This window comes from Novosphingobium ginsenosidimutans (genome assembly GCF_007954425.1).
In the GTDB taxonomy this organism is placed as follows: domain Bacteria; phylum Pseudomonadota; class Alphaproteobacteria; order Sphingomonadales; family Sphingomonadaceae; genus Novosphingobium; species Novosphingobium ginsenosidimutans.
In genome coordinates this window covers 1-111883 of the sequence record NZ_CP042345.1, presented here as the reverse complement: position 1 = coordinate 111883, position 111883 = coordinate 1, and the positions used below count along the sequence as shown (strand labels likewise).

106 protein-coding genes and 1 tRNA gene (1 of these 107 cut by a window edge) are annotated in these 111883 nt (G+C 64.7%); 50 read left to right on the top strand and 57 right to left on the bottom strand.

Going from position 1 to position 111883, the window contains the following annotated elements; translation table 11 throughout:
* On the bottom strand, nucleotides 1-186 hold the beginning of the coding sequence (locus FRF71_RS00515; RefSeq protein WP_147088710.1) for a S9 family peptidase. 1743 nt of this gene lie to the left of the window's left edge; only the first 186 of its 1929 coding nucleotides appear in the window; the start codon lies at nucleotides 184-186; the stop codon falls past the left edge of the window.
* A gap of 136 nt (nucleotides 187-322) precedes the next feature.
* Between FRF71_RS00515 and FRF71_RS00510 the strand changes: the two genes are divergently transcribed.
* The 5 genes from FRF71_RS00510 to FRF71_RS00490 all read left to right on the top strand — a co-directional run bounded on the left by FRF71_RS00510 (nucleotide 323) and on the right by FRF71_RS00490 (nucleotide 6830).
* Nucleotides 323-733, top strand: a complete 411-nt coding sequence (locus FRF71_RS00510; RefSeq protein WP_147088709.1) for a ketosteroid isomerase-related protein — start codon at nucleotides 323-325, stop codon at nucleotides 731-733.
* Nucleotides 730-1317 (top strand): GNAT family N-acetyltransferase, encoded by a 588-nt coding sequence (locus FRF71_RS00505; RefSeq protein ID WP_147088708.1) that lies wholly within the window; start codon nucleotides 730-732, stop codon nucleotides 1315-1317. The genes FRF71_RS00510 and FRF71_RS00505 overlap by 4 nt, the downstream gene beginning before the upstream one ends.
* Nucleotides 1314-2210, top strand: a complete 897-nt coding sequence (locus FRF71_RS00500; protein WP_147088707.1) for a carbon-nitrogen hydrolase family protein — start codon at nucleotides 1314-1316, stop codon at nucleotides 2208-2210. Before FRF71_RS00505 ends, FRF71_RS00500 begins: the two co-directional genes overlap by 4 nt.
* A gap of 27 nt (nucleotides 2211-2237) precedes the next feature.
* On the top strand, nucleotides 2238-3662 hold the full coding sequence (dacB, locus tag FRF71_RS00495) for a D-alanyl-D-alanine carboxypeptidase/D-alanyl-D-alanine endopeptidase (protein ID WP_147088706.1): 1425 nt from the start codon (nucleotides 2238-2240) through the stop codon (nucleotides 3660-3662).
* Nucleotides 3663-3794: 132 nt separating this feature from the next.
* On the top strand, nucleotides 3795-6830 hold the full coding sequence (locus FRF71_RS00490) for a TonB-dependent receptor domain-containing protein (RefSeq protein ID WP_147088705.1): 3036 nt from the start codon (nucleotides 3795-3797) through the stop codon (nucleotides 6828-6830).
* Nucleotides 6831-7065: 235 nt separating this feature from the next.
* Here the strand turns inward: FRF71_RS00490 and FRF71_RS00485 are convergent, their stop codons facing one another.
* The 3 genes from FRF71_RS00485 to purF form a co-directional block, all read right to left on the bottom strand.
* Complete coding sequence (locus tag FRF71_RS00485; protein ID WP_147088704.1) at nucleotides 7066-7425, bottom strand: PilZ domain-containing protein; 360 nt, start codon at nucleotides 7423-7425, stop codon at nucleotides 7066-7068.
* A gap of 85 nt (nucleotides 7426-7510) precedes the next feature.
* Complete coding sequence (locus FRF71_RS00480) at nucleotides 7511-8224, bottom strand: SDR family NAD(P)-dependent oxidoreductase (RefSeq protein ID WP_147088703.1); 714 nt, start codon at nucleotides 8222-8224, stop codon at nucleotides 7511-7513.
* Complete coding sequence (gene purF, locus FRF71_RS00475; RefSeq protein WP_147088702.1) at nucleotides 8221-9693, bottom strand: amidophosphoribosyltransferase; 1473 nt, start codon at nucleotides 9691-9693, stop codon at nucleotides 8221-8223. Before purF ends, FRF71_RS00480 begins: the two co-directional genes overlap by 4 nt.
* Before the next feature lie 171 nt (nucleotides 9694-9864).
* Here purF and folE point away from each other — a divergent pair, with 171 nt between their 5' ends.
* Both folE and FRF71_RS00465 read left to right on the top strand, forming a co-directional pair.
* The gene (gene folE, locus FRF71_RS00470) at nucleotides 9865-10476 is read left to right on the top strand and encodes a GTP cyclohydrolase I FolE (RefSeq protein WP_420359387.1); all 612 of its coding nucleotides are present in this window, start codon (nucleotides 9865-9867) and stop codon (nucleotides 10474-10476) included.
* Entirely contained in the window at nucleotides 10473-11183 is a 711-nt protein-coding gene (locus tag FRF71_RS00465) for an SDR family NAD(P)-dependent oxidoreductase (RefSeq protein WP_147088701.1), read from the top strand. Before folE ends, FRF71_RS00465 begins: the two co-directional genes overlap by 4 nt.
* 55 nt (nucleotides 11184-11238) lie before the next feature.
* On the opposite strand, the gene FRF71_RS00460 is transcribed toward FRF71_RS00465, so the two are convergent.
* Together FRF71_RS00460 and FRF71_RS15755 are read right to left on the bottom strand one after the other, a co-directional pair.
* Nucleotides 11239-11739: a hypothetical protein gene (locus FRF71_RS00460; RefSeq protein ID WP_147088700.1), complete on the bottom strand. Its 501-nt coding sequence runs from the start codon at nucleotides 11737-11739 to the stop codon at nucleotides 11239-11241.
* Nucleotides 11736-12161, bottom strand: a complete 426-nt coding sequence (locus tag FRF71_RS15755) for a peptidoglycan DD-metalloendopeptidase family protein (RefSeq protein WP_420359401.1) — start codon at nucleotides 12159-12161, stop codon at nucleotides 11736-11738. The genes FRF71_RS00460 and FRF71_RS15755 overlap by 4 nt, the downstream gene beginning before the upstream one ends.
* A gap of 512 nt (nucleotides 12162-12673) precedes the next feature.
* Here FRF71_RS15755 and FRF71_RS00450 point away from each other — a divergent pair.
* The 6 genes from FRF71_RS00450 (at nucleotide 12674) to FRF71_RS00425 (ending at nucleotide 20741) form a co-directional block, all read left to right on the top strand.
* A complete protein-coding gene (locus tag FRF71_RS00450; protein ID WP_147088698.1) occupies nucleotides 12674-13915 on the top strand; it encodes a lipoprotein-releasing ABC transporter permease subunit in 1242 nt (413 codons plus the stop codon).
* Nucleotides 13908-14582, top strand: coding sequence for an ABC transporter ATP-binding protein (locus FRF71_RS00445; RefSeq protein WP_147088697.1), 675 nt, complete (start codon nucleotides 13908-13910; stop codon nucleotides 14580-14582). The genes FRF71_RS00450 and FRF71_RS00445 overlap by 8 nt, the downstream gene beginning before the upstream one ends.
* A 72-nt stretch (nucleotides 14583-14654) precedes the next feature.
* Nucleotides 14655-15134 carry a glutathione peroxidase gene (locus tag FRF71_RS00440; RefSeq protein WP_147088696.1) on the top strand — a complete coding sequence of 160 codons (480 nt, stop codon included), beginning with the start codon at nucleotides 14655-14657 and terminating at the stop codon, nucleotides 15132-15134.
* A gap of 88 nt (nucleotides 15135-15222) precedes the next feature.
* Nucleotides 15223-18708: a DNA polymerase III subunit alpha gene (gene dnaE / locus FRF71_RS00435; RefSeq protein WP_147088695.1), complete on the top strand. Its 3486-nt coding sequence runs from the start codon at nucleotides 15223-15225 to the stop codon at nucleotides 18706-18708.
* Nucleotides 18709-18741: 33 nt separating this feature from the next.
* On the top strand, nucleotides 18742-20331 hold the full coding sequence (locus FRF71_RS00430; RefSeq protein ID WP_147088694.1) for a long-chain fatty acid--CoA ligase: 1590 nt from the start codon (nucleotides 18742-18744) through the stop codon (nucleotides 20329-20331).
* A 2-nt stretch (nucleotides 20332-20333) separates the two neighbouring features.
* Nucleotides 20334-20741, top strand: a complete 408-nt coding sequence (locus tag FRF71_RS00425; RefSeq protein ID WP_147088693.1) for a DUF1330 domain-containing protein — start codon at nucleotides 20334-20336, stop codon at nucleotides 20739-20741.
* Between the two features lie 10 nt (nucleotides 20742-20751).
* On the opposite strand, the gene FRF71_RS00420 is transcribed toward FRF71_RS00425, so the two are convergent.
* The 5 genes from FRF71_RS00420 to FRF71_RS00400 are packed head-to-tail and all read right to left on the bottom strand — an operon-like array spanning nucleotide 20752 to nucleotide 25794.
* Nucleotides 20752-21552 carry a cytochrome c gene (locus FRF71_RS00420; protein ID WP_161597856.1) on the bottom strand — a complete coding sequence of 267 codons (801 nt, stop codon included), beginning with the start codon at nucleotides 21550-21552 and terminating at the stop codon, nucleotides 20752-20754.
* Between the two features lie 41 nt (nucleotides 21553-21593).
* Entirely contained in the window at nucleotides 21594-22679 is a 1086-nt protein-coding gene (locus FRF71_RS00415) for a PA0069 family radical SAM protein (RefSeq protein ID WP_147088691.1), read from the bottom strand.
* Between the two features lie 34 nt (nucleotides 22680-22713).
* Nucleotides 22714-23244, bottom strand: coding sequence for a molybdenum cofactor biosynthesis protein B (gene moaB / locus FRF71_RS00410; protein WP_147088690.1), 531 nt, complete (start codon nucleotides 23242-23244; stop codon nucleotides 22714-22716).
* Complete coding sequence (locus FRF71_RS00405; protein ID WP_147091469.1) at nucleotides 23234-24994, bottom strand: lytic transglycosylase domain-containing protein; 1761 nt, start codon at nucleotides 24992-24994, stop codon at nucleotides 23234-23236. The genes moaB and FRF71_RS00405 overlap by 11 nt, the downstream gene beginning before the upstream one ends.
* Nucleotides 24995-25026: 32 nt before the next feature.
* Nucleotides 25027-25794, bottom strand: a complete 768-nt coding sequence (locus tag FRF71_RS00400) for a uracil-DNA glycosylase family protein (protein WP_238339312.1) — start codon at nucleotides 25792-25794, stop codon at nucleotides 25027-25029.
* A 72-nt stretch (nucleotides 25795-25866) separates the two neighbouring features.
* Between FRF71_RS00400 and FRF71_RS00395 the strand changes: the two genes are divergently transcribed.
* Genes FRF71_RS00395 through FRF71_RS00365 form a run of 7 tightly spaced genes read left to right on the top strand, consistent with a single transcriptional unit; the run spans nucleotide 25867 to nucleotide 33946 of the window.
* Complete coding sequence (locus tag FRF71_RS00395; RefSeq protein WP_147088689.1) at nucleotides 25867-27513, top strand: electron transfer flavoprotein-ubiquinone oxidoreductase; 1647 nt, start codon at nucleotides 25867-25869, stop codon at nucleotides 27511-27513.
* Nucleotides 27514-27525: 12 nt separating this feature from the next.
* Complete coding sequence (locus FRF71_RS00390; RefSeq protein WP_147088688.1) at nucleotides 27526-28323, top strand: 4-(cytidine 5'-diphospho)-2-C-methyl-D-erythritol kinase; 798 nt, start codon at nucleotides 27526-27528, stop codon at nucleotides 28321-28323.
* The gene (locus tag FRF71_RS00385; RefSeq protein WP_147088687.1) at nucleotides 28320-29048 is read left to right on the top strand and encodes an N-formylglutamate amidohydrolase; all 729 of its coding nucleotides are present in this window, start codon (nucleotides 28320-28322) and stop codon (nucleotides 29046-29048) included. Before FRF71_RS00390 ends, FRF71_RS00385 begins: the two co-directional genes overlap by 4 nt.
* 60 nt (nucleotides 29049-29108) lie before the next feature.
* Nucleotides 29109-30956 (top strand): dihydroxy-acid dehydratase, encoded by a 1848-nt coding sequence (gene ilvD, locus FRF71_RS00380; RefSeq protein ID WP_147088686.1) that lies wholly within the window; start codon nucleotides 29109-29111, stop codon nucleotides 30954-30956.
* A 26-nt stretch (nucleotides 30957-30982) separates the two neighbouring features.
* Nucleotides 30983-31312, top strand: coding sequence for a hypothetical protein (locus tag FRF71_RS00375; protein ID WP_147088685.1), 330 nt, complete (start codon nucleotides 30983-30985; stop codon nucleotides 31310-31312).
* Nucleotides 31296-32693 (top strand): NAD(P)H-hydrate dehydratase, encoded by a 1398-nt coding sequence (locus FRF71_RS00370; protein ID WP_147088684.1) that lies wholly within the window; start codon nucleotides 31296-31298, stop codon nucleotides 32691-32693. The genes FRF71_RS00375 and FRF71_RS00370 overlap by 17 nt, the downstream gene beginning before the upstream one ends.
* Nucleotides 32690-33946 (top strand): class I SAM-dependent RNA methyltransferase, encoded by a 1257-nt coding sequence (locus tag FRF71_RS00365; protein WP_147088683.1) that lies wholly within the window; start codon nucleotides 32690-32692, stop codon nucleotides 33944-33946. The genes FRF71_RS00370 and FRF71_RS00365 overlap by 4 nt, the downstream gene beginning before the upstream one ends.
* Before the next feature lie 744 nt (nucleotides 33947-34690).
* Here FRF71_RS00365 and FRF71_RS00360 read toward each other — a convergent pair.
* Nucleotides 34691-35905: an argininosuccinate synthase gene (locus tag FRF71_RS00360; protein WP_147088682.1), complete on the bottom strand. Its 1215-nt coding sequence runs from the start codon at nucleotides 35903-35905 to the stop codon at nucleotides 34691-34693.
* 73 nt (nucleotides 35906-35978) lie between these two features.
* Between FRF71_RS00360 and FRF71_RS00355 the strand changes: the two genes are divergently transcribed.
* Together FRF71_RS00355 and FRF71_RS00350 are read left to right on the top strand one after the other, a co-directional pair.
* Nucleotides 35979-36416 carry a DUF1801 domain-containing protein gene (locus FRF71_RS00355; protein ID WP_147088681.1) on the top strand — a complete coding sequence of 146 codons (438 nt, stop codon included), beginning with the start codon at nucleotides 35979-35981 and terminating at the stop codon, nucleotides 36414-36416.
* 594 nt (nucleotides 36417-37010) lie between these two features.
* The gene (locus tag FRF71_RS00350) at nucleotides 37011-37826 is read left to right on the top strand and encodes a hypothetical protein (protein ID WP_147088680.1); all 816 of its coding nucleotides are present in this window, start codon (nucleotides 37011-37013) and stop codon (nucleotides 37824-37826) included.
* Between the two features lie 680 nt (nucleotides 37827-38506).
* Here FRF71_RS00350 and FRF71_RS00345 read toward each other — a convergent pair.
* The 5 genes from FRF71_RS00345 to rlmN form a co-directional block, all read right to left on the bottom strand.
* A complete protein-coding gene (locus tag FRF71_RS00345) occupies nucleotides 38507-39781 on the bottom strand; it encodes an SAM-dependent methyltransferase (RefSeq protein WP_147088679.1) in 1275 nt (424 codons plus the stop codon).
* A gap of 43 nt (nucleotides 39782-39824) precedes the next feature.
* Nucleotides 39825-40403, bottom strand: coding sequence for a TMEM165/GDT1 family protein (locus FRF71_RS00340; RefSeq protein WP_147088678.1), 579 nt, complete (start codon nucleotides 40401-40403; stop codon nucleotides 39825-39827).
* On the bottom strand, nucleotides 40403-41155 hold the full coding sequence (locus FRF71_RS00335) for an SDR family oxidoreductase (RefSeq protein WP_147088677.1): 753 nt from the start codon (nucleotides 41153-41155) through the stop codon (nucleotides 40403-40405). The genes FRF71_RS00340 and FRF71_RS00335 overlap by 1 nt, the downstream gene beginning before the upstream one ends.
* A gap of 59 nt (nucleotides 41156-41214) precedes the next feature.
* Nucleotides 41215-41568, bottom strand: coding sequence for a glycine zipper 2TM domain-containing protein (locus FRF71_RS00330; RefSeq protein ID WP_147088676.1), 354 nt, complete (start codon nucleotides 41566-41568; stop codon nucleotides 41215-41217).
* A gap of 108 nt (nucleotides 41569-41676) precedes the next feature.
* Entirely contained in the window at nucleotides 41677-42921 is a 1245-nt protein-coding gene (gene rlmN / locus FRF71_RS00325; RefSeq protein WP_147088675.1) for a dual-specificity RNA methyltransferase RlmN, read from the bottom strand.
* A 162-nt stretch (nucleotides 42922-43083) separates the two neighbouring features.
* Here rlmN and FRF71_RS00320 point away from each other — a divergent pair, with 162 nt between their 5' ends.
* Nucleotides 43084-43746, top strand: coding sequence for an outer membrane protein (locus FRF71_RS00320; protein ID WP_147088674.1), 663 nt, complete (start codon nucleotides 43084-43086; stop codon nucleotides 43744-43746).
* 6 nt (nucleotides 43747-43752) lie between these two features.
* On the opposite strand, the gene FRF71_RS00315 is transcribed toward FRF71_RS00320, so the two are convergent.
* The 8 genes from FRF71_RS00315 to FRF71_RS00285 form a co-directional block, all read right to left on the bottom strand.
* Nucleotides 43753-44250, bottom strand: coding sequence for an invasion associated locus B family protein (locus FRF71_RS00315; protein WP_147088673.1), 498 nt, complete (start codon nucleotides 44248-44250; stop codon nucleotides 43753-43755).
* A gap of 6 nt (nucleotides 44251-44256) precedes the next feature.
* On the bottom strand, nucleotides 44257-44460 hold the full coding sequence (locus FRF71_RS00310) for a hypothetical protein (RefSeq protein ID WP_147088672.1): 204 nt from the start codon (nucleotides 44458-44460) through the stop codon (nucleotides 44257-44259).
* 5 nt (nucleotides 44461-44465) lie between these two features.
* Complete coding sequence (locus FRF71_RS00305) at nucleotides 44466-45818, bottom strand: peptide MFS transporter (RefSeq protein ID WP_147088671.1); 1353 nt, start codon at nucleotides 45816-45818, stop codon at nucleotides 44466-44468.
* A gap of 67 nt (nucleotides 45819-45885) precedes the next feature.
* Entirely contained in the window at nucleotides 45886-46068 is a 183-nt protein-coding gene (locus FRF71_RS00300; protein WP_147088670.1) for a DUF4169 family protein, read from the bottom strand.
* Between the two features lie 45 nt (nucleotides 46069-46113).
* Complete coding sequence (locus FRF71_RS00295) at nucleotides 46114-46338, bottom strand: hypothetical protein (protein ID WP_147088669.1); 225 nt, start codon at nucleotides 46336-46338, stop codon at nucleotides 46114-46116.
* Nucleotides 46335-46514 (bottom strand): hypothetical protein, encoded by a 180-nt coding sequence (locus FRF71_RS15370; protein ID WP_161597855.1) that lies wholly within the window; start codon nucleotides 46512-46514, stop codon nucleotides 46335-46337. The genes FRF71_RS00295 and FRF71_RS15370 overlap by 4 nt, the downstream gene beginning before the upstream one ends.
* A 116-nt stretch (nucleotides 46515-46630) precedes the next feature.
* On the bottom strand, nucleotides 46631-47116 hold the full coding sequence (locus FRF71_RS00290; RefSeq protein WP_147088668.1) for a GreA/GreB family elongation factor: 486 nt from the start codon (nucleotides 47114-47116) through the stop codon (nucleotides 46631-46633).
* Nucleotides 47117-47120: 4 nt separating this feature from the next.
* Nucleotides 47121-49085, bottom strand: coding sequence for a lytic transglycosylase domain-containing protein (locus FRF71_RS00285; protein WP_147088667.1), 1965 nt, complete (start codon nucleotides 49083-49085; stop codon nucleotides 47121-47123).
* Between the two features lie 90 nt (nucleotides 49086-49175).
* Between FRF71_RS00285 and dapA the strand changes: the two genes are divergently transcribed.
* The 11 genes from dapA (at nucleotide 49176) to alaS (ending at nucleotide 61940) form a co-directional block, all read left to right on the top strand.
* The gene (gene dapA, locus FRF71_RS00280) at nucleotides 49176-50057 is read left to right on the top strand and encodes a 4-hydroxy-tetrahydrodipicolinate synthase (protein ID WP_147088666.1); all 882 of its coding nucleotides are present in this window, start codon (nucleotides 49176-49178) and stop codon (nucleotides 50055-50057) included.
* A gap of 81 nt (nucleotides 50058-50138) precedes the next feature.
* Nucleotides 50139-50621 (top strand): SsrA-binding protein SmpB, encoded by a 483-nt coding sequence (smpB, locus tag FRF71_RS00275; RefSeq protein WP_147088665.1) that lies wholly within the window; start codon nucleotides 50139-50141, stop codon nucleotides 50619-50621.
* Nucleotides 50618-51199 carry a DUF2062 domain-containing protein gene (locus FRF71_RS00270; RefSeq protein ID WP_147088664.1) on the top strand — a complete coding sequence of 194 codons (582 nt, stop codon included), beginning with the start codon at nucleotides 50618-50620 and terminating at the stop codon, nucleotides 51197-51199. The genes smpB and FRF71_RS00270 overlap by 4 nt, the downstream gene beginning before the upstream one ends.
* Complete coding sequence (locus FRF71_RS00265; protein WP_238339310.1) at nucleotides 51196-53616, top strand: hybrid sensor histidine kinase/response regulator; 2421 nt, start codon at nucleotides 51196-51198, stop codon at nucleotides 53614-53616. Before FRF71_RS00270 ends, FRF71_RS00265 begins: the two co-directional genes overlap by 4 nt.
* A gap of 19 nt (nucleotides 53617-53635) precedes the next feature.
* Nucleotides 53636-54550, top strand: coding sequence for an aminotransferase class IV (locus FRF71_RS00260; RefSeq protein ID WP_147088663.1), 915 nt, complete (start codon nucleotides 53636-53638; stop codon nucleotides 54548-54550).
* A 14-nt stretch (nucleotides 54551-54564) separates the two neighbouring features.
* Nucleotides 54565-55272 carry a sulfotransferase-like domain-containing protein gene (locus FRF71_RS00255; protein WP_147088662.1) on the top strand — a complete coding sequence of 236 codons (708 nt, stop codon included), beginning with the start codon at nucleotides 54565-54567 and terminating at the stop codon, nucleotides 55270-55272.
* Between the two features lie 155 nt (nucleotides 55273-55427).
* Nucleotides 55428-56495, top strand: coding sequence for a recombinase RecA (gene recA / locus FRF71_RS00250; RefSeq protein WP_147088661.1), 1068 nt, complete (start codon nucleotides 55428-55430; stop codon nucleotides 56493-56495).
* Nucleotides 56496-56764: 269 nt separating this feature from the next.
* A complete protein-coding gene (locus tag FRF71_RS00245; RefSeq protein WP_147088660.1) occupies nucleotides 56765-57373 on the top strand; it encodes a hypothetical protein in 609 nt (202 codons plus the stop codon).
* A gap of 180 nt (nucleotides 57374-57553) precedes the next feature.
* Complete coding sequence (speB, locus tag FRF71_RS00240) at nucleotides 57554-58363, top strand: agmatinase (protein ID WP_147088659.1); 810 nt, start codon at nucleotides 57554-57556, stop codon at nucleotides 58361-58363.
* A 42-nt stretch (nucleotides 58364-58405) separates the two neighbouring features.
* Nucleotides 58406-59224, top strand: a complete 819-nt coding sequence (locus FRF71_RS00235; RefSeq protein ID WP_147088658.1) for a class I SAM-dependent methyltransferase — start codon at nucleotides 58406-58408, stop codon at nucleotides 59222-59224.
* A 70-nt stretch (nucleotides 59225-59294) separates the two neighbouring features.
* The gene (alaS, locus tag FRF71_RS00230) at nucleotides 59295-61940 is read left to right on the top strand and encodes an alanine--tRNA ligase (protein WP_147088657.1); all 2646 of its coding nucleotides are present in this window, start codon (nucleotides 59295-59297) and stop codon (nucleotides 61938-61940) included.
* Here the strand turns inward: alaS and FRF71_RS00225 are convergent.
* Complete coding sequence (locus FRF71_RS00225) at nucleotides 61937-63721, bottom strand: cation:proton antiporter domain-containing protein (RefSeq protein ID WP_147088656.1); 1785 nt, start codon at nucleotides 63719-63721, stop codon at nucleotides 61937-61939. The two genes, alaS and FRF71_RS00225, sit on opposite strands and share 4 nt — an antisense overlap.
* A gap of 92 nt (nucleotides 63722-63813) precedes the next feature.
* The gene (locus FRF71_RS00220; RefSeq protein ID WP_147088655.1) at nucleotides 63814-65037 is read right to left on the bottom strand and encodes an NADP-dependent isocitrate dehydrogenase; all 1224 of its coding nucleotides are present in this window, start codon (nucleotides 65035-65037) and stop codon (nucleotides 63814-63816) included.
* A 144-nt stretch (nucleotides 65038-65181) separates the two neighbouring features.
* Between FRF71_RS00220 and FRF71_RS00215 the strand changes: the two genes are divergently transcribed.
* Nucleotides 65182-65949, top strand: a complete 768-nt coding sequence (locus tag FRF71_RS00215; protein WP_147088654.1) for a crotonase/enoyl-CoA hydratase family protein — start codon at nucleotides 65182-65184, stop codon at nucleotides 65947-65949.
* 138 nt (nucleotides 65950-66087) lie between these two features.
* On the opposite strand, the gene FRF71_RS00210 is transcribed toward FRF71_RS00215, so the two are convergent.
* A tRNA-Val gene (locus tag FRF71_RS00210) sits at nucleotides 66088-66162 on the bottom strand.
* Between the two features lie 144 nt (nucleotides 66163-66306).
* On the opposite strand from FRF71_RS00210, the gene FRF71_RS00205 reads away from it, so the two are divergent.
* Nucleotides 66307-66789, top strand: a complete 483-nt coding sequence (locus FRF71_RS00205) for a hypothetical protein (RefSeq protein WP_147088653.1) — start codon at nucleotides 66307-66309, stop codon at nucleotides 66787-66789.
* 13 nt (nucleotides 66790-66802) lie between these two features.
* On the opposite strand, the gene cpdR is transcribed toward FRF71_RS00205, so the two are convergent.
* Nucleotides 66803-67177: a cell cycle two-component system response regulator CpdR gene (gene cpdR, locus FRF71_RS00200; RefSeq protein WP_147088652.1), complete on the bottom strand. Its 375-nt coding sequence runs from the start codon at nucleotides 67175-67177 to the stop codon at nucleotides 66803-66805.
* Between the two features lie 125 nt (nucleotides 67178-67302).
* Between cpdR and FRF71_RS00195 the strand changes: the two genes are divergently transcribed.
* Nucleotides 67303-68256 (top strand): N-formylglutamate amidohydrolase, encoded by a 954-nt coding sequence (locus tag FRF71_RS00195; RefSeq protein ID WP_147088651.1) that lies wholly within the window; start codon nucleotides 67303-67305, stop codon nucleotides 68254-68256.
* A 171-nt stretch (nucleotides 68257-68427) separates the two neighbouring features.
* Here the strand turns inward: FRF71_RS00195 and FRF71_RS00190 are convergent, their stop codons facing one another.
* Together FRF71_RS00190 and FRF71_RS00185 are read right to left on the bottom strand one after the other, a co-directional pair.
* The gene (locus tag FRF71_RS00190) at nucleotides 68428-69225 is read right to left on the bottom strand and encodes a SapC family protein (protein ID WP_147088650.1); all 798 of its coding nucleotides are present in this window, start codon (nucleotides 69223-69225) and stop codon (nucleotides 68428-68430) included.
* Between the two features lie 57 nt (nucleotides 69226-69282).
* Nucleotides 69283-70728 carry an FAD-binding oxidoreductase gene (locus FRF71_RS00185; protein WP_147088649.1) on the bottom strand — a complete coding sequence of 482 codons (1446 nt, stop codon included), beginning with the start codon at nucleotides 70726-70728 and terminating at the stop codon, nucleotides 69283-69285.
* Between the two features lie 72 nt (nucleotides 70729-70800).
* On the opposite strand from FRF71_RS00185, the gene FRF71_RS00180 reads away from it, so the two are divergent.
* On the top strand, nucleotides 70801-71454 hold the full coding sequence (locus FRF71_RS00180; protein WP_147088648.1) for a hypothetical protein: 654 nt from the start codon (nucleotides 70801-70803) through the stop codon (nucleotides 71452-71454).
* 10 nt (nucleotides 71455-71464) lie between these two features.
* Here the strand turns inward: FRF71_RS00180 and FRF71_RS00175 are convergent, their stop codons facing one another.
* Nucleotides 71465-72286, bottom strand: coding sequence for a hypothetical protein (locus FRF71_RS00175; RefSeq protein ID WP_147088647.1), 822 nt, complete (start codon nucleotides 72284-72286; stop codon nucleotides 71465-71467).
* Nucleotides 72287-72467: 181 nt separating this feature from the next.
* Between FRF71_RS00175 and FRF71_RS00170 the strand changes: the two genes are divergently transcribed.
* Entirely contained in the window at nucleotides 72468-73853 is a 1386-nt protein-coding gene (locus FRF71_RS00170) for a DEAD/DEAH box helicase (RefSeq protein ID WP_147088646.1), read from the top strand.
* A 6-nt stretch (nucleotides 73854-73859) separates the two neighbouring features.
* Here the strand turns inward: FRF71_RS00170 and FRF71_RS00165 are convergent, their stop codons facing one another.
* Both FRF71_RS00165 and FRF71_RS00160 read right to left on the bottom strand, forming a co-directional pair.
* A complete protein-coding gene (locus FRF71_RS00165; protein WP_238339308.1) occupies nucleotides 73860-75371 on the bottom strand; it encodes a M20/M25/M40 family metallo-hydrolase in 1512 nt (503 codons plus the stop codon).
* Nucleotides 75372-75440: 69 nt separating this feature from the next.
* Nucleotides 75441-77723, bottom strand: coding sequence for an ATP-dependent helicase (locus FRF71_RS00160; protein ID WP_147091467.1), 2283 nt, complete (start codon nucleotides 77721-77723; stop codon nucleotides 75441-75443).
* 92 nt (nucleotides 77724-77815) lie between these two features.
* Here FRF71_RS00160 and FRF71_RS00155 point away from each other — a divergent pair, with 92 nt between their 5' ends.
* Nucleotides 77816-79069 (top strand): MFS transporter, encoded by a 1254-nt coding sequence (locus FRF71_RS00155; protein WP_147088644.1) that lies wholly within the window; start codon nucleotides 77816-77818, stop codon nucleotides 79067-79069.
* Here FRF71_RS00155 and rsmD read toward each other — a convergent pair.
* The 3 genes from rsmD to FRF71_RS00140 are packed head-to-tail and all read right to left on the bottom strand — an operon-like array spanning nucleotide 79053 to nucleotide 81719.
* Nucleotides 79053-79604: a 16S rRNA (guanine(966)-N(2))-methyltransferase RsmD gene (rsmD, locus tag FRF71_RS00150; RefSeq protein WP_147088643.1), complete on the bottom strand. Its 552-nt coding sequence runs from the start codon at nucleotides 79602-79604 to the stop codon at nucleotides 79053-79055. The two genes, FRF71_RS00155 and rsmD, sit on opposite strands and share 17 nt — an antisense overlap.
* Nucleotides 79601-80527 carry a pseudouridine synthase gene (locus tag FRF71_RS00145; protein WP_147088642.1) on the bottom strand — a complete coding sequence of 309 codons (927 nt, stop codon included), beginning with the start codon at nucleotides 80525-80527 and terminating at the stop codon, nucleotides 79601-79603. The genes rsmD and FRF71_RS00145 overlap by 4 nt, the downstream gene beginning before the upstream one ends.
* 31 nt (nucleotides 80528-80558) lie before the next feature.
* The gene (locus tag FRF71_RS00140; protein WP_147088641.1) at nucleotides 80559-81719 is read right to left on the bottom strand and encodes an aromatic ring-hydroxylating oxygenase subunit alpha; all 1161 of its coding nucleotides are present in this window, start codon (nucleotides 81717-81719) and stop codon (nucleotides 80559-80561) included.
* A gap of 63 nt (nucleotides 81720-81782) precedes the next feature.
* On the opposite strand from FRF71_RS00140, the gene FRF71_RS00135 reads away from it, so the two are divergent.
* Nucleotides 81783-83180: an AmpG family muropeptide MFS transporter gene (locus FRF71_RS00135; protein WP_147088640.1), complete on the top strand. Its 1398-nt coding sequence runs from the start codon at nucleotides 81783-81785 to the stop codon at nucleotides 83178-83180.
* On the opposite strand, the gene FRF71_RS00130 is transcribed toward FRF71_RS00135, so the two are convergent.
* The 4 genes from FRF71_RS00130 to trpB form a co-directional block, all read right to left on the bottom strand.
* Entirely contained in the window at nucleotides 83177-84463 is a 1287-nt protein-coding gene (locus tag FRF71_RS00130) for a bifunctional folylpolyglutamate synthase/dihydrofolate synthase (protein ID WP_147088639.1), read from the bottom strand. The genes FRF71_RS00135 and FRF71_RS00130 overlap by 4 nt on opposite strands.
* A 5-nt stretch (nucleotides 84464-84468) precedes the next feature.
* Nucleotides 84469-85317 carry an acetyl-CoA carboxylase, carboxyltransferase subunit beta gene (accD, locus tag FRF71_RS00125; RefSeq protein ID WP_147088638.1) on the bottom strand — a complete coding sequence of 283 codons (849 nt, stop codon included), beginning with the start codon at nucleotides 85315-85317 and terminating at the stop codon, nucleotides 84469-84471.
* Nucleotides 85314-86114, bottom strand: a complete 801-nt coding sequence (gene trpA, locus FRF71_RS00120; protein ID WP_147088637.1) for a tryptophan synthase subunit alpha — start codon at nucleotides 86112-86114, stop codon at nucleotides 85314-85316. Before trpA ends, accD begins: the two co-directional genes overlap by 4 nt.
* Before the next feature lie 180 nt (nucleotides 86115-86294).
* Nucleotides 86295-87503, bottom strand: coding sequence for a tryptophan synthase subunit beta (gene trpB / locus FRF71_RS00115; RefSeq protein ID WP_147088636.1), 1209 nt, complete (start codon nucleotides 87501-87503; stop codon nucleotides 86295-86297).
* Nucleotides 87504-87735: 232 nt separating this feature from the next.
* Between trpB and FRF71_RS00110 the strand changes: the two genes are divergently transcribed.
* A complete protein-coding gene (locus FRF71_RS00110) occupies nucleotides 87736-88197 on the top strand; it encodes a porin family protein (RefSeq protein ID WP_147088635.1) in 462 nt (153 codons plus the stop codon).
* A 59-nt stretch (nucleotides 88198-88256) separates the two neighbouring features.
* Here the strand turns inward: FRF71_RS00110 and FRF71_RS00105 are convergent, their stop codons facing one another.
* From FRF71_RS00105 to FRF71_RS00075, 7 genes are all read right to left on the bottom strand, one after another.
* On the bottom strand, nucleotides 88257-88895 hold the full coding sequence (locus FRF71_RS00105; RefSeq protein ID WP_147088634.1) for a phosphoribosylanthranilate isomerase: 639 nt from the start codon (nucleotides 88893-88895) through the stop codon (nucleotides 88257-88259).
* Nucleotides 88896-88919: 24 nt separating this feature from the next.
* Nucleotides 88920-89663 carry an SIMPL domain-containing protein gene (locus FRF71_RS00100; protein WP_147088633.1) on the bottom strand — a complete coding sequence of 248 codons (744 nt, stop codon included), beginning with the start codon at nucleotides 89661-89663 and terminating at the stop codon, nucleotides 88920-88922.
* Between the two features lie 65 nt (nucleotides 89664-89728).
* Nucleotides 89729-90403, bottom strand: a complete 675-nt coding sequence (pyrF, locus tag FRF71_RS00095; RefSeq protein WP_147088632.1) for an orotidine-5'-phosphate decarboxylase — start codon at nucleotides 90401-90403, stop codon at nucleotides 89729-89731.
* Between the two features lie 3 nt (nucleotides 90404-90406).
* Nucleotides 90407-90721 (bottom strand): lipopolysaccharide assembly protein LapA domain-containing protein, encoded by a 315-nt coding sequence (locus tag FRF71_RS00090; protein WP_147088631.1) that lies wholly within the window; start codon nucleotides 90719-90721, stop codon nucleotides 90407-90409.
* A gap of 69 nt (nucleotides 90722-90790) precedes the next feature.
* On the bottom strand, nucleotides 90791-92104 hold the full coding sequence (gene purB / locus FRF71_RS00085; protein ID WP_147088630.1) for an adenylosuccinate lyase: 1314 nt from the start codon (nucleotides 92102-92104) through the stop codon (nucleotides 90791-90793).
* A gap of 88 nt (nucleotides 92105-92192) precedes the next feature.
* Nucleotides 92193-93065 carry an OmpA family protein gene (locus tag FRF71_RS00080; protein ID WP_147088629.1) on the bottom strand — a complete coding sequence of 291 codons (873 nt, stop codon included), beginning with the start codon at nucleotides 93063-93065 and terminating at the stop codon, nucleotides 92193-92195.
* A gap of 119 nt (nucleotides 93066-93184) precedes the next feature.
* Entirely contained in the window at nucleotides 93185-93871 is a 687-nt protein-coding gene (locus tag FRF71_RS00075; protein ID WP_147088628.1) for a VOC family protein, read from the bottom strand.
* 165 nt (nucleotides 93872-94036) lie between these two features.
* On the opposite strand from FRF71_RS00075, the gene FRF71_RS00070 reads away from it, so the two are divergent.
* The 4 genes from FRF71_RS00070 (at nucleotide 94037) to FRF71_RS00055 (ending at nucleotide 98702) form a co-directional block, all read left to right on the top strand.
* Nucleotides 94037-95131, top strand: a complete 1095-nt coding sequence (locus FRF71_RS00070) for an acyl-CoA dehydrogenase family protein (RefSeq protein WP_147088627.1) — start codon at nucleotides 94037-94039, stop codon at nucleotides 95129-95131.
* Nucleotides 95128-96339: an acyl-CoA dehydrogenase family protein gene (locus FRF71_RS00065; RefSeq protein WP_147088626.1), complete on the top strand. Its 1212-nt coding sequence runs from the start codon at nucleotides 95128-95130 to the stop codon at nucleotides 96337-96339. The genes FRF71_RS00070 and FRF71_RS00065 overlap by 4 nt, the downstream gene beginning before the upstream one ends.
* 86 nt (nucleotides 96340-96425) lie before the next feature.
* Nucleotides 96426-97583 carry an acyl-CoA dehydrogenase family protein gene (locus tag FRF71_RS00060; protein ID WP_147088625.1) on the top strand — a complete coding sequence of 386 codons (1158 nt, stop codon included), beginning with the start codon at nucleotides 96426-96428 and terminating at the stop codon, nucleotides 97581-97583.
* Between the two features lie 141 nt (nucleotides 97584-97724).
* A complete protein-coding gene (locus FRF71_RS00055; protein WP_147088624.1) occupies nucleotides 97725-98702 on the top strand; it encodes an NAD(P)H-dependent flavin oxidoreductase in 978 nt (325 codons plus the stop codon).
* On the opposite strand, the gene FRF71_RS00050 is transcribed toward FRF71_RS00055, so the two are convergent.
* A complete protein-coding gene (locus FRF71_RS00050) occupies nucleotides 98699-100189 on the bottom strand; it encodes an acetyl-CoA acetyltransferase (protein WP_147088623.1) in 1491 nt (496 codons plus the stop codon). The genes FRF71_RS00055 and FRF71_RS00050 overlap by 4 nt on opposite strands.
* Before the next feature lie 99 nt (nucleotides 100190-100288).
* Between FRF71_RS00050 and FRF71_RS00045 the strand changes: the two genes are divergently transcribed.
* Together FRF71_RS00045 and FRF71_RS00040 are read left to right on the top strand one after the other, a co-directional pair.
* Complete coding sequence (locus FRF71_RS00045; protein WP_147088622.1) at nucleotides 100289-101536, top strand: acetyl-CoA C-acetyltransferase; 1248 nt, start codon at nucleotides 100289-100291, stop codon at nucleotides 101534-101536.
* Between the two features lie 5 nt (nucleotides 101537-101541).
* Complete coding sequence (locus FRF71_RS00040; protein ID WP_147088621.1) at nucleotides 101542-102330, top strand: enoyl-CoA hydratase/isomerase family protein; 789 nt, start codon at nucleotides 101542-101544, stop codon at nucleotides 102328-102330.
* On the opposite strand, the gene FRF71_RS00035 is transcribed toward FRF71_RS00040, so the two are convergent.
* Nucleotides 102317-102880, bottom strand: a complete 564-nt coding sequence (locus FRF71_RS00035; protein ID WP_147088620.1) for a methyltransferase domain-containing protein — start codon at nucleotides 102878-102880, stop codon at nucleotides 102317-102319. The genes FRF71_RS00040 and FRF71_RS00035 overlap by 14 nt on opposite strands.
* 135 nt (nucleotides 102881-103015) lie before the next feature.
* Nucleotides 103016-103681, bottom strand: coding sequence for an energy transducer TonB (locus FRF71_RS00030; RefSeq protein WP_161597854.1), 666 nt, complete (start codon nucleotides 103679-103681; stop codon nucleotides 103016-103018).
* A gap of 194 nt (nucleotides 103682-103875) precedes the next feature.
* On the opposite strand from FRF71_RS00030, the gene FRF71_RS15490 reads away from it, so the two are divergent.
* Together FRF71_RS15490 and FRF71_RS00025 are read left to right on the top strand one after the other, a co-directional pair.
* Nucleotides 103876-104508: a glutathione S-transferase family protein gene (locus FRF71_RS15490; RefSeq protein WP_192900019.1), complete on the top strand. Its 633-nt coding sequence runs from the start codon at nucleotides 103876-103878 to the stop codon at nucleotides 104506-104508.
* A gap of 6 nt (nucleotides 104509-104514) precedes the next feature.
* Nucleotides 104515-106110 (top strand): MBL fold metallo-hydrolase, encoded by a 1596-nt coding sequence (locus FRF71_RS00025; protein ID WP_192900018.1) that lies wholly within the window; start codon nucleotides 104515-104517, stop codon nucleotides 106108-106110.
* Here the strand turns inward: FRF71_RS00025 and FRF71_RS00020 are convergent.
* The 6 genes from FRF71_RS00020 to FRF71_RS00005 all read right to left on the bottom strand — a co-directional run bounded on the left by FRF71_RS00020 (nucleotide 106107) and on the right by FRF71_RS00005 (nucleotide 111777).
* Complete coding sequence (locus FRF71_RS00020; RefSeq protein ID WP_147088618.1) at nucleotides 106107-107027, bottom strand: sensor domain-containing diguanylate cyclase; 921 nt, start codon at nucleotides 107025-107027, stop codon at nucleotides 106107-106109. The two genes, FRF71_RS00025 and FRF71_RS00020, sit on opposite strands and share 4 nt — an antisense overlap.
* 237 nt (nucleotides 107028-107264) lie before the next feature.
* On the bottom strand, nucleotides 107265-107939 hold the full coding sequence (locus FRF71_RS00015; protein WP_147088617.1) for a PilZ domain-containing protein: 675 nt from the start codon (nucleotides 107937-107939) through the stop codon (nucleotides 107265-107267).
* 87 nt (nucleotides 107940-108026) lie between these two features.
* Entirely contained in the window at nucleotides 108027-109952 is a 1926-nt protein-coding gene (locus FRF71_RS00010) for a YbcC family protein (RefSeq protein ID WP_272949949.1), read from the bottom strand.
* Entirely contained in the window at nucleotides 109900-110241 is a 342-nt protein-coding gene (locus FRF71_RS15665; RefSeq protein ID WP_272949948.1) for a putative inorganic carbon transporter subunit DabA, read from the bottom strand. Before FRF71_RS15665 ends, FRF71_RS00010 begins: the two co-directional genes overlap by 53 nt.
* The gene (locus FRF71_RS15560) at nucleotides 110232-110435 is read right to left on the bottom strand and encodes a DUF2309 domain-containing protein (protein ID WP_238339306.1); all 204 of its coding nucleotides are present in this window, start codon (nucleotides 110433-110435) and stop codon (nucleotides 110232-110234) included. Before FRF71_RS15560 ends, FRF71_RS15665 begins: the two co-directional genes overlap by 10 nt.
* Nucleotides 110436-110493: 58 nt before the next feature.
* Nucleotides 110494-111777 (bottom strand): proton-conducting transporter transmembrane domain-containing protein, encoded by a 1284-nt coding sequence (locus FRF71_RS00005; protein WP_238339304.1) that lies wholly within the window; start codon nucleotides 111775-111777, stop codon nucleotides 110494-110496.
* Between the last annotated feature and the right edge of the window lie 106 nt (nucleotides 111778-111883).

Genomic DNA, 111883 nt, shown 5'->3' with positions numbered 1-111883 from the left:
GTCAACGAAACTGGCGGTGCGAAATTCCATATAGGGCCGCGTGGCTTCGACCAGCGCCATGGGCACTGCGGGCACGCCATCGGCCTCGATCGCGGCAGGCTTGGGGGCGACCGGCGCAGCGTTCTGGGCGAAGGCGGGAACGAGGGGGAGGGCAAAGGCCGAAAGGCCAAGCAGGATTTTGCGCATGAGTGGAAGGCATCCCTGTTACGTGTGATGGCGGCAGGTTGGCCCGGCGCGCGTGCGCGTTCAACCGCGAAATCGACGAACCGCTGACAAGCGCAGCGCGATCGGTTAGGCGCGCAGCAAAAGGAGCCCTCTGCCGATGAGCCAGACTGCCACGCTTGCCCTGTTGAACCGCTATTACACTGCCTTCAACTCGGGCGACTGGGAGGGCATGCTCGCCTGCCTTAGCGACGACGTTGCCCACGATATCAACCAGGGTGCGCGGCAGGTGGGCAAGGATGCCTTCCGCACTTTCCTGGCACATATGGAGCGCTGCTATGCCGAGCAGCTCAGGAACCTGGTGTTGATGGCGAGCGCGGATGGCTCGCGCGGCAGCGCCGAGTTCGTGGTGCACGGGGAATACCTCGCTACTGACGAGGGTCTGCCTGAGGCGAAGGGCCAACGCTATGTCCTGCCTGCCGGAGCCTTCTTCGCCATCGAAAATGGCCTGATTTCCCGGGTCACCGTCTACTACAACCTCGCTGACTGGGAAGCACAGGTGATCGGGTGAGCATTGCGATCCGCCCGCTGACCGGGGCAGCGCTGCAAGCGGCCCTGCCTGATCTGGCGCGACTGCGGATCGCGGTCTTTGCCGCCTGGCCCTATCTTTACGCCGGCAGCGAGGATTACGAGCGCGAATACCTGGCCGAGTTTACGGCTGCGGCGGACGCGGTGCTGGTTGCCGCCTATGATGGCGAACGGATTGTCGGAGCGGCTACAGCATCACCGCTGATCGCGCAGGATGACTATATAAGCGCCCCGTTTGTGGCGGCGGGGATCGACCCGGCGCGCGTGTTCTACTTTGGCGAGTCTGTGCTGCTGCCGGACTATCGCGGGCAGGGCATCGGCCATGCCTTTTTTGACCATCGCGAGGCGGCGGCGAGCACCTGGGGTGCGAGCCACGCCAGCTTCTGCGCCGTGGTGCGGCCGCTGGATCATCCGGCACGCCCGGCTGATTATATCCCGCTTGATGCCTTCTGGACGAAACGCGGTTATGCCCCAGTGCCAGGGCTGATTGGCAGCTTCGATTGGCAGGACCACGACGAGACAGTCGAAAGTGCCAAGCCGATGCAATACTGGATGCGCGCGCTATGACCGCTTTCACCATCGCCGCCGCGCAATACCCGATTGAGGAACTGGCGGATTGGGCTGCTTTTGAGGCCAAGCTGACGCGTTGGGTTGAGGCGGCGGCCAAGGGCGGGGCGAAGCTCGCGGTCTTTCCCGAATATGGCGCGATGGAACTGGCCTCGCTCGATCCGGCAACAATGGGGGATCTGGCCGGCTCGTTAGCCTCGGTTTCGGCATTGCTGCCGCAGGTCGATGCACTGCACGCGCGGTTGGCAGCGCAGCATGGCCTCCATATCCTGGCTGCCTCCGCGCCGTGCGAAGTGGAGCAGGGGCGCTCCGTCAACCGCGCCCGCCTGTTCGCACCAAACGGCAGGGCTGGCGTGCAGGACAAGCTGATCATGACCCGCTTTGAGCGCGAGGAATGGGGCGTTAGCGCGGGCGGTCCACTGCGGCTGTTTGACACTGCTTTGGGCCGGATCGGGATCAACATCTGCTATGACAGCGAGTTTCCGCTGCTCGCCCGCGCGCAGGTCGAAGCTGGGATGGAACTGCTGCTGGTGCCGAGCTGCACCGAGGCGCTCCATGGCTATTGGCGCGTCCGGCTGGGAGCCCATGCCAGGGCGCTGGAAGGGCAGTGCTATGCCATTCACAGCCCGACCGTGGGGCAGGCCGAATGGTCTCCCGCAGTCGACAGCAACCGCGGCGCGGCAGCGGTCTATGGTCCGCCGGACCGCGGCTTTCCAGACAGCGGCGTGGTGGCCCTGGGTGAACTGGACCAGCCGCAGTGGCTGTTCGCTGAAGTGGATCTGGCCCGGGTCGCCGCGCTGCGCGCCGATGGCGGTGTGCTCAACGCCCGCCACTGGGCAGAACAGCCGGGTGCAGACAATCTGCCGCCGGTTGAGCTGGTGGACTTGCGCTAAGTGGATCGTGGCGGCAGCTTGCCCGCCATGCGTATCGTCTTCCTCGCCGCTGCTCTGGCCCTGTCCGCGCCGGTCCTGGCCCAAAGCGCCAGCCCTGCCGCCATCCTTGCGACCGCGCCAGCCGGCACGCGGTTCGGGCTGCTGGTGGTTGACGACAAGGGCGGCGAAGTGTTGTCGATCCGGGCGGACGATCGCTTCATTCCCGCCAGCAACACCAAGCTCTTCACCACGGCTGCGGCGATGGCGCTGCTACAGGGGCAGCCCGCCAAGGCCACGGTGATCGGATTGTCGGCAGGCAAGGGCGCTGTGCCCGATGTGGCGGTGCTGGGGCAGGGCACGGTCAGCCTCTCTACGGCGCTGGACTGCGTATCGGGCTGCCTTGCCCCGTTGCTTGACCACATCGCCGCAAAGGCCCGGACCGTCGGTGACGTGATCGCCGACGATTCAGCGCTGACCGACCAGCGCTGGAGCCCCGGCATGAGCTGGAACAACATCGGCACCGATTCCGGCACGGCCACCTCAGCCCTGGTGATCGACCATAACGAACTGCCGATTGTTGTCACGCCGGGTCGTGCCGGGCAAGCGCCGGTCGTCACGGTCTCGCCCTATTACACCGTGGTAAACCAGGCCGTGACAGTGAGCGAGGGTGAGACGCGGCTTGGCATCGACCGTGCGGTTGGTGGCCGTGTGCTGCGGCTCTACGGGACGATCAAGGCCGGTGCCCAGCCGTGGCGAGAACTGATGGGGCTGGACGATCCGGCGCACTATGCCGGCTGGTTGGTCGCGCGAGAGTTGGGCAAACGCGGGGTGAAGGTGCGGGGCAAGGTGCGGACCATCCACCGGCCGGTGGGTACTGCGCCGATCGGGCAGCCTTACAAGCTGACATTTGCCGCCGAGGCGCCCGCTGTGCTGCTGCCTGACGAGGTTCAGCTGATCAACAAGGTCAGCCAGAACCTCCATTCGGAACTGTTGATCCGACGCCTCGCCTTCGCGGCACCGCTACCCGAAGCGGGCAAGGCGCCGCTGACCGACAGTCTCGATCAGGGGCTCGCCGCAGCGCGCACGGTCTTTGCAAGTGCCGGCTTGCCGCGCGCCGGATACGATTTCTCGGACGGATCCGGCATGTCGACCTACAACCGCATTTCCCCGCGGGCGGCCGTTGCTCTGTTGCGCTGGACCAAGACCCAACCATGGGCAGCAGAATACCGGGCATCGCTGCCGATCGGCGGGGTCGATGGCACGCTGCGCCGCCGTTTTGCCGGTACGCCCCTGGCGGGCAGGATCTTTGCCAAGACCGGCACGCTCAATGCCACCAACGCCCTGTCCGGCTGGATGATCGCCGCCAGCGGCCGCGAGCTGACCTTTTCGATCATCGCCAATGATGTGCCCGATGGGGCCAGTGCGTTGACGACGATGGACAGCGTGCTGGTGGAGATCGCAGCCCAAAACTGAACCCAGTTTCATGTTGCAGCTTGGCAACATGCGGCGAACTTCCACCGGTTGTTAGAAGCGTCCTCTTTCGCAACGAAAAACTTGCGTTAGTCTGGACAAGTTCTGCCACGCGCAGCGGCCAAGGGGGTTATCATGATTGCACGGAATCTCACTCGCATCGTCCTGTCGAGCGGCGTGGCGCTTGGCGCGCTCGCAACCCCGGCGCTGGCGCAGGATGCGCCCGACATCACCAACACCGCACAAGGCAGCGCCAGTGAAAGCGGCGCGATCGTGGTGACCGGATCGCGTATCAAGCAGGACCCGGGTAAGAGCGCGCTGCCACTGCAGATCATCACCACGGACGATCTCAGCCGCGAAGGCATCAGCAATCCGGAACAGCTGATCTCGTTCCTGGCTGCCAACGGCAATGGCGCAGACAACCTCGCCTCGAACTCGGACGTCGTCACCGGCGCGGCGCGCGGCACCAACGGGCTCTCTTCGGCGAACCTGCGCGGTCAGGGCGCTTCCTCAACCCTCGTCCTGCTCAACGGTCGGCGTGTTGCCGCCCACGGCCTTTCGGGCTCGGCAGTTGACGTGAACCAGGTGCCGCTGGCCGCGATTGAGCGGGTCGAAGTGCTGAAGGACGGCGCCTCGGCTATCTATGGCACCGATGCGATCGGCGGGGTGATCAACTTCATCACCAAGAAGAATTTCAAGGGCATCATCGCCAACGGCTTCGTCGACATGACGGAAGAAGGCGATGCGCCGATCTATCGCGTCTCGGGCACGGCCGGCTGGGGCGACCTTGACCAGCAGGGCTTCAATGTCATGGCCGCCGTCAGCAAGAGCTGGAACGGTGCCTTGTTCGGCAAAGACCGCGATTTCGTCAACGGCAACCAGCCCAACCGCGGCCTTTCGATCGATACCCGCGGTACCCCCATTGCAACGGCCTTCCCGATCAACCCCACCGCGGCAGGTGTCGGGATCACCCAGGGCGGCACGCTGCTGGGCAACGCGACAGGTACGCTTACCAACCTGACCGTCAATGGCGTGCGGATGAACGGCGGGGTCAACATCCTTGACCTGCCGGGCGGCGCGGGCTGCGGCACCATGGACGGCGGCATGGCCTATGACGAGGTGCTGTGGAACACGCCGGGCGCAGCCTACGCCTGCGCCTGGGACACAGGCCGCGCAGCAACGCTGCAGCAGCCGATCGACACGCTCACGTATTATGGCCGGGCAACTGCAAAGCTCGGTGATCACGAGCTTTATGCCGAAGTGACCGGCTCCAAGGCGCATTCGAAGAAAATCTTCTCCAGCAACCAGTACACCGCCAACAACACCTCGATGCCGATCGCCTACCCGCTCAATTCGCTGACGGCGGCGACCTACAATGCGGTCTATGATCAGCTCGCAGCCTTCCTGCCTGGTATCGGGGCGGTCGGTGATCGGACGGTGGATAATGTTGGCCGCTATGGCCTGCCGATCACCTTCCGTTGGCGCTGCACCACCTGCGGGCCGCGCGAGTATGAAACCGATACCAAGACGTTTCGGGCAGCTGTCGGCCTTGAAGGCCCGATCGGGGGTAGCTGGGAATACCGCATCGGCGGCTCCTATGCTGAAAGCCAGGCCACTTCCGTGTTGGGGCAGGGCTACCATTTCCGCGGTGTTCATGCCTCCAACGCCAGTGCGGTAGCTTCCGGCACGGGCGCCACGCTGGCCGGCCAGGTCGACACCCGCGCGCCCACTGCGCCGGGTGCGAGCGCGCCGGGCATCGTTGGCCTGTTCAACAGCGGGATTATCAATCCGTTCTCGCTGGTCCAGACCCCGGCCGCGCTTGCCGCGCTTGATGCTGTCTCGGCCAAGGGCACACGGCTTTATGGCGGCAAGTACACGCTGTGGCAGGCCGATGCCTCGATCAGCGGTGAGCTGTTCGAATTGCCGGGCGGCATGGTTCAGGTGGCGGCCGGTGTCGACTACCGCCGCGAAGGCTACAGCTTCAGCGGCTCTTCTGCGGCTGATCCGTCGAAATCGCCCGACATCTTCAATGTCGCGTTTGACAACGTGAACCAGCTCAATGGGGTGCACCGTGATGTGAAGGCGGCCTATGCCGAAGTGCTGGTACCGGTGGTTGACATGTTCGAGCTGACCGGCGCGATCCGGGTGGACGATTACACCGGGTTTGGCAGCACGGTGAACCCGAAGTTCACTGCCAAGTTCCAGCCAGTCGACTGGGTCATGGCCCGCGCCTCCTATGGCACCGGCTTCCGTGTGCCGACCTTCAACCAGATCTTCAACGGCGTCACCCAATCGCCCAACCCGGGCAACTCGCTGACCGATCCGACCACCTGTCCCTCGGGCGGGGTGGTCAACGTGACCCCGGGCTGCACCGCGATCACGCCGGACTCGCTGAGCGGGGGCAACCTCAACCTCGGCCCGGAAACGTCGAAGCAGTACAGCTTTGGCCTGGTGCTGCGCCCGACGCCGCGGATCAGCCTTTCGGCCGATTACTGGAACATCGCGGTCGATAACGTGATCGGCACGATCACCATTCCGCAACTGTTCGCCAACATCGCCGCTTTCCCGGATCGGATCACCCGCACCGCCGGCGTGATCAGTCTGGTTGACCTGCGCACCGGCAACTTCGGCTCGCGCCGGACCAGCGGGATCGATTTCGCTGGCCGCGCCAGCTTCGATGCCATGGCCGGCACGCTTTCAGCCGGGTTCGACGGCACCCTGCTGATCGAGAAGAAGGAAAAGCTTCTTCCCAACCTGAACTATACCAACCTGCGCGGGGTCTTCTCGCTCTCTGGCGACCTGGGCCTCAAGTGGAAGCACAACGCCTGGATCAGCTATGCGAAGGATGATTTCACGCTGACCTTCTCGCAGATCTTCCGCAACGGTTACCAGAACTTCGGCCTACCCAACTCGCTTACCGGTCCGAACCTCAGCGCGACGCGGCCGGATTACAATCAGCAGGTCAAGGCCTATCAGCTCTACAATCTGTCGATCTCCAAGAAGATCGAGGATCGCTTCATGATCACGCTGGGGGTCAAGAACATCTTCGATACCGACCCGCCGTTTGCCATCACCTATGACAGCAACACCGGTGCCGGCAGCTCGTGGGAACCACGCGTCGCCGATCCGCGCGGGCGCTCGTTCACCCTGGCAGTCGAAACCAAGTTCTGATCAGGGCAGTTCAGAAGCGTACAGGGGCGCGGCCGCAAGGCTGCGCCCCACTTGCTGTTTCTGGCGGCTGCGAATTCGGCAGGACAGGCTGCCAATAGCCAGAGTGCCCCGGTCTGGCAGTCCGGCAGTTGGTTCGCGACAGGTTGAAGGGTGAACCCCCGCCGGCCGGCACACGGAAGGGCCGTCGGGACTGCGCCAGCGGGCGAGGGCTCGGGGGGCTTGTGCGCCCGGGTCTTCAGCAGACCGGACGGAAGCTCGAATCGCCGCGCCAGCGGGCCAGGATATTGTCGTGCACAATCGGCGAGAGCAGTTGCTCGAAAGCGCAGCCGGTCAGGCTGTTGTCCCACCACACCACTTCACCCTGCAGGGCTTCAAGACCCGGCAAGGTCAGCCAGCAGAGAGTGCCCGGATGGATCCGGTTGATCGCGGCGGCGCAGAAGCCGCTCAGCGACAGGTCATGAACCACGGTCTGGAAGCCACGCCCGCCCGATACGCGTAGCATCGCCGGGATAGTGATGCGGGTGCGCGGAGCGCTGCGGTCTTCCTGGGCGGCAGAGAAATAAGGGTCGCGCGTGTGCAGCAAATAATCGCTCATGGCCGGGTCCTTGCTAAAGGCTGCGCTTGCCCGGAGCTTTCCGAACAGGCTTGGCAAACTATGGACCGGCTGGGTTGCCCGGATGTTATGAGGGCTGGTTAACGCGTTCGCGGTGCGGGCTGGCAAACTGTTCACCAAGCAAGGCAACGATGCGGTCGGCGACGACTGCTGGTTCCTTGTTCCGCTTGGGATCTTCGCCAGGATAGGCCTTGGCCCGCATCGCCGTGCGGGTGGCGCCGGGATCGATGATCGCGACGCGGATTGGCGTGATATTCCGCACTTCCTGGGCGTAGCAATCGACCAGTACTTCGGCGGCCGCCTTGCTGGCAGCATAGCCCCCCCACCAGGCGCGCGGCGATGTTGCGACCGAGGTGGTAAGGTAAATGAGGCGCGGATTACTGCTCTTGCGCAGCAGCGGATCGAACCGGGCGATCAGCGCCTGGGTGGCCGAAGCGTTGATGGTCAGCGCATTGGCCAGGCTCTTCGCTTCGATATCGGTAACGCCGGTAAGCTGCGGCAGCACCGCTGCAGCGTGGACCAGGATATCCAGGGTCGGCCAGCGCCCGCTGATGGCCTGGGCCAGTCGGGCAATCCCATCGCCTTCAGCCAGGTCAACCGGGGCGATCGTGGCGCTGCCGCCGGCAGAAAAGATCGCTTCCTCAACCGCTTCCAGCGACTTGGTGTCGCGCCCGGTCAGGATCACGTGAGCCCCGGCTGCAGCCAGGGCCTGGGCCGTTGCCGCGCCAATGCCGCGGCTCGCGCCCGTGACGAGCGCGACCTGTCCAGTCAGATCGGTCACGCGACTTTCCCGACTGGCAGGTTGAGCTGATCGGCTTCGGCAGCACGATCGGCCAGGTCGGTCAGCTTGGTCGGATAGTCTCCGGTGAAGCAGGCATCGCAGTGCTGCGGGCAGGCGGCATTGCGGCCATTTTCACCGACCGCGCGGTAAAGCCCGTCGATCGAAACGAAAGCCAGGCTGTCGGCAACGATGAACTTGGTCATTTCCTGCAAGTCCATCCGCGCGGCGAGCAGCTTGTGCCGCTCAGGCGTGTCGACGCCATAGAAGCAGGAATTGTTGGTCGGCGGGCTGGCAACGCGGAAGTGCACTTCCTTGGCTCCGGCATCGCGCATCATCTGCACGATCTTCATTGAAGTCGTGCCGCGCACGATCGAGTCATCGATGAGAACAATCCGCTTGCCTTCGACCAGCGCGCGGTTGGCGTTGTGCTTGCGCTTGACGTCGGCATGGCGGGCGCCGTCCGATGGCTGGATGAAGGTCCGCCCGACATAGTGCGAACGGATGATGCCCAGGCCAAAGGGAATGCCGCTTTCCTGGGCAAAGCCGATCGCCGCCGGCACGCCGCTATCAGGTACCGGTACGACCAGATCGGCCTCGACCGGGGCTTCGCGGGCCAGCTCGATCCCGATCTTGCGCCGCACTTCGTAAACCGACTGCCCGCCCGAAACCGAGTCTGGCCGGCTGAAATAGACGTGCTCGAAGATACAGGGACGCGGCGAGGGGCGGCCGAAGGGGCGGTGCGATGACAACCGGCCATCCTGGCGCACTTCGACAATCTCACCCGGCTCGATCTCGCGCACGAACTGCGCGCCGACCACGTCAAGCGCGACCGTTTCGCTGGCAAAGACCGTGGCATCGCCAATCTTGCCCATTACCAGCGGGCGAATGCCCAGCGGATCGCGGCAGGCGATCATCCGCTTCGGCGTCTGGCAGATCAGCGAATAGGCGCCTTCGACCATCCGCAGCGCATCGACGAAGCGGTCAAGCAGGGTCGGATAACGGCTGGTCGCAATCAGGTGGATGATCACCTCGGTATCGGACGTCGACTGGAAGATCGCGCCCTTGTCGACCAGCTCCTGCTTGAGGTGCATGGCGTTGGAAATGTTGCCATTGTGGGCGATCGAGAACCCGCCACGCGCCAGGTCGGCATGGAGCGGCTGGACATTGCGCAGGCCCTGGCCGCCGGTGGTCGAATAGCGGACGTGGCCAGAGGCCATGTGACCAGGCAATTCATTGATGATCGTCTGGTCGGCAAACACCTGGGCAACATGGCCCAGGCCGCGGCGGGCGAAGAATTCGTGGCCGTCCCAGCTGACGATGCCGCAGGCTTCCTGCCCGCGATGCTGCAGGGCGTGCAGGCCCAGCGCGGTGATGGCGGCGGCTTCGGGACTGCCGATCACGCCGAAGATGCCGCATTCCTCGCGCAGCTTGTCGCCGTCGCTGTCCAGGAACGGGTGAGTGATGTTCATGATGGAATCGCCTGCCTGTGCGCTCGCGCTTCGCCAGCGCCTTTGGCCGGACTCGCGCCGCAAGGCAAGCATGGCTTCGCATCCGTCCCCAAGGGCGGTCCAAAGACGGGGTTGCGAAGGGGTTGAGGCAGGCCCAGATCGGGACACTCGGGGGAAGGAAGGACCAACGCCATGAACTACATGACCAGTCACCTTGACCATGATGAGGGTGAGACCAAGCTGGTCGTCCCTGACGAGGTCCAGGACGCGCTGCGCACCCTGCTGCGCTGGGCTGGCGAGGACCCCTCACGCGAAGGCCTGATCGACACCCCGGCCCGTGTCGCGCGCGCCTGGCGCGAATACTGCCAGGGGAACGAGGAAGACCCGGCACTGCACCTCTCGCGCACTTTCGAGGAAGTTGGCGGCTATGACGAGGTCGTGCTGCTCAAGGACATTCCTTTCCAGTCGCACTGCGAGCACCACATGGCCCCGATCACAGGCAAGGCCTCGATCGCCTATCTGCCCAAGAACCGGGTGGTCGGCATCTCGAAGCTGGCGCGTGTTCTGCACGGCTTCGCCCGTCGTCTCCAGATCCAGGAACGCCTGACCGCCGAAGTTGCGCAGTGCATCTGGGATCACCTCCAACCACATGGCGTTGCTGTGGTGATCGAGGCGCAGCATGGCTGCATGACTGGCCGCGGCGTGCGTACGCCGGGGGTCGGCATGGTCACTAGCCGGATGCTCGGTTGCTTCCTGGAAGACGAGCGCAGCCGCAAGGAAGTGCTCAGCCTGATGGGCTATTGAGCCAGGCCGTTATCTTCGGGGCAAGCGGCGGGATCGGCGCGGCGCTGGTCGAAGCCGTCGTGGCCAAGGGGCGGTATGAGCGCATCTGGGCCGGGTCGCGCTCGGGTCAGGCTGCGCCGGCGGGGGCAGTGCCTTTTGCCTTTGACCTGACCGACGAAGCCAGCATCGCGTCCGCCGCCGGCCGGATCGGTGGAAATGTGTCACTGGTCTTCGTAGCAACCGGCGTCCTCTCCGGTGGCCCCGATTTCCAGCCTGAGAAGACCTACAAGGCGCAGGACCCCGCTGCCTATGCCCATGCCTTTGCCATCAATGCCACCGGGCCAGCGTTGATCGGCAAGCACTTCCTGCCGCTGCTGCCGCGCCGCGAGCGGGCAGTCTTTGCCGCGCTCACCGCCCGGGTCGGCTCGATAGCTGACAACCGCCTCGGCGGCTGGCACGCCTATCGCGCCAGCAAGGCGGCGCTTAACATGATCCTGCGGAACTTTGCGATCGAACTGCGCCGCACCCATCCACAGGCCGTAGTCGCCGCACTCCATCCCGGCACCGTTGCTACCGACCTGTCCGCCCCCTTCACCAGCATGCGCGAAGGGCAGCGCCTGTTCACGCCGGACGAGGCGGCGAGGTACTTGCTAGACGTGATCGACGGCCTCACCCTGGACGATAGCGGGAAGGCTTACGGCTGGGACGGTCAGCCTATTCCGTTTTGACTAGACACTTGGGTGGCTCAGGCAGACTGTTGACAAATTTTTCGTTCGCCCATTTTCAAACCTCGGGATCGGGAAGTGTCGTGATACTTATGAAATTTACCCTCCCTTTTTTAAAGCTTAGTGAGATTTTGAAATAACTCCCGAATTTTGATCTAATTGAGAAATCTGTTTCGACAATCACATCGCCCGAGTCGTGAGTCCACATCCGAAATTTTCGGCGAATTTTTTTCTCCAGTTGGACTTTTGCGGTCGAGGGACTGGCTTTAAGATCGATCCAGGACGGTACAGCCTTTGAAGGCAGTTCGATCGTCTTGTCGGCAACTTTGCGATCAACAAATACATACCAGATACCGTCGTCCAGCAGAACTGTGCAGGACAAGGGATCCTTCCTGTCAGTACAGTCCTGACGCTTGCGCACTCCCGATGGAAGCGTGTTGACAACTTGGCCGAGCTTCAGTCTGCCCACGTCAATTGAATCCAATGATAGCAAAGCGGTCTGGCTGGCACCAGCTGGCGATGCGATTGCCAGCGCTATGGCAAATCGAAACTGCTTCACGGCCTGCTTCGTGGAAGCAGCTTGAGCGGATCACTTGTTTTACCACCCGCTGTGACAGGCCTGGGAGATCCAATCCTGACTTCAAAATGCAGATGCGTGTCACCTGTACTCGGCGTGTTCCCAGTTCGGCCTACGCGTCCGATCACGTCACCGGCCTTAACTTTGGTACCAGGGCGCAATGTTGGAGAACCGGGCTGAAGATGGGCATAATGTGTGTAAACTCCATTGCCATGATAGATCACAACTTGAACGCCGTAACTGGGACTAGGATTTGGTGAAATTGCAACGATCGCTCCTGTTCCTGCGGACCGAACTAGCGTGCCCGCTGGAGCCTTCAGATCGATTCCCTTGTGTGCCCCTTTGCCTCTCTTGTCCCCATATCGCGGACCGCCTTCGTTCAGCTTGTCCGCCCGGTTGAGCATGGCTTCCGAACCACCCACAATTGGCCAGTGCGTCAAAACGGATTTGGCCTGTTGAACCCTCTCTTGAGTGGCTCCACCCGCCATACCATTACCTTCGCCTGAGCGGCGCAATTCCCGTTCAATTATATCACCGATCGGGTCGGATGGCACTTTCCGAGAGGACGGAGAAGCCGCTTGCCTGGTTTGTCCGGCCGATCGCGACTGCAAGGACACTTGGCGCGGGCGTAAAGCACCGGCATTGCCCGGCCCAAACGTGAATCGGCCATCGTCGGGATCATGATAGGGATTAAACTTACGCTCTGCTGGGGCGCTTGATTCTGGCAGCCGCCCAGATCGCATCCACGTATCGAAGAGAGAGTGGCTTTGACGACGCTCCACTTGGCGACCTCCAGATGGAAAGTACAGAACATATCAGGAACAATGCTATTTGTCAATAGTTTGTCGAGCATTGCCCTTTCGAAGTGATCGCCCTAAGTCCAGCGTGACGAATTTCCCTCACCCCGAGGCCATCCTTGCTGCTTTCTCCCTTCGAAAAGGTGCTGGTCAAACGCTACCTCCTGCCGGGGCGGAGCGAGGCGTTCATTGCCCTGGTCGCCGGGATCAGCCTGGTTGCCGTGGCGCTGGGCGTGGCCGCGCTGGTCATCGTGATGAGCGTGATGAACGGCTTCCGCGCCGAACTTTTCGACAAGATCGTCGGGCTCAATGGGCACGCCATCGTCCAGGCTTACGGCGGGCGGATCGAGAACTGGCAGAGCGTACTTCAGGAAGTGCGCCAGACCCCCGGTGTGACCCAAGCCTCCCCCCTTATCGAGCAGCCGCAGATGGGCAGCTTCAACGGCCGGGTCGACCTGGTCTTTGCGCGCGGCAATACTGCAGAGGATATCCAGCGGTTGAAGCCGAAGCTGGTCTCCGGCTCGCTCGCGCCGCTAAAACCCGGAGCGGGTGAGGTCGCGATTGGCTCGCAGTTGGCCGCAAATCTCGGCATCCGAGTGGGCGATACGCTGACGATCATCAACCCGCAGGGACGCTCGACGCCGTTCGGCACCGTCCCGCGCGAGATCGCCTACCGCGTCGCCGCGATCTTTGAGATCGGAGTGTTCGATTTCGACGAGCGCTTCGTTGTCATGCCAATCGAGGATGCGCAGACCCTGCTGCTGACGGGGGACGCCATCGGGATGATCGAGGTGCAGGTGACAGATCCCGATGCTGTTACCGAAATCCTGAAGCCCGTCTCGCAGCGCCTTGCTGGACAGGCCGTGGTGACGGACTGGCGGTCGATGAATGCCAGCCTGTTCGAGGCGCTGGCGGTCGAGCGGGTGGCGATGTTTGTGGTGCTTTCGATCATCGTGCTTGTCGCGGTGTTCAATATCCTGTCATCGCTGATCATGCTGGTCCGCGCCAAGACCCGGGATATTGCGATCCTGCGCACAATGGGGGCGAGCCGGAAGAGCTTGCTCAAGGTCTTCGTCACGGTTGGCTTCGTGGTGGGCGCGCTCGGCACTGTTGCTGGTCTGATCCTGGGTGCAGCCTTCCTGTTCTTCCGCCAGTCGATCGTCCGGGTGATCGAGGTGCTGACCGGCCAGAACCTGTGGGACCCCAAGATCCGCTTCTTGACCGAACTGCCCGCTCGGCCCGATCCGGTCGAGATCGTGCTGATCGTGATCATGGCGCTGGTGTTCAGCTTCCTGGCCACGCTTTACCCGGCCTTCAAGGCGGCGAGTACCGATCCAGTGCAGGTGCTGCGCTATGAGTGATGCTGTTGTCCAGACCACTGGCCTAACCCGTAGCTTTGAGCAGGGCGGCGTGCGGATCGACGTGCTGCGCGGCGTCGACCTGGCAATCCAGCCGGGCGAGATCGTTGCACTGCTAGGGCCATCAGGCTCGGGCAAATCGACGCTGCTGCAAGCCGTCGGCTTGCTTGAAGGCGGTTTCGGCGGCTCGTTGCGGATCGCGGGCGTGGAAGCCGGCTCGCTTTCGGCCGATGACCGCACCGCGCTGCGCCGCGACCGGATTGGCTTTGTCTATCAGTTCCATCACCTGCTGCCGGACTTCACCGCGCAGGAGAACGTGATCCTGCCGCAACTGGTGGCCGGGGTAAGCGAGGCTGATGCGGCTAACCGTGCCACAGAATTGCTGACTGCGCTGGGGCTTGGTGAGCGGCTCAATCATCGGCCAAGCCAGCTGTCCGGCGGTGAGCAGCAGCGCGTCGCCGTAGCCCGGGCACTCTCGAACCGCCCCGCACTGGTCCTGGCCGACGAGCCGACCGGCAATCTCGATGAAGCCACCGCCGACCGGGTGTTCGACGAATTCGTCAGCCTGGTCCGCGGCCAGACCAGTGCCGCGCTGGTCGCCACCCATAACGAGCGGCTGGCCGCCCGGATGGACCGGGTGCTGCGCCTGCACGAAGGTCGCGTCGGTTAGCCTTTGCAGGCGGTTGACGGGCCGAAGCCATCGCCTAGTCTCCCATCCAAACAACTCGGGGAGTTCCAGCACATGCATACCATTGCCGATTTCACGGCTAAACTGCCCGGCGGGGGCGAACTCAATTTGGCGGACAAGGCCGGCAAGGTGCTGCTGATCGTCAACACGGCCAGCAAATGCGGCTTCACCCCGCAGTACGAAGGGCTGGAGGCGCTCTACAAGAAGTACGCCGATGACGGGTTTGAAGTGATCGCCTTCCCCTGCAACCAGTTCGGCGCGCAGGAACCCGGCAATGCGGAGGAAATCGCCAACTTCTGCAGCCTGAAGTACGACGTGACCTTTCCGCTGATGGCCAAGATCGACGTCAACGGGGATGACGCCCCGCCGCTCTACGACTGGCTCAAGAGCGAGGCGCCGGGCCTGATGGGGACCAAGTCGATCAAGTGGAACTTCACCAAGTTCCTGATTGATCGCGATGGCAAGGTGGTGCGGCGCTATGCCCCGACCGACAAGCCCGAAGCTCTGGAAAAGGACATCAAGGCGCTGCTGTGACGCACCTTGTCGGAGCGGGGTTCGGCGCTGTGGGTAAAGCACGCTGCACCCCCTTCCGAATCGGCCATCCAGGCCGCATCTAGCGGGGATGGCCCACGAACGTTTTGTCCCGCTGCGCGTCTTTTCGAGCTACACCATGCTCGACGGGACGATCGATCCCAAGGCGGCGGCGAAACTGGCCAAAGACCGCGCCTTTCCAGCCATCGCCATTACCGATCGCAACGGGCTTTACGGCGCGATGTCCTTTGCCGGGGCCTGCAAGGATGCAGGCATCCAGCCGCTGATCGGTACCTTCCTGGCCGTGTCCCGCGAAGAGGCTGCCGCGGGGAAGGATCCGGTGATCGACTGGCTGGGCCTGATCGCCCAGAACGAGACTGGCTGGAATAACCTCTGCTACCTCGTCAGCCGCGCCCATCTCGGCCGGCCGATCGAGTTCGAACCCCACGTCACCATGGCCGATCTCCAGGGCCACACCGACGGCCTGATCGCGCTGACCGGGGCAGGCGAGGGCGCACTGGTGCGCCTGCTTGCAGCAGGCAAAGGCGAGGCGGCTGTTGAATTCTGCGCGCGCCTTGAAGGGCTGTTTCCAGGACGGCTTTACCTGGAGGTCGCCCGACGTAACGATCCGACTGAGGAAGCGGCCGAAGATGCGCTGATCGACCTGGCCTATGCTCGCGATCTGCCGCTGGTTGCGACCAACCCGGCAAACTTCGCCGATCCAGGCGGTCACGCCGCGCACGATGCCATGCTCTGCATCGCCAATTCGACCCACGTCGATGCGCCTGACCGGCCTCGCTCCCCTCGCGAATCCTGGCTCAAGTCCGGGCCGATGATGCGCGAGCTGTTCGCTGACCTGCCCGAGGCGCTGGCCAACACCCTGGTCATCGCCCAGCGCTGTGCCTTCTCCCCGCCCAAGCGCAAACCGCTGCTGCCAAGCCTGGCGGGGGACAAGGAAGGCGAAGCGCGGATGCTGATCGAGCACGCCCGCGCGGGCCTCGAAAAACGCATTGCGCCCTATGGCGAGCTGCCCGAGGAGGAGCGCCAGGCCTATTTCGACCGGCTCGACTTCGAAACCGACGTCATCAACCGGATGGGCTTTGCCGGTTACTTTCTGATCGTGGCCGACTTCATCCAGTGGGCCAAGGCCAACGACATCCCGGTCGGGCCGGGGCGCGGTTCGGGCGCGGGTTCGGTCGTTGCCTGGGCGCTGACCATCACCGATCTCGATCCGCTGCGGCTGGGCCTGCTGTTCGAACGCTTCCTCAACCCGGAACGCGTCTCGATGCCGGACTTCGATATCGACTTTTGCGAAACCCGCCGCGGCGAGGTGATCCGCTATGTCCAGGCAAAGTATGGCGCCGATCACGTCGCCCAGATCATCACCTTCGGCAAGCTCAAGGCCCGTGCCGTGTTGCGCGACTGCGGCCGCATCCTGCAGATGAGCTATGGCCAGGTCGACCGTCTCTGCAAGATGGTCCCGAACCACCCGACCGACCCGTGGAGCCTGCCGCGCGCGCTCAACGGCGTGGCCGAGCTCAAGCGCGAATACGATAACGATCCCGAGGTGAAGCGGCTGGTTGACCTGGCCGTCCAACTCGAAGGCCAGCCGCGTAATAGCTCGACCCACGCGGCTGGCGTCGTGATCGGCGATCGCCCGCTTGACCAGTTGGTCCCGCTTTACCGCGATCCGCGCTCTGACATGCCGGTGACCCAGTTCGACATGAAGTATGTCGAGGACACCGGCCTCATCAAGTTCGACTTCCTCGGCCTGAAGACGCTGTCGGTGCTGAAGAAAGCAGTCGAGCTGCTCAAACGGCGTGAGATCGCGATCGATCTCGAGACGCTGCCATGGGACGATGCCGAAGTCTATGAACTGCTCCAGCGCGGTGACACGGTCGGCGTGTTCCAGCTCGAATCCGAAGGGATGCGGCGCACCCTAGCGGCGGTCAAGCCGACCAACTTCGGCGATATCATCGCGCTGGTCTCGCTCTACCGGCCTGGCCCGATGGACAACATCCCGCTGTTCGGCCGTCGCAAGAACGGCAGCGAATCCATCGAGTACCCGCATCCCAAGCTCGAAGGCATCCTGTCCGAGACCTACGGGATCTTCGTGTACCAGGAACAGGTCATGCAGGCCGCGCAGATCCTGGCCGGCTACTCGCTCGGCGATGCCGACCTCTTGCGCCGCGCCATGGGCAAGAAGGTCCAGGCCGAAATGGACGCCCAGCGCTCGCGCTTCGTGTCGGGCTGCAAAGAGCATTCGGAGATCGAACCCGCCAAGGCCAACGAACTGTTCGATTTGATCGACAAGTTCGCCGGCTATGGCTTCAATAAAAGCCACGCGGCCGCCTATGCCCTGCTGGCCTACCAGACCGCGTGGCTGAAGACCCATTACCCGCACGAATTCTATGCCGCCTCGATGTGCTTCGACATGCACCAGTCGGAAAAGCTTGCGATCTTCGTCGATGACATGCGGCGCAATGGCGTTGCCCTGGCAGGACCAGACATCAACCGCTCTGAGGCCGAGTTCACGGTCGAGCGCACCGACGAAGGCCATGCCGTGCGCTATGCCCTGGCGGGAATCCGCAATGTCGGCGAAAAGGCGATGGATGCGATCGTTGCCGAGCGCGAGGCAAATGGCCGCTTCGCTACCCTTGAGGACCTGTTCCGCCGTGTGCCGCAAGGTTCGATGAACCGTCGTCAGTTGGAAGGATTAGCCGGGGCCGGGGCCTTTGACAGCCTTGAACCTAACCGCGCGAAGGTGCTGGCCAATGCCGACATGCTCCTGGCCGTCGCCGATGAGGCTGAGCGCACCCGTTCGAGCGGGCAGGCTGGGCTGTTTGGCGGTGAGGATCATGCTGCGCCTTCGCTGCGCCTCGCCGAAACGACTCCCTGGCCGCGCGCGGAGCAGATGGCCAAGGAACGCGAGAATTTTGGCTTCTACTTCGCCGCGCATCCCGTGGAGCAATGGCGCGCCGTTGCCACGGCCAATGGCGCGCGAACCTATGCCGCGCTGATGGAAACCGGGGTGCCCGGCGGTGGGCGGATGCAGGCGATGATGGCCGTGATGGTCGAAAGCGTCAGCAAGGGGCGGACGCGCAGGGGCGGCGAATTCGTCCGCGCTGACTTTTCCGATAGCTCCGGCCAGTTCAGCGCCGCCTGTTTCGAAGAATCGCTGGTTGAGCCGATGCAGGCCTGGGCCAAGGACGGTACCTGCCTGCTGCTGACGGTGGAACTTGACGCGCCCAGTCCGGACGAGCCACCGCGCGTTACCGTGCGCGGCGCACGGCCGCTGGAAGAGGTCAAGGGTTCGGCGCAGATGCAACTCCGGCTCGATGTGCTTAACCCGCAAGCGGTGCATGACCTCGCCGCACTGCTCGGCCCGGACGGCACGGGCACTGGCGAGGTGCTGGTGCGGCTGCGCACTGGGCATGGCCTGGAACCGGTTTTGCGGCTCGGCCGTCAATTCCATCTCGACAGCGAAGTTGCTGAACGCTTGGCAAGCGTCGAAGGTCTTGCCAATGTGGCCTTAACCGCAAGGCGAGGAGCAGGGCACCTGAGACTCGTCGCCTAAACAACAATCGGGTGGGGGGATTTGGAGAGCCTGATGCTGGGAGCAATGCAAGATTTTGACCTGCGGGTCACGCACCTGATCGACCACGCCGCGCGCGAAACGGGATCGCGCGAAATCGTCACGCGCTGGGCCGACGGCAGCGAAAGCCGCACGACCTGGGCCGGGATCCGCCACGATGCCCTGCGGATGACCCAGGCGCTGCGTAAGCTGGGCGTGCAAAAGGGTGACCGGATCGCCACCCTGGCGATGAACCACAGCCGCCATCTGGTTTCCTGGTACGGCGCGGTCGGCGTTGGCGGCGTGCTCCACACGATCAACCCGCGGCTGTTCGATGATCAGCTGGAATATATCGCCAACCACGCCGAAGACGTGGTCTTGCTTTATGACGCCGCCTTCGCCCCGATCATCGAGCGGATGAAGCCGAAGTGGACCACGATCCGCAACTACATCTGCTATGACAATGGCGAATTCGAAGCCTGGATCGGGGCTGAGGACGGGAACACGACCTGGGCGACCGGCGACGAGCGCGATCCCTGCATGCTCTGCTACACCAGCGGCACCACCGGGAACCCCAAGGGCGTGCTCTATGAGCACCGCTCGACCTTCCTGCACGCAATCACCGGGCTACAGCCGGCGATCTTCGATTTCGATGCCCGCTCGGTGATGCTGCCGGTCGTGCCGATGTTCCATGCGGCCAGTTGGGGCCTGCCCTGGGCCGGGGCTGCGGCGGGGATCAAGTTCGTCTTCTCGGCGGTCAACGATGCCGCCGTGCTGTGCGAGCTGATGAACCGCGAGAAGGTGACTCACTCGGCCGGGGTCCCGACCGTCTGGCTTGCCACCTTCCAGCATATGGACGCGACGGGAACCACGCTGCCGACGCTGCGCCAGGCGATCATCGGTGGCTCGGCCGCGCCGCGCTTCATGATCGAGCGGCTGATGAAGGCCGGCGTCAACGTTGCTCACGCCTGGGGCATGACCGAGACCAGCCCGATCGGCACGACCGGTGCCAAGACCTGGGACTGGGACGACCTCTCGTTCGATGAGCAGGTCACTATCAAGCAGATGCAGGGCCGCGTGCCCTTTGGCGTCGAACTGCGCACGGTTGACCTGGGCGATCCGACCAAGGTGCTGCCGCGCGACGGCCAGACCAGCGGCGCATTGCAGGTGCGCGGTCCCTGGGTAATCAAGCGCTACTTCAAGGCCGAGGCCGACGCGACCGATGCCGAACAGTGGTTTGACACCGGCGACGTCGCCATCCTCCACCCGGACGGCACGTTGCAGCTGACCGATCGCACCAAGGACGTGATCAAGTCCGGGGGTGAGTGGATCAGCTCGGTCGAGCTCGAAAACGCGGCGATGAGCCACCCGGCGGTGGCCGAGGCAGCTGCAATCGGCATCTACCATCCGAAGTGGGACGAGCGCCCGATCCTGGTGGTGGTCAAGAAGGCCAATGCCGATGTCTCGGGCGACGAAATCAAGGCGCACCTCGCCAAAAGCGTCGCCAAATGGTGGCTGCCCGATGCGGTCGAATTTGTTGACTCGATCCCGCATGGCGGGACCGGCAAGGTCAGCAAGAAGGACCTTCGCGACCAGTTCCGCGACTACAAGCTGGCGGACGCCTGAGCATGACGGGCTATGTGGATCCGAGCCGGGAGAACTGGCAGGCATTCAAGGATCTGCCACGCGACCGGCCGATCCACATGCTCAACCTGATCAAGTTCCGCGACCTGGCGGAGTACCCGGAAGGCCACCCCATGCACGGCAAGGGCCTGACGGGCCGCGAGGCCTATGACATCTACGAGAAGCGCTTTCAGGAACTGGTCGCGGATGATGGCGCGGCGATGGTCTGGGAAGCGCCGCTCGAATGTGCGGTGACTGGTCCGGCGGACGAGTGGGACAAGGCTTTCGTGATGGGCTATCCCAATTCCGGCGTCTTCATGGCGATGGTCAAGAACGAGGAATATGTCCGCGACGCCTTGCCGCATCGAACAGCGGCCGTGGCGGATAGTCGGTTGATCCGGTTCAGGGGTTAGATTCGGCTGATCAATTGCTCAGCTCGCCCACCCGCTTGAGGTAGGCAAAAACCGCCTTCCGCTCCGCATCGGTCATCTTCGAAAACCGGCCCCGGGCGACGCCGCTCATCATTGGTAGTTCGCGGTTGCCGGCCGCCTTGCCGGTGATCATGAAGTTCAGGAAATCCGGCTCGCTGTAGGAGGCCACGATCCGCAGGTTCGGATTGTGCGGCTCCCCCGGGTACGCCGGCTTGCCGTCCAGCTCGATCCGGTGGCATTCGGCGCAGCTGGCCCGAACGATCTGCCGGCCGCGCTCGAACTCTGGCCCGGCGTCCGGCCCGCGGTTGGCGAACTGCTGCTTCGCCTCGACGGCGGAGGAATGGTAGATGCCCTTGGCCATCTCGGCGCGGGCAGCCGGATAGAACACTGGATCGGGCGCAGCCTTGCCGATGGGCTTCAGCGTCTTGAGGTAATGGGCAACCGCATCAAGGTCTGCGTCCGGCAGGCGGGTGAACAGGAACGAGGGCATGTCCCACAGCTCACGTCCGGCAGGGCGCTGGCCATGGGCGATCATCGTCTTCAATTCCTCGACCGAATATTTCTGCGCCGAAACGGTCAAATTGGCCGTAGACATGTCTACGAAATCGGGTGCGCTCCAGTCCTGGCCGGTCAGGTCCTTACCGTGGCAACCCTTGCAGCCGAGCACTGTCGCTAGCCGCTCGCCGTGTTTGACCGGATCGGCAGCAAGGCGATCGAAGGGCGACTTTTCGGTGGGGGCAGAACAAGCAGCGAGCGCTGCAAGGCTCAGAATGATCGCGAACCGCATAGCCATTGCTCCAGGCCGTGGTGGCATCAGGCTAACAGCATGGAAGTTCAAAGCAAGGACAGCTGCCCATCGCTGCGCGGCCCCATGAACTGGCTGCAATCGAGTTTGGGCATTTCGCGGTTCAGCCTTAGCCGATGGCAGGCAATCCGGAAACGGGTGCGGAAGACGTCGGCCCAGACGCCCTTGGGCTTCATCCGCTCAAAAAAGCGGCTGTCATAGTCCTTCCCGCCGCGCATTGCCTGGACGATGCTCATCACCTTGGTGGCGCGATCCGGGTAGTGAACTTCAAGCCATTCGCGCATCAGCGGCGCGACCTCATGCGGCAGGCGCAGCATGATCCAACTGGCAGTCTTGACCCCGCGCCCAGCAGCCTCTTCCAAGATGCGCTCGATAAACTCGTCGGTAATCGCCGGGATCACCGGCGCCACTGAGACGTGGGCCGGCACGCCCGCAGCGGCCAGCTGTTGCAGCGCATCAAGCCGCTTGGCGGGTGATGAGGCGCGCGGTTCAAGCAGCCCGGAAAGCTTCGGATCGAGGCTAGTGACGGAAATCGATACGGCCGTCAGGTTCAGCTTTGCCAGCTCGGCCAGCAGATCAAGATCCCGCACGACCCGAGCACTTTTGGTGGTGATCGTGACGGGATGGCGTGTCTCCAAGCAGACTTCGAGGACTTGCCGGGTCAGGCGATAGTGTGCCTCGATCGGCTGGTATGGATCGGTGTTGGTCCCCATCGCGATCGGGGCCGGGCTATAGCCGCGCTTGCCCAGCTCGGCGCGAAGCAGGGCGGCGGCCTGAGGCTTGGCGAACAGCTTTGTCTCGAAATCCAGACCCGGCGAGAGATCATGGAAGGCGTGGGTCGGCCGCGCATAGCAATAGATGCAGCCATGCTCACAGCCGCGATAGGCGTTGATCGAGCGGTCAAACGGGATGTCGGGCGAACTGTTGCGGCTGATGATCCGCCTCGCCTGCTCTTCTGTCACTGTAGTGCGCAGCTTCGGTCCCGGCCCGTCTATCTCCGCGCGCGCGTCCAGCCAGTCCCCGTCTGCCTCGCGCGCGGCCAGGCCGAAACGCTGTGGAACTGCCGCCGACCGGGCGCCGCGGCCGTGGATAGGGGAAGGAATCGCCATCCGCATATTAGAACATATGCGGAACAAATCGGCAAGGTGCTCAGACTTCCTTGAGCCTCGGCATCAGCTCGACAAAGTTGCAGGGCCGGTTGCGGCTGTCGAGCTGTTCGGCGAGGATTCCGTCCCAGCCGTCTTTCACCGCGCCGTTCGAGCCGGGCAGGGCAAAGATATAGGTGCCGCGCGCCACCACGGCGCAGGCGCGGCTTTGGATCGTGCTGGTGCCGATGGTCTGGAAGCTGATCCAGCGGAATAGCTCGCCGAATCCGGGGATTTCGCGCGCGCCGTCGATCCGCCCAAGGGCTTCTGGCGTCACGTCGCGGCCGGTGAGGCCCGTGCCGCCGGTCGAGACGACGGCGTCGATAGCAGGATCGTCGATCCAGTCGTTGAGCTTGCTGACGATCAGGCCCGGATCATCGCGGACGATCGCCCGCGCGGCCAGTCTGTGGCCGGACGACTGAACCCGTTCGACGAGGATGTCGCCTGAGGTGTCATCTGCCGCGGTGCGGGTATCGGACACGGTGAGGACCGCAATGTTGATCGGCTTGAAGGTGCGGCTGGGATCAACGGCCACGCTGGATCACCCCATTGGCGGTCATCCGCACGGCGCTGGCGCCGGAGATGCCGGGGAAGGTCGGCCACAGACCCTGGGCCAGCGCAATCCTGCTTTCCGAAGGTCCGCCCGCCTGGCGCTCGTACATCCAGTAATTGCGCATCACGATGTTCACATAGCCGCGCGTCTCCCAATAGGGAACGCTTTCAATCCACAGCAAGGGATCGCCCTGGTCCTTGATCTCATACTGCCAGCGGGCAATCGGGGTGAGGCCGGCGTTATAGGCAGCCATGACCTTGGGCAGCAGGCCCTGCGTGCCAGGCGCATCGCGGAGCATCTGCAAGTGGCGCTGCCCGAAGGCGAGGTTAATCTCTGGCTTGTTGAGGTCGCCCGGATTGCCGGAAACACCCAACGCGCCGGCGTGATCGCGCGCAGCGGCTGGCATGATCTGCATCAGGCCCCGCGCGCCGGCCGGGCTCACAGCCGCAGCACGAAACACCGATTCCTGCAGGGCGTGGGCATAGACCAGCGCAGGATCGACTTGCCAGTTGTTGGCCGGGGTCCATTTCGGTGTCGGGAAGCGGGCCGCCGGTTCGGCGCGGCCGCCGACTGGGGCATTATAGGCCATCCAGAGCTGCGTCGAGGGCAAGCCCAGATCGCGGGCAAGACGGCTGAGCGGCTGGTATTCATTGGCAGGACCAAGCCGGGCCTGGTGACGGAGGACTTCATCGGCCAGGCCATCGCGGCCGATCTCGGCCAGGCCGACGGCTGTGCGGATGTTGTTTTCATCGCGCAGCTTCTGCCAGTCGCTCTGGGTAAAGTCCGGCGCGGTGTGGGTTTGCGGTAGGGCGAGCCCAAGCTGCTCCGCAGCGAGCATGCCGTAAAGCGTCTCATCCATCTTTGCCGCAGCCTTGAGCGAGGCCGAGGCCTTTTCGGGCTGGCGGCAGCGCACGGCAGCACGGCTTTGCCAGTAGAGCGCAGCCGCGGTCAGTTCGCTGTTCTGCGAGGCACCAGCAGTGCGGGCGAAGGCATCGCCCGCGCCCATGCAATCACCGATCCGCCAAGCCGCAAGGCCCGCAGTCCACCAGCCTTCGGCGACCCACGGTCCGGCTCCGTCCTGCACCGTCTGGGCAAGGGCATAGGCGGAGGTATCGTCATTCTCGATATAGAATGACCACGCGATCTTGGCGCGCCATTCAGCCCGCGCTCCGAGCGAGAGCTGCGTATCGATTCCGTCGAGCAAGGCCTTGGCCCCGGCGGGATTGTCAGCCTTGATGCTGGAATTGATCGCGGCGGCCACGGCGGCCGGCATGGTTCCGTCATTGGTTTCGCGCGGTCGGATCCGCTTGGCGCGGTTCGGCTGGCTGACCAGCGATCCGGCCTGGGGCAGACTCGGCAGCGCGGTCGCTCCCCGCTTTTGTGCCAGCAGCGCGATCTGCTCGGCCTGCGGCAAGTCGGTGCCCTTGGCCAGCCAGGCATTGAGCGCATCAAGCTCGATCTTGGGGGAGGTGGGGGCGAGGTAGTATTCGGCCAGCGCGACCTGATGCAGCGGCCCGTCCTGGCGCTGGGCAAACATCGCCTGGACCTTGGCCCAGTCGCTCCGCTCGATCGCGCCAAACAGGTCGCGGTAATAGGACCTGTCATCCTGGCTGAGCAGCGTGGGGACATTGCTGCGATCGGCCCGGTTGCGGAAGTAATCGACCGCCGCGCTGTTGGCGTGCACCGGCGCGGCCAGCCCGGCAAGGCTGCTCGCCAGGCCCAGGGCCAGCATCGCTTTTGCAGTCGTACGCTTCACACCCGTTCTTATCCCGTCCAGTCCAGCCAGGCTTGCCACAGCCCGGCCTTGCTCCGCGGCCGACCAGCCAGATTGGCAAGGCCCGGCCCCACCATCAGCGGAATGCTGGCGTTCTCATGAACAAATTGCTGCAAAGGTTCAGCACTTTTCGCCGGATCGTGGCCAAGCAGCGGCGAGATGTGCCTTCCGAACACCAGCAAGCGCTGCGGACGGGCCAGCAGGACATGGTGCCGCACCACCTCGCCAAGGCCCGCAGCATCGAGCGCGGCCCAATCTGGCAAAGGCATATGACGGGGCAGGCACGCGGCGATATAGGCCGCTTCAGGGCCGATCCCCATAGCCGTGAACATGGCCGCCAGCAGTCTTCCCTGCGGGCCGGATAGCAGCATTTCGCCGTCTTCGGCTTCCGGATGATCGACCAGTACCATCAGCGGTGCGCCTTCAACCCCGCGCGGCGGCACCCGTCCGGCAACGTGTCCGCCATCGAGCGACGGCTCGTTCAGCCACCACTGTTGGAACTCCGCCAGGGTCATTGGCAGAGCATCGAGACCTGGCAGACGCTCTACAACTGGCGTCTTGGGCACTGCCCGGAGCGGTTCAGGCGGCGGGGCGACCGTCCGCTCGGGTGCAGCTTCCGCAGCGGCAGGATCGGCCAGCCAGGTGCGCGGATCGTCCGCAAAGGCATGGTCAACGCCCGCCTCGCGCCACCAGTCCAGCACCGCCGAGAGGACGGCGGCGGGATCGATTGCCGGGTCAGTTTGTGCGGGGTTGTTCACATTTGCGGTCTTGACCTGCCGCAAGCCAGCTTTCAAGGCTCAAGCGAACGATTAACCCCGAACAGGTGGACCATGAGCGAACGTGAATCCATGCCCTATGACGTCGTCATCGTTGGCGGCGGCCCGGCCGGCCTAGGGGCGGCGATCCGGTTGAAACAGGTCAATCCTGAGCTTTCGGTCTGCATCCTGGAAAAGGGTTCGGAAGTCGGCGCACACATCCTCTCGGGCGCGGTGGTCGATCCCAAGGCGCTGGACGAGCTGCTGCCGAACTGGCGCGAAGATGGCTGTCCAATGGCCGAAACCCCCGTGACCGACAACTGGCACTGGGTCCTTTCGAAGACAAGCAAAACGTCGATCCCGCATTGGCCGATGCCCCCGTTCATGTCGAACAACGGGAACTACACCGGCTCGCTGGGCAACCTGTGCCGCTGGCTGGCGGGCAAGGCGGAAGAACTTGGCGTGGAAATCTTCCCCGGCTTCCCGGCTTCAGAAGTGCTTTATAACGAAGACGGCTCGGTCAAAGGCGTGGCGACGCAGGACATGGGCGTGGCCAAGGATGGCAGCCACAAGGGCGATTACCAGCCCGGGATGGAGCTGCACGCCAAGTACACATTCTTTGCCGAAGGCGCGCGTGGCCACCTGACCAAGACGCTCAAGGCGAAATTCGACCTTGAGGCCAATTGCCAGCCGCAGGTCTATGGTATCGGTATCAAGGAACTGTGGGACATCGATCCGGCCAAGCATGTGCCGGGCCGCGTGCTTCACACCCAGGGCTGGCCGCTGACCGAAAGCGACAGCTGGGGCGGCGGTTTTCTCTACCACCAGGCCAACAACCAGGTCGCCTTGGGCTTCGTGACCGCGCTCGATTACAAGAACCCTTACGTCTACCCGTTCGAGGAATTCCAGCGCTGGAAGCAGCACCCGGAAATCCGCGCGATCCTGGAAGGTGGCCGCCGCGTTTCCTATGGCGCCCGCGCGATCAACGAGGGCGGCTGGCAGTCCGTGCCCAAGCTCGATTTCCCGGGCGGCGTGCTGATCGGCTGCTCGGCCGGTTTCGTCAATGTGCCGCGCATCAAGGGCAGCCACACCGCGATGAAAAGCGGCATGCTCGCCTCCGAAGCCGCTGCCGCCGCGATCGCCGCGGGCCGCGAGCATGACGCGATGGCCGAATACGATGCTGCCGTCCGCGACAGCTGGATCGCCAAGGAACTCAAGCTGGTGCAGAACGCCGAACCGATGGTTGCCAAGTTCGGCGGCGATATCGGCACGGTCTTTGCCGGCCTCGATATGTGGCTACGCTATCTGAAGCTGCCGATCATCCCGGCGATGGGCCACCACCGCGATTGCGAAGCGACCGAGCGGGCCGATCTCTACCGCCCGATTGCCTATCCCAAGCCCGACGGCGTGATCAGCTTCGATCGCCTGTCCAGTGTGGCGCTGTCTTTCACCAACCATGAGGAAGACCAGCCCTGCCACCTGCAGCTGAAGGACCCGGCCGTGCCAGTCGAGATCAACCTCAAGCTCTATGCCGGGCCTGAGGCGCGGTATTGCCCGGCAGGCGTATACGAGTTCCTGGGGATCGAGGACGGCAATCCCCGCCTTCAGATCAACGCTCAGAACTGCGTCCACTGCAAGACCTGCGACATCAAGGACAAGACCCAGAATATCAACTGGGTCACGCCCGAAGGCGGCGGCGGGCCGAATTATCCGAACATGTGATCTGCCTGCCCGGTGATCGAAACCGCCTATGCCAAGATCAACCTTGCGCTGCACGTTCGGCGGCGGCGCGAGGATGGCTATCATGAGCTGGAAACGCTGTTCGCCTTCGTTGATGCGGGCGATCGGCTGAGCGTTTCTTACGCAGAGCGGGACAGCCTGCGGGTGTTGGGTGAGTTTGCCGGAACGCTCGACAATCCCTTCGATAACATCGTGATGCAGGCGCTCTCCGCTTTGCCGCGGCAACAGGGCTGGGCGGTGACGCTGGAGAAGAACCTGCCGGTCGCGGCAGGCCTGGGCGGCGGCTCGGCCGATGCCGGGGCGCTGTTCCGGTTGGTTGAGCAAAGCCAGGGCCTGCCTGACGATTGGCAACTTCGGGCGGCCAAACTGGGCGCCGATGTGCCCGCCTGCGTTCTCTCCAGCGCCAGCATCGGGCGAGGCACCGGGACTGAGCTGACCGAGGTAGCGAATGACGTGGCTGGCATGGCTTGCCTTCTGGTCAACCCGCGCATGCCGCTCAGCACCGGCCCGGTGTTCAAGGCCTGGGACGGGATCGACCGCGGCCCGCTGCCGCAGGGCGACCTGCGCGCAATCATGCTGGCCGGGCGCAACGATCTGGAGGCCCCGGCGCTGGGGCTTTGCCCGGTGATTGGAGAGGTCCTCGCCGCGCTTGAGGCAACTGACCCGGTGCTGGCGCGGATGTCCGGCTCGGGCGCGACCTGCTTTGCGCTCTATAATGACGCGGCCCAGCGCGATGCGGCGCAGGCGGCCATGCCGGAAGGCTGGTGGACGCTGGCGGGGGCGCTCCGGTGACGCCGCACGAAGCCTTCCGCCTGCTTGGAAAGCCGCGGTTCGGCGGAATCCTGGTCGTCTCCGACCATGCCTCGAACCGCGTTCCGGAAGATATCGTACTTGGTATCGACCCGGCGCTGCTCAATCAGCACATCGCCGTTGACCTGGGCGTGGCGGGGGTGGGCGCGCTGCTCGCTGAACGCCCCGGCATCGCCGCCTTCCAGGGCAATATCAGCAGGCTGGTTTGCGATCTCAACCGCGAGCCGCATGCGCCTGCCGTGATACCGATTGCCAGCGACGGCCACGCCATTCCGGGCAATGCGCTGGACCATGCCGCGCACCAGGCGCGGCTGGAGCGGTTCCACACGCCGTACCACGCAGCTCTGGCAACCCTGCTGGATGACAGCCCGCCAGCGCTGGTCTTGTCGCTGCACAGCTTCACCCCGCAACTCGCGACCAGCGACGAGGCACGGCCTTGGCAGGTGGCGGTGCTCTATAACGAGGATGACCGGGCCGCGCGGCTCGCGATTCCATTGCTGGAAGCCGAGGGCCTCTGCGTTGGCGATCAGCTGCCCTATTCGGGCAAGCTCCTGAACTATACCATGAACCGCCACTGTGAGGCCGAAGGGCGGCCCTACCTGGGCATCGAACTGCGGCAGGATCAGATCGCGACGGTGCTGCAGCAGGCGGAATGGGCTGGTCGTCTGGCGAAACTCTGTAATGAAGTGGCGTTGAAGCTCGGCTGATTGCCGTGTAGGGCAGCGGCGAGTGCCCAATTCGGGCAACATTCTTGCCGGAGTAACCCCATGCCTGCCCTTCGTTCGCGTACTTCCACCCATGGCCGCAATATGGCCGGCGCGCGCGGGCTGTGGCGAGCCACGGGCATGAAGGACGGCGATTTCGGCAAGCCGATCATTGCAGTGGTCAATTCCTTCACCCAGTTTGTGCCCGGCCACGTCCACCTCAAGGACCTCGGCCAGATGGTCGCGCGCGAGATCGAGGCGGCCGGCGGCGTTGCCAAGGAATTCAATACTATCGCTGTCGATGATGGCATCGCCATGGGCCACGACGGAATGCTCTATTCGCTGCCCAGCCGCGACCTGATCGCGGACTCGGTCGAATACATGGTCAATGCCCACTGTGCCGATGCGATGGTCTGCATTTCCAACTGCGACAAGATCACGCCCGGCATGCTGATGGCGGCAATGCGGATCAACATCCCGGTCGTGTTCGTCTCGGGCGGACCGATGGAAGCCGGCAAGGTGATCCTGAAGGGCAAGGAAGTGGCGCTGGATCTGGTCGACGCCATGGTCGCCGCCGCGGACGAGAGCTACACTGACGAGGAAGTCGCCACGATCGAACGCTCGGCCTGCCCCACTTGCGGCTCGTGCTCGGGCATGTTCACCGCCAATTCGATGAACTGTTTGACCGAGGCGCTGGGGCTGTCGCTGCCGGGTAACGGCTCGGTTCTGGCCACCCACGCAGATCGCCAGCAGCTGTTCCTGCGGGCGGGCCGGCTCGCAGTTGACCTGTGCCGCCGATACTATGAGGAAGACGATGCTTCGGTCCTGCCGCATTCGATCGCGAGCTTCCGCGCGTTCGAGAACGCGATGAGCCTCGACATTGCGATGGGCGGATCGACCAACACCGTGCTCCACCTGCTTGCCGCAGCGGCAGAGGGCGGGGTGGAATTCACCATGGCCGATATCGACCGGCTGAGCCGCCGCGTGCCCTGCCTGTCCAAGGTCGCCCCGGCCAAGAGCGACGTTCACATGGAAGATGTCCACCGCGCCGGCGGGATCATGTCGATCCTGGGCGAGCTCGACCGTGCCGGATTGCTCCACACCGACCTGCCGACCGTCCACAGCGCGACCATGGGCCTCGCGCTCGATACCTGGGACATCACCCGCACCGACGATCCGGCCGTCCACGAATTCTACCGCGCGGCGCCAGGCGGCGTGCCAACCCAGACCGCCTTCAGCCAGGCGCGCCGCTGGGACGCACTCGACGCCGACCGCGAAAATGGTGTGATCCGTTCGAAAGAGCACGCTTTCTCGCAAGATGGCGGCCTGGCCGTGCTGTTCGGCAATATCGCCCGCGATGGCTGCATCGTGAAGACCGCCGGGGTCGATGAAAGCATCCTGAAGTTCTCTGGCCCGGCCAAGGTGTTCGAAAGTCAGGATGCGGCGGTCACCGGGATCCTGACCGGGCAGGTTGAGGCCGGCGACGTGGTGGTGATCCGCTATGAAGGGCCGAAGGGCGGACCTGGCATGCAGGAAATGCTCTATCCCACCAGCTACCTCAAATCGAAGGGCCTGGGCGCTGCCTGCGCCTTGCTGACCGACGGGCGTTTCTCTGGCGGCACCTCGGGCCTGTCGATCGGCCACGTCTCGCCCGAAGCGGCCGAGGGCGGCGAGATCGGGTTGGTCGAACCTGGCGACCGGATCGAGATCGACATTCCGAACCGCACCATCCACCTTGCCGTCTCGGACGAGGAACTCTCCCGCCGCCGCGCCGCGCAGGAAGCCAAGGGCTGGAAGCCCGCGCAGGACCGGCCGCGCAAGGTCTCGGTCGCGCTCCAGGCCTATGCCGCGATGACCACCAGCGCCGCGCGCGGGGCGGTTCGGGACCTGTCGCAGCTCAATTTGAAATGATCCGCGCCGCGCTCGCCTTGTTGCCATTGGCTGCACTGTTAGCCTGCAGCGATCCGGCACCGGGCGAGGGCAAAGTGGCAACCAGCGAAACGATCTGGTGCGGTCTGGGCGGCGCGACCGAGCTGACGCAGGACTGCACGCTGGAGCGCGGCAGAGAAGAAGGTCGGGCAGCCTTCGTTGTGCGCCATCCGGATGGCAAGTTCCGCCGGCTGGTCGCCAGTCCCGATGGCCAGAACCTGCTCGCCGCCGATGGCGCGGACCAGAGCCAGTCAGCCTTGAAGGGCGATCGCTGGGAAGTGATCCTGGGCGATGATCGCTATGTCGTCCCGGTGAATGCCGATGCCCCAAAGCCCTGACCAGGTCCTGACCGCCGCGCAGATGCGCGATGCGGAGGCGGCGCTGATCGCGGGCGGCATTTCGGTTGATGAGCTGATGCAGCGCGCCGGACGCGGCGCGGCCGAATGGGTCTGGCGGATGAGCGGAGGGCGGCCAGTGACCGTGCTCTGCGGCCCGGGCAACAATGGCGGCGATGGTTACGTCATCGCCGAGGCAATCCGAGAACGTGGCGGTTCGGTGCAGGTGGTCGCGGCGAGCGATTCGAAGACTGCCGCGTCCCGTGCTGCACGCGGGCTCTTTCAGGGCCAAGTGCTGGGCCGCGATGCCGACAGTCACGGCGAAGTGCTGGTCGATTGCCTGTTCGGTACCGGCCTGACCCGACCGCTGCACATCGACGACCATGCCTTGCTTAACCGCCTGGCTGCCCGCCATCCGCGCCGGGTAGCCGTAGACCTGCCCAGCGGGGTCCATGCTGACAACGGCATGACATTTAACGATGGCTTGCCGAGCTGGCATCTGACCCTGGCGTTAGGCGCCTGGAAGCCGGCGCACTTCCTGCTTCCTGCGGCACCGACCATGGGCGAACTGCGCTTGGTTCCGATCGGCGTGAGGGGCTTGCCCGAGGCCGGACGGCTGATCGGCCGGCCGCGCCTTGCTGCCCCCGCTGCCGATGCTCACAAGTACAAGCGCGGGCTGCTAGGCGTGGTAACAGGAGCCATGCCCGGTGCATCGCTGCTGGCGGCGCGCGCAGCCCAGGGCGCCGGGGCAGGCTATGTCAAAGTGCTTGGCGCGGCTGAGGGTGCGCCGCCGGATCTGGTTGTCGAGTGCCAGCCGCTGGCCGAGGTGTTGACAGACAGCCGCTATGCCGCGCTGCTGGTCGGACCGGGGCTGGGCCGCGATGCCGCAGCGCGCGAGATTTTGGCCATTGCCCTATCGGAGCCCACTCCCGCAGTCGTCGATGCGGACGGCCTGATCCTGCTTAGCGCGCACAATCTGGCCGAGCGCCAGGCGCCGGTGATCGCCACGCCGCATGAGGGCGAACTGTTCGCGCTTGAGCGTGCCTTTGGCCTGGATGGCTCCGGCAGCAAGCTCGAACGGGCCGAGGCGCTTGCCCGAGCGACCGGCATGGTGGTCGTGGCCAAGGGTGCCGATACGCTGATCGCTGCGCCCGATGGCCGGGTGGCCTTTGCCCCGCGCGCCACCAGCTGGCTTTCGACTGCCGGGACCGGCGATGTACTGGCTGGCGCGATTGCCAGCCAGCTTGCCAATGGGGCCGATCCCTTTGCGGCCGCCTGTGAAGGCGTCTGGCTGCATGGTGAGGCGGCACGGCTCACGCTGGCACCCTTTACCGCCGGAGAGCTTGCGGCGCAGGTGGCAAGGGCCTACGCGGCCTGCCTGTGACTGACACCGACGAGAAGATCATCCGCATCGCCGCCAAGGGCGACGGCGTTACCCCGTCTGGCCGCTATGCCTGGGGCGCGGCGCCGGGCGACACCTTGCGCGCCGATGGCACGCTGGAACCGGGACCGCACCGCGTGACGCCACCCTGCCGGCACTTCGGTCAGTGTGGGGGCTGCCAGTTGCAGCAGCTTGATGAGGAGAGCCTGGCGGATTTCGTCGCGGCGCGAGTCAGCAATGCATCGTCCGCGCAGGAACTGGGCGCAGAGCTGATCACCCCGCCGCACCTCTCTCCGCCCGCCAGCCGCCGCCGCGCCTCGCTGCGGGCTGAGAGCAGCCAGGGCCGGGTGGTCATCGGCTTTCGCGAGGCGCGCTCGCATCGGTTGGTTGAGCTGGGCGAATGCCCGGTGCTGCGGCCCGAGATCGTTGCCATCTTGCCCGACTTGCGCAAGCTGCTGATCAAGCTGGGGCAGGGTCAGCCGAAGAAGGGCAAGGGCAAACCCGGCAAGCACGCCAATGCCAAGCTGGCCGCCGACATCGAGGTCACGGTTGCCGACCAGGGGCTGGACCTCGGCATCAAGGGTCTCAGCGCCGAGGGGCTGGCGCTGACCGAACTGCTGCTCGATTTTGCCCGTGACCATGGCCTTGCGAGGCTGACGCTGGATGCGGGTTACGGCCCCGATACGGTGTGGGAGCCTGAGCCGGTAACGATCACGCTGTCCGGTGTTGCTGTGCTATTCCCGCCGGGGGCCTTCCTGCAAGCGACGGCCGATGGAGAAGCGGCGCTGGTCGCTGCGGCGCAGGAATGGCTGAAGGGCTGCGCGACCGTGGCAGACCTGTTCTCCGGCCTTGGCACCTTCGCCTTTGCCCTGGCCGGGCCGGACACCAAGGTGCTTGCTGCCGAGGCCGAGCGGGCCGCGCACATGGCCTGCAAGGCTGCCGCAGCGCGGACCGGCCTGCCGGTCCACACGGCGCACCGCGACCTGTTCCGCAATCCGCTGATGCCGGATGAGCTGGGTCGCTTTGCCGCCGTCCTGCTCGATCCGCCGCGCGCCGGCGCGCGCGATCAGGTCGAGCGGATTGCCGAGAGCACAGTCCAGCGGGTGGTCTATATCAGCTGCAATCCGGCCAGCTGGGCCAAGGATGCTGCGATGCTGGCCGAGGCCGGCTTCGTGCTTAAGGAACTGCGCCCGGTGGGCCAGTTCCGCTGGTCGACCCATGTCGAGCTGGCCAGCCTGTTCGTGCGCCAGGCCTAGACAGCAAATGGGGCCGGTGTCACCACCAGCCCCACGCTACGCCTTCGGTTGTTCCGGCCGAGTTGGGCGATCGCCGTTCCGGGGTTGTCCTGGACAGTTCAGCCGCGGTGATGCGTTTTCGACCACCTCGCGTGCCATCGCACCGTGAGTGCTCTTGCATCGTGATGCTCGTCGCATCGGGCCTGCTCCACCTGGCCGAAGCCATGTTTCGCACACTGTCTCGCACATTCCGGCTGGCTCGTGAGAGCCGGCGTTCATCGTCCGGTTTCGCTTCCGGCGTCCCGGTCCCGTCAGGCGGCGGTTCCGGCCCGAAAGCCTTTCCCGTATCGCCTGGCGGTTCCGTAGCCGCTTCCCGCCCGCCGTTCCGGCCTTCCGTCTGCCTGGCCGAAGCCATGCTTTCCGTCCGCCTTTCCGGCTGCTCGGAAGCAGCCTCCTGACTGCGCGCCGCTCACTGCATCTGCGGTTCGCGTGAGCCGCTCCGAAGAGCCTTTCCCGCGTGTTTTCCGACACTGCTGCGGGCATCGCTGCCAGCATCTTGAGGTTGTGTTTTCCCCTTTCCTTTCAGCGGTTTCCCGCCGGAAGTTCAGGTTCGGTTTAGCCTCTCGACACCTGAAAGCTGCGCCTCAATCCTGAGTCGCACAAGCGGAAAAATGCAGAGTTATCCACAGACGCCCTGTTTGGCGGTGGATAACCCCGTGCCTGCGGTGGACAGAATCGAGTCGCGCCCAATCAGGACGCGTTTTTTTATCGATCGCGCTGGGCGAGGAGGCGCAACCGGAGCGCGTTGAGCTTGATAAAGCCCGCCGCGTCCTTCTGATCATAGGCCCCGGCATCGTCCTCAAAGGTCACGTGGCGTTCGCTGTAGAGCGAGTTGGGGCTCTTGCGGCCAACCACGCTGGCATTGCCCTTGTAGAGCTTCAGCCGAACCGTGCCCGAAACCTTGCCCTGGCTGTGATCGATCGCCGCCTGCAGCATTTCGCGCTCTGGGCTGAACCAGAAGCCGTTGTAGATCAGCTCAGCATACTTCGGCATCAGCTCGTCCTTGAGGTGCGCCGCGCCGCGATCAAGCGTGATTGATTCGATGCCGCGGTGAGCCCGGGCATAGATCTCGCCGCCCGGGGTCTCGTACATCCCGCGGCTCTTCATCCCGACGAAGCGGTTCTCGACCAGATCGAGCCGGCCGATGCCGTGCTTGCGGCCCAGATCATTGAGCGCGGCCAGCAGCGTGGCGGGCGACATCGCCTGCCCATTCAGCGCCACGCCATCGCCCTTTTCGAAATCGATGGTGATGTATTCCGGCGCGTCGGGCGCGTCTTCCGGGTTCACCGTGCGCGAATAGACATAGTCCGGGGTCTCCTCCCACGGATCTTCGAGCACCTTGCCCTCCGACGAGGTGTGGAGGAGGTTGGCGTCGGTCGAGAACGGGCTTTCGCCGCGCTTGTCCTTGGGTACCGGGATTTGGTGCGCTTCGGCCCAGGCGATCAGCGCGGTGCGGCTGGTCAGGTCCCATTCGCGCCAGGGTGCGATCACCTTGATATTGGGATCGAGCGCATAGGCCGACAGTTCGAAGCGGACCTGGTCATTGCCCTTGCCGGTCGCGCCGTGGGCCACGGCATCGGCGCCGGTCTCATGGGCGATCTCGACCAGCCGCTTGGAGATCAGGGGCCGCGCGATCGAGGTGCCGAGCAGGTAGTCGCCTTCATAGCGGGCATTGGCGCGCATCATCGGGAAAACGAAATCGCGCACGAACTCTTCGCGCAGGTCGTCGATGTAGATGTGCTCGTCCGGCACGCCCATCAGCTTCGCCTTGGCGCGGGCCGGCTCCAGCTCTTCGCCCTGGCCGAGGTCGGCGGTGAAGGTCACAACCTCGCAATTGTAGGTCACCTGCAGCCACTTCAGGATCACCGAGGTATCGAGGCCGCCGGAGTAGGCGAGGACTACACGCTTGATGTCGCTCATGGCTGGAATTCCGCTGGAAAAGAGATAGGATTCGACGCGGCCCCTAGGACAATGGGGGTAGGAGGGCAAGCGGGTGGCCAAGGCTGAGAACAAGACCAAGGCGACGGAAGTGAGCGTAGCGGATTTCATCGCCGCCGTGCCGGATCAGCGGCGGCGCGAGGAAGCCGCGGTAATCGACGCGCTGCACCGCCGCGCGACGGGCTTCGAACCGGCGATGTGGGGCCCCTCGATCATCGGTTACGGCAGCTACAGCTACAAGTACGACAGCGGCCGCGAAGGGACGATGTGTCGCGGCGGGTTCAGCCCGCGCAAGGCGGCGCTGACGGTCTACCTGATGGGCAATTACTGCAACCATCAGGCCAAGGCCGACGACCTCTTCGCGCGGCTGGGCAAGCACAAGACCGGCAAGTCCTGCCTCTACATCAACAAGCTGGCAGATGTGGACCTAGCCGTGCTGGAAGAACTGGTGGCACTGAGCTGGCAGTGCATGAACGAGGCCTATCCGAACTAAGCCCGCGTCGCGACAGCGTTACGCTGGAGTTGACACAGTTGACACTGAGTCCGCTTCTTCCAACATCCGAAAACTGTTGAAGTAAAAGGATTTTAATGGGTTTTGCCGTGGAATCCGTCAGTGGCAGAAGAAAAAAGCAGCGCGCGAACGAGCCAGGCCAGCGCGCTGACTGGGCGGTGCGGGGATCAACGATTGGAAAGAGCAGCGCTGATCATATCAGGCGGCGGGTGTGTAGGAAAATGCAGGCGGGCAAAGTGCTGAGCCATCCAACAGCCATCACGCTTGCATTGCGGGAGAACCGAAACCGGTCCGGAAAGCAAGGCAGCTGGACCCCGGATCAAGTCCGGGGTGACGAGTAGAAAGGTGTCTGCCGGCTTGTCTGCTTTCACCAAACTTGCCGAGGTCAGCAGGCACGCCGGAATCGACAACGTTGCGGACATTTGTGCCCCGCAACGAGGTCGCAAAAGGCTTTGTGAAGTCGGCATGCGAGGAACCGGCCGAAGCGAAGCCATACCCTTGCTCTCAGACCCGGCTCGTGCCAGCGTTCCGACCAGGACCGAAGCCGACCAGGAAATGGGTGGAAAAGGTGGGAGTATGAAACGATACCGGCCTTATGCGGCGGAGATTGCGCTCGTCTTGATCACAATGGTCGTCGGAATGCTGGGCTTCTGGAGTATTTATGTCGGTCCACGTGCGGAGGCAGAACCGCACCATCATTTCCATGTCGCTACTACATTCGGCTGGATGGGCCTCCTGCTCACTCAGGTGATGTTGCTGGCACAAGGAAAGTGGCAGCTCCACCGCCAGGTAGGCTTGGCAGTTCTGGCTGCCGGGCCGCTGCTAGTCGGCTCAGCCGCGTTTCTCGCAGTGCATAGTGCACAGTCGGCAATTGCAAGCGGTCAGCCGGACTTCCTGATCGTTCAGAACGTCGTTGGCACCCTTTGGCTGGGATCGATTCTAGTACTCGCGTTTGCCCTGAGAAGGCAGCGCAAAGTGCACGGTGCCTTTATGACGAGCACCCTGTTGATCTTTCTTGGTCCTGCGATCTTCTTTGCACTTATCGCATTCGCCCCCGCCTACAGGATCGAGGGCCCGGAAACCTTTTACCGGTTCCAGACGGCGGGCCAGATGAGCCTCAACGTCAATCTCGCGATCGGTTTACTGATGTTCGCGAAGGACTGGAGGAACGGCTGGCCTTATCTCTTCACGGTCGCTTCGGGTCCCTTGGCGGTAGGGCTGCAGGCCTATCTTGCCAGCATTGATCGACTGAACGACCTTACCACTGCGGTCGCCGCACCCAATAAGGGGGCGATCTTGGCAATAGTGGTTATTCTCGTCGGGGTCCTGCTAGCCTGGACCACCCTGCCAATTCGTGGTCGATCAACCGTAGTGATGAATAAGGGGCGCTGAGGTCCGCTTCCCCCAACAAGGCAGCCATAGGCACCGATCTTTCCCCGCTCCAAAAGCGGAACTGACAATGGCGGCGACACTGCGCTCGCCCGAGGAGTGATTGCGCGGTTGGCAGCCAAACTCGAACAGGAACTGGGCGGCAGAACTCGTAGCCCAGCGCTTCGAGCGCCTAACTGGTCTTTGGTTTGGCGGCGGACTGCTGCCTCGCGGAGCGAAGCATTGCTCTCAGGAGCTGTCCTTGTGACTTGGGGGGAGGGACAAAAGTCTCCAAGAGCTCCGCTGGTGTCTGAGAGATAAGACACGCTTCTGCATGCCTATACCCATCCGCCCAAATGGCTTCCCGGCGATGAAATTCCTCATTCGCCTCTTGCTCAAGGACTCTTATCGCGGAATCGCGAACGCGCGTGGCAGCCCACTGGTAATTCTGAAAGCGGGATCTGGAGAACGCCTTCGCGATCACTTGCCCCCAATCTTCTTCGGAAGTCTGCTTCAACAAAGACAGCAATTCTGCTGCCGCAACGCGATCGACCTCCCAAACGCTCCCGTCCTCCATGATTGCCCCTTATCCGACTCGACTGGCGCGCCCCTTTGCTGGTTAGCTATATCAGATCGGAGGCCAAATCGCCTTCCGGTCACTCATCATGGTGGCGAGCAAATGCCCACGGTTTGCGTGTCAGCCGCTACTCCGCCGCTTGACGCTCCAGATGCCAGGTCGGCACACCTTCCGCCGCCGACAGCCGCGCCATTTCGGTGGTGATGTAATCCCGCGTCACCGGCAGCACGCCTTCGCGCTTGGTCGCCTGGACGTGGAAGTTGACCATGGTGCCGTTGCGGAAGCCCTGCTCGGCGCCGACCAGATAGAACTGCCACATCCGGAAGAAGCGCTCGTCGAACATCGCGACGATCTGCTCGCGGTGGAGCACCGCGCGGCGGTACCATTCGGCCAGGGTCCAGGCGTAGTGGACGCGCAGTTCCTCGATGTCGGCGATCTTCCAGCCAGTCTGCTCGTGCGCAATCGCCAGGTCGCTGACGCAGGGCAGGTAGTGGCCGGGGAAGATGTATTTGCGCACCCAGGCATCGGTCGATCCGGACATGCCGGGCTTGCCGATCGTATGGGTCAGCATCACGCCATCGTCGGCCAGCAGGCCAAAGGTCTTGCCGTAATATTCCTCGTAATGCGGCTTGCCGAGGTGTTCGATCATTCCGATCGAGCTGATCCGGTCGAACGTGCCGGTCACGTCGCGGTAGTCAATCAGCTCGAACTTGACCTTGTCGGCCACGCCTGCCGCCGCGGCCCGTTCATTGGCGAACTTGACCTGGTCGGGCGCCAGGCTGACGCCCAGCACTTCGCAGCCATAGTGGCGATTGAGGAACAGCCCGAACCCGCCCCAGCCGCAGCCGATGTCGAGCACGCGCATATGGCTGGCATCGCGCGGCAGGTTGAGCTTCGCCGCGATCAGCGCCTTCTTGTCGACCTGGGCCTGCTCCAGCGAGTTGGCCGGATCGGTAAAGTAGGCCATCGAGTACATCCGGTCCTCATCGAGGAACAGCTCATAGAACTCGCGGGTCAGGCCATAGTGGTGGACCACGTTCTTGCTGGCGCGGCTGCGAAAATTGATCTGGTCTAGCCGGGAACCCAACCGGTCGAGCAGCTTCTTCGCAGGGCTGGGGGGCTTGAGCCCGGTGCCCGACCCGGCGGCATTGGCCATGACCAGCAGCACCATATCGCGGATGTCGTGTGGCGGCTCTACCACCAGCCGCCCGTCGGTATAGGCCTCACCCGCGCCGAGCCGGGGATCGCGGGCGATGTGCAGCGCCGCGCCCTTGTCGGTCAGGCGGATGGTGACGGGATCGGTGGAAAGATCGCCATAGCGGTGTTCGCTGCCGTCATGATCGACGACACGAAGCTGACCCTTGCGGATCAGGGCACGAAGCATCTTGTCGAGCAGCCACATAGGGCAAGAGACTATGCCTCTTGCCGGCCAGTGCAAGCACCAATCAGCCGAGCCAGCCGAGGACTTCGGCGAGTTGCCACAGGCCAAGCAGCAGGAACAGCAGCGCGGCAATCGTGCGGGTCAATTTGAGCGAGATCTTCTCGACCAGTTTCTCGCCCAGGAACACCGCCGGGCCATTCGCCAGCATCATGCCCAGCGTGGTTCCGGCGGCCACGACCAGCACGGAGTGGTACTGCGCGCCCAGCGCAATGGTCGCGACCTGGGTCTTGTCGCCCATCTCGACCAGGAAGAAGGCCACCAACGTGGTCAGGAAGGCGCTGCCGCGCTGGGTGACGTTGTCATCGTCATCGTCGAACTTGTCGGGGATCAGCGTCCAGGCGGCCATGGCGATGAAGCCCAGCGCAACCGCCGTGCGGAACCACGGCGCGTCGAGCAGACCGGCAACCTGGCTGCCAACCAGCGCGGCGAGGGCGTGGTTCGCCATCGTCGCCACCAAAATCCCGGCAAGGATCGCCCAGGGTGCGCGCAGGCGGGCGGCCAGCACGATCGCCAGCAGCATTGTCTTGTCGCCGATCTCGGCAAGCGCGACGACGGCGGTCGACGCCAGGAAAGCTTCGAGCATTACAATCCTCTGGCGAGAAAAAGCACATCGCGGGGCTGGGCCAGCAGGTGCTGTCCGGAATCGATGTAAAGCGTCTGACCACTGGCCGCCCAGCCTTCGGCCAGGAACAGCGCGGCATCAGCCAGTTCCTTGGGATCGGTCAGCCGCTCGAGCAGATTCATCCTCCCGCTCGCCTCATGCTCGTCCTCGCGCTGGTCAAAGCTGGCCATCATTGCGCCGGGGGCGAGGCCGTAGATGCGGTGGGCCAGGTCTTTCTGCGCCATCGCCAGCATGGCCACGGTGGAGGCAAAGGCTTGCTTGGCCATGGTGTAGCTGAAGAAATCGGGATTGGGGTTGAGCAGCTTCTGGTCGAGGAACTGGATCACCCGCTTGCCCCCTTTCGCCCGGGCCTGGGCCAGGAAGGCCTGGGCCATGCGGGTGGGGGTTTCGGCGTTCACTGTGATCGCCTCGGCAAAGACCGCCGGGTCAATAGCCGCGCCATCGTCATAGCGGAACACGGCGGCGCAGTTGACCAGCACGCGCCAGTCATCGAGCCGATTGGCGACCTCGGCGACCATTCCCAGTGCGGCCTCGCCATCGACCAGGTCGCACTGAACCACCTCGGCGGAGGGCAGTTCGGCAGCAAGGGCATGGGCGGCATCGGGTGAATGGTGGACGTGGATCACCACGTGCCAGCCCGCCGTGCCGAAGGCGCGCGCGAGGACCGCACCGATGCGCTTGCCAGCGCCAGTAATGAAAACGGCCGGGGGCATGGGGCTTCCCCTATGCACACCCGGCCGCTCTGGCAAAGGGTTAGTTCAGGGCAGGGCCCTTAGCGGCAGCGCGTCGGCCCCTTGGCCAGCTCGTTGCCGATCAGCGCGCCGGCTGCGGCACCCAGGATCGTGCCCGTGGCACGCTCACCGCGGGTGTCGATTGCGCGGCCGAGCAGGGCGCCGACAGCGGCACCAGCCAGCAGGCCGACGGTGCCATCACCGCGGCGGCAGTAATAGCGGCCGTCGCTGCCTTCCCAGTAACGGATGCCGTTATCGGTGCGGCGATAGGCGATGTCGCCGTTCTTGGCGCGATAGCCGTGGGCCGGGGCCCAGCGCGGCGGATCGGCAAAGGCCGAAGCGGAAGGAAGAGCGACGGTTGCCAGCGTGGCGGCGATCAGGGTCTTACGGAACATTGGTGTTCTCCTGTTTTCGAAACTGTTGGAGAACTCTCTACCCTGCAATCTGAACGCTGGATTTCAGCCGTTGGTAAACCGTGGCGTTTGCGCGCCCAGCCGAGCAAATCAACCCAAAGCAGCCTGCTTTTCCTCGGCCAGGCGGTCCAGTTCGGCGCGGCTCAGCTTCTGGGCGGTGGTCTTGAGCTGGCCGCAGGCGGCATCAATATCGCGCCCGCGCGGGGTGCGGACCGGGGCGCTGATGCCCGCTTCAAAGACGATCTCGGAGAAGCGGCGGATACGCTCTGGGCTGGAGCATTCATAGATCGCGCCGGGCCAGGGGTTGAACGGGATCAGGTTGACCTTGGCCGGCAGCTTGTACTGCTTGATCAGCCGGACCAGCTCGCGCGCGTGCTCGTCGCTGTCGTTCTTGTCCTTCAGCATCACATATTCAAAGGTGATGCGGCGGGCATTGCTGGCCCCGGGGTAGTCGGCGCAGGCCTGGAGCAGTTCTTCCAGGCCATACTTGCGGTTGATGGGCACGATCTCGTCGCGGATGTCCTTGGTCACGGCGTGGAGCGAAACCGCCAGGTTCACGCCGATCTCTTCCCCGCACTTGGCCATCATCGGCACGACGCCGCTGGTGGAAAGGGTAATGCGGCGCTTGGAGAGGGCGAGGCCATCGCCGTCCATCACCAGCTTCAGCGCATCGCGGACATTGTCGAAGTTATAGAGCGGCTCGCCCATGCCCATCATCACGATATTGGTCAGCAGGCGCCCGTCGGACGAATAGCCGCCATCGTCATCGACGAGGTCATCGCCCAGCGCCGACAGGTCAGCCTGGCCCGCCTTGGGCCATTCACCCAGCGCATCGCGCGCCAGCATGACCTGACCGACGATCTCACCCGGCGTCAGATTGCGGACCAGCCGCATCGTGCCGGTGTGGCAGAACCGGCAGTTGAGCGTGCAGCCGACCTGGCTGGAAACGCACAGCGTGCCGCGATCGGCATCGGGGATGAAGACCATCTCGAACTCGTGCCCATCGGCGGTCCTCAGCAGCCACTTGCGGGTGCCGTCGCTGGAATGCTGGCTAAGGACGATTTCCGGGCGGCCGATCACAAAGCGTTCCGCCAGCCACGGGCGCATGGTCTTGGCGATGTCGGTCATCGCTTCGAAATCGGTCACGCCGCGGTGGTAGAGCCAGTGGAACACCTGTTTGGCGCGCAGCTTGGCGGCCTTTGGATCGAGCCCGGCGCTTTCGAACAGCTCGGCTATCCGCTTTTTCGGCAGACCGATCAGGTCAACGCGGCCATCTTCGCGCGGCGTGATGTCGCGCGCGACGGGGACAGGATCGATAAGGCCGGGAATCTGCATGGCGCGCCATATAGGGAACCTGGCCGCAAAGCGCAAAGGCGCTGCCCACGGGCCTCTGCCGTGCCGCAAGCTCCGCCTGTCCCGTCGCGCGGAACTACAGCGCCGCCAGTGGCTTCTCCCGGGAGCCTGCAAGATTTGGGCAAACAGGTTGGAGATTTAGTAATGAAGAAAATCCTCGCAGCACTCGCTGCCGGCACCGTCTTGTCGGCAACCCCTGCTCTGGCGCAGGATGCGCAGGCGACCTTTACCGGCCCCCGGGTTGAAGCCACGGTCGGCTGGGACAAAAGCCGTTCCGGTAGCTCGGTCGATAACGACACCACGCGCGATCTCGACCAGTCGGTCGATGGGTTGCTTTATGGTGGCGGCGTCGGCTTCGACTTCGCCATTGGCCAATCGGCCGTGATCGGTGCAGAGGCCGAGCTGACCGACAGTACCGCCAAGAGCAACACCGACGGCGTACCGAACACGTTCAACCTGGGCCGAGTAGAAACCGGCCGCGATATCTACGTTGGTGCGCGCGCCGGCCTGATCATCGGCAGCAATGCCCTGGCCTACGTCAAGGGTGGTTACACCAATGCCCGTTATAATCTGGTCGGGACCGACGGGACGGTGAACCTCAACCAGCGGCTCGATACCGATGGCTGGCGTCTGGGCGGCGGGGTCGAGCTTGCGGTCAGTGAAAACGCCTTCGCCAAGATCGAATATCGCTACTCTAAGTATAGCGAGGCCGAGTTCGATTTCGAGGGACAGACCCCGGATTCAAGCCGCTTCCGGATCGATACCGACCGCCACCAGGTCGTCGCGAGCGTTGGCCTGCGCTTCTAGGCCAGCCTAACGCAGACGGGCGCAGCCGACGGCGGCGGCATCCATCGCCGTCGCTGCCCCGTCGAGTGACCAGGAGTTCGTAAAGCCGCGTCCGGATGCGTCGCGGGCGCTGACGGTCATTTGCCCGGCCGAGCGCATTGCCGCGATGATCGCTGCATCCATCCGCTTGTCCGCCGCCCAGGCATCGCCGCCCCCGCCTACCAGGGCATAACGCTGGCCGCTCATGATCAGGGTGATCGGCGCATTCGGCAATAACCTGCGCGAGAGACGAAAATGCACCTGCCCGCGCACCTGCTGGCGCGGCCAGGTGCCGACCGTGGCATAGGGTTGATAATCACGCTGCATTGTCGAAGGCGCGGCCATGGCAATCGCATAACAGCGCGGTCCGCCGGGTGCCTGCGGATCGCTGAAGGCACCCCAGGTCCCGAACATGCCAAGGCTGTCGCGCGCCAGCGCAGGGGCGGCGATCAGGGCCACGCTGACAAGAAGAGTAGCAAGGCGCACTCCCGCCTATTCCCCGATCAGGTCGAGATAGGCAACCACGTCATTGTCGGTGGCGATGAACAGATCCGCCTGGATCCCGGGATCCTGTGCCGCAGCGTGGTCCAGCACCTGGGCCAGTGGGCCATAGAGCAGCGTGGTCGCCGTGCCGCCGATGGCTTCGCTGTCGAGATGGTAGAGCCGCACAGTGGCCTGATCGAATGTGGTCCGCATCTATCCTATGTGGCGGGCTGCAGCGCGCGCTGCAATGGGCCGCGCAGCAGCAACGTCAACAGACCGCCTGCGGCAGGGACGGCCGCATTGATCGTCCAGAACGCAGCCGGGGTCATCTGGTCATAGAAACTGCCCAGCCAGCCGCCGCTGACCGAGCCGATGAACAAGGCGAGGAAGGATGCCCCCATCATCGTCGAATTGACCCTGGCCGGTGCGCTACTGGACACCAGAGCCAGCAGTACTGGCCAATACCACATGAATGCCACCCCCATGCCAAGGTAGCCCGTCAGCGCCCAGACCGCCGGGACTGTCCCCGGCTGCGGCGAAAGCGCGCTCCCCACTGCAAAGGCCAGCGACGAAAGCGCGACCAGCAAGCTGCCGATGGCGATCTTGGTCAGGCCCGATGGTTCGCGCTGGCGCCGTGCCTGCCAGGCCCACAGCAGGATCAGGCACGGCGCGATCAGGATGCTGGACAAGGAATCGAGCGAGTTGAACCAGCCGACCGGCACCGCACCCAGCGGCGTCGCCAGGTTCACATAGCCATCGATCCAGATCATGCCGATCCCGCTGATCATCAGAAAGCCGACCGAAGCCGGAATAACCAGTGCCACAATCACAAGAAGAGCGGCCAGGCGGCGGCTGTCGCCGGCCTCGGCCAGAGGCAGATCGGCGCCGGTGAGGACCGGGCGGCCATCGGGCAGGTGCTGTCCACCGCCGAGATAGACCGCCAGCGCCAGCAACATGAGCACCGCCGCAACGGCAAAGCCAGCGTGCCAGCCAAAGGCGGCCGCCACTCCTGCGGTCACCAGTGGCCCGATCACCGCGCCGATGTTGATCCCGGTCGAAAAGATCGCATAGCCGCGCTGCCGAAGAGATTCCGCTTCGGCCGGATAGAGCGCGCCGACCTGCGTGGTGATATTGCCCTTGAGGCAGCCTGATCCCAGGATCAGCATCAGCAGGGCAATCAGGAAGGTCTGGTCCAGCGACATCGCCAGGTGCCCGGCGGCCATCAACACGGCCCCCAGCGTTACGGTGCGCCGGGTCCCCAACCAGCGGTCAGCCACCAGACCGCCCAGAATCGGCGTAAAGTAGACCAGCCCCCCGTACCAGCCGAACACCAGTGAGGTGAAGGCAATGTCCGACATCGGCCCGCGGAATTCGAAGAAGTGGCGCAGCGCGGCCAGGCCCCAGACCTTATCGGCATGGCCCGGCTGCAGCAATTGCTTGGTCATGTAGAGCGCCAGCAGCGCCATCATGCCGTAATAGGAAAACCGCTCCCACAGCTCGGTGAAGGCCAGCACCCAGAGCCCGCGCGGATGCCGCTCGCGCTCGGTTCTGTCGATTGCTTGCGTCACCATAGTCCGGTTCCCCCCGGCGGCAGAGGCTAGGCCCCTGCACCGGGATTACGAAACGATTTCGCCCGGTTCAGTCGGCTGGATCGCGGCGTTTGCCGTCAAGCAGCCGCGCCGCCCGCTCTGCTTCAGCCGTCACGCGGGTGCGTTCAGCCTTGCTGGCCCCGTGCCGCGCGCGATTGGCCTCGGCTTGACGCTGCTTGTCGCTTCGGTCACGAGCCTTGCGGGCAAGGCGCAGGTTGATCACGTCGGCCATGGCTGCCCCCTTTGCAGAAACTGCACACGGGGAAAAGCCGTCACCCTACCAGGAGCTGGGAATCCGGTAGAAGGCAAAGCGCTTCACCTTGCCCTCGATGAGGTGCTTGCCAAGCTTTTTCCGAAGTGCATCGGCTCCTTCGCTGGTCACGCAGACCACGTGGGTTCCGGCCTGCGGCAGCGGTTCGATCGCACTGATACGGATCTGGGCCTGCGCGCAGGCGTTCTGCACCTCGGCCTCGCTGAGCGAGAGGTTCATCGCCCGGCTCATCCGAGGAGACTCCAGCCGGCGAAGGCCGGGGCGCCCAGCCTGTTCTGGTGGCCAGCGATTGTCCGCGCGATGCTGGCGGCTTCACCCAGCAGAGTGTGCCGCTGTCCGGCGCAAGCTGCCGCAGCGGCCTGCATCATGGCGCGTTGGTGGCGAAAGTATTGGGAATTGAGATCCATGGGGGGCTCCACAGCTTGTAAGCGGGAGCGCGATTGGTCTCTCAGTCGCGAGCGCTTACCGACGGTCTGCTCACGATGCCATCCCTATGGACCTTACTGCAGGAATAGCAAGGCTTTCAGGGCTGCGGATAGGTGATCGCGACGACTTCCCATTCCTTTTCGCCGCCAGGCAGGTGGACCCGGCGCAGGTCTCCGACCGCCGCGCCGCGCAGCGCCCGGGCCAGCGGCGCGGACCAGCCGATCAGGCCCTGGCCGGCATCCTGTTCGTCATCGCCCACCAGTGTGACGGTGCGCTGGTTGTCATCCTCGTCGGCGATCGTGACCGTTGCACCGAACCAGGCGCGTTTGCGGTCTTCCTGCCGGGCTGGATCGACCACCCGGCAGAATTTCATCCGCCGCGCTAGATGGGCCAGCTCGCGGTCGATCTCGCGCATCCGCTTGCGACCATAGAGGTAGTCGCCATTCTCGCTGCGATCGCCATTGCCAGCGGCCCAGCTGACAATCTCGACGATCTGCGGACGTTCGGTGCCAAGCAGGTGGTCATAGCGCGCCCGCAAGGCAGCCATCCCGGCAGGGGTGATTGGCGGACCGTCGGGTTTCACCGGTTCAACCTGGGTTGCGCTTGCCGATGAACCGGCTGAGCGCATTGGGTCCGCCCAGCCGCGCCTTGTCCGGGTTCATCGCTTCATAGACCACCGCGTTTTCCAGCACGTGCTGCACATAGCCGCGCGTCTCGGTCAGCGGGATGCGCTCGATCCAGTCGATCCAGTCGATCCCGCCATTGCGTGGATCGCCGTTGGCGCGCAGGAACTTGTTCACGTTGCCCGGCCCCGAATTATAGGCTGCCACCGCCAGCGGGTAACTGCCGCCGAAGTAATCCAGCATCCGCCGAAAATAGGCATCGCCCAGCATGATGTTGTAGCCGGCGTCGGTCGTCAGCGCCTCGGGGCTGTATTCAAGGCCCAGCTTGCCCGCCTGCTCGCGCGCAGTTCCTGGCATGAGCTGCATCAGCCCGCGCGCACCAGCGTGGCTGATCGCGTTCATCGCGAACTGGCTTTCCTGGCGGGTGATTGCATGGACCATGGTCCAGTTCGCCCCTGCGACCACCGGGATCAGCGGATAGCCAGTCTTGTGAAATTCGCCGAAGCCATCGGTATGCGCCGCCTGGGCCAGGATCACGGCAAGGTCGCGGCGGCCCAGCTCGCGCGCAAGGTCGGCCACCAGCACGTGGTCGGCTTCGGTCAGGGCCTGATCGCTGATCTCGCGGAAAAAGCGCACGCCGGTCGGCCAGTCGCTATCGCGCGCCACTTCGCGCACAGCCTGTGTCAGGGGGCGGGCATTGAACGCAGCGCGCTCAGCCGCGGTTGGCACCGCGCGGGGCACCTGGTTGAAGGCCGGTAGCGGACGTCCCAACCGCTCCAGCGAGAGCTGGCCATAGAACTGCTCGGGATAGATCGCCGCCATTTCGAAGTAGCGGTTGGCTTCGGCCAGGTTGCCCGCCTGGGCCATGGCGCGACCGGCCCAGTAATAACCCTTCGAACGGGTCTGCGGGCTGCGCGCGGCGGCGCCATAGCGATAGAACAGGGGCGCAGCGCGGCTGGCATCGCCCAGCTCATACAGCGCCTTGGTCCCGCCCAGCCACATCAGCGAAGTGTAGTCGTCACGGATCGCGAAGGACTGCGCGCTGACATCAGTGCCCGGTGCAAAGGTTTCATCAATCGCCGCGGCGATCCGCACCGCATTGGCCGCTTCGCTGCGGCGCGCGGTTGCCAGCAGCTCGCCAATCCAGCGCCGGGCATCGCGCGGCGGAGCAGCCAGCGGCGGTCGCGTCGCCATGACTGACGAGGCGAGGGCAGCCTGCCCGGTGGTCCGCAGCATTCGCACGCGGTTGTAGACATAGCCGGCATCGCGGAGCACGCCCGGGCCGGGATCCAGTCCCTGCGCTGCCGGATCCTGGCCATTGACCAGCCCCAACCGCGCCAGGAACACCAGCCGAGCAGCGGGCGAGACGTAGAGCAACTGGCGGGTCGCCTGGGCCGAATTGCTGTTCCACAGCAGCGCATCCATCCGCGCGTCATGGTCCGCCGGGGTCAGGACATTGGCGAGGCGCGCCGATAGTGCCGCTTCGCTGAGATCGCTCATCGGCCCGCCGCGCCACACTGCGCGGCCAAGTTCGACGGCTTCAGGCCGGCCGAGTTCGAACAGGGCGAGGGCGTGGCGGGCGCGGGCGGCATTGCCCAGCGCGGGATAGCGATCGAAGAAGGCCGCGATCCGATCGGCCGGCAGGCTTTCCCGCTCCAGCGCGCGTTCGGCATAGCCGCGCAGTTTGGCCTCTTCGGGGAAGCCTGGATAGCTTAGCAGGAAGCTGGCGTAATCGTCGAACAGGAAGCGATCGGAACTGGTCAGCAGCTTCCACCGCGCGACGGCCAGGGCCATTGGCGTGGCCGGGGCGGCAGCCTGCGCGGCGCGTGCGCGATCCCAATCGGCACCATCCTGCGCCGAAGCAATCGAAGGGGTTATCGCCAGGCTTGCCAGCAGCAAAGCAAATGTCGTGCGGACCATGCTGGACATTCTTGGCAAAGGCTCCTTATCAGGCGCTGAACAGGCGGCTGCGGGATGGCGGCCACGGCTTCCTATGGGCCAAGCAGAAGGGAAAAGTCCATGTTCTCCGGCTCGATTCCGGCGCTGATCACCCCATTCGCCGCAGGTTCAGTGGATGAAGCGGCCTTTCGGCGCCTGGTTGACTGGCAGATTGTCGAAGGTTCCGCCGCGCTTGTGCCCTGCGGCACGACCGGTGAAGCACCGACGCTCAGCAACGATGAGCAGCACCGCCTGTTCGCCGTGACGGTAGAGGCGGCAGCCGGCCGCGTGCCGGTGATTGCCGGCTGCGGCAGCAACGATACGCAAACTGCGCTGTGGCACATGCAGGAAGCCAAGGCGCTGGGCGCCGATGCCGCCTTGATGGTGGCGCCCTATTACAATCGCCCCAGCCAGGCCGGGCTGTTGGCGCATTTCAGCTATCTGGCCGAAAAGGTCGATCTGCCGATCGTGCTCTACAACGTGCCGGGGCGGACAGTGACCGATATCAAGCCTGAAACGGTGATCGAATTGGCCCGCCGTTTTCCGGAGCGGATCGTTGGCATCAAGGACGCTAGCGGCGACATGACCCGGCTGACCGCGCACCGTCTGGCGCTTGGCACGGACTTCATCCAGCTTTGCGGCAATGATGACATGGCGCTGCACTATAACGCCGGGGGCGGGGTGGGCTGTATCTCGGTAACCGCCAACGTGGCGCCGCGGCTCTGCGCCGAGTTCCAGGCGGCAAGCCTGGCCGGAGACAGGGCCAGGGCGCACGAACTCAACGAACGGCTGTTTCCGCTCCACCAGGCACTTTTCACCGATGCCTCGCCGGGTCCGGTCAAGTACGCGTTGAGCCGCGTCTGTGACTGGCTGAACGAGGAAGTCCGCCTGCCGCTGGTCGCTTGCAGCGCCGAAAGTCGCCGCGCGGTTGACGCTGCGCTGGAGCACGCCGGACTCGTTTGAATCAGGCCAGCCTGTTTCCACTTCATTTAAGTGGGACTGGCAGTTTCTTTTTTGCCGCTTCAGTCCTACATGGCCCGCATAATGGCCCGTCCGACCCACGCAGCGTTCGACAAGAAGAAGGTGGTCGCCGAGAACCGGCGGGCGCGGTTCGATTATTACATCGAGGATACGACCGAGGCCGGGATCGCCCTCACCGGAACCGAGGTGAAGAGCCTGCGGTTCGGCGAAGGCTCGATCGCCGAGGCCTATGCCGAGGTCAAGAACGGCGAGGTCTGGCTGATCAATTCCAACGTGCCGGAGTTCAGCCACGGCAACCGCTTCAACCACGTGCCCAAGCGCCCGCGCAAGCTGTTGCTGCATGAGCGCGAGATTGCCCGTTTTACCGGGGCGGTTGAACGCAAGGGCATGACGCTGGTGCCGCTGTCGATCTATTTCAACGGCCGCGGCCGCGCCAAGGTCGAGCTGGCACTGGCCAAGGGCAAGAACGTGGCGGACAAGCGCGCCACCATCAAGGAACGCGACTGGAAGCGTGACCAGGCGCGGATTATGCGGGAAAACAAATGACCACCTTTTCTTCCCGCATACTCCGCTGGGCCCGGGCCAACATGCCCCGGCGCGAGGAACTGGAGCACAACCGCTGGGTCGGGCCGTTCGCTCGCCGGCCGGAGCTGTGGCGCTTTACCCGCCGCTCGGTCCCGCGCGGGGTGGCGGTTGGCCTACTGGTCGGCATCTTCGCGCTGATCCCGGGGATCCAGATCATCGGTGCCGCGCTGATGTGCGTGCCGTGCCGCGGCAATATTCCGCTGGCCGCGCTGATGACCTTTCTGTCCAACCCGGCGACCACGCCGTTCATCATTGCGGGCTCGATCTGGCTGGGCAACAAGCTGGGCTTCCATGCGGACGTGGAAACGTTCTACGGGCTCTATGAGCGTGGGGCGGGGATCAATGAGTGGGCCAGCTGGCTGCTATCCGATGCGGCCCCAGCCATGCTGCTGGGCCTGTTCATCGTCTCGACGATCAGCGCGGCAGTTGGCTACCTTGTTTCCTCCTTCACCTGGACCAGCTGGGTCCGCCGCAAGCGCCGCGCGGCCCAGGAACGGATTGTCGCGCAGAGGCGGCAGCAGGAACCGATCCAGCCGTGAGCGCGCCCGGCTCTCGGCTGGCCGTCAGCGGGAGCGAGCGGCTGCTAGTGGGCGCGGCGCTGGCCGTCAGCCTTGGCATCGTGTGGCTCGCTACTAACAGCGCGCCCGCAGTGGCCGCCTTTGCGGCCGGCCTGGTCGCTTTGGGTGGGCTGACCTGGGTGCTGGCCAGGCCAAAGCCAGTGCAGCAGCAGGTGGAATATGCGCTGCCAGACTGGTCCGTGACCGTTGCGGCGATCGACCGGCCGGATTGCGCGGTCGCAATCACTGACCGGGCCGGCCGACTGGTCTGCGCCAACCGCGCTTTCGAGGTATGGTTCACCACGGCCCACGCCCCGCCGCGCTTGCCGGTCGACAACGCCTCGCTCGAACGGCTGGCCAAGGCGGGCCGCTCGGGCTGGCGCGACGGGCAGGGCAAGGCTGACATCATCGAAAACGAAAGCGGCCGCTGGAGCGCCGAGGCGCAGCGGGCTGGTCGCGGCGACGATTACCTGGTCTGGACGATCAGTCCGCTGTCCAACCCAGATCCGGTGGCCGAATTGGTTCCGCACCTTGATGGCAAGCTCGGCCGCGCGCTCGCCGCGGCCGGGATGGCGGCGGCGATTGTCGATCCTGATGGCAAGATCCGCGCCGCCAGTTCCGGCTTTGCCGCCCGCGCCACCGGTGATCCGGCAGCCCTGCTGACGGGCCAGGAGTTCACCGCCTTCCTGCGTCAAGATGAGCGCGATCAGGTGAGTTGGGCCCGCGAAGGCCGGCGCGGCAACCCGCTGACCATGTATTATCTGCCGGTGCGTGATCCCGATGCGCCGGGTGCGGTCGATTATGGCACCACGCCTTCGCTGATGCTGCTGGTCGAGGCCGGGGTTGGCCTGGGCGGCGGCGCGGTGGAAGGGACGGCCGCGGTCCCGCACCTCGAGGCCTTGCTCGGCAACTTGCCGCTGGGCCTGGCCATGGCCGATCGCGATGGGCGGCTGCTCTTTGCCAACCCCGCTTTCATGCGTGCCGCCGGCCGCGAGGGCGAGGCCCCGCCGGTCTATCCGACCGACCTGGTGGTGCAGGAAGACAAAGGCGCGATCTCAGATGCGATCCGCCGCTTTGCGCAAGGGCCTGCTGCTGCGGGTGACCTGGCCGTGCGGCTGCGCACCCAGCCGGAAGATCCGGTAACGCTCAGCCTTGCGGGCGTGCGCGGTCTGGGCGAGGCGGCAGTGCTGCTCAGCCTGACCGATTCCAGCGAGGAAACCCGGCTCAAGCGCCAGGTGGCCCAGGCCACCAAGATGCAGGCCGTGGGCCAGCTGGCCGGAGGCGTCGCGCACGATTTCAACAATGTGCTGACCGCGATCCTTGGCACCTGTGACCTTATGCTGCTGCGCCATACGCCAGGTGACAGCGACTATGACGACATCCAGCAGATCCGCGCCAATTCCAACCGCGCGGCCAGCCTGACCCGTCAGCTGCTGGCCTTCAGCCGCCAGCAGACGCTGCGCCCGGAAGTGCTGCAATTGCCGGATGTGGTCCAGGATGTCTCGACCTTGCTCAAGCGGCTTATCGGGGAAAAAGTGAAGCTCTCCGTCGCGCATGACCGCGATCTGGGCGCCGTACGCGCCGATCCCAGCCAGCTGGAGCAAGTGATCGTCAACCTGGTGGTCAATGCCCGCGACGCGGTGCTGGCCAAGGGTGAGATCGGCGGGGGGAAGATCACGCTTGCCACCCGCCGGGTGACCGCTGCCGACGTGCGCGCAATGCGCAGTGCGATCATGCCGCAGGTCGATTACACCGCGCTTGTGGTGGAAGATACCGGCACGGGGATTGCCCCCGATTACCTCGGCAAGATCTTCGAACCGTTCTTCACCACCAAGGAACAGGGCAAGGGCACGGGCCTGGGCCTCTCGACCGTTTACGGCATCGTCAAGCAATCGGGCGGCTTCATCTTTGCTGACAGCGAAGTGGGCAAGGGCACCAAGTTCACCGTCTACCTGCCGGTCCACCATGCCAGCCCGGAGGAACTCGCTGCCAAGACCGTGCGCGCGGAACCTGCCGCGCAGTGGGCCGGGGGCGGGCGGGTGCTGCTGGTCGAGGACGAGGACATGGTCCGCGCCGTCGCCGAACGCGCGCTGACCCGGGCTGGCTATACCGTGACCGCTGCTGCCGATGGTGACGAGGGCCTGGCCTATGTCGAGCAGGGCGCCGAGTTTGACCTGGTCCTGTCCGACGTCGTCATGCCGGGCATGGACGGCCCCGCCATGGTCCGCGAAATCCGTGCCCGCCACCCCTCGCTGCCGGTGCTGTTCATGTCGGGCTATGCCGAGGAACAGCTCCGCAAGGAGATCGACATTGCTGACGTCCACTTCCTGCCCAAGCCTTTCACCGTGCAGCAGGTGACCGACAAGGTCGGCGGCGTACTGGCCGCGGCCAGGATCTGAGCAGGGCGGGCGGGGGCAAATGGCCGGAAGCCAGGACTTTGCCGAAGACCCGCGCAATGCCGGGGTGTTGGCGCTGGTCGATGGGGAATTGGTCCCGCTGCAGGAAGCTACAGTCTCGATCTTCGATGCCGGTTTCGGGCTGGGCGACGGAGTGTGGGAAGGGCTGCGGCTGCACCGCGGTGCATTGCTGTTCCTCGATGCCCATCTCGAGCGGCTCTATGCCGGGGCCAAGGCGATCGCGATTGATGTGGGCCTGACGCCGGATGAGATGCGCGGCGAACTCAAGCGCCTGCTGCTGGCCAACCGGATGGAAGACGGCGCGCACCTGCGGCTGATGGTCACGCGCGGGCGCAAGCGCTCGATCAACCAGGACCCGCGTCACGCGCTGGGCAAGGCGACAGTGGTCTGCACCGCCGAATTCAAGGTGCCAAGCGTGGCCGCGACCGGCCTGAACCTGCACATCGGCTCGATCCGCACCAGCGGCGCCGAAACCTTTGACATGCATCTGAATTCGCACAGCCGGCTGAACTATATCCGTGCCCTGCTCGAAGCGATCGATCGGGGAGCGGATGAGGCGGTGATGCTCGATCCCAATGGCATGATCGCCTCGTGCAACGCGACCAACCTGTTCTGGGTGAAGGACGGGGCGGTGCGCTGCGCCACCGACCGGTTCTGCTTCCCCGGCATCACCCGCGGCAATGTGATCGCGCTGTGCCAGGGTGGTGCCGCGCCGATCCGGGTTGGCGATTTTCCGCCGCAGGATCTGCTGGGTGCCGATGAGGCTTTCGTCACCGGCACGATGGGCGGGATCACGCCCGTGGCGCGGGTTGACGGCACATCCTTTCCGCCCGGGGCCGGTCCGGTCACGCAAGCACTCCAGGCTGCCTATGCCGCGCTGAAGGATCAATACGCCAGGGAGCACCCATTGCTGTGACAGTCCGGATCGCTATGTGGTCGGGCCCCCGGAACCTCTCAACCGCGATGATGCGCGCGTTCGAGAATCGGGCCGACTGTGCGGTCAGCGATGAACCGTTCTACGCCGCCTACCTGGCGCAAACGGGGCTTGATCATCCGATGCGCGACGAAGTGCTGGCCTCGCAGCCCAATGACTGGCGCGAGGTGGCCGGGCAGCTGATCGGCGCTGCGCCCGATGGTTCCACGATATGGTACCAGAAGCACATGACCCACCACATGCTGCCGGAGTTCGGGCGCGGGTGGATTGCGGCGTGTCGCAATGCCTTCCTGATCCGTGACCCGGTCCGCGTGCTTGCCTCCTACGTCAAGAGCCGGGAAACGGTGACACTCGCCGATATCGGCGTGGTCCAGCAAAGCGAGCTGTTCGATGCCGTGGCTGACCGGCTGGGCTGCGCGCCGCCGGTGATCGACGCGGCGGACGTGCTGTCCGATCCGGCCCGCACACTCGGTGCGCTATGCGCGGCGCTGGAGATCGAATTCGACTCGGCGATGCTCAGCTGGCCAGCCGGCAAGCGCGCCAGCGACGGGGTCTGGGCGCCAGCCTGGTACGCCGGGGTCGAGGCCTCGACCGGCTTTGCCGCGCCTGGCGGGGACGAGATTCCGGTACTGCCGGCCCACCTCGCAGAGATCGCCCAGGAGGCGGCGGAACATTACCGGCGACTGGCGGCCTATAGCCTCTAGTTTCTGGCCAATATAGCCTATAAAGTACTGTCATTACAAAAAAATATGAATGTTCGAAATTTGTTCTAGTTCCCCTCTTGTTCTCATGGAACAGATCAGGTACACCGAGTCGTAGTTGACCTGCTGGGTCGGCTGGTTAGGCAAGGGGACGGACAATGGCTGCACAACTCAAGCTGATTCAGGAAGGCAAGGAAACGATGGACCGTCAGAAGGCGCTGGAAGCGGCGCTGGCCCAGATTGATCGCGCGTTTGGCAAGGGCAGCGCGATGAAGCTTGGCTCGAAGGAAACGATGGAGGTGGAGGCGATCTCCACCGGGTCGCTTGGCCTCGATATCGCGCTCGGGATCGGCGGTCTGCCGCGTGGCCGTGTGATCGAAGTCTATGGTCCGGAAAGCTCGGGCAAGACCACGCTGGCGCTGCACGTCATCGCCGAAGCGCAGAAGAGCGGCGGCACGGCGGCCTTTATTGATGCCGAACACGCGCTCGACCCGGTCTATGCCAAGAAGCTGGGCGTCAACATCGATGAACTGATCGTTTCGCAGCCCGATACCGGGGAACAGGCGCTGGAAATCACCGACACGCTGGTCCGCTCGAACGCGATCGACGTGCTGGTGGTCGATTCGGTCGCCGCGCTGGTGCCCCGCGCTGAAATCGAGGGCGAGATGGGCGATAGCCACGTCGGCCTCCAGGCCCGCCTGATGAGCCAGTCCCTGCGCAAGCTGACCGGCTCGATCAGCCGCTCGCGCTGTATGGTGATCTTCATCAACCAGCTGCGCATGAAGATCGGCGTGATGTACGGCAACCCGGAAACCACCACCGGCGGCAACGCGCTCAAGTTCTATGCCTCGGTCCGGCTCGATATCCGCCGCACCGGCCAGATCAAGGACCGCGACGATATCGTCGGCAACTCCACCCGCGTGAAGGTGGTCAAGAACAAGGTGGCCCCCCCGTTCAAGCAGGTCGAATTCGACATCATGTATGGTGAAGGCATCTCCAAGATCGGCGAGATCCTCGACCTCGGCGTCAAGGCCGGCCTGGTCGAGAAGTCGGGCGCCTGGTTCTCCTACGATTCGATCCGGATCGGCCAGGGCCGCGAGAACGCCAAAACCTACCTCAAGGAAAATCCCGAGCTCTGCGACCGGCTGGAGGCTGCGATCCGCGGCCAAACCGAAGGTCTTGCCGGGGAGATGATGACGGGTCCCGACGGGGACGACGACATGTAATCTTCCCAGGGGAGGGCACCCCGTCCCCCCCAATACCCCAGGGTGCCCTCCACGAAACAGGACCGGCGCGGCGTGCCTCACAGGCCCCGCGCCGGTCTTTTCGTTTGGCACCTAATGCACCTGCGCAAGTCGGTATCAGACCTCACTGTAGGATAGTGGATTGAAAAAAGCTCGAAAATAGAACTGATTGGTCGCCGCCGTCCTTGACCGAAAGGCGTTCGCGCATAGCCTTGACCTGCCCAACAAGGGGCCAAACAGGAGGGGATTCTATGCATCGTCTGAAGGTCGCGGCATTCGCTGCAATGCTGCCGTTTGCGCTCGGCGCATGCGCTACCGTTGTCAGCGGTACCAAGCAGAAGGTCAGCTTCGATTCCAACGCCAAGGGCACCAAAGTGACCCTGACCAGCGGAGAAAGCTGCAACACACCCTGCAAGCTCAAGGTGAAGCGCAAGCATGACCAGCGCGCCGACTTCACCCATGACGGCTATCAGCCAACCTATGTCCTGCTGCAGAGCCGGCTTGGTGGCTCTGCCGCCGGCAACCTCCTGCTCGGCGGGATCATTGGCGGCGTTGTCGATGGCACCAACGGGGCCTCGAACCATCTTTCGCCCAACCCGGTCAATGTCCGGATGGTGCTGATTGGTGAAACTGGCGAAGCGCAATTGCTCGACAATAAGGGCAAGGTGATTGGGACCGTTGCTGCCAGCAACGACAAGGTAAAGCTCGATGTCGCCAAGACGATTGGCGCTGATGCGGCCGGGCTCAGCAAGCCGCCAGCTCCTGCGGCCGCTCCAGCTGTTGCCACTGAGCCTGCTCCCGCCGCTCCATCGGCCGAATCTGCGGCACCTGCTGCTCCGGCCGATGTGCCCAAGGACTGATGGATAAGCCGACCGCCCGGTTAGATCATTCTGACCGGGCGGCTAAGCCTTGGCCAGGCAATGTCGGCATACGCCCACGAACCGTCCGGGTCACGGTCAAGGTTGCTTTCTGGTCCACCATGACGCCAAGAGGCGGAGAGCGAGGTTTGACCGCCTCGAACCAACCACTGCGCGGGCATCATGTTGACTCCAACCTTTCACCTCATCGGCTTGCCGACCGACTGCAATTCCTCCTTCGCGCGCGGTGCCGCCGCCGCACCCAAGGCCATTCGCGCGGCGTTGTGGAGCGACCGCGGCAACCTTGCGGCGGAAGACGGACAGGAAATCGGCCATGACTTCCTGCTCGAGGATCACGGCGACCTGCCGCTGACCGAAACAGCCGGCGATGATGCGATCATCCGTACCGCCGTGACCGAAAGCCTGAATGCCGGGGCCATTCCGCTGCTGCTGGGCGGGGATCACGCGGTGTCGTTCCCGGTGGTCGAGGCGATCGCGGCCCGGCACGGCCCGGTCAATATCCTGCACTTCGATGCCCATCCGGATATCTATGACGATTTCGAAGGCAACCCGCGCAGCCACGCTTCGCCCTTTGCCCGGATCCTCGAAGCTGGTCTGTGCCGCCGACTCGTCCAGGTCGGCATCCGCACGCTCAATCGCCATTGCCGCGAGCAGGCCGCCCGCTTCGGGGTTGAGATCGTGCCGATCGCCGATTTCAGTCCTGGCAAGGTCGCGGTGCTCGACGGGCCACTCTACATCTCACTCGATCTTGACGGAATCGATCCCGCCGAAGCACCGGGCGTGTCCCATCCCGAACCAGGCGGGTTGCGTACGCGCGAAGTCTTGGCGGTGCTCCACGCCCAGACCGGACGGATCGTCGGCGCTGACGTGGTTGAACTGAACCCGCGCTTCGACATCAACGATCGCACCGCGATCCTCGCGGCCAAGCTGGTCCGCGAAGTGGCTGCCACGGCTGCCCGCAACCTGCGCTAGGCAGGACTTGCACCCAGGGCTGGCCAGTCCTAGCCTGGCACCATGACCACCGAAATGGATTGGCGCACGCAGGTTGGGCGCAGCTGGGCGCAGAACTATGTGCTGACGGACCGGTCCTTCGCCGGCCTTACCCAGCGGCTGCTCGAACGCGCCGCGCCGCTGGTTGGCACTAGCGTGCTGGACGTGGGCTGCGGGGCGGGGGAGCTTTCACTGGCGCTGGGCCGCCAGCATGCCGGCGCGCAGGTTTTGGGGGTCGATGTTTCGCACGATCTGGTCGAAGTGGCCAAGGAACGGGGAAATGACCTTGCGAACGTCCGTTTCTTCGAAGCCGATGCGGGCAGCTGGCACGATCCAGCCTTCGCGGCTGACCTGATCGTTTCGCGGCACGGGGTGATGTTCTTCGCTGATCCAACGGCTGCCTTCGCCAATATCCGCGCAGGCGCCGCCGCTGGTGCGCGGCTGTTGTTCTCCTGCTTCCGTTCGCCAGGGGAGAATGCCTGGGCTACCGGCCTGGCCGAACTGCTGGGTCTGCCGCCAGCGCGCGATCCGCGTGCGCCCGGGCCGTTTGCCTTTGCTGAACCTGCCCATGTTGAGGGCATTCTTGCCGCTGCCGGGTGGCATGACATGGGGTTCGAGGCGGTCGATTTCGCCTATGTCTGCGGCACGGGCGAGGACCCGGTCGAGGATGCGCTGGGGCTGTTCCGCAGAATTGGACCGGCGGCGCCCTATCTTCGCAGCCTTGAAGGGCAAGCCAAGCAGGATGCCGAGGCGCGGATCGGCGAATGGCTGGAACGGCATCGCAGCGGAAACGTCATCGCGATGGCGGCTGCGGCCTGGCTGGTTTCGGCGCGCAAGGATTAGCGCAGGCGATCAGCCTGATCGTGCCTTCCTGCTTGCCGGAAAACCACGGCTGTCCTAGGGGCGAGGCGCTATGACCTCGACGAACGACATCCGCCGCTCATTCCTCGATTACTTCGGCTCGCACGGGCACGAGGTGGTACAGTCTGCCCCCCTCGTTCCGTACAACGATCCGACCCTGATGTTCACCAACGCGGGGATGGTGCCGTTCAAGAACGTCTTCACCGGGCTTGAAACCCGCGCGACCCCCCGCGCCACCTCCAGCCAGAAGTGCGTGCGCGCTGGTGGCAAGCACAACGATCTCGACAATGTCGGCTATACCGCGCGTCACCATACCTTCTTCGAAATGCTGGGGAATTTCAGCTTCGGTGACTATTTCAAGGAACAGGCGATCATCCATGCCTGGACCCTGCTGACCAAGGAATGGGGCCTCAACCCCAACCGCCTGACCGCCACCGTCTATCACACCGATGACGAGGCGTTTGGCCTGTGGCAGAAGATCGCCGGCTTGCCGGAAGAGCGGATCATCCGCATCCCGACCAAGGACAATTTCTGGGCGATGGGCTCGGACGGTCCCTGCGGGCCATGCAGTGAAATCTTCTACGATCACGGCGATCACATCTTCGGCGGCCCCCCGGGCAGCCCGGACGAAGACGGCGATCGCTTCGTCGAGGTCTGGAACCTGGTCTTCATGCAATACGAGCAGGCCGCCGACGAGATCGTCAGCGAACTGCCCAAGCCCAGCATTGACACCGGCATGGGGCTGGAACGGATCGCCGCAGTCATGCAGGGCGTGACCGACAATTACGACACCGACACCTTCAAGGCGCTGATTGCCGCCTCCGAAGGCCTGACCGGAGTCAAGGCCGAGGGTGAGAGCAAGGCCAGCCACCGGGTGATTGCCGATCACCTGCGTTCGACCAGCTTCCTGCTCGCCGATGGCGTGCTGCCCAGCAACGAAGGCCGCGGTTATGTGCTGCGCCGGATCATGCGCCGGGCCATGCGCCACGCCCACCTGCTTGGCGCCAAGGAACCCCTGATGCACCGCCTGGTGGCATCGCTGGTGCAGGAAATGGGCGCTGCCTATCCCGAGCTGGGCCGCGCCCAGCCGCTGATCGAGGAAACTCTGCAGCGCGAAGAAGTGCAGTTCCGCCGCACCCTGGCCAACGGGCTCAAACTGCTCGACGAAGCCACGGCCGGACTGGGCGATGGCGGCGAGCTGCCGGGCGAAACCGCGTTCCGCCTCTATGACACATTTGGCTTCCCTTATGACCTGACCGAAGACGCGCTGCGCGCCCGCGGGATCGGGGTGGACCGGGCCGGCTTCGATGCCGCCATGGCCCAGCAGAAGGCCGCCGCGCGCGCCGCCTGGAAGGGCAGCGGGCAGGCTGCGGACGCCGAAGTGTGGTTCGACATCGCCGAACGCGTCGGCGCGACCGAGTTCACCGGCTACACTGCCACCACCGGCGAGGCGCAGGTCGTCGCCCTCGTCAAGGACGGCAAGGAAGTCGACAGTGCCAGCGCGGGCGACGCGGTAACCGTGATCGTCAACCAGACCCCGTTCTACGGCGAAAGCGGCGGCCAGACTGGCGATAGCGGCACGATTGCCGGCGCTGATGGTCTCACCATCGCCGTGGCTGACACCGCCAAGCCGCTCGGTCGGCTCCACGCCCACAATGGCACGGTCCAGGCCGGCACGGTCAAAGTGGGCGATGTGGTCAGGCTCGACATCGATGTCGCACGCCGCGATGCGATCCGCGCCAACCACTCGGCAACGCACCTTGCCCATGCCGCGCTGCGCAACCGGCTGGGGGCGCATGTGACGCAGAAGGGCTCGCTGGTTGCGGCTGACCGCCTGCGCTTCGACTTCTCGCACCCGACCGCGCTGACGGCCGAGGATATTGCCGCGATCGAGGCTGAAGTGAACGCCGAGATCCGCGCCAACGAGCCAGTCGTCACCCGCCTGATGAGCCCGGACGATGCCATTGCCGCCGGGGCCATGGCGCTGTTCGGTGAAAAGTACGGTGACGAAGTCCGCGTGCTCTCAATGGGCCGCACCACCGACAAGACCTATTCGGTCGAACTGTGCGGCGGCACCCACGTGCGCGCGACCGGCGATATCGGCCTGTTCCGCATCGTCAGCGAAAGCGCCGTCAGCTCGGGCGTGCGCCGGATCGAGGCGATGACCGGCGAGGGCGCCTTCCGCTATCTCGCAGGCCGCGAAGACGCGCTCAAGGGCGCCGCTGCGGTGCTGCGCACCACGCTGGACGACGTCGAAGCCCGCGTTGCCGCGCTGCTGGATGAGCGCCGCAAGCTGGAGCGTGAGCTAGCCGAAGCCAAGAAAGCGCTCGCGCTGGGCGGCGGCTCTGCAGTTGCCGCAAGCGCCGACGAGGAAGTGGGCGGGGTCAAGTTCTCCGGCCAGGTCCTCGATGGGCTCGATCCCAAGGAACTGCGCGGCCTGCTTGACCAGGCCAAGGCTCGGCTTGGCTCGGGCGTGGCAGTGATCGTCGCGGTCAACGATGGCAAGGCCAGCATCGCCGCTGCGGTGACCGATGACCTGACCGGCAAGGTCAGCGCAGTCGACCTAGTCCGCGCCGGTGTCGAAGCGCTGGGCGGCAAGGGCGGCGGCGGCCGGGCGGACATGGCCCAGGGCGGCGGTCCCGACGGCAGCAAGGCCGAGGCGGCGATTGCTGCGGTCAAGGGCGTGCTGGCGGGCTAACCGCCCGTCTGTTCACGCAGGCTCGAGCTCTTAAGCTGCGGCTTCTCGTCCAGTTCGCCCTCTTCCATGATCTGGGCGCGGAACTCGTCGCGCTTCTCGTGAATGCTGGCGATGACCGGCCCCATCGGTACGCCCAGATCGACCAGCACGGCTTCCGATAGCTGAAGCGATGCTTCCAGCGTTTCCGGCACAGCGTGACTGGCTCCGGCGCGGTAGAGCGCAGCCGCGTGGCTGGCATCGCGGGCGCGGGCGATGATCGGCAGCTCGGGATAAGCGCGGCGCAACTGGCGGACCATGCGCTGAACCGCGACCGGCTGGTCCATGGTCAGGATCACGGCGCTGGCCTGATCGGCTCCAAACCGGGCGAGGGCATTGCTGCGCGCTGCATCGCCATAGGCAATCCGGAAGCCTTCCTGGCGGCTTTCACGGACCTGATCGGCATTGGCATCGATCATCAGATAGGGCTTGTCGTGCGTTCTCAGCATCTCGGCCACCAGCTTGCCCACCCGGCCGCCACCGATGATCAGGGTGCGGTGCAGCGCGCTATCTTCGGGATGGCTTTCGACCGCGCCAGCCCGATCGACGCGCCGCGCCAGCCACCGCCCCAGAATCGCCAGCAGTGGCGTCACCGTCAGCCCTAGCGCCGTGACGATCTGCCAGAACTGCGCGGCTTCGGCGTTGATCAGGTTAACTGTCACTGCACTGGCCAAGACGATCAGGGTCGTCTCGGATGGACTGGCCAGCAGGATGCCGGCCTCGGTTGCGGTGGCGGTGCGATAGCCGTTCAGTCGCAGCAGCGCACCGGTGACTAGCGCCTTTGCCGACAGCACAAGGGTCACCGCGAGCAGGATCTCCCACAGCCGTTCCCAGACCACGCCCAGGTCCAGGCTCATCCCCACGGTCAGCAGGAACACGCCGAGCGCCAGTCCCTTGAACGGCTCGATGATCTCTTCGACTTCGGTGTGGAAGTCAGTCTCGGCAATCAGCAAGCCGGCGACCAGCGCTCCGACGATCGGTGACAGGCCGACTGCGCCGGTGACCAGCGCGGCGACGATGACGACCAGCAGGCTGGCGGCCAGGAACAGTTCGGGGCTCTTGGTGCGGGCGGCCTGGGCAAACAGCCGGGGCAGGGCGAAGCGCCCGATCCCCAGCAGCGCCACGATGACCAGTGTGCCCATGCCCAGGGTCCGCAGGAAATCGCCCAGGTCAGCCGCCTGATCCCCGCGCCCCATCGCACCGAGCAGGAAGATGATCGGGACCAGTGCGATATCCTCAAACAGCAGCGTCCCAAGTGCGGCGCGCCCCACCGGCGTGCGGGTATCGGCGATGCGCAGCACCAGCGCCGTTGAGGACAAGGCCAGGGCCAGGCCCAGGGCCAGCGCGGTCGGCAGCGTATTGCCCAGCATCAGCAGCACCAGCGCGATCAGCGCGCCGCCGCCAAACAGCTCCATCGGGCCGATCCGAAAGATCGTTTTGCGCATTTGCCAGAGCCGCTGGAACGACAGCTCCAGACCGATCGAGAACAGCAGCAGGATGATCCCGAATTCCGCAAACGGAGCCAGCCGGCCAGGATCGCTGATCGTGATGTAGGATAGCCACGGCTGCTGTGCCGCCATGCTGCCCAGGCCGAACGGACCGACCAGCACCCCGGCCAGGATGAAGCCGACCACCGGGGTAATCCGAAACCGCGCGAATAGCGGGATGACGATTCCAGCCGCCCCCAGAATAACCAGGGCATCGCCGAGCGAAGAAGTAGGGACGAATTCGGTCGGACTGGCCATGCGCCGACCTTAGCGGCAGGGGCAGTGCAAAAGAAAGCCCCCTGACCTTGCGGGCAGGGGGCTTGGTCTTGATTGTCAGGCGAATGCTGCGATCAGGCCCAGGCCTGCATTTCCTTTTCGAGATTTTCGACGACCGCGGCGAAGAAGCCTTCGGTGGTCAGCCAGGGCTGGTTCGGGCCGATCAGGATCGCAAGGTCCTTGGTCATCTTGCCGCTTTCGACAGTTTCGATGCAGACGCGTTCCAGCGTTTCGGCGAACTTGACCACGTCGGGCGTGTTGTCGAACTTGCCGCGATAGATCAGCCCGCGGGTCCAGGCGAAGATGCTGGCGATCGGGTTGGTGCTGGTCGCCTTGCCCTGCTGATGCTGGCGGTAGTGGCGCGTGACGGTGCCGTGAGCGGCTTCGGCCTCGATGGTCTTGCCATCGGGGGTCATCAGCACCGAGGTCATCAGGCCAAGGCTACCGAAGCCCTGGGCCACCTGGTCCGACTGCACATCGCCGTCATAGTTCTTGCAGGCCCAGACGAACTTGCCCGACCACTTGAGCGCCGAAGCAACCATGTCGTCGATCAGGCGATGTTCGTAGACGATCCCGGCGGCGGCGAACTTTTCCTTGAAGCCTTCGTTCTCGTAAACTTCCTGGAACAGGTCCTTGAAGCGGCCGTCATAGGCCTTGAGGATCGTGTTCTTGGTCGAAAGGTAGACCGGCCAGCCGAGGCCGAGGCCATAGTTGAGCGAGGCGCGGGCGAAATCGCGGATCGAATCGTCCAGGTTGTACATCGCCATGGCGACGCCGGCGCTGGGGAACTTGAACACTTCCAGGTCCAGCTTCTCGCCATTGTCACCATCGAAAACCAGGCGCAGCGTGCCCGGACCAGGGATCAGCGTGTCGGTAGCCCGGTACTGGTCGCCAAAGGCGTGACGGCCAACCACAATCGGATCAGTCCAGCCCGGGATCAGGCGCGGCACGTTCTGGATCACGATCGGTTCACGGAACACCACGCCGCCCAGGATGTTGCGGATCGTGCCGTTGGGGCTCTTCCACATCTTCTTGAGCTTGAATTCCTCGACGCGGGCCTCATCCGGGGTGATCGTCGCGCACTTGACCGCGACGCCGTACTGCTTGGTGGCGTTGGCGGCATCGACGGTGATCTGGTCGTTGGTTTCGTCGCGCTTCTCGACCGACAGGTCATAGTACTTCAGGTCGATGTCGAGGTAGGGCAGGATCAGCTGTTCGCGGATCCACTGCCAGATGATGCGGGTCATCTCATCGCCGTCCATCTCGACGACAGGGTTGGTCACCTTGATCTTGGCCATCGCGTGCGTGTCTTTCACTGGGGAGTTAGCGGAAAATCTGGCGATCCCTTAGCAGAGGCGGCGCGCCGTGCAAGTAAGGGCTGGACCTCGCGGCCCCGGCGCTTTAATCGTGCGGTTAAACACCTGGCGAGAGGATCCAGACTCATGAGCGAAGCCCCCGAAGTCCTTACCGAAGTCCGCGATGGCGTGCTGATCGTCACGATGAACCGGCCCGAAGCCAAGAACGCCATGAACAAGGCCCAGGCCGAAGGTATCAGCGCGGCGATGGACCGGCTGGAAGCCGAGAATGACCTGCGCTGCGCCGTGCTGACCGGTGCGGGCGGCACCTTCTGTTCAGGCATGGACCTTAAGGGCTTCCTGCGCGGCGAGCGGCCCAGCATCGAGGGCCGCGGCTTTGGCGGCCTGACCGAATGGACCCCTAAGAAGCCGGTGATCGCTGCGGTTGACGGCTTTGCCTTGGCTGGCGGCATGGAACTGGCGCTCTCGTGTGACCTGATTGTCGCGAGTTCGGCGTCGAAGTTCGGTATTCCCGAAGCCAAGCGCGGTCTGGCCGCAGCGGCTGGCGGTCTGATCAAGCTGCCACGCCAGATCCCGCCGCGCATCGCAATGGAACTGGCCCTGACTGGTGATTTCATCGACGCGGCCCGCGCCTATGAACTGGGCTTCGTCAACCGCGTGGTCGAAGGGCCGTCGCTCCCCGCCGCGCTCGAGCTTGCCGCTCGCGTTGCTGAAAACGGCCCGCTGGCCCTGATCGCCTCGAAGGCGATCATCCGCGATTCGCACACCTGGAGCAACGAAGAGATGTGGCAGAAGCAGGCGAGTTACATCGCCCCGGTCTTCACCAGTAGCGACGCCCGCGAAGGCGCCGCCGCCTTTGCCGAAAAACGCAAACCGAACTGGCAGGGCAAGTAAGCCTTCCAGCAGGCTTGAGAATGGAAAAGGCCCCGGGAAGCCGGGGCCTTTTCAGTGACCCCGGATCAAGTCTGGGGCGGCGTCCTGAAAGTAGAAAACCCGCCGTTTCCGGCGGGTTTTCTGCGTATCAGGCTTGAATGGTGGGCGTAGCAAGGATTGAACTTGCGACCCCTACGATGTCAACATAGTGCTCTACCACTGAGCTATACGCCCGGCACCATTCAGGTTCCACCCGGGGCCGTCGCCCCGGGCAGGGATGCGCCATTAGCGAGGCTGCACGCGGGATGCAAGCCTTGATGGACCGTCCGGTGAAGGACTGTTACGCTTTTGCCCGTCGCGACAAGCATGGAGCGGAAGATGCGCGTTTTTCTGGCGCTAGCCATTGGCCTGGGGGCTTCTGCAGCGATTGCGGCACCAAGCCCGTCCAAATCGGATCGGGCAATCTTTGCGGCTGCGGGAATGGTCTGGAAAGGCGGTGCATGGCGGAGCAATTGCGATGACCCTGGGACGGCAGGTTACCTTGGCGGTGCAATCGAACGGCTTGGCGACATAAACGGAGATGGCCGCGAAGAAGTCATCGTTACCGAAGGCAGTTCATATTGCTATGGCACCGCGGAAACGGCCTTTTGGCTGCTGAGTGCCCAACCGGACGGGAAATGGCGGCTCATCCACCGTGATACGGGCGTGCCAATGGTGCTCAAGACGCGCGGCATGGCCAACTGGCCGGACGTGGCGATCGGCGGTCCGGGGTTCTGCTTCCCGGTCAAGCGCTGGAACGGAACTGCCTATGTCCCAAACCGCTTCGAATATGAGGGCAAGCGCTGCCGCCCCGCGCGCTGAACGACTTCGCAGCTTAGATTAGCGCCTGGCTGGCGTTGCCGAATATCCGTTCCACTTCCAGCACCAGATCGCGCAGGTGGAAAGGCTTGGATAGCACCTTGGCCTGCGGTGCCTCGCGGTTGGCTTTCAGCGTCACGGCGGCGAAGCCGGTAATGAACATGACCTTGGTGGCCGGGCTGATTTCGGCACAGCGCTGGGCCAGCTCGATCCCGTCCATCTCGGGCATGACGATATCCGACAGCAGCAGATCGAAATGCTCAGTATGGAGCAGAGGCAGGGCGTCAGTGCCACGGTCGACGGAAACCACGTCATAGCCGGCATTCTGAAGCGCGCGCGCCAGATAGGTGCGCATGGCTTCTTCATCTTCGGCAAGGAGAATGCGGATCATCGACACTTCCGGTTGTTGTCCCTTGGTACGTCCAGTCAGCGTTTAGCACCAGACCCGTTAAGATTCTTCCTTCATCGCAATTCGCGGGCTTTGACAGGGCCAGCGCGGCGCGCCAGCTTGCACACATGGATCCCGCCGCGCCAGCCCAGTCCGATTCGTCCGTGGCCACCGGTGGCGAGATTCCGGGCAGTCATGGCCAGCCGGCCTACGCGCTGCGTCTTGCGGATCCATCGCAGGTGCCGGTGCTAATCGCAGTACCGCATGCCGGGCGTGCCTATCCCGGCAGCCTGATTGAGCGGATGCGCCACCCAGGCTACGCCTCGCTGCGGCTGGAGGATCGCTATGTCGATCTGCTGGGTGAGGCCGTGGCGCGCGAAACGGGCGCTGCCTTGCTCGTCGCCCACGCACCGCGTGCAATGATCGATCTTAACCGTGCGCCCGAAGACGTCGATTGGGAGATGTTTGCGCACGGCAAGCCGGATGGGGTGGGCAGCTATACGCCCGGGCTGCGCGCACGCAGCGGCCTAGGCCTGATTCCCCGCCGACTGCCTGGGCTGGGCGAGCTGTGGAAACGCCGCCATGACGAAGCCGACCTGACCGCCCGGATCGAGCACATCCACGCCCCCTATCACGGCTGTCTGGCTGCATCGCTCGGCGCGCTGCGTCAGCGCTGGGGCGCGGCCTTGCTGATCGATCTTCACTCGATGCCGCCGCTTGGCCCGCGCGAAGGGCAGCCGCCGCCCGAATTCGTGCTGGGGGACCGGTTTGGCACCACCTGCCACGGTTCGTTGGTGGCAAGCTGCTTTGGCTATTTCGCGGGGCAGCGCCGCGCCGCTGCGCACAATCGGCCCTATGCCGGGGGCTATGTGCTGGAACGCCACGCTGCGCCGGACGCCGGAATCCATGCGGTGCAGCTCGAGATCGACCGTTCGCGCTATCTCGATGCGCGACTCGCCGAGCCGGGGCAGGGTTTTGCGGCGATGGTCGAGCTGCTGACCGGGCTGATTCGGCAGCTGGCGGTCGAGGTGGCCGAACTGGGCCGCAGCATCGACGCAACCTGGCCGCAGGCCGCAGAATAGCTGGGCTAAGAAAAAAGCCACCTCGCGACATGCACGAGGTGGCCTAGGTTCAGGGAGGAGGTGCACACTGTGCACCACGCCCTGCCAGGCCATGAGGGCAGCCCGACAAGACGGTTAAGAAGATATGCCCAGGCCGGGGCTTATGCAAGCCCCGGCGTTTGGTCTTGAGAATCAGGCCTTGGCGGCGGCGGCCTGCAGCTCGTCGAACGAGATCGGACCCTTGCCGGCCTGGACCTGGCGCGCGAACAGCCCGCTGATCAGATCAAGCGAGAAAAGGTGCGCGAAGATCAGCGCCAGCATGCCGTTCTGGTTCATCGAACGCAGCACATCGCCGCGCAGATCGCGCAGCTTTTCCTGATCAACCATGCGGAAGCCGCGATAGATGAACGGCTGGTCGAAGCCCTGCTGCTGGATCGAGACTTCGCCGTCCATCAGCAGGTCATGCTTGTTCAACTCGTCGACGAACTGCTGAGTGCGGATGCCCGCTTCCTCGAAGCTCTTGCAGAATTCCAGCATGCCCTTGGTCGTTTCGCTCGGTTCGCCATTGTCGAACAGGGCGTTGCCTTCGTCCATTTCGCCCACCAGATCGCTGGTCGGGTCAAAGCACAGTGAAAGCTCTTCCGAATCGGGCTGCAGCTTGGCCAGCATGAACGGATAGCGGCGGGCATAGGCCGGGATATAGACCCCGTCGTTCACCAGCTTGCCGTTGTCATCAACGAACAGGTTGATGCCTTCGTTGAGACCCATTAGCGCCAGCGGCACCGGCTGTTCGGCCGAAGCGAACACGATCGGATAGTTACGGCCGGCGTGGATGAACTCTTCAGCCGTCAGCGGCACGGCGTGCGCGCCCACCAGCCAGGTCGCCTGATCGGTGTTGCGAGACTTGTAGTTGACGTGGTCCTGGCTGTTGAGCGGCATCAGGTCCTGATAGAACAGCGGCAGGTTGGTAGCGTTCGGCGCGCTGGCCATGTATTCTCTCCGATTGGCGACCCGGTACGGAATGTAACCGAGTAGAAAGGCCGGGCTTTAGGCGGTTGGACTGCCTTGCGCAAGCAGCTTGCCAGGGTTCATCAACCCATTCGGATCAAGCGCCTTTTTGACTTGCCGCAGCAGGTTCAGAGCTACCGGATCGCCCAGTCGGGCAAGTTCGTCGCGCTTCATCTGGCCGATCCCATGTTCGGCACTGATCGAACCCTGCGCGGCGGTCACCAGATCGTGGACGCGGGCGCTGATTGCCTTGCCTTGGCCCTCTGCCCACTCGCTATGGACCACGCCCTTTGGTGCCAGCACATGGAAGTGAATGTTGCCATCGCCCAGGTGTCCGAAGCCAAGGGCCTGGGTCCCGGGAAACTCCGCTTCGATCGCGGGTGCGGCGGTGGCGACAAAGTCGGCCATGGCAGCAACGGGCACCGAGATATCGTGCTGCATCGCCGGTCCTTTGGCGCGCTCTGCCGGCGAGACGGAGTCGCGGAGCATCCAGAAGGCTTCGGCCTGGGCCTCGCTCGCCGAAAGCACGGCGTCTTCTGCCAGACCGCGTTCGAATGCCTCGGCCAGCAGTGCCTCTGCCCGCTCGCGCAGGCTCGCAGCGGTATCGGCATTAGCGGCCAGCTCGATCAGGGCATGCCAGGCGTGCTGCCCGGCCAGCGGATTTCGCGAGTCAGGCAGATAATCCAACACCGCCTCGAGACAGGCCTGCGGCATCACCTCGAACCCTTCGAGCAGGTTGCCGGCATTGGCCTCGCAGTGGAGCAGCAGCGCGCGCGCGGCGTGAATTGACGGCAAGCCGACCCAGGCGACGACTCGATCGGCGAGCGCCGGCACCAGCTTGACCGTGGCCCCAGTGACGATCCCCAGCGTCCCCTCGGCGCCAATGAACAGCTGCTTGAGATCGAAGCCCCGGTTGTCCTTCTTCAGCGGGGTGAGAGCGGAATAGACCGAGCCATCGGGCAACACGGCCTCGATCCCCAGTACCAGCGCCCGCATCACCCCGTGGCGTAGCACCTGTGTGCCGCCGGCATTGGTGGAAATCAGCCCACCAATCGTCGCTGAACCTTTGCCGCCCAACGTCAACGGAAAGCGCAAGCCTGCCGCTTCAGCGGCGGCATGAAGGTTCTGTAGAACCACGCCGGCCTCGCACGTTACTTGCCGGGCGTCGGCATCGACCGGGCCAATCGCGGTCATGCGCCGCAGGGAGAGCAGGATTGCCCGGCCACTCGCGTCGGGGGTGGCGCCGCCAGACATGCCGGAATTGCCCCCCTGCGGAACAATCGGTACGCCGTGGCGGGCGCAGAGCTTGACCAGTCCGGCGACTTCTTCCGTCGAAGCGGGCGACGCCAGGGCCAGCGCCGCCCCGGTATAACGTCCGCGCCAGTCTGTCAGCCACGGGGTGACCAGATCTGCATCGCGGGTCAGTCCGCGCGGGCCAAGGAGTGCGGCAGCTTCGGCCAGGAAGGTTTCGGTCTCGGCAGTCATCGCCCGTGCTATCGCATGGGGGAGGGGGGCTTTCCAGCCCCTTGCGGGTCGCGGTGCTGCCGGGTTAAGCGCATGTTCAAGCACGGGGGCTATTTCGGCGGGGCAATGCAGCGATCGACCCTTTTTCTTGCGCAAGTGGCGCTGGCCCTGACTGCTGGCGCAGTCGGCATGGCTGCGGCGGTGTCAGCGCAGGATAATCCGGCCTTGCCGCACGAAGCCGTTTCCCAGCCATCCAAGGCGCCGCTGATCTCGATCCCCGCTCATCCGGTCGCTCGCATCAGTGACGGCGGAGAGGAAATTGCCCCGATCTTCCGCGATCATTTCCGCCTGCCGGTGGCCGAACAAGTGCGGATCGAGCAGCGCGTAACCATCCGCATCAGCCCGCGCCCTGCGCCAATGCCGCTGGCGGCCATGGCCAGCAGCGAGGCGCGCGACATGGGCGCACCGCGGGTGATCGAGCGCAAGATGGGCAAGTGCGTGCCGCTGAATTCGGTGCTGGGGGTCCAGTCGGGCGGCGGCAACAAGCTGGTGCTTTTCCTGCGCGGCCAGCGGCTGGTCAGCGCAACGCTGGAAAAGGCCTGCCAGGGCCGTGATTACTACTCCGGCTTCCTCGTTTCGCAGCACAGCGATGGACAGCTCTGCGTCGATCGCGACGAACTCCTCGCCCGTAGCGGGGCCAAGTGCAAGGTCCAGGGCTATCGTGAAATGATGCTGGTCGAGGACTGAGCCGCGCGAATTATTCGGCCGCTGCTGCCGCTTGCCTGACTGGCGCATTGCCAGCGGTCCAGCCGTGCCACAGGATCGCGGCGCTGGCCGCCACGGTTCCAATCACCAGCAGCCCAGTGTTTACCCCAACAATCCGGGCAAACAGATCGGTCCAGGCCACCGTGGTTCCAACCGTTGAAAACAGCACTTGCTGGGCGATAATGAAGCCGCTCGCGATGACAAAGGGCCTGCCCCACTTTGGGGTCTGCCGCCACAGCCAGACGGCCAGTAGCAGTGCGCCAAGGTTGCCGGCGGCCATGGCATAGGCGAACCGCGCGGCAGTTTCCGGGGTGCTGCTGTCGAGGATTGGCAGCAAGCGGGGCAGGACGCGAAATAGCAGCGGGCAGACCAGGAACAGCAGAGTCGCCACCATGTAGCGGGCGTGCAGCTGCACATTGCGGCGATACTTCAAACCGCCGTGCACCAGCACTGCGAAACCAATGTTGGCCAACCCATCGAAGAAGCCGAACGGGCCGATGAACAGGTTGTCCGGGCTGTCGGGCGTTGCGACCAGCGGGATCGCCTCGGCCTGGTAGGATAGCATGCCGCCAACCAGAAACAGCGGGAAGACAACAAAGCTGGCCAGACCCGCCGTGCGATGCAGGCTGCGCTGGCCCGACGCAATCGACCAGCTTTGCCCGGCTACGAGCATGGTCCACAGTACAGCGCCAAGGGCATGGATATGGATGTGATACTTTGCGCCGCCGAGTTTCGAAAAATAGCCGGGCCAGAAAGCTATCACCGTAACCACCAGCATCACTAGCACCCAGAAGTGCGCCCTGCGCATCGGCATCGGCTGTCCCCTACCATCCGGCTATTCCAGGCAGACTGCGCGCGGAGGGGGCGCTTGGCAACAGGTAGCGGCCAGTTTCCTTGACTTTCCGCCCCGTTTGGGCCTAGGGCGCGGCTCAGCAGTGGCGGCGGTCCCGTGAGGTCCGTCAGACCGCTCTTACTCTTCCGGATATTCTGACTTTATGCCCTTCGCCGATCTCGGCCTTTCTCCCGAACTTGTCCAGGCCGTCAAAGCCAAGGGCTATGACACGCCCACGCCGATCCAGGCCCAGGCGATCCCGTCCGTGCTGATGATGCGCGATCTGATCGCGATCGCCCAGACCGGCACCGGCAAGACCGCCAGCTTCGTGCTGCCAATGATCGACATCCTAGCCCATGGCCGCCGCCGCGCAATGATGCCGCGCAGCCTGATCCTGGAGCCGACCCGCGAGCTTGCCGCTCAGGTGGCCGAGAATTTCGAGGCTTACGGCAAGAACCATGACCTCAAGATGGCGCTGCTGATTGGCGGCGTGCAGATGGGGGACCAGGTCAAGGCGCTGAACGAAGGCGTTGACGTGCTGATCGCCACGCCGGGCCGGCTGATGGACCTGTTCGAGCGCGGCAAGATCCTGCTGACCGGCTGCGATCTGCTGGTGATCGACGAGGCCGACCGGATGCTCGACATGGGCTTCATCCCGGACATCGAGACGATCTGTTCCAAGCTGCCGACCACCCGCCAGACGCTGCTGTTCAGCGCGACCATGCCGCCGCCGATCAAGAAGCTGGCGGACAAGTTCCTGACCAACCCGAAGTCGATCGAAGTGGCGCGCCCGGCCTCGGCCAATGTCAACATTGCGCAGCACAAGGTGCTGGTGCCTTCGGCCCGCAACAAGCGTGACGTGCTGCGCACCCTGCTGCGGTCCGACAATGTCAGCACCGCGATGATCTTCGCCAACCGCAAGACCACGGTGCGCGAGCTCAACAAGAGCCTGCAGAGTCACGGTTTCTCCTCGGGCGAGATCCACGGTGACATGGATCAATCCTCGCGCATTGCGACGCTGGACCAGTTCAAGGACGGCAAGATCAACATCCTGTGCTGCAGCGACGTTGCTGCACGCGGGCTGGACGTGAAGGGCGTAAGCCACGTCTTCAACTTCGACACGCCCTGGCATCCGGACGATTACGTTCACCGCATCGGCCGCACCGGCCGCGCCGGAGCCACGGGCCGCGCCTTCACCCTGGTCGCGCCGGAAGACCTGGAAGCGATTGAGAACGTCGAAAAGCTGACCGGCATGAAGATCCCGGTCTATGCGCTCGAGACCGGCAAAGCTGCCGACAAGCCCGAACGCGCTCCGCGGGAGCGTAAGGCCAGCGCAGATAAGCCCGAGCGGGAAGCCAAGCCGCGCGAGGACAAACCGCGCCGCGAAGCGCGCGCCCCGCGTGAAGAAGCTCCGGCCCGCGAAGAAACCTCGCGCGCCGAGCGCGCTGCTCGCCCGGAAAAGCCGCGCCGGGAAGAGCGCGAGCCACCTAGCCAGCCCGGCGAATGGAATGGCCCGATCCCCGGCTTCCTGGGTATCTCCGCGCTTTAACCGAAGTTATCTGCCGGCAGCGAGCTGGTACATGATTTCCACGTAACCCATGGTCGCGTCGGTGATCCCGGCAACCTTGGGATTGGTGGATTCCACCAGATACCATTCGTTTGGCGCATGAGCTCCGGCGCCGCTACCGAGACCAAAGTGCCCGGCCGGGATCGAAACCGGCGGGGCGGTAAACACTGCACCCGGCCACGACCCCGCCAACCGCGGGTTGAGCGCCGCTTCCACGCCCAGTGCGCGATAGGTCGCAAGCTCGGCCTGGATCAGGCGGCTGCTTTCAGCCGTTTCGGTCGGGTCGTAACCGCCTGAAACGTTAAGTTCGATATCCTTGAAGCCGCGGGCATCCAGATGTGCGCGGAGCTTTTGTGTTGCTTCGGCGCGGGTCTGGTTCGGCACCAGCCGGAGGTCGAGCTTGGCCACGGCGCGGCCAGGCAGCACAGTCTTGCCGCCGGGTCCGGTATAACCGGCGACAAGCCCTTCGATATTGACGGTTGGCTCCTGTGCCAGCCGTTCCAGTGCCTGGTTATAGGGCAGGTCGTCGATCCAGTGCGTGACGCCCAGCTGCGCCTTCTGCTGCGCCTCGTCGCCGGCAGAGGCGACCTTGGCGATCAGTTCCTTTTCGCGCGGGGTCAGCTTGCGGACGTTCTCGAACCAGCCGTCGATCGCCACGGTGTTGCCGTCGGGCGTGACCAGCGTGTTGAGCGCATGGACCAGTCGCCAGACTGGGGAATCGACCATGGCCTTGAGGCTGGAATGGATGTCCTGTTTTGGCCCGCGGCCCCACTTTTCACCACTGGCGATCAGCTCCAGCTCGATGATCCCCTTCGATCCCAGGTTCACGTCGACCTTGCCATTGGCATTCTGCCAGCCGGCGGGAATGAATATCCCGGCGGTCTTGCGCAGCGCAGCGAGTACATCGGGCGTTTCGACGATCTGGCGGAAATGGGGCGAGCCGATCTCCTCCTCGCCCTCAGCCACCAGGACCAGATTGACCGGGGGATTTACCCCGGCAGCCTTCATCGCGTGCAGCGCGGCGAGCAATGTCGCCTCGGGTCCCTTCTGATTAACCGCGCCGCGTCCTATCACGACCTGGCCCCAGCCAGGCTTGTCGACCAGCCGCGCTTCCAGCGGCGGGGATTGCCATTCAGCCGGGTCAAACTGCTTCACGTCATACATGAAATAGATGCCAAGCGTGTGTTTCGCGCCATTGTCCATGAAGCCGACTACGCCCGGCAGGCCATCGGTCTTGACCTGGCGGACCCCGGTGAAGCCGGCTGCCTTGGCCAGTTCTTCCATATAGGCCGCGCCCTCGGCCACATTGCGATTTTCCGCTGCGATGGTGGGAAGGCCGATCCAGTCCTGCAGCCGCTTGATGTCCGCTGCCTTGTTGGCCAGCGCCGCCTTGCGGATCGCCGCCCGGGCATCAGCCTTGGCAAAGCCGGGCTGTGGCAGCAGGGCCATGCCGGCCCCGAGCAGCATCGAATTGCGGATCAGCGTGCGGCGGTCATGCATCATGTCATCCCCTCTGTTCGAAGAGCAGGATGGCGCGCCTCCGGCAGCCTGGCAAGCCGCCCTGGCCGGTTAGTCGGCGAGCTTCACGAAGCTGTCGATCACGCGCTTGGGACCGGCGGCTTCGAAGTCGATTTCCAGCTTGTTGCCTTCCTGCTGGATCACCGTGCCGTAACCGAACTTGTCGTGAAACACCCGCGCGCCAAGCGCGATGTCGCCGCGCGGTTTGGCGGCAAAGCTGGCAGCAGAGCGGGTCGCTTCGGGCAGGCGACGCGGTGTGGGGTCATAGGCGGACGCCGCGGCGCGCTGCCAGCCAGGGCCGCGGGTGGCAGCGCGGGCGGAATTGTCACGGGCGACATGGGCAAAGGGATCGTCGCGCTCGCTCCACTGCGCCCGCCATAGCGACGCACCGCCCGACAGGGTCGATTCCTGTTCGATATGGGCATCGGGCAGATCGGCAATGAAGCGGCTGGGAATCGAACTGGTCCATTGGCCATAGATCCGGCGGTTGGCGGCATGGAGGATCGTGCAGCGCCGCCGCGCGCGGGTAATCGCGACATAGGCCAGGCGGCGTTCCTCCTCCAGGCTGGCAAGCCCGCCCTCGTCAAGCGCGCGCTGGCTTGGGAAGACGCCTTCCTCCCAGCCGGGCAGGAACACATTATCGAACTCCAGCCCCTTGGCGCCGTGCATGGTCATGATCGTGACCTTTTCGGCATCGTCGGCGGCCTCATTGTCCATCACCAGGCTGACGTGTTCGAGGAAATCGCCGAGCGTCTCGTATTCCTCCATCGCGCGGGCAAGTTCGGTGAGGTTTTCCAGCCGTCCCGCGCTTTCAGCGGTCTTTTCGGCCTGGAGCGCGGCGGTGTAGCCGCTTTCGTCGAGCAGTGTGCGGACCAGTTCCGCCGGGGCGGCGATCTTAGCGAGATCGCGCCAGCGGGCGACACCGCGCATGAAATCGACCAGCGTGTTGCGCGCGCGGGCCGGCAGCTCGTCGGTATCGGCAATTTCGACCGCGGCGAGGCTCAGCGGCACGCCGCGCACCCGGGCATGGCGGTGGAGCTTTTCCAGCGTCTTGTCACCCAGGCCGCGTTTGGGGGTATTGTAGATCCGCTCGAACGCCAGGTCGTCGCTCGGCTGCGAGATCAGCCGCAGGTAGGCCAGGGCATCGCGAATCTCGGCGCGTTCGTAGAACCGGAAGCCGCCGATGATCTTGTAGCCCATGCCGATCGCGATGAAGCGGTCCTCAAACTCGCGGGTCTGGAACTGGGCGCGGACCAGAATGGCCGCCTGGTTGAGGCTGGCCCCTTCGCGTTCCAGCCGCTCGATCTCCTCGCCGACCCGGCGGGCTTCTTCGGGCGCATCCCAGACCCCGATCACGCGGACCTTGTCGCCGCCGTTGCGCTCGGTCCACAGCGTCTTGCCGAGCCGCTGGCTGTTGGCATCGATCAGGCCCGAGGCGGCGGCAAGGATATCCGGGGTAGAGCGATAATTCTGCTCCAGCTTGATGATCTTCGCGCCCGGAAAATCCTTCTCGAACTTCAGGATATTGGCAACTTCTGCGCCGCGCCATGAATAGATCGACTGGTCATCATCGCCCACCACACAGATGTTGTGGCGCGGCTGGGCCAGCAAGCGGAGCCACAGGTACTGGATCTGGTTGGTATCCTGATACTCGTCGACCATGATGTACTTGAAGCGCGCGCGGTACTGCTCCAGCACTTCCGGGTAGCTGCGCAGGATCGTGACGACGTGCAGCAGCAGATCGCCGAAATCGCAGGCGTTGAGCGTCTTCAGCCGGTCCTGGTAGAGCCGGTAGAACTTCTGGCCTTGCCCGTTGGCAAAGCTTTCATTCTCAAGTGCATCCAGATCTTCGGGCCGCAGTCCCTTGTTTTTCCACCGATCGATGCATTGGGCAAGCTGGCGGGGCGGCCAGCGCTTTTCGTCTAGCCCCTCGGCCTGAATGAGCTGCTTGAGCACGCGCAGCTGATCGTCGGTATCGATGATCGTGTAGTTCGATTGCAGGCCCGCCAGTTCGGCATGGCGGCGCAGCATCTTGGCGGCGATGGCGTGGAAGGTGCCGAGCCAGGGCATCCCTTCGACCGCCGGGCCAACCAGATGGCCGACCCGCTCCTTCATCTCGCGCGCGGCCTTGTTGGTGAAGGTGACGCAGAGGATCTCGCTCGGCCAGGCGAGCCGGCTGCGGATGATGTGCGCCAGCCGTGCGGTGAGCGCCGCAGTCTTGCCAGTACCGGCGCCCGCCAGCATCAGCACCGGGCCTTCGGTGGCTAGCACGGCCTCGCGCTGCGGCACGTTGAGACCGTCGAGCAGGGGATCGGAGCTGGAGTCGGAGAGCATGGTCACGCGGAACGGCTAGGGAACATCGCTGCCGGGTGCAAGCGCTTCGCGGCGGTTGACACCGGCTGTCTTACCCCGCAGCACGGCTTCCCATGCATCCCTTGCGCCAGCACGCCCGCATCCTCACCGCCAGCCTGGTTGGCACGGCAGTAGAGTTCTACGATTTCTACATCTACGCGACGGCGGCCGCGCTGGTCTTCGGGCCATTGTTCTTCCCCTCCAGCGATCCGACCACCCAGGTCATGCTGAGCTTCATGAGCTTTGGCATCGCCTTCTTCGCGCGGCCGGTCGGGGCGATTGCCTTTGGCCATTTCGGGGACCGGATCGGGCGCAAGTCCACCCTGGTGGCCTCGCTGCTGCTGATGGGTGGATCGACCCTGCTGATCGCCTTCCTGCCGACCTATGCCATGGTCGGCTGGGTCGCCCCTGCGCTGCTTTGCGTGCTGCGTTTCGGGCAGGGGTTTGGTCTGGGCGGCGAATGGGGCGGGGCGGCCTTGCTGGCGGTGGAGAATGCGCCGCCGGGCTGGACCGCGCGGTTCGGCGCCGCCCCGCAATTGGGCGCGCCGCTGGGCTTCCTGGCAGCAAACGGCCTATTCCTGCTGCTCGGACTGTGGCTGACCGATGCCGATTTCAACGCCTGGGGCTGGCGCCTGCCGTTCCTGTTCAGCGCCGTGCTGGTGATCATCGGCCTGTGGGTGCGGCTGAAGATCGGTGAGACCCCCGCCTTTCAGGAAGCGCTCGACAAGGCCCCGCCGCACGCCGTGCCGCTGTGGGAGCTGCGCCGGCACCTTGGCCCCTTGCTGGCCGGAAGCGCTGGGGTGATTGCCTGCTTCGCGATCTTCTACCTCGCTACCGCCTATGCCCTGGCCCAGGGGACCACGACCTTTGGCTACAACCGCGAGACTTTCCTGGCGGTGCAACTGGGGGCCAATACCTTCCTCGCGCTGGGGATCGTGCTGGCGGCATTCCACGCCGACCGCACTTCGCCGGGGCGGACCTTGTTGTTGGGCGCGCTGGCAACGGTGGCGCTGGGGGTGGCTTTCGGACCGGGGCTGTCCTCTGGTTCGCTGCCGACGATTTTCGTCACGCTGGCGTCTGCGCTGCTGGTGATGGGCTTCGTCTATGGACCGCTTGGCTCCTGGTTGCCGACGCTGTTCCCGGTGGGGGTACGCTACAGCGGGATCTCGGTGGCATTCAACGCGGGCGGGATCGTTGGCGGGGCGCTGACTCCGCTGGCGGCACAGTGGCTGTCAGGGCAAGGCATGGGCGCGCAAGCCGGGCTGCTCTTGAGCCTGGCCGGGCTGATCACGCTGGTGGGCGTAGCTGCAGCTAAGCCGAAAGCCTGAACAGCGTCAGGCGCGCCTTGCCGACCTTGCGATCGGCGACGGCTTCGAGGCCCTTGGCCTGCGGCAGTTCGTCATAGGCGGTTTCCAGGCTGACCCAGGTCGCCGGGCCGATCCAGCCGAGCCGATTAAGTTTGTCGAGTGCCACTTCGCCCGCGCCGCTGCGGTAGGGCGGATCGAGCAGGATCAGATCAAGCGGCGTCTTGGCCGGACCCAGCGCCAATACCGATCCGGCGCGGACATCGGTTTGCGGTTGGGCCTGGAGATTGGCGATATTGCCGCGCAGCGCGCGCAGCGCAGCGGCATCCTGCTCGACGAACAGGCATGAAGCGGCCCCGCGCGAGAGTGCCTCAAGGCCAAGCGCGCCCGATCCGGCAAACATGTCTGCCACGGTCAGCCCTTCGAAGGTGCCAATCCGGCTGACCAGCATCGAAAACAGCGTTTCGCGGGTACGGTCGGCGGTCGGGCGAGTGGCGTCACCTGTGGGAGCCGACAGTTTGCGCCCGCGCCACTGCCCGGCAATGATCCGCAGGCTCATTTGCGACCAGGTCCAGGCTTGCGGGGAGCGGCCCCGCGCGGTGCTGGCGGCTTGGTGGGCGATGGCTTGCGGCCCGCCGGCTTCCCGCCCGTGCCAGCGCGCGGGCCATCGCGGCGGATGCGCAGCCGGGCCTGTTCATGCGCAGGTCGGGGTTCAGCGGCCTCGCCGGGAACTTTCAGGCCCTTCATGAAGCGCTCAACCTCAACCTGCTTGAGTTCCACCGCCTGGCCGCGCGGCAGGTCGAGCAGTTCGAACGGACCATAAGCGGTGCGGATCAGGCGGCTGACTTCCAGCCCCAAATGCTCCAGCACGCGGCGCACTTCGCGGTTCTTGCCTTCGGTGATCGTCACTTCGATCCACTGATTGCGCCCGGTGCTGCGCTCCATGTTGGCGTTGATTGGACCATAGCGCACGCCTTCGATCTCGATCCCCTCGATCAGCTCCTCGAGCTGTTCCTGGGTGATGTCGCCAAAGGTGCGGGCGCGGTAGGTGCGCGGCAGGCCGGTGGCGGGCAGCTCCATCGTCCGCTTGAGGCCGCCATCGTTGGTCAGCAGCAGCAGGCCCTCGGTGTTGAAGTCAAGCCGGCCGATCGGCATGACCCGCCCGGCATTGGCCGGCAGGGCATTGCGCAGCGCGGTGTAGATCGTCGGCCGCCCGGCCGGATCGCGCTCTGCGGTGATCAGGCCGGCGGGCTTGTGGAACAGGAACAGGCGGGCCGGATCGGGCGTTTTCACGGCCTTGCCGTCCACGCTCACGCCCTTCAGGCTGGTCAGGACGGTATTGGGCGTGGTGACAACCTCGTCGCCGATCTTGACCCGGCCATCGGCAATCATCCGCTCCACCTCGCGGCGGCTGGCGATGCCGGCACGGGCAAGGAGCTTGGCGATGCGATCACCGTTGCGAGGGTTGTCAGATGCAGTCATGGCGCGGCCTTAGCGGCAGAACGCCCGCGCGTCACCCTTCGGCGAGCGCGATCTGCTCTGCGCAGATTTCATGGAGCCGGCGGATCCCGCCTTCGAGCGTGCCGAGCGTCAGTTCGGGCACCACGCCGGTCGACAGCCCCTGCTGGCCGAGCGCAGCGGCGCGGAAATCTTCGCTGCCAAAGACGCCGCCATCCAGCAGGGCCCATGACCGTTTCCAATGATCGCGCGCCTTGTCGCTCTGCGGTGCTTCTGGGATCAGCATGAAGTCCTCGACCAGGGTGCGGTCATGCCCCTGCGGCCAGAGCGCCATAACGTTCACATAGTCCGGGCTCATGATCACGACGGTGGCGGGGAACAGTTGATAGGCAAAGGTGCCGAGCCGCCGCAGCGCGGTCATGTCGGTCAGGTCGACGCCCTCCATCTCCGCGGCGCGGCCCACGAAGCTGCGCTGGTGCGGGCCGATCTGATCGCCGCTGGTCACCCCGTCCTTGAAGAACGGCGCGATGGTCGCCGCGTGCAGGCGCAGCACGTGATAGCTTTCGAGGAAGGCATCCATGATCAGCTTCCAGTTGGAAGCGACGTCATGGGTCCGCCTCGCAAACAGGTGCAGGTCGCGCATCGCAAAGGCATCGAAATCAGCACCGAGGGTGATGGCGTGGCCAAAATCGGCGTCTCCTTGCGGAGCATACCAGATCAGCCCGCCAGCCTCGCAGCTCGGCAATTCGGCCAGGCTATAGCCAGCCTTGTCGAGGCCCGGGAAGGTATCCGGCCGGGGCAGGGCGAGCAGGCGGCCGTCAGTGGCATAGGTCCAGGCATGGTACGGGCAGGTCAGCCGCTTGCCGCACTGCACATCCTGCCCCTCGACCAGCCGTGTGCCGCGGTGCTTGCAGACGTTCATGAGCACATGAATCGCGCCGTCGCCGTCGCGGGTGATCAGCAGCGGGCGCCCAGTTGCATCGTGCGGGACGGCCATGTTGTTGTCAGGGATCAGCGCCGAAGGGCAAAGCACCTGCGGCAACCGGCCAAACAACGCGGCCTGTTCGCGCGCCCAGTGCGCGGGATCGGTATAGACGCTGGCGGGCACGGTCGAGACGCCGCTGCTCGGCCGGGTGCAGCCATCGGCAATCGCCTGCGCCAGGGCGAGCTGGCCGGGGGTTGGGCTGCTGCCAGGAAGTGTGGATGCGGTGGCCATCAAGGCTAGGAATAGACCCAAACCGCGCTAGTGTCGCAAGCGAATTTGGTGGGGAGCGCGTGAATGTCGGTCGATCTGATCCGCTTTGTGATCTTTGTCGGGGTGCTGCTGGGCCTGGGCCTGCTGGCAACCCGGATCCCGTCATTCCGGCCCTATCTGCGCAAAAACCCGCTGATTACCTTCCTGCTCGGCATTTCCAGCGGCTTTCCGCTGACCCTGCTGGTGGCGACGATGACCTTCTGGCTCGCCAAGGTCGGGATCGATACGGCCACGATCGGGTTCGCGGTCGCGCTGGGCACACCCTATACGATCAAGTTCCTGTGGGCGCCGCTGGTCGATAAGTTGCCGATCCCGGTGCTGACCCGGCTGTTCGGCCAGCGGCGCAGCTGGCTTTACCTGGTCCAGGGGCTGCTGTTCGTTTCGATTTGGCAATTGGGCGCCAGCGATCCGCAGCCCGGCCACCTTGGGCCGTTCATCTTCTGGGCGATTGCCACCGCCTTCCTTTCGGCCACGCAGGACATCGTGATCGACGCCTACCGCATCGAGATCCTGGAAGAGGACGAGTTCGCCCACGGTACGGCCACCAACCAGTTCGGTTATCGCACCGGCAACCTGATCGCCGGCGCCGGGACGGTCTATCTCGCCTCTAACGAAGGCCTGGGGCTCGGCTGGGCGCTGGGTTACGGGCTGACGGCCTTTGCGATCATTCCCGCGATCATCGGCTCGCTGCTGGCGGGGCCTGGCAAATACGTTGACCGGTTCGCCCAGGCCCAGAGCATCAGTGCTGGGCAGTGGCTGCTGGAAACCGTGGTCAATCCGTTCCGCGAATTCCTTGGCCGCCACGGGGCCTTCCTCGTGCTTGGCTTCGTGCTGATCTACAAGGTTGGCGATGCCATGGGCCAGACCATGCTGGCGCCGATGATCGTCGATCTGGGCTTTGCCGATCTGGACTATGTTTCCGCCAACAAGCTGTGGGGCTTTGGCGCGCTGATCCTGGGTTCGGCGCTGGGCGCACCGTTCATCCTCTGGCTGGGGATGGGCCGGGCGCTGCTGATCTCTGGCCTGCTGATGATGTTCTCGAACGTGATGTTCATGATCCTGTCGGTCAGCGGCAACAATTACTGGATGCTGGTCGCCGCGATCGGGACCGAGAACGTGACCAGCGGGATCGGCCTCACGGTCTTCGCGACCTATCTCTCCGGCCTCTCCAGCCTCGCCTACACGGCGACGCAGTTCGCGCTGCTGTCCTCGTTCGCAGCCTTCGGACGAACCTGGCTGGCCTCGCCCGCAGGGGTGATTGCGGAAAGGCTCGGCTGGACCTGGTTCTGGGGCTTCACGATCGTCGCCGCGATCCCCGGCATGCTTCTGCTGTGGCTGATGTGGCGCAAGGGCTACCTGGTCCAGTCGATCCGCCAGCCCAGTACCGAGGATGACGGGCCGGAAGCACCTGCCAAGGCCTAGTCAGGCAGCTCGCCGTTGAGGCGCAGGACTTCGCCGGCGAGGTAGAGCGAACCCGCAATCAGCACCGGCAGGCCATCCTGCGGCACAGCGGCGAGCGCGCTCGGCACATCCGGAAAGGCGACCGCATTCGGGCCGAAGGCTTCCGCCGGGTGCCATTCGTGCGTCGGCACTGGCACGGCTGCAATCGAGGCAGCATTGGCGGCCAGCGGGCCAGTCAGCGCTGCCGGGTCCTTGTTCGCCAGCATGCCGATGATCAGGTGGAAACGCTGGCCCTGAAAATGCTGCGCCAGCGCCGCCCCGGCCGATGGATTGTGCCCGCCATCGAGCCAGACTTCGCGGTTGCCGACCAGCGGGCCAACGCTCAGACGCTGCAAACGGGCGGGCCACCTGGCTGAGGCCAGTCCGGTGCGAATGGCTGCTTCTGAAACCGCCAGCGCGTTCTGGTGGCGGATCATCGCCACGGCCAGCGCGGCGTTGTCGGCCTGGTGCGGGCCGGTGAGGGCGGGGAGCGGCAGGATCAGTTCGCCATGCTTGTCGCGATAGGCAATCTCGGTACCAACCTCGGCAAACCAGTCCAGCCCGCGCAGCGCCGGGCGGGCCCCGGCGCGCATCGCCTGGTCGAGCACGGCCTTGGTCATGCCGAGGTCGTACTGCTGCGTTACCAGCTGCACCCCGGGCTTGGCGATGCCGGCCTTCTCGAAGGCGATCCGCTCCAGCGGCACGGTCGGCACGTCCTCCTCGGGCGCCAGCAGGAAGCGTTCGTGATCCAGCCCCAGCGCGGCGATCCCGCAGACGGCGGGCTGTTCCAGCGCATTGGTCGCATCGAAGCGGCCGCCAAGGCCAACCTCCACCACGCAGACGTCGGCCGGCACGCGGGCAAATTCGGCAAAGGCGGCGGCGATGGTCACTTCGAAAAAGCTGGGGTTCAGGTCATCGCCAAGGTCCAGCACCTCGGCCAGCAGATCAGCCAGCCGGTCATCGTCAATCAACTGGCCCGCCAGGCGAATGCGCTCGTTATAACGGACCAGGTGCGGGCTGATCGTGGCGTGGACCTTGTAGCCCTCGGCCTCCAGCATGGCCCGCAGGAAAGCGCAGGTGCTGCCCTTGCCGTTGGTCCCGGCGACATGGAACACCGGCGGAAGACGGAGGTGCGGATCGTCCAGCCGGGCCAGCAGTGCACGGATCGTTTCCAGCCCGAATCGTCCGTCCGGCACGGACAGCGCGCCCAGCCGATCGAGCTGCGCCTGCACGCGGGGACTGTCTGACGTGGCGAAATCGCGCACCGGGGTCAGGCTGCCTTGCTGGACCCCAGGTAATCAAGCAGCAGCGCGAGCTGCTCCTTCAGGTCGCGGCGGTGGACCACCATGTCGACCATGCCGTGCTCGTGCAGGTATTCGGCGCGCTGGAAGCCTTCGGGCAGCTTTTCGCGGATGGTATCCTGGATCACACGCTGGCCGGCAAAACCGATCAGGCAGCCCGGCTCGGCAATCTGGACATCGCCGAGCATGGCGTAGCTCGCAGTAACGCCGCCGGTGGTCGGGTCGGTCAGCACGACGATATAGGGCAGGCCCGCGGCATTGAGGCGGCGCACGGCCACGGTCGTCTTGGGCATCTGCATCAGGCTTAGGATGCCTTCCTGCATCCGTGCGCCGCCCGCAGCAGTGCAGATGACGTAAGCGCACTTTTCCTTGAGCGCCTTGTCCGCCCCGGCGACGAAAGCCGCACCCACGGCCATGCCCATTGATCCGCCCATGAAGGCAAAGTCCTGCACGCCGAGCACCACCTTCTTGCCGCCAATCGTGCCAAGCGCATTGGTCAGTGCGTCGGGATGCGGGTTGGCGGCGCGGGCAGCCTTCAGGCGGTCGGGATACTTCTTCGAATCCTTGAACTTCAGCGGGTCTTCCTTGACCTTGGGCGAAGGCAGGATGGTGAAGGCCGGATCGAGCAGCTGGGCAAACCGCGCGTCGGCACCGATGCGGCCGTGGTGGTCACAGCGCGGGCAGACGTTGAGGTTCTCCTCATATTCCTTGGTGAACAGCATTTCGCTGCACGAAGGGCACTTGATCCAGAGGTTGTCCGGAGTGTCGCGCTTGTCCTGAAAGGGCAGCGCTTTGCGAACACGATCAATCCAGCTCATGCGGTGGTCCTAGCCGAATGGACCGCTGCCGCCAATGCCGCTGTTAGTTCCTGCACAGGCCCGGCGGCATTTGCGCCATGCTCACCAACCAGGTCAACCAGCGCCGAACCGACCACCACGCCGTCGGCCACCTTGGCAAAGGCGGCGGCCTGTTCAGGGGTGCGCACGCCAAAGCCGACGGCAACCGGAATGTCGGAAGCGGCCTTGATCCTGGCCACGGCCTCAGCAACCCCGCCGACTGCGGCCTGCTGCATGCCGGTAATCCCGGCGACCGAGACGTAATAGAGGAAGCCTGACGAACCCTCCAGCACCGCCGGCAGGCGCGCCGCATCGGTGGTGGGGGTGGCCAGGCGGATCAGCGAAATGCCCTTCGCGCGCAGCGCCGGGCCAAGCTCCGGGTCTTCCTCGGGCGGAATGTCGACGCAGATCACCCCATCGATCCCTGCCTTGGCGCTGGCATCGGCAAACCAGTCCGCGCCGCGGATCGTCATCGGGTTGGCATAGCCCATCAGCACCAGCGGCACGTCTGGATGCCGCGCGCGGAAATCGGCTGCGATCTTCAGGATATCGGCGGTGCGCGTTCCCGCGCCCAGGCTGCGCAGGTTGGCCTTCTGGATTGCCGGGCCATCGGCCATCGGATCGGTAAAGGGCATGCCCAGCTCGATCACATCCGCCCCGCCGGCCACCAGCGCATCAAGGATTGCGGGCGTGGCGGCCGGAGTAGGATCACCCCCGGTGACGAAGGTGACGAGGGCCGGGCGGCCCTTGGCAAAAGCGGCGGAGAGGCGATCAGTCATGGCGTCGTGTCGCAGTTCGGCTGAGCAATAGGGCGACCACTACGCCTCCGGCCAGACTGACTGGCAAGGCCCAACCTAGAAAGGAGTCGTTCAATCCGGGCATGCCAGAGACGGCGTAAAGCGCGGCAAACACGCCGGCGGACGCGAGCAGGATCGCTCCGGCAATTTGGAGCCGCAAGGTCACAGTTTCACGCCCAGGTACTCCGCGACCGAGAAAATGTCCTTGTCGCCGCGGCCGCAGAGGTTGACGAGAATGATCTGGTCTTTGTTCATCGTCGGAGCGAGCTTGGTGACGGCGGCGATGGCGTGGCTCGGTTCCAGCGCGGGAATGATGCCTTCGGTGCGGCAGAGCAGTTGGAAGCCTTCGAGCGCCTCGGTATCGGTCACGCTGGTATAGTCGACCCGGCCGATCTCCTTGAGCCAGGAATGCTCCGGCCCGATGCCGGGATAGTCGAGGCCGGCGCTGATCGAGTGGCCTTCGGTAATCTGGCCGTCCTCGTCCTGCAGCAGGTAGGTCTTGTTGCCGTGGAGGATGCCGGGGCGCCCGCCAGCCAGCGATGCCGCGTGCTCCTTGTCGAGCCCGTGACCCGCCGCTTCGACGCCGAGCATCTTGACCTCCGGATCATCCAGGAAGGGATGGAACAGGCCGATGGCATTGCTGCCTCCGCCGATCGCGGCGACCAGTACGTCGGGCAGGCGGCCGGTGCGATGCAGCATCTGGGCGCGGGCCTCGTTGCCGATCACGCTCTGGAAATCGCGGACCAGTTCCGGATAGGGGTGCGGGCCGGCGGCGGTGCCGATGATGTAGAAGGTGTCATGGACGTTCGCGACCCAGTCGCGCAGCGCCTCGTTCATGGCGTCCTTGAGCGTCGCCGCGCCCGAGGTGACCGGGACGACTTCCGCGCCGAGCAGCTTCATCCGGAACACGTTGGGCGCCTGGCGCGCCACGTCGGTCGCGCCCATGTAGACCACGCAGGGCAGGCCGAAGCGCGCGCAGACCGTGGCAGTGGCAACACCGTGCTGGCCCGCGCCGGTTTCGGCAATGATCCGGGTCTTGCCCATGCGGATCGCCAGCAGAATCTGGCCGATGCAGTTGTTGATCTTGTGCGCGCCGGTGTGGTTCAGCTCATCGCGCTTGAACCAGACCTGCGCGCCGCCCAGTTCTTCAGTCAAACGCGGCGCGAAATAGAGCGGGCTGGGCCGCCCGACATAGTGCTCAAGCAGGTCGTCGAATTCGGCATGGAACGCCGGATCGGCCTTGGCGGCGCGATATTCTCGCTCCAGGTCCAGCACCAGCGGCATCAGCGTTTCGGCGACATAGCGCCCGCCAAACTGGCCGAAATGGCCGCGCTCGTCGGGCTGGTTGCGGAAGGAATTGGCCGTGTTCATGCGGGGCGCTTGGCAGGGATTGCGGGCGCTGTCCAGCGGTCCGCTAGGCCCGGTTTAACCGTCGGACTATCCGAAACTTTCTGCAAGATGAACGAAACAAAATGTTGCTCAATTGCCACAGGTGAACAAGTCATTGTATTTTCTGAACGGCCTGTTCACGCCGGTGCAAGGTGGCGCTGCCTAGTCCCGCCCGTTCCCTGCGACCCAGGGACCAATTCAAGGAGTACAGACAATGCGCAAGATTCTCATCGCCCTGGCCGTCACTGTGGCCGTTTCCTCGCCCGCGCTCGCCAACGAGGCCCGCGTTGAAGCCCGCGGCGGCGTAATCTGGAGCGACGGTGACAGTCAGGACTTCTGGGGCATGGCCGCCGGCTATGATTTCGACCTGGGCGAGAAGGCCTTTGCTGGCCTCGAAGTCTCGGGTGACAAGATCGGCACTTCGGGCACCAAGGTCGCCTTCGGTGTGACCGGTCGCCTTGGCGCCAAGGTCTCGGAAAAGGGCAAGCTGTTCGTCGATGGCGGCTATACCACCGAGCCGTGCGACCTGTGCGAAGGTTCGATGCACGCCGGCGTCGGCTTTGAGCAAGGCTTTGGCAACAACCTCTATGGCAAGGTTGGCTATCGCCACTTCTTCACCGGCAACGGCTTCAGCGACAGTGACGCCGTGACGGTTGGCCTGGGCATCAAGTTTTAAGCACTTTTCAGTCCACCGAGCGAAGGGGCGGTCCGGCGACGGGCCGCCCCTTTTTGGTGTCAGGCCCGCGCCGCTCCGCAAAAGGCGGCAATCAGCGCCGGGTCCTTGACGCCCAGGGCACTTTCGATGCCCGATGCGGCATCGACCAGCGGGGCTCCGGTTAGCCGCACCGCCTCGGCTACGTTGGCGGGGTTGAGGCCACCGGCCAGGCCCCAGGGAAGCGCGATCTTCAGGCCCGCCAACAGTTTCCAGTCAAAGGCCAGGCCCATCCCGCCGGGCAAGGTGCCTTTTGGCGTCTTGGCGTCAAATAGGATGAAGTCTGCGGCGCCGGCATAGGCGGCGGCCTTGGCTACGTCCTCACCTTTGGCGACACCGATCACGCGCCAGACGGGCAGGCCGAAGCGGTTGCGGATTTCGGCGGCGCGTTGCGGCGTTTCGCTGCCGTGGAGCTGGATCGCATCAAGCTGGGCGGCCGCAACCGCTTCGGCGATGGCGGCATCGGCGGCATCGACGAACACGCCGACCCGGCCAATCCGCCCCGCAGCCCGCGCGCCGAGTTCGGCTGCCAGGGCTGGTGCCAAAAAGCGAGGGGAGGACGGAAAGAAGTTGAAGCCCGCATAGTCAGCGCGCGCGGCAATCGCCGCGTCAAGCGCAGTGCCGTCGGTCAATCCGCAGAGCTTGATCCGGGGGGCGGGCATTGCCGCCCCCTAACGCTTGGACCTTTACTGCGCCAGTTCGAACTGCACCGCGACGCTTGCGGTCAGGCTGACTTCACCCGGCGCGACCGGCGTCGGCGCAACTTCGGCCATCGCCTTGGCGTACATGACCGGCATCGGCGGGACATAGCCACTGCTCTCGATGATCGAGACGATCCGCTTGACCTTGAGGCCGGCGGCCTTGGCATAGAGCTCGGCGCGCTGACGGGCCTTGGCCATGGCAGCTGTGCGGGCTTCGTCCAGCGCGGTCTCGCTATCGTCGAGTTCGAAGCTGGGGCCATTGACCTGGTTAGCGCCGGCGCTGACCAGGGTATCGAGCACCTTGCCGAAATCGGCCAGCTTGCGCTGCTTCACCGAGACCTGGTTGTTAACCTGGTAGCCGATGATTTTCGGCTCAGGATTTTCGACCCGCCCATCCGGCCCAACGACCTGCGGCGCATAAAGCGGGTTAAGGCTGAGGTTGCTGGTCTGGATATCGCGATCGGCAATGCCCGCCTTATTGAGTGCGGCAAGCACGCGGTTCATGTCGGCCGAATTGGCTGCCAGCGCCTCCGCAGCAGTCTTGCCCTGGCTGGTTACCCCGGCGCTGAACACCGCGAGGTCGGGCTTGCGGAACGAACGCGCCTCGGCATTGACCGAGAGCAGGGTTGAGGCCGGGGCAATTGCGGGCACCGGCGCGGCCACTTGCGCGGCAGCAGGCAGGGCGCAGGCCAGGGCCAGCGGGGCAAGAGCGAAACGAAGCATTTTCATGGTCTTCTCCTTGTTCCGCGGCATTGCGCGCGGCGAGCTTTCGCTCGGCTGAACCAGAGAAAGGCCTAAAGGGTTGCCTCAATCGCCCGCGCAGCGGCAACCGGATCCTCCGCGCGGCTGATCGGGCGGCCGATGACGAGCACCGAAGCCCCGGCATCGCGGGCCTCGCGCGGGGTAACGGCACGCTTCTGGTCCCCCAGCACGCCGCCGGCCGGGCGCAGGCCGGGGACGACGAAGAAGCCATCCTTCCACTGCCGGTGAACCGCCCCGACTTCCTGGCCAGAGCAGACGATCCCGTCGAGCCCGGCAGAATGGGCCAGGTCCGCCAGGCGCAGTACCTGGTCATGCGCCGAACCGCCGACGCCGGTGGCCGCGAGGTCACTCTCGTCAAGGCTGGTCAGCATCGTGACCGCGACCACCTTGGTGTGTTCGCCCGCCGCTGCCTTGGCATCTTCCATCATCGCGCGCCCGCCGCTGGCATGGATCGTGACAATCGCCGGTTCCAGCACGTGGATCGCCTGCATCGCTGCGGCAACGGTGTTGGGAATGTCATGCAGTTTGAGATCGAGGAAGATCGGCAGCCCGATCTTGGCGATCTCATGCACCCCGTGATGGCCATGGGCGCAAAAAAACTCGAGGCCGAGTTTCAGCCCCCCGACGTGGCTCTTTACTTTGCGGGCGAGGGCTTCGGCAGCATCAAGCCTGGGAACGTCGAGCGCGAGGTAGATCGGGTTCGACATGGTTCAGAGCACATCCTTGCGGGCTTCGGCTTCAAGCTGGGTTGAGGTTGCAATCGGAGCGGGGTTGCCCATCGAGCTGGCTTTGACGGTGTTTTCCATTAGCCCGATCCGCCGGTTGAGCCGCCAGCGCACACCCTTGTGCAGCAGCCACATCGGCAGAAAGCCCATCAGGAACGAGACGATCACCAAAGCCGGCAGCTTGGTTTCGAGGATGATGCCCTCCCACAGCTTCACTTCAACCGGTTGCCAGTTGTTGAGCGTGAACAGCCCCAGCGCTACCAGTACCAGTACCCAGATTACCGTGCGGATTATCTGCATTGGCCCATCTCTCCGTAGCCGTCAGCAACGTGCCGTGCGATGCTAGGCGGGATGACGGGGCAGGGCAAGTTACTCCCCGAAGACCCGGCTGAAGATCGTGTCGATCGCCTTGAAGTGGTAATCGAGGTTGAACTTTTCCTCGAGCTCGCCCGCGCTCATCACGGCCGCCACTTCCGGATCGGCCTTCAGCAGTTCGAGCAGGCTAAGCTGCCCATCGCTTTCCCACACCTTCATCGCATTGCGCTGGACCAGGCGGTAAGCGGCATCGCGCTCAAGCCCGGCCTGGGTAAGCGCCAGCAGGACGCGCTGCGAGTGGACCAGCCCGCCCATCTTATCGAGGTTCTTCTGCATCCGCTCCGGATAGACGAGCAGCTTGTCGACCACCGAGGTCAGACGGGCGAGGGCAAAGTCAAGCGTGATGGTTGCATCGGGTCCGATGAAGCGTTCGACCGAGGAGTGCGAAATGTCGCGCTCATGCCACAGTGCCACGTTCTCTAGCGCCGGGGTGACGGCCGAGCGGACCATGCGGGCCAGGCCCGTCAGGTTTTCGGTCAGCACCGGGTTGCGCTTGTGCGGCATGGCCGACGAGCCCTTTTGCCCTGGGGAGAAGTACTCCTCGGCCTCAAGCACTTCGGTGCGCTGAAGATGGCGGATCTCGACCGCGAGGCGTTCGATCGAGCTGGCAATCACGCCCAGCGTCGCAAAGAACATGGCGTGGCGATCGCGCGGGATGACCTGGGTTGAAACTGGTTCGACCGCAAGGCCGAGCTGCTCGGCAACATATTCCTCAACCGAGGGGTCAATGTTGGCGAAGGTACCGACCGCGCCGGAAATCGCACAGGTTGCCACTTCGGCGCGGGCAGCCAGCAGGCGGGTCTTGCAGCGGCTGAACTCAGCATAAGCTTCGGCCAGCTTCTTGCCGAAAGTGGTTGGCTCGGCATGGATGCCGTGGCTGCGGCCGATAGTCGGGGTGTATTTGTGCTCAAGGGCGCGGCGCTTGATTGCGGCGAGTAGCTCGTCGAGATCGGCCAGCAAGATGTCACTCGCTCGGGCCAGCTGGACCGCCAGGGTGGTGTCGAGCACATCAGAACTGGTCATGCCCTGGTGCATGAAGCGTGCTTCGGGGCCGACCTGCTGGGCCACCCAGTCAAGGAAGGCGATCACGTCGTGCTTGGTAACGGCCTCGATCGCATCGATCGCGGCAACGTCGATTGCCGGATTGGTCGCCCACCAGTCCCACAGCGCCTTGGCCCCGCTCGGCGGCACGACGCCCAGGTCACCCAGCTTCTGTGTGGCGTGGGCCTCAATCTCGAACCAGATGCGGAAGCGGGCTTCCGGCTCCCAGATCGCGACCATTGCGGGGCGGGCGTAGCGGGGGACCATGGTTCGACTCCTAGCGGCTGCTCGGGGAGCCGCTAGGGGGCGTGGCCGTTAAAGGCAAGGGGTGAGCATTGCCCACCCCCGCAGCGTCCTATTCGAGCCCGTCGACGCTCTTGCTGACAAGGATATTAACCGCAACGCGGCGGTTCTGTGCCTTGCCCTCTTCAGTCGTGTTGTCCGCCAGCGGATCAGCCTCGGCCATGCCGGTCGGGGTCAGCACGCGATAGGGCTTCCAGCGGCAGGCCTGCTGCAGGTAGTTGATCACGCTGCTCGCCCGCTTTTCGCTAAGGGTCTGGTTGTATTCCTCGCTGCCGACCGAGTCGGTGTACCCGACCACCAGCAGCAGAGCGTTGTTGGTCGCTTCGGCCTGCTGGGCAGCGTTGCACAGCTCCATCTTGGCCTGCGGCGAAAGCTGCCACTTGCCGGTATCGAAGAACACGTTGGTCGTGCCCTTGATGTTGTAATTGTCAATATCGGCCATGCGTCCGCGCAGCGCCTGGGTGGCGGCGGTCTGCTCGGCAAACTGCTGCTCGGTACCATTGCGGATCATCATCGCGGTCTTGAAATCGTTGTTCTTGAAGCTGACCTGGCTGGCCAGCAGCACCTGGCCAGCCTGCATGGTCTTGACGGTCACCGGCAGGCCATTGAGCAGCGATGCCGTGGTGGGCTTGGCACCCTTGCTGCCAAACAGGCCGCTGCTGGCCTTGATCTTGGTCGTCTCGTTGACCGCCACCACCGTGCTGGTGCCATCGGCGGCGGTGATCTTCAGCCGGTCACCCTTGCGAGACGTGATTACGCCCTTCAGCTCAGGCCCGGGCGTCATTGCGCTCATATCGGGCAGCGGTTCGCCGGTGACGACGATATTCGGATCGTTGTTGACCTGGGCCGAAAGGCCGGCCGACATCGGAATGGCGAGCATGCCGAGCAAGGCAAACGCCGCCGGCTTGTTTGAATTGAGCCGCATTAGATCAGTCCTTCCATGCGCAACTGCGCCCCCAACCGCGCTGCCAGAGGAATGGGCGTGGCAGGTCAATAGCGTACGCGGGGGTTTGGGGCGAGGGTGCGGTGAACCGTTTTCAGACGCTACGCGGGGACCGGCGGCTCGTCATAACTGCCTTGCTTCGTAATCGCCTCATCCGGTGTCGCCAGGATGTGCTTAAGCGCTTCGGGCGGATAGGCCAGGTTGGGGACCGACGGATTGAAGGCGGGCTGAGACACCGGGCTCTGCACAGTGCACGGCGGCGGGTTGAGCATGGCCTCGGCCTCCTCGCCGGAGATGCCGCATTCGGCCAACATTCTGGGATCGACCCAATGTGCCGCATCAAGCTCGGCCACTTGGCAGGATACTTCCAGCGTCAGCCCTTCCGGCCCGGCGAAGTAGATCGAGCGGCAAAAGCCGTGGCCAATCGGGCCGATCGCGGGAATGCCGTGGCTGCGGATCCGGTCGCGCATGGCGATCAGGCCCTCGGGATCGGGGACGCGGAAGGCGATGTGCTGCATCGTCCCCTTGGCGCATTTACCCGCGCCGGTCCCGGCATGGGTAATGCCGATCGTGCTGGGGATCTCGTCAATCCCGGCCAGTTCGACGACTGAGAAGTAGCTCTCCGGCCCCATTTCCAGGAAGGCATGCTTGCCGCCGGGCACGCCGTGCATCTCGAACAGGCCCTTCAGCGGAAAGCCCATCACCTGGGTGAAGAAAGTAAGCTGCGCCTTCATGTCCGCGCTCATGATCGCGATGTGGTGGATCCCGTTCGGCTGCTGGACGCGCATCGGCCTCTCCTCGTGCGTTACGGGACAAAGGCTAACACGCGCCGATCCGCTTCGGCAACGGCTTGCGGGCAGCGCGCGGGCAGTTTAATCAAGCGATTAAATCGCCGCTGCCCGGGTTCACCCCGGCGGCAGGCGATGGCACCGAAAGGGACAGGAAAGCCAGATATGTCAATCCTTTATGATGAAGGGCAGCAAGCGATCGCGACCGAATCGCGGCGCGTGCTCGATGCCCGGGCGAGCAAGGATCGCCTGCTCAAGCTGCTCGAACAGGTCGGCGAACATGACGCCCCGTTCTGGGATACGGCGGTCGAGCAAGGCTGGACCGCGCTGGCCGTGCCGGAAGAGCATGGCGGGCTGGGCCTCGGGCTGGTCGAACTGGGCCTGGTTGCCCAGGCGAGCGGCGCGGCTACGGCCGGTGCGCCGTTCCTGACGCCGGGTTTCGGCGTGACCCACGCGCTGGTCGCCGCAGGCAATGCGGATGCTGCGGCCAAGTATCTGCCGCAAATCGCCGCTGGCGAAGCGCGCGGTGCGGTGGCTTTTGCCGAAGGGACCGACATCCTCCCCGCAGCGCCGGCCACCAGGTTTGCCGACGGCAAGCTGACCGGCAGCAAGCCGGCCGTGCCGGGCGGGCTCAAGGCCGAGCTGGCGCTGGTCTGGGCCAGCGGTGCCAACGGCCCGGTCCTAGCGCTGGCCGAACTCGCCGGGGCCGAGCGCAAGGCGGTTTCGAGCTTTGACAACAGCCGGCTCTATGCCGACCTCACCTTTGCCGGCACCCCGGCGACCGTCCTGGCCGAAGGCGCGGCGGCCACCGCGCTGGCCCGCGAAGTGCTCGCCCGGATGGCCGTGGTCACCGCGCACGAGCAGGTCGGTGGGGCCGAGGCATTGCTGCACATCGCGCGTGACTATGCCGTCACCCGCAAGGCCTTTGGCCAGCTGATCGGCGCGTTCCAGTCGGTCAAGCACCGCATTGCGGAGATGTACGGCCTGGTCGAGATCGCCCGCGCCAACTGCATCCACGCCGCAGCCAGCGCCGGCACCGATGGCTTCCTGCTGGCCGCGGCCGATGCCCGACTGACCGCAACCGAAGCCTATGACACCTGCGCGCGCGACTGCGTGCAGATCCACGGCGGGATCGGGGTGACCTGGGAACAGGGCCTCCACCTCCACATGCGCCGGGCCCGCAGCCTGGCAATCGAGCAGGGCAACCTGCTGTTCTGGGAAGACCTGCTGGTCGAAACGCTGACGGGAGAAGCCGCATGAGCGAGATCGAAACCTACCGCGCCCAGGCCCGCGCCTGGCTGGAAAGCGTAGCCCCGAAGTATTCCCGCGCGGCGCGGGGCAAGCTTAACCTCTCGGTTGAGGAAGACCTGGCGCTGGGCCGCCAGTACATGGCCGAAAAGTATGATGCCGGTTACGCCGGGATCAACTGGAAGACCGAGATCGGCGGGCAGGGCCTGTCGAACATGCACAAGATCGCTTTCGATGCCGAGGAAATGCAGTTCGGCATGCCGAACGTCTATTTCGGCATTTCGCTGGGCATGCCGATTCCGATCCTGATCCACTATGGCCAGGACCGCGCCTGGGTGAAGGAGCGCGTGATCAAGGCGCTGCGCGGTGAGGAAATCTGGTGCCAGCTGTTCTCCGAACCTTCGGGCGGGTCTGACCTGGCTGCGCTGCGCACCAAGGCCGAGCCCGATGGCAACGGCTGGCGGATGACCGGGCAGAAGGTCTGGACCTCCTGGGCGCAGTACTGCGACTACGGCGTGATCGTGGTCCGCACCGACCCGACCGTCGAAAAGCACAAGGGCCTGACCTATTTCTGGGTCGATATGAAGGCCGAGGGCGTCGAAGTCCGCCCGATCAAGCTGGCCGGCGGCGACAGCCACGTGAACGAGGTGTTCTTCGATGCCGTGCGTCTGGAAGACAGCCAGCGCATGGGCGAGGTTGGCGGCGGCTTCGGCGTTGCGCTGCACACGCTGATGATCGAACGCTACATAGCCACCGACAGCGCCGGGTTCGGCCCGCATCTCGATCTGTTTGTCGATACAACCAAGGAACTGACGATCAACGGCAAGCCGGCAATCAAGGATGGCCGCATTCGCTCGGCCATTGCCCGGAACCATGCGATGCGCGCCGGGCTGGACAGCATCACCAAGCGCGCCTTTGCAATGATGCAGGCCGGGATGCAGCCGGGGCCGGAAGGGTCCCTGCAGAAACTGGTCGCGGTGCGCAGCCGGCAAAAACTTTCGGAAATGGCGCTCGACCTGCAGGGCAACCAGGCCTTCGATTTCGATCCCCACGCCTATGTGAAGGAAGACTGGGGTACCAGCTGGCTCAATGCGCCCACGGGGCGCATTGCCGGGGGTTCGGACGAAGTCCTGCTCAACACCATCGCCGAAAAGGTGCTGGGCCTGCCGCAGGACCACCGCCCCGACAAGGGCGTGCCCTTCAACGCGATTCCGGCCTGATCGGCTGGCACTTTTCGTCATTGCGGGGAGCGGCGCGGCGGCGCCATCCGGCGCTCTGCTCCCCTGACGATTGACCTGGAATCTTGATGCCCGAATCCGAAGACCTGGCTGAAATCCGCCGCGCGGTGCAGGCCCTCTGCGCCGAGTTTCCGGGCGAATACTGGCGCGAGAAGGACCGCACCCGCGACTATCCGGGTGAGTTCGTCGATGCGCTGACCCAGGCCGGGTTCCTCGCCGCGCTGATCCCGGGTGACTACGGCGGATCGGGCCTCAAGCTCGATGCCGCCGCAGTGATCATGGAAGAAATCCAGGCCGCTGGCTGCAACGGGGCCAGCGCCCACGCGCAGATGTACATCATGAACACGCTGCTGAAATACGGCAGCGAGGACCAGAAGCGTGCCTATCTGCCCGGCATCGCCGATGGCTCGCTGCGGCTCCAGGCCTTCGGCGTGTCGGAGCCGACCAGCGGCACCGATACGCTGTCCTTGCGCACTGTCGCGGTGCGCGATGGCGATGAGTACGTCGTCAACGGCCAGAAGATCTGGACCAGCCGGGCCGAGCATTCCGATCTGATGTTGCTGCTCGCCCGCACCACCCCGCGTGAGCAGGTGGAGAAGAAGACCGAGGGCCTGTCGATCTTCCTGGTCGACATGCGCAAGGCTGTCGGCAGCGGGATGATGATCAAGCCGATCCGCACGATGATGAACCACTCGACCACCGAGGTGTTCTTCGATGACCTGCGCATTCCGGCGAGCAGCCTGATTGGCGAGGAAGGCAAGGGCTTCCGCTACATCCTCTCGGGCATGAACGCCGAGCGGATCCTGATCGCGGCCGAGTGCATTGGCGATGCCAAGTGGTTCATCAACAAGGCCAGCGACTATGCCAAGGAGCGCAAGGTCTTTGGCCGCCCGATCGGTCAGAACCAGGGCGTCCAGTTCCCGATCGCGCGCTGCTATGCGCAAATGCGCGCGGCGGAACTAATGGTCCACCATGCCGCCCAGGTCTACGACGCCGGCGGCAATCCGGGGGCTGAGGCCAACATGGCCAAGATGCTGGCGAGCGAGGCCAGCTGGGCCGCCGCCGACATGTGCGTCCAGACCTTCGGCGGCTTCGGCTTTGCCGAGGAATACGATGTCGAGCGCAAGTTCCGCGAGGCGCGGCTCTATACCGTCGCGCCGATCAGCACCAACTTGATCCTGTCCTATCTGGCCGAGCATGTCCTCGGCCTGCCGAGAAGTTATTGAGAGTGATCGCACTTGTAAACTTCGTCACCCCGGCCCTGAGCCGGGGTCCCGCTTGTTTCAAGAACAGCGGGACCCCGGGTCAAGCCCGGGGTGACGGAATCTGACAGACTGAGATGTAACGGAACTGAGGGAGGAATACCGATGGCCATCAAGACCCGCATCACCGAACTGCTCGAGATCGAGCATCCGATTGTCCAGGGCGGCATGCAGTGGGTGGGGGTGGCCGAAATGGCCAGCGCCGTGTCCAATGCCGGGGGCCTGGGCATTCTGACCGGCCTGACCCAGCCCAGCGCCGAAGCGCTCGCTGCCGAGATCGAGCGCTGCCGCGGCATGACCGACAAGCCGTTCGGCGTGAACATGACCGTGTTCCCCACGATCAACCCGCCAGACTATAAGGCCTATACCCAGGCGATCATTGATAGCGGGGTGAAGATCGTTGAGACCGCCGGTACGCCCGCCGTGCGCGAGCTGTGGGAAATGATGAAGCCCCACGGCATCAAGATCCTGCACAAGTGCACCGCTGTGCGCCACGCCCTTTCGGCCGAACGCGCCGGGGTTGATGTGATTTCGATCGACGGATTCGAATGCGCCGGTCACCCGGGCGAAGATGACATTCCCGGCCTGATCCTGATCCCCGCTGCTGCTGACAAGGTGAAGATCCCGATGCTGGCCTCAGGCGGCTTTGGCGATGGGCGCGGCCTCGCCGCCGCACTCGCGCTGGGTGCCGACGGGATCAATATGGGCACGCGCTTTACCGCGACGGTCGAAGCACCGATCCACCAGGCCTTCAAGGACGCGATGGTAGCGGGCGATGAACGCTCGACCGACCTGATCTTCCGCACCTTCCGCAACACCGCGCGCGTGGCGAAGAACGAGATCAGCCAGCAGGTCGTCGCCGCCGAGCGCGAGGGCAAGGACTTCAGCGCCGTGGCCGATCTGGTCAAAGGCGTGCGCGGCCGGGAAGGACTGCAGACCGGCGATACCAATCACGGCATCTGGTCAGCCGGCATGATCCAGGGCCTGATCCACGATATCCCGACCTGCGAAGTGCTGGTCAATCGAATCGTCAAGGATGCCGAGGCGATCATCAAGGGCCGCCTCGCCGGGATGGTGAGCTAAGCGAAACTCCAGGTCCGCAAGGGTTCGCCGGCAGTAATCGTGCCGCTGGCCCCCACGGGCTCTGCCCCTTCGCCCTGCAGGCGGGCGATGGTCGCGACATCATTGGTCGGCACATGGGCGAGGGTGCGTTTGCCTTCGCCCGTGCGCGCCACCACCACGCCAGAGCGCGGCTGCCCTTCACGGTCGTAGAACACGGTATAGCTCTCGACCGTCGCAGCGCCGGTATAGTCGTGATCCAGTTCCGGCACCGGGCCGCGCGCGGCATCGGCTTCGGCCTGGAAATCGAAGGAGCGGGGGAAGCTGGCCGCCGGGATCGGCGCGGTGCTGACCGCGATGGTGTGGTTGTGGGTGGCATAGCCGCCATTGGCGAAGAGCAGACCCGTACCGCCGGTGCCGCGCAGCTTCTCGACCATGGAGGCGACCGCGTGGCTCATGTAGTTGCCGATCGGCCCGCCGCCAAAGGTCAGCCCGCCGAACACGGTCGCGGCCTTGTCGACCGGCCAACCGAGCACCCGCCGCGCCATCTTCGGCACGCAGGGGAAGCAGGAATAGAGCTCGACCGCGTCGAGATCCGCAACCGATAGCTGGTTGAGCTCCATCGTCTTGCGGATCGAAACTTCCATCCCGGCACTGTGGACATAGCCGTCGCGCGCCAGGAACGAGTTCGATTCATGCGCCGCTGCGCCGTTGCCGACATAGATCCACTTGTCCTCGGCAATGCCGCGCCGCCGCGCTTCGCCGGCTGACATCACGATGAACCCGGCGCCCTGATTGACCGCCGCATTGGCGACCTGGAACTTGGTATAGGGAAAGGCGATCGGGCGGTTGTTGTCACCCGGCGTGATCACCTCCGCGGCGCTGACCGGCTTGCGGATCCAGGCCGCCGGATTGCTGGCGGCGACCTCCGAAAAGCGGCTCCAGATTTCGCCGCTCTCAGCCTGTCCTTCGGCCAGCGTCTGGCCCAGGTGAGCGCGCAGCGCGTTCTCGTAAAGCGGGTAGACGTCGGTCGGGACGACTAGCCCATGGCTCTGGGCATAGCCCACCTTCACCCGGTGCGTGGCGTCACGCAGCGCATCGACCTTCTTGCCGCCCTGGACCGCAGCCTTGCGCGCGCCAGCGGTGCGCAGGGCCTCGGCCCCGGTCACCAGGGCGATCTTGATCTCGCCTGCGCCGATCTTGTTGGCGGCCTCGTTCAGCAGCAGGATCGGACTGTCGCCATTGGGGCCCTTTGACTGGACCAGTTCGGCATGGCTGGCCCCCAGTGCTTCGGCGACCGGGCCGCTGGCATCGGTTATCTCCGGAAAGGCGATCTGTGCGACAACGCCGATCCAGTCCGCATCGGTCAGCAGGGTGGCGCCCGCATCCGCCTCGGCCGCGCGCAGGGCATCGGCCATCAGCGTCACCGGATCGCGGCCATCCAGCGGGTTTTCCGGCCGGTCGTTGATCTGTCCGACGCCAACGATGACGGGCAGCAGGTCGGGGTTCATCGTTCTATCCCTTGCGCAATTTAATTGATCGGTTAAACCAGTGTCAAAGCAGGTTTGAACCTGCCCCGCAACTGCATTTCATATCAAGGAGGAGCCACCATGGCCGAAGCCTATATCATTGACGCTGTTCGTACCCCGCGCGGGGTTGGCAAGCCGGGCAAGGGTGCGCTCTCGCACCTTCACCCGCAGCACCTTGCCGCCACTGTGCTCAAGGCGATCAAGGACCGCAACGGGATCGACACCAGCACGGTCGATGACATCATCTGGTCGACCTCCAGCCAGAACGGCAAGCAGGGCGGTGACCTGGGCCGCATGGCCGCGCTAGCGGCAGGCTATGACATCTCGGCCAGTGGCACCACGCTGGACCGGTTCTGCGGCGGCGGCATCACTTCGGTAAACCTTGCCGCAGCGACGATCATGTCGGGCATGGAAGACTGCGTCATTGCCGGCGGGACCGAGATGATGAGCTACACCGCTTCTTTCGCCGCCGAACAGGCCAATGCCGGCATTCCGCCGCGCCTGATGGGTTCGGGCAACGAAGCGCTCGACGTGCTGCACCCGCAGAGCCACCAGGGCGTGTGCGGCGATGCGATTGCCTCGATGGAAGGGATCAGCCGCGAGGCGCTCGATGCGCTGGCGCTCGTCAGCCAGGAACGCGCCGCCCGCGCAATCCGTGAAGGCCGGTTCGATCACTCGCTGATCACCGTCTATAACGAGGACGGCACAGTCGCGCTGGATCACGAAGAATTCCCGCGCCCCGAAACCACCGCCGAAGGCCTTGCCGCGCTGAAGCCCAGCTTCGCGCAGCTGGCCGATTTCGACATTGGCGGCACGACCTTCCGCAAGCAGATCAATCGCCGCTATCCGGACCTCAAGATCGAGCACTTCCACCATGCCGGCAATAGCTCGGGCGTGGTCGACGGCGCGGCTGCGATCCTGATCGCCTCGCCCAAATATGCCGAAAAGCATGGCCTGAAGCCGCGCGGCCGGATCGTCGCCTATGCGAACCAGGGCGATTGCCCCACGCTGATGCTTAATGCCCCGGTTCCGGCAGCCAAGAAGGTGCTGGAAAAGGCCGGTCTCAAGGTTGAGGACATCGACGTCTGGGAAATCAACGAGGCCTTCTCGGTCGTCGCCGAAAAGTTCATCCGCGACCTCGATCTTGATCGGACCAAGGTCAACATCAACGGCGGCGCGATGGCGCTGGGTCATCCGATCGGCGCTACCGGCTCAATCCTGATCGGCACCGCCCTGGATGAGCTGGAGCGTTCGGGCGGCCGGTATGGCCTGGTCACCATGTGCGCCGCTGGCGGCATGGCCCCGGCGATCATTATCGAACGGATCTGATCCACATGAGCGCCCTGATCTGCGAGATCTCCGATCACATCGCCACCATCACGCTCAACCGGCCCGAGCGGATGAACACCATCTCCTCGGCTATGTTGGATGAGCTGACGAAGACGCTGGTGGCCGTGAACGAAGATCCCGCAGTCAGGGTGGTTATCCTGACCGGGACGGGCCGGGCGTTTTGCGCCGGGCTTGACCTCAATGAGGCGTCCTCGGGCGAGGGGATCGGTTCGCCCAACCGCAAGTTCCCGGCCACAATCGACCTGCGCAATACCCCGCCGACAGTCCTCTTCGCGATGGATAAGCCGGTGATCTGTGCGCTCAACGGCTCGGCCGCGGGCTATGGAATGGACCTGGCGCTCGGCTGCGACATCCGCATCATGGCCGACAATGCCAAGCTTGCTGCCGCCTTCGTCAAGCGCGGGATCGTGCCGGAAAGCGGCGGCACCTGGTTCCTGCCGCGCATGCTCGGCTGGGCCAAGGCGGCGGAGATCATCTTCACCGGCCGGACCCTGAGCGCGGCCGATTGCCTGGCCGAAGGCCTCGCCAACCATGTCGTCCCGGCAGAGGAATTGGGCGCAAAGGCCCGCGCCATGGCCGAGGAAATCGCAGGCAATGCGCCGCTCGCCGTGCTGGCGTCCAAGCGGATGATGCGGATGGGGCTGGAAGAAGGATTCGAAACCCACGTCCAGCACGTTTACCTGCAACTGCTGCCGCTGTTTGCCAGCGATGACTTCAAGGAAGGTGTCCAGTCCTTCCTTGAGAAGCGTCCCGCCCAGTTCAAGGGGCGCTAAGGCGGCGGCGCCAGGCCCTGCGGGTTCGGCCCTTTATTGCTGGCAGTCCACGCAAGGGCTCAAGCAGCGCCGCAAACTCTTGGTTGAGCGAAGTCCATTCGCGAATCGCGAACAGCTCTTCGATCCGCCTTCGCCAGAAATGGTCATCCTCGATGATTAGGTGCGCGTTCCGACCATCTGCCAATATCTTGCGAGCGGGGCGGGTTGAAACAACCACGAAGCAAGCCAGTCGCGACAGACTGTAAAGATGGTCGAGGACATCATCGAGACAGTCCGGTTCAATATGCTCAAGCACGTCCGTGCATACTACCAAATCAACTGGTAGCGGCGGGCGGTCCTTGCCGACGATGGCGGGATCGAATTCGCAAATCGGGAAATCGACCGCCTTGGCTAGCGTGCCTTGGCCACAGCCATAGTCCAACACCGAAGTCGCCCTATAGCGCGCAACCAAATCAGTCACCGCTTCGGCCCATTTCTGGCCACTGTGGCCATAACTTCCCCCGGCGTGGAGGTCGGCGTTCATCGCCCTGTATTCCTTAGAAATCAGCATTGGGGGTAGGATTCCGGAAGCTTGCTCCAGCGCAATGGGACAAACATCTGTCGACTGGCCCAACGCGTCAAGCTGTCTCGATACAATTGTGGCACAAGCCGAGCCGGGGGAGGCCGGCTCCCCCGGCACAAACTTCTAATCCCTAGGCAACTGCCAGCGTACCGCGCCCGTGTAGCTGCCCGCCACCAGTGCGCCAGTGCTGTCGCTGGCAGGTTCGAATTTGCCGCGCAGCATCAGCTTGTCGCAGGCCGCCTGATCGAGCGCCTCGGTACCGCTGGAGCCGGTCACTTCGCAGCCGATGACCTTGCCGTTGGTGCCGACGCTCAGTCGGAACTTCACGACCCCTTCGGCCTCGCTCCGGATCGCGCTCTGCGGATAGTCATTGGTGGTGACCCACAGGCCCGGATTGCCCTTGGGCCGCGCCGGCTTGGTCGCGAAGGTGGGGCCGGGCGAGGGGGTGGGGCCGGGGAAGGTGACCTCATCGATTCCCAAGCCGCGGTCGCCGGTGCCGATCGGGGGAAGTTCGATCGGCCCGGGCTGGTCGAAGGGATTGCGCGTGTCGGGCGGCGGGGGCGTTACCAGCGTGGTCGTGTCCGGCCTGCCGTGCGGGGTGACGGTCGGAGTCGGTTTGGGCGTCGCTGGCTCGGGCAGGAAGATCGTTTTGATCTCCGGTTCGATCTTGGGAATGATCGTCGCGGCCAACCCCGTCACCAGGGCATAACCGGCGGCAACATGAATTGCCCCGACCATCGCCAGCGTGCCCAGGCGGCGGTTGGAATTGATGGTATCGACATAGGTCATAAGCACCTCTCCATCCTCTTGGCGCCCGGGGCGCCCTGCCATCTGGAGCGGGCCGAGTCGCACCGGGCGACTGCCTTTTGTGTAACATGATAACATCACATAACAATGCCAGAAATGCAGGTTTCCGTAACGTCAACCAGTTGCCAATCGCAATTGATCTTGGCCCTGCTAGTGTTTCCGAAAAGGAGGGACCGATGCCGATTCTCTATGACTATCCCCGCGCCCCCAGTCCGCGCCGGGCCCGGATCCTGCTCGCCGAAAAGGGCATCGCGCATGAGACGAAGATCGTCGACCTGGCCGCGGGTGAGCACCAGTCCCAAGCCTACCGTGCGGTCAATCCGGGGCTGACCGTTCCGGCGCTGGTGCTGGAAGATGGGACCGTGCTGACCGACAACGCCGGGATCGCCGCCTGGGCTGAGGCTTTCAAGCCCGACCCGCCGCTGCTTGGCACCACGCCAGTCGACAAGGCCGAGATCGCCAGCTGGAACTCCAAGGCCGAGGGTGAGTGCCTGATGGCCATTGCCGAAGCCATGCGCAACACCGCCCCGGCGATGAAGGACCGCGCGCTGCCTGGTCCGGTCAATTATGCCCAGATCCCCGAACTGGCCGAACGCGGCAAGGCGCGGCTGCTGCACTTCCTGGACAAGCTCGATGCCCACCTGGCAGATCGCGATTATCTGGCCGCCAGCGGGTTCTCGATTGCCGACATCACCTGCGGCGTCGCGGTCGACTTTTCGCGGGTGCTGCGGATCGATCCGGGTGAGGGGCGGCCCAACGTCGCCGCCTGGCGCGCCCGGCTCGCCGCGCGGCCTAGCTGGAGCCTGTAGCGCCAGATGACTCTCTCGCTCACCGTTCACGGCGCCGCCCAGACGGTCACGGGTTCGTGCCACGAGCTGCGAAGCGGCAAATCCCGCATCCTCCTCGATTGCGGGCTGTTCCAGGGATCGCGCTCGCTCGAGGCGCTCAACCACGAACCCCTGCCGTTCGATGTCCACGGCCTGGATGCAGTGGTGTTGAGCCACGCCCATATCGACCACAGCGGCCAGCTGCCGCGGCTCAGCGCCGCTGGCTATAAAGGGCCGATCTGGTGCACCGAAGAAACGGCCGAACTGCTTCAGTTCATGCTCGCCGATGCGGGCCGCATCCAGGAATACGAAGCCGAACGCCGCAATCGCCGCCGCGACCGGGCGGGCGATGATCCGTTCAAGCCGATCTATACCGAAGCCGATGCCATTGCCGCCGCCCGGTTGGCGCGGGTGGTGAAGCTGGGGGAATGGATCGAACCCGCCCCCGGGTTTCGCTGCCGGCTGTGGAACGCGGGCCATATCCTGGGGTCGGCCTCGATCGAGGTTGAGGCAGAGGGCACCCGGCTGCTCTATTCGGGCGATATCGGTCCAGACAACAAGGCCTTCCATCCAGACCCCGCTGCGCCCGCCGGGTTCGATCACGTGATCTGCGAAAGCACCTATGGCGATCGCACGCGCACCAAGGTCAGCATTGCCGAGCGGCGGCAACTGCTGGAGGCGGAGATCCTTGCCGCCCGGGCGCGCGGCGGCAACCTGGTGATCCCGTCCTTCGCGCTTGAGCGGACCCAGGAGCTGTTGCTCGATATCGCCACGCTATCCAGCGCCGGGCGGATCGGCAATGCGATGGTCTTCGTCGATAGTCCGCTGGCTAACAAGGCAACCACCGCCTTCCGCAAATATGTCGACCAGCTGGAGGATACCGGCGGGCGCGATGTCTTCGGCCACCCATCAATCCGCTATGTTAATGACGTGGCGGAATCCATGAAGCTCAACACCATGTCAGGCGCGATCATCATGGCCGCATCGGGCATGTGCGAGGCGGGCCGGATCCGCCACCACCTGTTCTACAACCTGCCGCGCCGCGATTCGACGATCCTGTTTGTCGGCTTCCAGGCTGAAGGATCGCTCGGCCGGGTAATCCTGGAAGGGGCCAAGCGGGTGCGGATATCGGGCCGCGACGTGCAGGTTCGGGCCCAGGTGCGCGAGATTGTCAGCTATTCCGCCCATGCCGACCAGACCGAATTGCTGGCCTGGATTGCCGAACGCGGGCCGATTGCGGGCAGCCTGCTGCTCGATCACGGTGAGAAAGGTGCAATTGAAGAGCTGCGGCGGCTGGCTGAAAGCCAGGCGCTGGCGCCATCACTGATCGTGCCAGAGATCGGCGAAACCTGGGAACTACCGCCCGGCCAACCGGCACGGCGGACGAAGACTGGCCGCACCGACCTCCGCCCCGCTCTGGGCCGCGACTGGCAGAACGACTATGCCGACCTTGCCACCAGCCTCAAGCGGCGGCTCGCGGCGATCCGCGATGCCGAGGCGCGGCAGAAGGCGATCGCTCAGATGCGGGCGGTGCTGGATAGCTATGGCGCCTATCGCGAGCACAAAAAGGGCAAGCACCACTAAGCCGCCGTCGCCTGTTCGCGCAGGGTCTGCCGCCAGGTCCAGGGCAAGCGCAAGCGGGAAGGGCACAAGCCGATCCGCGCCCGGCCGCGCGCCTTGGCATCGGTCACGGCGAGCTCGGCACAGCGCAGGCTGGCGTCGTTGTCGGGGCCGAGCAGGGCCAAGCCGATCGAAGCGGTGAAGGGCAGCTCGCCCCGCTGCGCGCCGCTGGCGACATTCGCGAGGGCGCTGGTAATTGCGCCCGCGGTCGTGCGCGCTTCAGACAGATCTGCCCCCGGCATTATCACAGCAAAGGTCTCGCCATCGGTGCGCGAAAGGATGTGATCGGGCCGCGTCACCTGCCGCAGCAGTCCGGCAAAGCTAACCAGAAGCCGATCGCCCGCCGCATGGCCGTAGCGCAGGTTGAAGACTCGGAAGCGGTCAAGATCCACCAGCGCCAGGGCACCCGGCACATCCTGCTCAGCCAGATGCGCCAGCATCGCCATAAATGCGGTGCGGTTGGTAAAGCCGGTCAGCGGGTCGGTCATCGCTGCGGCAAAGGCCTCGCGCTCCAGCCGCCGCCGTTCGGTGATCGAACGCAGTACGCAGATAGCGCCTAGGCTGTGGTCCGGGCCGAACGTGACCGGATCGATCCGCAGCTCATGCCACTCGCGCGCACCATTGGATCCGCGCAGGGCCAGTTCGATCCAGTCAGAGCGGCGGTCTTGGGCAAGTGCAGCGGCATAGGCCTGGCGCAATCGCTCGCGCTGGCGCGGCACCGCCAGATCCCACAACGGTCGCCCAATTGGATCGCCCGGCAAAGCCCCGCACAGTTCGGTGATTTGTCCTTGCCGATCGCAGGCCAGCGCGATCTCGCTGCTGACCCCGGCCCATAGCCGCAACAGCACGCCATCGCCGCGCGGCACGAAGTGTACCCCCATTTTCGTCGCCCCCGTTTCGAGCGCCGCCGTTGGCCAAGGTGCCCCCTCGCCAGACTTGCGCCGTTAGCCAATTCTCGCACCCTGCCGCCTTGACCTTGTTAGCCTTGTAAGCTAACAAATATATAAGCGAATCAGTGTGTTAGATATTGTTTACCATGTTTGAGGCTGTTGATAAGCGGTCTCTCGCGGGTGACCGTGATTGGGTATGCCTGCTACCTTCGGCCCGCGCGGGAACCGTCAAAGTTCGATCAGGATCCGCACCCGGGTTGGCAGGGTTCCGGCTGCCGCCGCGATCTTCACGCGCGCCTCTTCGACCAATTGAGTAACCTGGTTGTTAGGCTCGGTACCGGTCAGCGCGGTTTCCTCCACGCCCAGGCAGGCGGCCAGCAGGCCCAGACGATGCGGGGCAGGGCGCGCGCGGTCCTGCTCCCAGGCCCAGACGGTCGGGCGACTCACGCCCAAAGTGCTTGCCACCTGGCCCAGAGTCATGCCGCGGGCGTGGCGCGCTGCGGCCAGGCGCCGGCCCAGGGTCGGGCCGGCCGGGGCGGGGGCAACCGGCCTCTCTGGCTCGGGCGCAGCTGGCGCTACGACCCCGCGCAGCTGACTGGCGCTCAGCGTGGCGCGGTTGACCGGCGCGCTAAAGCGGCAACCGTGGAGTTGACCGCTGACCCAGATCACTTCGGCTTCAACGGTCCCCGCCTCGGGCAGGGTCAGGTTGAACCATTCGCCTACCGCCAGCGGCTGTGCGGTTTCCATCAGCAGGCCGCTTTCGGAGATATTGTGCACCGTTACATTGGCCTGGGAGCCGTTGAGTTCTCCCGTCACTTCCAGCCGCAGGTTACGGCGCTGGGCGCGCTCGCCAGGGGCGGTCTCGGGGGCGGGGTTAGGGTCGATCCGTCCTGCAATAGCCATGCCCCGGGGTGACCGGGCAGGAGTTAAGAAGTCCTTACCCGCGCGGCGAACGGAGCCGAAAGATGCGATGATCCGTCGCTGCTCGCCCTAATCCGATCCATGCGGCTCGTCCTGCCAGCTCAGATTGCCAGCATAACGCTTTGCCAGCTGTCCGTTGTCGGCGATGACAAACAGGTGCAGCCAGCGGTTGTCGAACAGCGCCCGCACCTGCGGATGCTTTTCGAGGACCGCCGTGACCGCTTCGACGGGGGCTTCAAGGCAGACCGATAGCCGCAATGGCTCGTGCATCAGCTTCTCGCCATCGTGAACCGATTGCCATGCCAGGCCGGCGCGCATGTTGCCGCCATTTCCTTCAAGGACGCCGATCCCGCCAACAACGTTGTGCAGCAGCTTGTTTCCTGCCCCAAAGGCCGCCGGCGCAACAGTCGAGCCGTAGTATTGCAGGCTGATCCAGCTGGCGACGACGACTGGCGCGGTCAGGATCAGTTCGAGGACGGCGAAGCCATTTGTTGCATCCTTGCGCCAGTCATAATCGTGAAGGAAGGCTCTGCCATCCAGCGCGCAGCCGTGGGTGCGGGCGCGCGGCGCGGCGATGAAAGCCTTGCAACCGGCCAGGCCCCATTCGGGGCGCACTTCGGCCCAGTCCCGGGCGCGGCGAGCGATATCAGCCTGGCCATCGGCATGCGGCAGGCGCGCCGCGCGCTCGGCGCGGGCCAGGGCGCTGGCGTTGTCCAGCCAGGTGCGCACCTGGTTAAGGCCGGCCGGTGCTGCCTCGCTAAGGTCACCGTCGTAAAGCGTCACGCGGTCGGTAGTGGTATCATGCAAGGCAGCGATAAAGGCCGTGCCCTGCGGGATGTGGATCCCGCGCTCGGCCAGTCCGGCGCGCACGGCGCGATCGTTAAGCAAGCCGGCCAGAAGCCGGGCATTCACTTCGCCTGAGTAACCCCCGCAGGCGCCGCAGTTGAGACCGCTCGCATGCGGGTTGTTGGTTACATTGGCACCGTGTCCCGCGATCAGCACGATCGGTGCGAAGCGGGCGGTTAGCGACATCGCCTTGAGGATCGTCTCGGCCGCGCTGATCCGTGCGTCAGGCGTGAGGTCCGGGACAAGGCGCGGCATTGGCTCGTTCGGAGCCTTTGTTCCGTGCAACCCCAGCGCATCTCGCAGCAGCTTGACGGCATAGAGCGGCCCGGTCGCTTCCACGAACGCGAACGAGGATACGGCGGCAAGCTTGAAGCGGCCCCAGGCCCGCTTCGCGCGCAGGGCGAAGCGGGTGGTCTGGTCCTGCGCTGCGTGCCGCTCGTCGCCAGACACAGACTGAAGCGCGGGATTGAGCAGAACCGGCAAGCGGTGCTCGGCAGTATCGGAAGCAAAGCCGCGATGTTCGGTCGCCACTCCGAAGAACCCTGCGAAGCCGATGGTCTGGATGGCCGAATCGACACTTTCGAGTGCACGCCGGTACACTTCCGAACGCACGTCGATGCAAAATGCGGCCTGCAATGCCGGTTGGTCCTGGCGTTGTTGCGATCCGGTCATCGCCAGGCTTTCGGCCAGTTCGCGCTGCGATGCCCGCTCGGTTGCTTCCTGGAGGATCTCGTCAACCAGATCGTCGGCATCGGCCAGAGCTTCGCTTCCATGGTCGGCGCGGACGGCGGCCCATTGATGGGTGATCGCAGTCTGGTGCTGGAGATAGAGCGATTCTTCCCACAGCAAGCGGATGGCCAGCAGATCGGCCAGGGTCATATCGGTGTCGCCCCGCAGTTCCGCCTGCCAGAGCTTGTACCGCGCATATTGCGCCCAGCCGCCAAGCGTAAGGAGCAGCTGGTGAAAGTAGCTGGCCAGCGCCGCTTCATCGAGGTCCAGCGTGTTCACCGCGCGGCCTATCAAGGCCAGCGGATCCTGCGGCGCCTCGGCCACGATCCGGGCAAAGCCATGCAGCCCCATGATCTCGGGGGTCAGGTCATGGGTCGCATTGGACCGCCAGGCAGCCCATGCGGAGTGGCCGCGGATCACCGGCCACAACGCCTGACCTTCGTCGAAAATAGCCAGCCAGCCATGATCCCATGCGGTCGGCCACAATGCCCGGCCAGTCGGTGCCGCTGGCCTTGGCTGCAAGCTCGGCAACGTTGGCCAATGCCGCCGGTGCGGGCCGATCAAGCGCAATCGCCGCCTGCAATTCAGCAAGGTTGGCGGGCTTGGCCGGGTGGCGTGATGCAGCCAGCGCGGCGGCAAGATCGGCCTCGGTGATGGACCCATTGGCGATCCGTTCGCGGTACCAGTCGCGCGGCATGGTCACCGGCACGCCGCCAACCTTGCGGAGCCGCGCAGCGGCGTCGGCAAGCGTCTCGCCGTCTGGCCAAGGAACGGATTGACCGCGACCGAAGAGGCCAGCGGCCAGGCCGGCGGCACCTGCCGGACGGCATGGTCGATGGCTTCCCGAATTGCAGTGGTCACGGCGATGGGCTCGAATGCGGCGGCGGAAAACTGCGCTGTCATTGGATGGAGTCCTTGTTTCGATCGGTCAGCGCGGGCAGCCGCGTTGACCAGTTGCCGATCAGCCGGTCGAACACCGGCATTGGCGTAAAGCCCGTTGGAAAGGTGGACGCGCAGGCCCGAAGCGGCCGGGTGCGTCGCCCAGAGCGGGAAACAGCGCCTGGGCAACCGCGGTCAGGCCGAAGCTGGCAACCGCAAGCGCCAGCAGCGTCCATTCGAGCGGGCCGGGGGCCGGGGGTCGCCGGAAGCGTTCCCGGCGGTCAGCCATTCGGATCCGCGCTGCAGGCCGAAGTAGCCCAGCGAGGCGAGGGTCGAATAGAGCGCAGTCTGCCGGGTCAGCTGGCGCGGCGCCTTGTCGGCAAGGCCTTGCGCCAGGAGGTAGGCCACCCGAAGACCAGGATCGCGCCCAGGCCGATCGCTTGCGGCGGCTTGTCACCCAGGCCGAACAGCGCCCGATCGCGGCGTAGATCGCCAGCGCCAGAGCAAAGGCCGCCGCAACGTTCCGTCCGCTTGGTACGGCGACTGGGCCCGGCCGGCGGATTGCCGCGACAACATCCACCGCCGTCCCCGATGAGAGGAACGCATGGGCCTTGTAGAAGGAGTGCGCGACGATGTGCAGCAGCGCGAGCGGGAACAGCGCAAGGCCGCACTGCATGATCATGAAACCCATCTGCGCGATGGTCGACCAGGCGAGCGAGTTCTTGACCGCCGGTTGGCCCAGCATCGCCAATCCGCCCAGCAGCGCAGTGAAGCCGCCAATCATGACCAGCACCGCCAGCACGCCGGGCGTAAGCAGCATGATGTCCGCAAACCGCACCAGCAGGAAACCGCCGCCGTTGACCACGCCGGCATGCAGCAGGGCCGAAACCGGCGTGGGCGTGTCCACCACTTCGGTCAGCCAGCCGTGGGTCGGGAACTGCACCGATTTGAGTACCGCGGCGATGGCAAGCAAGCCGGCCGCGACCTGTGCGCCAACCGGCGCCAGGCCGCCGCGCGCATCGGCCTGGATCGTCGCCAGATCGATCGTGCCATAGGCTTGCCACAGCAGGACCGCGGCCCCCGCCAAGGCTGCGTCGCTGATCCGGGCGACGATGAACTTCTTGCGCGCTCCGCGGATCGCCTGCAGCCGTTCGGGATAGAACAGCAGCAAGCGATGCAGACACAAGCTGGTGGCGATCCAGGCCACCACCAGCTGCACCAGGTTGCCGGCCAGGACGAACAGCAGGACATTGGCCAGCGTCGCCGCCATCCAGCCGATGAACGCGCCCTGGCGCGCTTCGCCGTCAAGATAGTTCGCCGAATAGCGCAGCACCGCCCAGCCAATGGTCGCGATCATGGCCAGCATCGTGGCGCTTACCGCATCGAGCCGGATCGAAAGGCCGATCCCGCCCGCGCCGATGAAACGCCGATGTCGCCGATCCGGTGGAAACCAGTTGCACCACGCTGGCGAT

What these genes read in the sequence shown, in the direction of transcription:
- FRF71_RS00055 (WP_147088624.1), top strand. Translation starts at nt 97,725, where the DNA reads ATGGCCATCAAGACCCGCATCACCGAACTGCTCGAGATCGAGCATCCG.
- rsmD (WP_147088643.1), bottom strand. Translation starts at nt 79,604, where the DNA reads ATGAGCCTGCGGATCATTGCCGGGCAGTGGCGCGGGCGCAAACTGTCG.
- FRF71_RS00145 (WP_147088642.1), bottom strand. Translation starts at nt 80,527, where the DNA reads ATGACTGCATCTGACAACCCTCGCAACGGTGATCGCATCGCCAAGCTC.
- FRF71_RS00225 (WP_147088656.1), bottom strand. Translation starts at nt 63,721, where the DNA reads ATGGCCAGTCCGACCGAATTCGTCCCTACTTCTTCGCTCGGCGATGCC.
- FRF71_RS15490 (WP_192900019.1), top strand. Translation starts at nt 103,876, where the DNA reads ATGCCGATTCTCTATGACTATCCCCGCGCCCCCAGTCCGCGCCGGGCC.
- FRF71_RS00370 (WP_147088684.1), top strand. Translation starts at nt 31,296, where the DNA reads ATGCCCCAAAGCCCTGACCAGGTCCTGACCGCCGCGCAGATGCGCGAT.
- FRF71_RS00110 (WP_147088635.1), top strand. Translation starts at nt 87,736, where the DNA reads ATGCGCAAGATTCTCATCGCCCTGGCCGTCACTGTGGCCGTTTCCTCG.
- FRF71_RS00040 (WP_147088621.1), top strand. Translation starts at nt 101,542, where the DNA reads ATGAGCGCCCTGATCTGCGAGATCTCCGATCACATCGCCACCATCACG.
- FRF71_RS00045 (WP_147088622.1), top strand. Translation starts at nt 100,289, where the DNA reads ATGGCCGAAGCCTATATCATTGACGCTGTTCGTACCCCGCGCGGGGTT.
- FRF71_RS00175 (WP_147088647.1), bottom strand. Translation starts at nt 72,286, where the DNA reads ATGCCGATGCGCAGGGCGCACTTCTGGGTGCTAGTGATGCTGGTGGTT.
- FRF71_RS00310 (WP_147088672.1), bottom strand. Translation starts at nt 44,460, where the DNA reads ATGCGGACCACATTCGATCAGGCCACTGTGCGGCTCTACCATCTCGAC.
- FRF71_RS00445 (WP_147088697.1), top strand. Translation starts at nt 13,908, where the DNA reads ATGAGTGATGCTGTTGTCCAGACCACTGGCCTAACCCGTAGCTTTGAG.
- FRF71_RS00395 (WP_147088689.1), top strand. Translation starts at nt 25,867, where the DNA reads ATGAGCGAACGTGAATCCATGCCCTATGACGTCGTCATCGTTGGCGGC.
- FRF71_RS00510 (WP_147088709.1), top strand. Translation starts at nt 323, where the DNA reads ATGAGCCAGACTGCCACGCTTGCCCTGTTGAACCGCTATTACACTGCC.
- FRF71_RS00160 (WP_147091467.1), bottom strand. Translation starts at nt 77,723, where the DNA reads ATGCTCTCCGACTCCAGCTCCGATCCCCTGCTCGACGGTCTCAACGTG.
- FRF71_RS15755 (WP_420359401.1), bottom strand. Translation starts at nt 12,161, where the DNA reads ATGCTCAACCGGGCGGACAAGCTGAACGAAGGCGGTCCGCGATATGGG.
- FRF71_RS00320 (WP_147088674.1), top strand. Translation starts at nt 43,084, where the DNA reads ATGAAGAAAATCCTCGCAGCACTCGCTGCCGGCACCGTCTTGTCGGCA.
- accD (WP_147088638.1), bottom strand. Translation starts at nt 85,317, where the DNA reads ATGAGCTGGATTGATCGTGTTCGCAAAGCGCTGCCCTTTCAGGACAAG.
- FRF71_RS00270 (WP_147088664.1), top strand. Translation starts at nt 50,618, where the DNA reads ATGACCACCTTTTCTTCCCGCATACTCCGCTGGGCCCGGGCCAACATG.
- FRF71_RS00070 (WP_147088627.1), top strand. Translation starts at nt 94,037, where the DNA reads ATGTCAATCCTTTATGATGAAGGGCAGCAAGCGATCGCGACCGAATCG.
- speB (WP_147088659.1), top strand. Translation starts at nt 57,554, where the DNA reads ATGTTGACTCCAACCTTTCACCTCATCGGCTTGCCGACCGACTGCAAT.
- smpB (WP_147088665.1), top strand. Translation starts at nt 50,139, where the DNA reads ATGGCCCGTCCGACCCACGCAGCGTTCGACAAGAAGAAGGTGGTCGCC.
- FRF71_RS00100 (WP_147088633.1), bottom strand. Translation starts at nt 89,663, where the DNA reads ATGAAAATGCTTCGTTTCGCTCTTGCCCCGCTGGCCCTGGCCTGCGCC.
- FRF71_RS00335 (WP_147088677.1), bottom strand. Translation starts at nt 41,155, where the DNA reads ATGCCCCCGGCCGTTTTCATTACTGGCGCTGGCAAGCGCATCGGTGCG.
- rlmN (WP_147088675.1), bottom strand. Translation starts at nt 42,921, where the DNA reads ATGCAGATTCCCGGCCTTATCGATCCTGTCCCCGTCGCGCGCGACATC.
- recA (WP_147088661.1), top strand. Translation starts at nt 55,428, where the DNA reads ATGGCTGCACAACTCAAGCTGATTCAGGAAGGCAAGGAAACGATGGAC.
- FRF71_RS00415 (WP_147088691.1), bottom strand. Translation starts at nt 22,679, where the DNA reads ATGCGGATGGCGATTCCTTCCCCTATCCACGGCCGCGGCGCCCGGTCG.
- FRF71_RS00075 (WP_147088628.1), bottom strand. Translation starts at nt 93,871, where the DNA reads ATGCGCGTCCAGCAGCCGAACGGGATCCACCACATCGCGATCATGAGC.
- alaS (WP_147088657.1), top strand. Translation starts at nt 59,295, where the DNA reads ATGACCTCGACGAACGACATCCGCCGCTCATTCCTCGATTACTTCGGC.
- FRF71_RS00025 (WP_192900018.1), top strand. Translation starts at nt 104,515, where the DNA reads ATGACTCTCTCGCTCACCGTTCACGGCGCCGCCCAGACGGTCACGGGT.
- FRF71_RS00360 (WP_147088682.1), bottom strand. Translation starts at nt 35,905, where the DNA reads ATGAGCGACATCAAGCGTGTAGTCCTCGCCTACTCCGGCGGCCTCGAT.
- FRF71_RS00060 (WP_147088625.1), top strand. Translation starts at nt 96,426, where the DNA reads ATGCCCGAATCCGAAGACCTGGCTGAAATCCGCCGCGCGGTGCAGGCC.
- FRF71_RS00405 (WP_147091469.1), bottom strand. Translation starts at nt 24,994, where the DNA reads ATGCTGGCCCTGGGCCTGGCGAGCAGCCTTGCCGGGCTGGCCGCGCCG.
- FRF71_RS00015 (WP_147088617.1), bottom strand. Translation starts at nt 107,939, where the DNA reads ATGGCTATTGCAGGACGGATCGACCCTAACCCCGCCCCCGAGACCGCC.
- FRF71_RS00440 (WP_147088696.1), top strand. Translation starts at nt 14,655, where the DNA reads ATGCATACCATTGCCGATTTCACGGCTAAACTGCCCGGCGGGGGCGAA.
- FRF71_RS00235 (WP_147088658.1), top strand. Translation starts at nt 58,406, where the DNA reads ATGACCACCGAAATGGATTGGCGCACGCAGGTTGGGCGCAGCTGGGCG.
- dapA (WP_147088666.1), top strand. Translation starts at nt 49,176, where the DNA reads ATGTTCTCCGGCTCGATTCCGGCGCTGATCACCCCATTCGCCGCAGGT.
- folE (WP_420359387.1), top strand. Translation starts at nt 9,865, where the DNA reads ATGAACTACATGACCAGTCACCTTGACCATGATGAGGGTGAGACCAAG.
- FRF71_RS00260 (WP_147088663.1), top strand. Translation starts at nt 53,636, where the DNA reads ATGGCCGGAAGCCAGGACTTTGCCGAAGACCCGCGCAATGCCGGGGTG.
- FRF71_RS00295 (WP_147088669.1), bottom strand. Translation starts at nt 46,338, where the DNA reads ATGAGCCGGGCGATGAACCTCTCGCTCAGCGAGGCCGAGGTGCAGAAC.
- FRF71_RS00420 (WP_161597856.1), bottom strand. Translation starts at nt 21,552, where the DNA reads ATGGCTATGCGGTTCGCGATCATTCTGAGCCTTGCAGCGCTCGCTGCT.
- FRF71_RS15370 (WP_161597855.1), bottom strand. Translation starts at nt 46,514, where the DNA reads ATGGATCTCAATTCCCAATACTTTCGCCACCAACGCGCCATGATGCAG.
- FRF71_RS00215 (WP_147088654.1), top strand. Translation starts at nt 65,182, where the DNA reads ATGAGCGAAGCCCCCGAAGTCCTTACCGAAGTCCGCGATGGCGTGCTG.
- FRF71_RS00165 (WP_238339308.1), bottom strand. Translation starts at nt 75,371, where the DNA reads ATGCATGACCGCCGCACGCTGATCCGCAATTCGATGCTGCTCGGGGCC.
- purF (WP_147088702.1), bottom strand. Translation starts at nt 9,693, where the DNA reads ATGAACATCACTCACCCGTTCCTGGACAGCGACGGCGACAAGCTGCGC.
- FRF71_RS00180 (WP_147088648.1), top strand. Translation starts at nt 70,801, where the DNA reads ATGTTCAAGCACGGGGGCTATTTCGGCGGGGCAATGCAGCGATCGACC.
- FRF71_RS15560 (WP_238339306.1), bottom strand. Translation starts at nt 110,435, where the DNA reads ATGACAGCGCAGTTTTCCGCCGCCGCATTCGAGCCCATCGCCGTGACC.
- FRF71_RS00345 (WP_147088679.1), bottom strand. Translation starts at nt 39,781, where the DNA reads ATGTGGCTGCTCGACAAGATGCTTCGTGCCCTGATCCGCAAGGGTCAG.
- FRF71_RS00490 (WP_147088705.1), top strand. Translation starts at nt 3,795, where the DNA reads ATGATTGCACGGAATCTCACTCGCATCGTCCTGTCGAGCGGCGTGGCG.
- cpdR (WP_147088652.1), bottom strand. Translation starts at nt 67,177, where the DNA reads ATGATCCGCATTCTCCTTGCCGAAGATGAAGAAGCCATGCGCACCTAT.
- FRF71_RS00220 (WP_147088655.1), bottom strand. Translation starts at nt 65,037, where the DNA reads ATGGCCAAGATCAAGGTGACCAACCCTGTCGTCGAGATGGACGGCGAT.
- ilvD (WP_147088686.1), top strand. Translation starts at nt 29,109, where the DNA reads ATGCCTGCCCTTCGTTCGCGTACTTCCACCCATGGCCGCAATATGGCC.
- FRF71_RS00190 (WP_147088650.1), bottom strand. Translation starts at nt 69,225, where the DNA reads ATGGCCAGCGCGCCGAACGCTACCAACCTGCCGCTGTTCTATCAGGAC.
- FRF71_RS00245 (WP_147088660.1), top strand. Translation starts at nt 56,765, where the DNA reads ATGCATCGTCTGAAGGTCGCGGCATTCGCTGCAATGCTGCCGTTTGCG.
- FRF71_RS00080 (WP_147088629.1), bottom strand. Translation starts at nt 93,065, where the DNA reads ATGCGGCTCAATTCAAACAAGCCGGCGGCGTTTGCCTTGCTCGGCATG.
- FRF71_RS00205 (WP_147088653.1), top strand. Translation starts at nt 66,307, where the DNA reads ATGCGCGTTTTTCTGGCGCTAGCCATTGGCCTGGGGGCTTCTGCAGCG.
- FRF71_RS00255 (WP_147088662.1), top strand. Translation starts at nt 54,565, where the DNA reads ATGTGGTCGGGCCCCCGGAACCTCTCAACCGCGATGATGCGCGCGTTC.
- FRF71_RS00430 (WP_147088694.1), top strand. Translation starts at nt 18,742, where the DNA reads ATGCTGGGAGCAATGCAAGATTTTGACCTGCGGGTCACGCACCTGATC.
- FRF71_RS00330 (WP_147088676.1), bottom strand. Translation starts at nt 41,568, where the DNA reads ATGTTCCGTAAGACCCTGATCGCCGCCACGCTGGCAACCGTCGCTCTT.
- FRF71_RS00350 (WP_147088680.1), top strand. Translation starts at nt 37,011, where the DNA reads ATGAAACGATACCGGCCTTATGCGGCGGAGATTGCGCTCGTCTTGATC.
- FRF71_RS00485 (WP_147088704.1), bottom strand. Translation starts at nt 7,425, where the DNA reads ATGAGCGATTATTTGCTGCACACGCGCGACCCTTATTTCTCTGCCGCC.
- FRF71_RS00425 (WP_147088693.1), top strand. Translation starts at nt 20,334, where the DNA reads ATGACGGGCTATGTGGATCCGAGCCGGGAGAACTGGCAGGCATTCAAG.
- FRF71_RS00090 (WP_147088631.1), bottom strand. Translation starts at nt 90,721, where the DNA reads ATGCAGATAATCCGCACGGTAATCTGGGTACTGGTACTGGTAGCGCTG.
- FRF71_RS00170 (WP_147088646.1), top strand. Translation starts at nt 72,468, where the DNA reads ATGCCCTTCGCCGATCTCGGCCTTTCTCCCGAACTTGTCCAGGCCGTC.
- FRF71_RS00340 (WP_147088678.1), bottom strand. Translation starts at nt 40,403, where the DNA reads ATGCTCGAAGCTTTCCTGGCGTCGACCGCCGTCGTCGCGCTTGCCGAG.
- FRF71_RS00185 (WP_147088649.1), bottom strand. Translation starts at nt 70,728, where the DNA reads ATGACTGCCGAGACCGAAACCTTCCTGGCCGAAGCTGCCGCACTCCTT.
- FRF71_RS00050 (WP_147088623.1), bottom strand. Translation starts at nt 100,189, where the DNA reads ATGAACCCCGACCTGCTGCCCGTCATCGTTGGCGTCGGACAGATCAAC.
- FRF71_RS00035 (WP_147088620.1), bottom strand. Translation starts at nt 102,880, where the DNA reads ATGCTGATTTCTAAGGAATACAGGGCGATGAACGCCGACCTCCACGCC.
- FRF71_RS00140 (WP_147088641.1), bottom strand. Translation starts at nt 81,719, where the DNA reads ATGGCCACCGCATCCACACTTCCTGGCAGCAGCCCAACCCCCGGCCAG.
- trpA (WP_147088637.1), bottom strand. Translation starts at nt 86,114, where the DNA reads ATGACTGATCGCCTCTCCGCCGCTTTTGCCAAGGGCCGCCCGGCCCTC.
- FRF71_RS00305 (WP_147088671.1), bottom strand. Translation starts at nt 45,818, where the DNA reads ATGGTGACGCAAGCAATCGACAGAACCGAGCGCGAGCGGCATCCGCGC.
- trpB (WP_147088636.1), bottom strand. Translation starts at nt 87,503, where the DNA reads ATGAACACGGCCAATTCCTTCCGCAACCAGCCCGACGAGCGCGGCCAT.
- FRF71_RS00065 (WP_147088626.1), top strand. Translation starts at nt 95,128, where the DNA reads ATGAGCGAGATCGAAACCTACCGCGCCCAGGCCCGCGCCTGGCTGGAA.
- FRF71_RS00030 (WP_161597854.1), bottom strand. Translation starts at nt 103,681, where the DNA reads ATGACCTATGTCGATACCATCAATTCCAACCGCCGCCTGGGCACGCTG.
- FRF71_RS00155 (WP_147088644.1), top strand. Translation starts at nt 77,816, where the DNA reads ATGCATCCCTTGCGCCAGCACGCCCGCATCCTCACCGCCAGCCTGGTT.
- FRF71_RS00300 (WP_147088670.1), bottom strand. Translation starts at nt 46,068, where the DNA reads ATGGCCGACGTGATCAACCTGCGCCTTGCCCGCAAGGCTCGTGACCGA.
- FRF71_RS00135 (WP_147088640.1), top strand. Translation starts at nt 81,783, where the DNA reads ATGTCGGTCGATCTGATCCGCTTTGTGATCTTTGTCGGGGTGCTGCTG.
- dacB (WP_147088706.1), top strand. Translation starts at nt 2,238, where the DNA reads ATGCGTATCGTCTTCCTCGCCGCTGCTCTGGCCCTGTCCGCGCCGGTC.
- purB (WP_147088630.1), bottom strand. Translation starts at nt 92,104, where the DNA reads ATGGTCCCCCGCTACGCCCGCCCCGCAATGGTCGCGATCTGGGAGCCG.
- dnaE (WP_147088695.1), top strand. Translation starts at nt 15,223, where the DNA reads ATGGCCCACGAACGTTTTGTCCCGCTGCGCGTCTTTTCGAGCTACACC.
- FRF71_RS00105 (WP_147088634.1), bottom strand. Translation starts at nt 88,895, where the DNA reads ATGCCCGCCCCCCGGATCAAGCTCTGCGGATTGACCGACGGCACTGCG.
- FRF71_RS00195 (WP_147088651.1), top strand. Translation starts at nt 67,303, where the DNA reads ATGGATCCCGCCGCGCCAGCCCAGTCCGATTCGTCCGTGGCCACCGGT.
- FRF71_RS00500 (WP_147088707.1), top strand. Translation starts at nt 1,314, where the DNA reads ATGACCGCTTTCACCATCGCCGCCGCGCAATACCCGATTGAGGAACTG.
- FRF71_RS00020 (WP_147088618.1), bottom strand. Translation starts at nt 107,027, where the DNA reads ATGGGGGTACACTTCGTGCCGCGCGGCGATGGCGTGCTGTTGCGGCTA.
- FRF71_RS00005 (WP_238339304.1), bottom strand. Translation starts at nt 111,777, where the DNA reads ATGCTGGCCATGATCGCGACCATTGGCTGGGCGGTGCTGCGCTATTCG.
- pyrF (WP_147088632.1), bottom strand. Translation starts at nt 90,403, where the DNA reads ATGTCGAACCCGATCTACCTCGCGCTCGACGTTCCCAGGCTTGATGCT.
- FRF71_RS00285 (WP_147088667.1), bottom strand. Translation starts at nt 49,085, where the DNA reads ATGTCCAGCATGGTCCGCACGACATTTGCTTTGCTGCTGGCAAGCCTG.